This is a genomic window from Veillonella parvula (assembly GCF_032472435.1).
Taxonomy (GTDB): Bacteria; Bacillota; Negativicutes; order Veillonellales; family Veillonellaceae; genus Veillonella; species Veillonella parvula_N.
Map to the genome: position 1 here is coordinate 173,015 of NZ_JAWEGM010000002.1, position 115,343 is coordinate 288,357.

General features: G+C 38.7%; 111 protein-coding genes and 2 riboswitches (2 of these 113 running past the window's edge). Of the genes, 29 read left to right on the forward strand and 82 right to left on the reverse strand.

The genetic code is table 11. The features are described from left to right. From trmB to yedE, 4 genes are all read right to left on the reverse strand, one after another. Positions 1–490, reverse strand: the 5' portion of a protein-coding gene (gene trmB, locus E7A03_RS03890; RefSeq protein WP_004697974.1) for a tRNA (guanosine(46)-N7)-methyltransferase TrmB. It extends 170 nt beyond the left edge of the window; 490 of the gene's 660 nt are visible here — the first part of the coding sequence; the start codon lies at positions 488–490; its stop codon lies beyond the left edge, outside the window. Between the two features lie 200 nt (positions 491–690). Then, positions 691–1,377, reverse strand: coding sequence for a carboxymuconolactone decarboxylase family protein (locus tag E7A03_RS03895; RefSeq protein WP_004697971.1), 687 nt, complete (start codon positions 1,375–1,377; stop codon positions 691–693). Between the two features lie 348 nt (positions 1,378–1,725). After that, positions 1,726–1,974 (reverse strand): DUF3343 domain-containing protein, encoded by a 249-nt coding sequence (locus E7A03_RS03900; protein ID WP_101928944.1) that lies wholly within the window; start codon positions 1,972–1,974, stop codon positions 1,726–1,728. A gap of 110 nt (positions 1,975–2,084) precedes the next feature. Continuing rightward, a complete protein-coding gene (yedE, locus tag E7A03_RS03905; protein ID WP_101928943.1) occupies positions 2,085–3,146 on the reverse strand; it encodes a YedE family putative selenium transporter in 1,062 nt (353 codons plus the stop codon). A gap of 120 nt (positions 3,147–3,266) precedes the next feature. Between yedE and E7A03_RS03910 the strand changes: the two genes are divergently transcribed. Beyond that, positions 3,267–4,424: an aminotransferase class V-fold PLP-dependent enzyme gene (locus E7A03_RS03910; RefSeq protein ID WP_101928942.1), complete on the forward strand. Its 1,158-nt coding sequence runs from the start codon at positions 3,267–3,269 to the stop codon at positions 4,422–4,424. Positions 4,425–4,472: 48 nt separating this feature from the next. Here E7A03_RS03910 and E7A03_RS03915 read toward each other — a convergent pair whose 3' ends face one another. The 7 genes from E7A03_RS03915 to E7A03_RS03945 all read right to left on the reverse strand — a co-directional run bounded on the left by E7A03_RS03915 (position 4,473) and on the right by E7A03_RS03945 (position 9,704). Continuing rightward, positions 4,473–5,303, reverse strand: coding sequence for a radical SAM protein (locus E7A03_RS03915; RefSeq protein ID WP_316073713.1), 831 nt, complete (start codon positions 5,301–5,303; stop codon positions 4,473–4,475). 2 nt (positions 5,304–5,305) lie between these two features. Next, on the reverse strand, positions 5,306–6,112 hold the full coding sequence (locus E7A03_RS03920; protein ID WP_101928940.1) for a 4Fe-4S binding protein: 807 nt from the start codon (positions 6,110–6,112) through the stop codon (positions 5,306–5,308). Then, positions 6,105–6,968 carry a substrate-binding domain-containing protein gene (locus E7A03_RS03925; RefSeq protein ID WP_101928939.1) on the reverse strand — a complete coding sequence of 288 codons (864 nt, stop codon included), beginning with the start codon at positions 6,966–6,968 and terminating at the stop codon, positions 6,105–6,107. Before E7A03_RS03925 ends, E7A03_RS03920 begins: the two co-directional genes overlap by 8 nt. Positions 6,969–7,405: 437 nt before the next feature. Beyond that, positions 7,406–7,636, reverse strand: coding sequence for a 30S ribosomal protein S18 (gene rpsR, locus E7A03_RS03930; RefSeq protein ID WP_004693795.1), 231 nt, complete (start codon positions 7,634–7,636; stop codon positions 7,406–7,408). A gap of 39 nt (positions 7,637–7,675) precedes the next feature. Continuing rightward, positions 7,676–8,074 (reverse strand): single-stranded DNA-binding protein, encoded by a 399-nt coding sequence (locus E7A03_RS03935; protein WP_004693797.1) that lies wholly within the window; start codon positions 8,072–8,074, stop codon positions 7,676–7,678. Between the two features lie 19 nt (positions 8,075–8,093). Beyond that, complete coding sequence (gene rpsF, locus E7A03_RS03940; RefSeq protein ID WP_004693799.1) at positions 8,094–8,378, reverse strand: 30S ribosomal protein S6; 285 nt, start codon at positions 8,376–8,378, stop codon at positions 8,094–8,096. Positions 8,379–8,519: 141 nt separating this feature from the next. Continuing rightward, a complete protein-coding gene (locus E7A03_RS03945) occupies positions 8,520–9,704 on the reverse strand; it encodes a multidrug effflux MFS transporter (protein WP_021147747.1) in 1,185 nt (394 codons plus the stop codon). 451 nt (positions 9,705–10,155) lie between these two features. On the opposite strand from E7A03_RS03945, the gene E7A03_RS03950 reads away from it, so the two are divergent. Beyond that, complete coding sequence (locus tag E7A03_RS03950; RefSeq protein WP_021147746.1) at positions 10,156–11,385, forward strand: LL-diaminopimelate aminotransferase; 1,230 nt, start codon at positions 10,156–10,158, stop codon at positions 11,383–11,385. A gap of 246 nt (positions 11,386–11,631) precedes the next feature. On the opposite strand, the gene E7A03_RS03955 is transcribed toward E7A03_RS03950, so the two are convergent. Next, positions 11,632–13,854, reverse strand: coding sequence for an autotransporter outer membrane beta-barrel domain-containing protein (locus E7A03_RS03955; RefSeq protein ID WP_021147745.1), 2,223 nt, complete (start codon positions 13,852–13,854; stop codon positions 11,632–11,634). Between the two features lie 292 nt (positions 13,855–14,146). On the opposite strand from E7A03_RS03955, the gene E7A03_RS03960 reads away from it, so the two are divergent. Further along, the gene (locus E7A03_RS03960) at positions 14,147–15,118 is read left to right on the forward strand and encodes a diaminopimelate dehydrogenase (RefSeq protein WP_021147744.1); all 972 of its coding nucleotides are present in this window, start codon (positions 14,147–14,149) and stop codon (positions 15,116–15,118) included. 112 nt (positions 15,119–15,230) lie between these two features. Here E7A03_RS03960 and E7A03_RS03965 read toward each other — a convergent pair whose 3' ends face one another. Continuing rightward, positions 15,231–16,403: an SAM-dependent methyltransferase gene (locus E7A03_RS03965; RefSeq protein ID WP_021147743.1), complete on the reverse strand. Its 1,173-nt coding sequence runs from the start codon at positions 16,401–16,403 to the stop codon at positions 15,231–15,233. A gap of 354 nt (positions 16,404–16,757) precedes the next feature. Between E7A03_RS03965 and ychF the strand changes: the two genes are divergently transcribed. Then, positions 16,758–17,864, forward strand: a complete 1,107-nt coding sequence (gene ychF / locus E7A03_RS03970) for a redox-regulated ATPase YchF (protein WP_101928938.1) — start codon at positions 16,758–16,760, stop codon at positions 17,862–17,864. A gap of 77 nt (positions 17,865–17,941) precedes the next feature. Here ychF and E7A03_RS03975 read toward each other — a convergent pair whose 3' ends face one another. The 7 genes from E7A03_RS03975 to E7A03_RS04005 form a co-directional block, all read right to left on the reverse strand. Further along, positions 17,942–18,196 (reverse strand): CsbD family protein, encoded by a 255-nt coding sequence (locus E7A03_RS03975; protein ID WP_287509264.1) that lies wholly within the window; start codon positions 18,194–18,196, stop codon positions 17,942–17,944. Positions 18,197–18,256: 60 nt separating this feature from the next. Beyond that, on the reverse strand, positions 18,257–18,496 hold the full coding sequence (locus E7A03_RS03980; RefSeq protein ID WP_012863894.1) for a GlsB/YeaQ/YmgE family stress response membrane protein: 240 nt from the start codon (positions 18,494–18,496) through the stop codon (positions 18,257–18,259). 157 nt (positions 18,497–18,653) lie between these two features. Then, complete coding sequence (locus tag E7A03_RS03985) at positions 18,654–19,361, reverse strand: NAD(P)H-dependent oxidoreductase (protein WP_021147739.1); 708 nt, start codon at positions 19,359–19,361, stop codon at positions 18,654–18,656. A 117-nt stretch (positions 19,362–19,478) separates the two neighbouring features. After that, a complete protein-coding gene (locus tag E7A03_RS03990; protein ID WP_012863892.1) occupies positions 19,479–19,736 on the reverse strand; it encodes a DUF3343 domain-containing protein in 258 nt (85 codons plus the stop codon). Positions 19,737–19,851: 115 nt separating this feature from the next. After that, a complete protein-coding gene (gene yedF, locus E7A03_RS03995) occupies positions 19,852–20,451 on the reverse strand; it encodes a sulfurtransferase-like selenium metabolism protein YedF (protein ID WP_012863891.1) in 600 nt (199 codons plus the stop codon). Between the two features lie 102 nt (positions 20,452–20,553). Then, the gene (gene selD, locus E7A03_RS04000; RefSeq protein WP_021147737.1) at positions 20,554–21,585 is read right to left on the reverse strand and encodes a selenide, water dikinase SelD; all 1,032 of its coding nucleotides are present in this window, start codon (positions 21,583–21,585) and stop codon (positions 20,554–20,556) included. A gap of 9 nt (positions 21,586–21,594) precedes the next feature. Next, complete coding sequence (locus E7A03_RS04005; RefSeq protein ID WP_004693828.1) at positions 21,595–21,798, reverse strand: DUF951 domain-containing protein; 204 nt, start codon at positions 21,796–21,798, stop codon at positions 21,595–21,597. A 751-nt stretch (positions 21,799–22,549) separates the two neighbouring features. Here E7A03_RS04005 and rbr point away from each other — a divergent pair. Continuing rightward, positions 22,550–23,095, forward strand: a complete 546-nt coding sequence (gene rbr / locus E7A03_RS04010) for a rubrerythrin (protein WP_021147736.1) — start codon at positions 22,550–22,552, stop codon at positions 23,093–23,095. A 267-nt stretch (positions 23,096–23,362) separates the two neighbouring features. Here the strand turns inward: rbr and thiM are convergent, their stop codons facing one another. From thiM to thiW, 3 genes are read right to left on the reverse strand one after another with little or no spacing between them, the layout of a single operon-like run. Further along, positions 23,363–24,880 carry a hydroxyethylthiazole kinase gene (thiM, locus tag E7A03_RS04015; protein WP_021147735.1) on the reverse strand — a complete coding sequence of 506 codons (1,518 nt, stop codon included), beginning with the start codon at positions 24,878–24,880 and terminating at the stop codon, positions 23,363–23,365. Positions 24,881–24,893: 13 nt separating this feature from the next. Next, positions 24,894–25,727: a bifunctional hydroxymethylpyrimidine kinase/phosphomethylpyrimidine kinase gene (gene thiD, locus E7A03_RS04020; protein ID WP_021147734.1), complete on the reverse strand. Its 834-nt coding sequence runs from the start codon at positions 25,725–25,727 to the stop codon at positions 24,894–24,896. After that, entirely contained in the window at positions 25,727–26,206 is a 480-nt protein-coding gene (gene thiW, locus E7A03_RS04025; protein ID WP_101928937.1) for an energy coupling factor transporter S component ThiW, read from the reverse strand. The genes thiD and thiW overlap by 1 nt, the downstream gene beginning before the upstream one ends. 63 nt (positions 26,207–26,269) lie before the next feature. Continuing rightward, positions 26,270–26,364, reverse strand: a riboswitch (TPP riboswitch). Positions 26,365–26,445: 81 nt separating this feature from the next. After that, positions 26,446–26,551, forward strand: a riboswitch (TPP riboswitch). Between the two features lie 52 nt (positions 26,552–26,603). Here thiW and cytX point away from each other — a divergent pair. After that, positions 26,604–27,803, forward strand: coding sequence for a putative hydroxymethylpyrimidine transporter CytX (gene cytX, locus E7A03_RS04030; protein WP_101928936.1), 1,200 nt, complete (start codon positions 26,604–26,606; stop codon positions 27,801–27,803). A 135-nt stretch (positions 27,804–27,938) separates the two neighbouring features. Here cytX and E7A03_RS04035 read toward each other — a convergent pair whose 3' ends face one another. From E7A03_RS04035 to modA, 3 genes are all read right to left on the reverse strand, one after another. After that, positions 27,939–28,568 (reverse strand): ATP-binding cassette domain-containing protein, encoded by a 630-nt coding sequence (locus tag E7A03_RS04035; RefSeq protein WP_101928935.1) that lies wholly within the window; start codon positions 28,566–28,568, stop codon positions 27,939–27,941. An 8-nt stretch (positions 28,569–28,576) separates the two neighbouring features. Continuing rightward, entirely contained in the window at positions 28,577–29,245 is a 669-nt protein-coding gene (gene modB, locus E7A03_RS04040; protein WP_101928934.1) for a molybdate ABC transporter permease subunit, read from the reverse strand. A gap of 238 nt (positions 29,246–29,483) precedes the next feature. Next, the gene (modA, locus tag E7A03_RS04045) at positions 29,484–30,272 is read right to left on the reverse strand and encodes a molybdate ABC transporter substrate-binding protein (RefSeq protein ID WP_077708076.1); all 789 of its coding nucleotides are present in this window, start codon (positions 30,270–30,272) and stop codon (positions 29,484–29,486) included. A 391-nt stretch (positions 30,273–30,663) separates the two neighbouring features. Between modA and E7A03_RS04050 the strand changes: the two genes are divergently transcribed. Next, complete coding sequence (locus E7A03_RS04050) at positions 30,664–31,653, forward strand: AEC family transporter (RefSeq protein ID WP_077708075.1); 990 nt, start codon at positions 30,664–30,666, stop codon at positions 31,651–31,653. A gap of 57 nt (positions 31,654–31,710) precedes the next feature. Here the strand turns inward: E7A03_RS04050 and E7A03_RS04055 are convergent, their stop codons facing one another. The 10 genes from E7A03_RS04055 to glmS all read right to left on the reverse strand — a co-directional run bounded on the left by E7A03_RS04055 (position 31,711) and on the right by glmS (position 41,208). Then, complete coding sequence (locus tag E7A03_RS04055) at positions 31,711–32,586, reverse strand: DMT family transporter (RefSeq protein WP_232054999.1); 876 nt, start codon at positions 32,584–32,586, stop codon at positions 31,711–31,713. A gap of 119 nt (positions 32,587–32,705) precedes the next feature. Then, positions 32,706–32,996, reverse strand: a complete 291-nt coding sequence (locus tag E7A03_RS04060; protein ID WP_004693850.1) for an ArsR/SmtB family transcription factor — start codon at positions 32,994–32,996, stop codon at positions 32,706–32,708. Positions 32,997–33,181: 185 nt separating this feature from the next. Further along, positions 33,182–33,628: a universal stress protein gene (locus E7A03_RS04065; RefSeq protein WP_004693853.1), complete on the reverse strand. Its 447-nt coding sequence runs from the start codon at positions 33,626–33,628 to the stop codon at positions 33,182–33,184. Between the two features lie 169 nt (positions 33,629–33,797). Beyond that, complete coding sequence (locus tag E7A03_RS04070) at positions 33,798–35,069, reverse strand: hypothetical protein (RefSeq protein WP_077708073.1); 1,272 nt, start codon at positions 35,067–35,069, stop codon at positions 33,798–33,800. A gap of 8 nt (positions 35,070–35,077) precedes the next feature. Then, the gene (locus E7A03_RS04075) at positions 35,078–35,833 is read right to left on the reverse strand and encodes an amino acid ABC transporter ATP-binding protein (protein ID WP_077708072.1); all 756 of its coding nucleotides are present in this window, start codon (positions 35,831–35,833) and stop codon (positions 35,078–35,080) included. Positions 35,834–35,986: 153 nt separating this feature from the next. Next, positions 35,987–36,643, reverse strand: a complete 657-nt coding sequence (locus E7A03_RS04080) for an amino acid ABC transporter permease (protein WP_077708071.1) — start codon at positions 36,641–36,643, stop codon at positions 35,987–35,989. Between the two features lie 123 nt (positions 36,644–36,766). Further along, positions 36,767–37,579: an amino acid ABC transporter substrate-binding protein gene (locus E7A03_RS04085; RefSeq protein ID WP_012863876.1), complete on the reverse strand. Its 813-nt coding sequence runs from the start codon at positions 37,577–37,579 to the stop codon at positions 36,767–36,769. Positions 37,580–37,817: 238 nt separating this feature from the next. Further along, positions 37,818–38,294: a hypothetical protein gene (locus E7A03_RS04090; RefSeq protein ID WP_008602920.1), complete on the reverse strand. Its 477-nt coding sequence runs from the start codon at positions 38,292–38,294 to the stop codon at positions 37,818–37,820. A gap of 36 nt (positions 38,295–38,330) precedes the next feature. Then, the gene (gene trpS / locus E7A03_RS04095; RefSeq protein WP_101928933.1) at positions 38,331–39,317 is read right to left on the reverse strand and encodes a tryptophan--tRNA ligase; all 987 of its coding nucleotides are present in this window, start codon (positions 39,315–39,317) and stop codon (positions 38,331–38,333) included. Between the two features lie 58 nt (positions 39,318–39,375). Beyond that, on the reverse strand, positions 39,376–41,208 hold the full coding sequence (gene glmS / locus E7A03_RS04100) for a glutamine--fructose-6-phosphate transaminase (isomerizing) (RefSeq protein WP_012863873.1): 1,833 nt from the start codon (positions 41,206–41,208) through the stop codon (positions 39,376–39,378). Positions 41,209–41,732: 524 nt separating this feature from the next. Here glmS and E7A03_RS04105 point away from each other — a divergent pair. After that, positions 41,733–43,130, forward strand: coding sequence for a hypothetical protein (locus E7A03_RS04105; RefSeq protein WP_101928747.1), 1,398 nt, complete (start codon positions 41,733–41,735; stop codon positions 43,128–43,130). Positions 43,131–43,249: 119 nt separating this feature from the next. Here E7A03_RS04105 and E7A03_RS04110 read toward each other — a convergent pair whose 3' ends face one another. The 14 genes from E7A03_RS04110 to E7A03_RS04175 form a co-directional block, all read right to left on the reverse strand. Then, positions 43,250–44,362: a tetratricopeptide repeat protein gene (locus E7A03_RS04110; RefSeq protein WP_101928746.1), complete on the reverse strand. Its 1,113-nt coding sequence runs from the start codon at positions 44,360–44,362 to the stop codon at positions 43,250–43,252. A gap of 239 nt (positions 44,363–44,601) precedes the next feature. Continuing rightward, the gene (locus tag E7A03_RS04115; RefSeq protein ID WP_101928745.1) at positions 44,602–45,297 is read right to left on the reverse strand and encodes an aspartate/glutamate racemase family protein; all 696 of its coding nucleotides are present in this window, start codon (positions 45,295–45,297) and stop codon (positions 44,602–44,604) included. Between the two features lie 216 nt (positions 45,298–45,513). Next, positions 45,514–46,866 (reverse strand): phosphoglucosamine mutase, encoded by a 1,353-nt coding sequence (gene glmM / locus E7A03_RS04120; protein ID WP_101928744.1) that lies wholly within the window; start codon positions 46,864–46,866, stop codon positions 45,514–45,516. Positions 46,867–47,052: 186 nt separating this feature from the next. Further along, positions 47,053–48,651, reverse strand: coding sequence for an NAD(P)/FAD-dependent oxidoreductase (locus E7A03_RS04125; RefSeq protein WP_221741365.1), 1,599 nt, complete (start codon positions 48,649–48,651; stop codon positions 47,053–47,055). A gap of 216 nt (positions 48,652–48,867) precedes the next feature. Beyond that, positions 48,868–49,794 carry a CdaR family protein gene (locus E7A03_RS04130; protein WP_012863867.1) on the reverse strand — a complete coding sequence of 309 codons (927 nt, stop codon included), beginning with the start codon at positions 49,792–49,794 and terminating at the stop codon, positions 48,868–48,870. Beyond that, positions 49,791–50,603, reverse strand: coding sequence for a diadenylate cyclase CdaA (gene cdaA, locus E7A03_RS04135; protein ID WP_012863866.1), 813 nt, complete (start codon positions 50,601–50,603; stop codon positions 49,791–49,793). The genes E7A03_RS04130 and cdaA overlap by 4 nt, the downstream gene beginning before the upstream one ends. A gap of 116 nt (positions 50,604–50,719) precedes the next feature. Next, positions 50,720–51,034, reverse strand: coding sequence for an XdhC family protein (locus E7A03_RS04140; protein ID WP_012863865.1), 315 nt, complete (start codon positions 51,032–51,034; stop codon positions 50,720–50,722). Continuing rightward, positions 51,024–51,752 carry an XdhC family protein gene (locus tag E7A03_RS04145; protein ID WP_012863864.1) on the reverse strand — a complete coding sequence of 243 codons (729 nt, stop codon included), beginning with the start codon at positions 51,750–51,752 and terminating at the stop codon, positions 51,024–51,026. Before E7A03_RS04145 ends, E7A03_RS04140 begins: the two co-directional genes overlap by 11 nt. Continuing rightward, positions 51,736–52,548, reverse strand: a complete 813-nt coding sequence (yqeB, locus tag E7A03_RS04150) for a selenium-dependent molybdenum cofactor biosynthesis protein YqeB (protein WP_101928742.1) — start codon at positions 52,546–52,548, stop codon at positions 51,736–51,738. The genes E7A03_RS04145 and yqeB overlap by 17 nt, the downstream gene beginning before the upstream one ends. Next, complete coding sequence (locus E7A03_RS04155) at positions 52,545–53,267, reverse strand: nucleotidyltransferase family protein (RefSeq protein ID WP_316073716.1); 723 nt, start codon at positions 53,265–53,267, stop codon at positions 52,545–52,547. Before E7A03_RS04155 ends, yqeB begins: the two co-directional genes overlap by 4 nt. Before the next feature lie 6 nt (positions 53,268–53,273). Beyond that, positions 53,274–54,032, reverse strand: a complete 759-nt coding sequence (gene yqeC, locus E7A03_RS04160) for a selenium cofactor biosynthesis protein YqeC (protein ID WP_004697856.1) — start codon at positions 54,030–54,032, stop codon at positions 53,274–53,276. A gap of 41 nt (positions 54,033–54,073) precedes the next feature. Then, positions 54,074–56,371 (reverse strand): xanthine dehydrogenase family protein molybdopterin-binding subunit, encoded by a 2,298-nt coding sequence (locus E7A03_RS04165; RefSeq protein ID WP_316073717.1) that lies wholly within the window; start codon positions 56,369–56,371, stop codon positions 54,074–54,076. Continuing rightward, complete coding sequence (locus E7A03_RS04170; protein WP_004697799.1) at positions 56,371–56,823, reverse strand: (2Fe-2S)-binding protein; 453 nt, start codon at positions 56,821–56,823, stop codon at positions 56,371–56,373. The genes E7A03_RS04165 and E7A03_RS04170 overlap by 1 nt, the downstream gene beginning before the upstream one ends. Further along, positions 56,823–57,605, reverse strand: a complete 783-nt coding sequence (locus E7A03_RS04175) for an FAD binding domain-containing protein (RefSeq protein ID WP_221741368.1) — start codon at positions 57,603–57,605, stop codon at positions 56,823–56,825. Before E7A03_RS04175 ends, E7A03_RS04170 begins: the two co-directional genes overlap by 1 nt. 154 nt (positions 57,606–57,759) lie before the next feature. Between E7A03_RS04175 and E7A03_RS04180 the strand changes: the two genes are divergently transcribed. Then, the gene (locus E7A03_RS04180; protein WP_155086350.1) at positions 57,760–58,644 is read left to right on the forward strand and encodes an epoxyqueuosine reductase; all 885 of its coding nucleotides are present in this window, start codon (positions 57,760–57,762) and stop codon (positions 58,642–58,644) included. 197 nt (positions 58,645–58,841) lie between these two features. On the opposite strand, the gene yfbR is transcribed toward E7A03_RS04180, so the two are convergent. Genes yfbR through E7A03_RS04195 form a run of 3 tightly spaced genes read right to left on the reverse strand, consistent with a single transcriptional unit; the run spans position 58,842 to position 61,270 of the window. Then, on the reverse strand, positions 58,842–59,432 hold the full coding sequence (yfbR, locus tag E7A03_RS04185; protein WP_155086349.1) for a 5'-deoxynucleotidase: 591 nt from the start codon (positions 59,430–59,432) through the stop codon (positions 58,842–58,844). Positions 59,433–59,457: 25 nt separating this feature from the next. Further along, a complete protein-coding gene (locus E7A03_RS04190; RefSeq protein ID WP_042986344.1) occupies positions 59,458–60,315 on the reverse strand; it encodes a D-alanyl-D-alanine carboxypeptidase family protein in 858 nt (285 codons plus the stop codon). 25 nt (positions 60,316–60,340) lie between these two features. After that, complete coding sequence (locus E7A03_RS04195; RefSeq protein WP_021147709.1) at positions 60,341–61,270, reverse strand: mechanosensitive ion channel family protein; 930 nt, start codon at positions 61,268–61,270, stop codon at positions 60,341–60,343. 175 nt (positions 61,271–61,445) lie between these two features. Here E7A03_RS04195 and E7A03_RS04200 point away from each other — a divergent pair, with 175 nt between their 5' ends. After that, positions 61,446–62,222 carry an adenosylcobinamide amidohydrolase gene (locus tag E7A03_RS04200; RefSeq protein ID WP_021147708.1) on the forward strand — a complete coding sequence of 259 codons (777 nt, stop codon included), beginning with the start codon at positions 61,446–61,448 and terminating at the stop codon, positions 62,220–62,222. Positions 62,223–62,488: 266 nt separating this feature from the next. Here the strand turns inward: E7A03_RS04200 and E7A03_RS04205 are convergent, their stop codons facing one another. The 3 genes from E7A03_RS04205 to E7A03_RS04215 are packed head-to-tail and all read right to left on the reverse strand — an operon-like array spanning position 62,489 to position 65,732. Continuing rightward, positions 62,489–63,466, reverse strand: coding sequence for an asparaginase (locus E7A03_RS04205; protein ID WP_316073718.1), 978 nt, complete (start codon positions 63,464–63,466; stop codon positions 62,489–62,491). 38 nt (positions 63,467–63,504) lie between these two features. Next, entirely contained in the window at positions 63,505–64,272 is a 768-nt protein-coding gene (gene nadE / locus E7A03_RS04210; protein ID WP_270279211.1) for an NAD(+) synthase, read from the reverse strand. Between the two features lie 8 nt (positions 64,273–64,280). Then, positions 64,281–65,732 carry a nicotinate phosphoribosyltransferase gene (locus E7A03_RS04215; RefSeq protein WP_270279212.1) on the reverse strand — a complete coding sequence of 484 codons (1,452 nt, stop codon included), beginning with the start codon at positions 65,730–65,732 and terminating at the stop codon, positions 64,281–64,283. 301 nt (positions 65,733–66,033) lie between these two features. Between E7A03_RS04215 and E7A03_RS04220 the strand changes: the two genes are divergently transcribed. From E7A03_RS04220 to E7A03_RS04235, 4 genes are all read left to right on the forward strand, one after another. Further along, positions 66,034–67,482, forward strand: coding sequence for an aminoacyl-histidine dipeptidase (locus tag E7A03_RS04220; protein WP_316073808.1), 1,449 nt, complete (start codon positions 66,034–66,036; stop codon positions 67,480–67,482). Positions 67,483–67,906: 424 nt separating this feature from the next. Next, positions 67,907–68,776, forward strand: coding sequence for a CobW family GTP-binding protein (locus E7A03_RS04225; protein WP_221741375.1), 870 nt, complete (start codon positions 67,907–67,909; stop codon positions 68,774–68,776). Continuing rightward, positions 68,773–70,308: a permease gene (locus tag E7A03_RS04230; RefSeq protein WP_004693917.1), complete on the forward strand. Its 1,536-nt coding sequence runs from the start codon at positions 68,773–68,775 to the stop codon at positions 70,306–70,308. Before E7A03_RS04225 ends, E7A03_RS04230 begins: the two co-directional genes overlap by 4 nt. Before the next feature lie 58 nt (positions 70,309–70,366). Next, the gene (locus tag E7A03_RS04235; RefSeq protein WP_316073719.1) at positions 70,367–71,131 is read left to right on the forward strand and encodes a TIGR03943 family putative permease subunit; all 765 of its coding nucleotides are present in this window, start codon (positions 70,367–70,369) and stop codon (positions 71,129–71,131) included. A gap of 186 nt (positions 71,132–71,317) precedes the next feature. Here E7A03_RS04235 and E7A03_RS04240 read toward each other — a convergent pair whose 3' ends face one another. Further along, positions 71,318–71,884, reverse strand: a complete 567-nt coding sequence (locus tag E7A03_RS04240) for a biotin transporter BioY (protein WP_008602966.1) — start codon at positions 71,882–71,884, stop codon at positions 71,318–71,320. A 394-nt stretch (positions 71,885–72,278) separates the two neighbouring features. On the opposite strand from E7A03_RS04240, the gene E7A03_RS04245 reads away from it, so the two are divergent. Further along, complete coding sequence (locus E7A03_RS04245) at positions 72,279–72,866, forward strand: PepSY domain-containing protein (protein WP_008602968.1); 588 nt, start codon at positions 72,279–72,281, stop codon at positions 72,864–72,866. Between the two features lie 481 nt (positions 72,867–73,347). On the opposite strand, the gene E7A03_RS04250 is transcribed toward E7A03_RS04245, so the two are convergent. The 7 genes from E7A03_RS04250 to E7A03_RS04280 form a co-directional block, all read right to left on the reverse strand. Beyond that, positions 73,348–74,619: an O-acetylhomoserine aminocarboxypropyltransferase/cysteine synthase family protein gene (locus tag E7A03_RS04250; RefSeq protein WP_128114416.1), complete on the reverse strand. Its 1,272-nt coding sequence runs from the start codon at positions 74,617–74,619 to the stop codon at positions 73,348–73,350. A gap of 290 nt (positions 74,620–74,909) precedes the next feature. Next, a complete protein-coding gene (metA, locus tag E7A03_RS04255; protein WP_004697897.1) occupies positions 74,910–75,869 on the reverse strand; it encodes a homoserine O-acetyltransferase MetA in 960 nt (319 codons plus the stop codon). Between the two features lie 61 nt (positions 75,870–75,930). Further along, positions 75,931–77,115 carry a MalY/PatB family protein gene (locus E7A03_RS04260; protein WP_302943611.1) on the reverse strand — a complete coding sequence of 395 codons (1,185 nt, stop codon included), beginning with the start codon at positions 77,113–77,115 and terminating at the stop codon, positions 75,931–75,933. A 10-nt stretch (positions 77,116–77,125) separates the two neighbouring features. Beyond that, the gene (locus E7A03_RS04265) at positions 77,126–78,259 is read right to left on the reverse strand and encodes a trans-sulfuration enzyme family protein (RefSeq protein ID WP_316073720.1); all 1,134 of its coding nucleotides are present in this window, start codon (positions 78,257–78,259) and stop codon (positions 77,126–77,128) included. A gap of 152 nt (positions 78,260–78,411) precedes the next feature. After that, on the reverse strand, positions 78,412–78,915 hold the full coding sequence (locus tag E7A03_RS04270) for an ECF transporter S component (protein ID WP_101928728.1): 504 nt from the start codon (positions 78,913–78,915) through the stop codon (positions 78,412–78,414). A 59-nt stretch (positions 78,916–78,974) separates the two neighbouring features. Then, positions 78,975–79,379 carry a PACE efflux transporter gene (locus tag E7A03_RS04275; RefSeq protein WP_316073722.1) on the reverse strand — a complete coding sequence of 135 codons (405 nt, stop codon included), beginning with the start codon at positions 79,377–79,379 and terminating at the stop codon, positions 78,975–78,977. 398 nt (positions 79,380–79,777) lie between these two features. Then, positions 79,778–81,244: a DASS family sodium-coupled anion symporter gene (locus E7A03_RS04280; RefSeq protein ID WP_101928726.1), complete on the reverse strand. Its 1,467-nt coding sequence runs from the start codon at positions 81,242–81,244 to the stop codon at positions 79,778–79,780. 210 nt (positions 81,245–81,454) lie between these two features. Between E7A03_RS04280 and E7A03_RS04285 the strand changes: the two genes are divergently transcribed. Then, complete coding sequence (locus E7A03_RS04285) at positions 81,455–83,302, forward strand: ABC transporter ATP-binding protein (protein WP_316073723.1); 1,848 nt, start codon at positions 81,455–81,457, stop codon at positions 83,300–83,302. Next, positions 83,299–85,122 (forward strand): ABC transporter ATP-binding protein, encoded by a 1,824-nt coding sequence (locus E7A03_RS04290; protein ID WP_155086340.1) that lies wholly within the window; start codon positions 83,299–83,301, stop codon positions 85,120–85,122. Before E7A03_RS04285 ends, E7A03_RS04290 begins: the two co-directional genes overlap by 4 nt. A gap of 134 nt (positions 85,123–85,256) precedes the next feature. Here E7A03_RS04290 and E7A03_RS04295 read toward each other — a convergent pair whose 3' ends face one another. The 5 genes from E7A03_RS04295 to E7A03_RS04315 form a co-directional block, all read right to left on the reverse strand. Continuing rightward, positions 85,257–86,081: a MetQ/NlpA family ABC transporter substrate-binding protein gene (locus tag E7A03_RS04295; protein WP_287501342.1), complete on the reverse strand. Its 825-nt coding sequence runs from the start codon at positions 86,079–86,081 to the stop codon at positions 85,257–85,259. A 54-nt stretch (positions 86,082–86,135) separates the two neighbouring features. Further along, the gene (locus tag E7A03_RS04300) at positions 86,136–86,807 is read right to left on the reverse strand and encodes a methionine ABC transporter permease (protein WP_004693945.1); all 672 of its coding nucleotides are present in this window, start codon (positions 86,805–86,807) and stop codon (positions 86,136–86,138) included. Further along, the gene (locus E7A03_RS04305; RefSeq protein ID WP_316073809.1) at positions 86,807–87,829 is read right to left on the reverse strand and encodes a methionine ABC transporter ATP-binding protein; all 1,023 of its coding nucleotides are present in this window, start codon (positions 87,827–87,829) and stop codon (positions 86,807–86,809) included. Before E7A03_RS04305 ends, E7A03_RS04300 begins: the two co-directional genes overlap by 1 nt. Before the next feature lie 258 nt (positions 87,830–88,087). Next, positions 88,088–88,954 (reverse strand): DMT family transporter, encoded by an 867-nt coding sequence (locus tag E7A03_RS04310; RefSeq protein ID WP_205112843.1) that lies wholly within the window; start codon positions 88,952–88,954, stop codon positions 88,088–88,090. A gap of 318 nt (positions 88,955–89,272) precedes the next feature. Then, on the reverse strand, positions 89,273–90,145 hold the full coding sequence (locus E7A03_RS04315; RefSeq protein ID WP_316073724.1) for a helix-turn-helix domain-containing protein: 873 nt from the start codon (positions 90,143–90,145) through the stop codon (positions 89,273–89,275). A 68-nt stretch (positions 90,146–90,213) separates the two neighbouring features. Here E7A03_RS04315 and E7A03_RS04320 point away from each other — a divergent pair, with 68 nt between their 5' ends. From E7A03_RS04320 to pflA, 4 genes are all read left to right on the forward strand, one after another. Then, positions 90,214–90,375 (forward strand): hypothetical protein, encoded by a 162-nt coding sequence (locus E7A03_RS04320; RefSeq protein ID WP_316073725.1) that lies wholly within the window; start codon positions 90,214–90,216, stop codon positions 90,373–90,375. Positions 90,376–90,664: 289 nt separating this feature from the next. Further along, the gene (pflB, locus tag E7A03_RS04325; protein WP_205112841.1) at positions 90,665–92,782 is read left to right on the forward strand and encodes a formate C-acetyltransferase; all 2,118 of its coding nucleotides are present in this window, start codon (positions 90,665–90,667) and stop codon (positions 92,780–92,782) included. 75 nt (positions 92,783–92,857) lie between these two features. Next, complete coding sequence (gene grcA3, locus E7A03_RS04330) at positions 92,858–93,094, forward strand: autonomous glycyl radical cofactor GrcA3 (protein WP_316073726.1); 237 nt, start codon at positions 92,858–92,860, stop codon at positions 93,092–93,094. A gap of 12 nt (positions 93,095–93,106) precedes the next feature. Then, complete coding sequence (pflA, locus tag E7A03_RS04335) at positions 93,107–93,883, forward strand: pyruvate formate-lyase-activating protein (RefSeq protein ID WP_004693958.1); 777 nt, start codon at positions 93,107–93,109, stop codon at positions 93,881–93,883. A 118-nt stretch (positions 93,884–94,001) separates the two neighbouring features. Here pflA and E7A03_RS04340 read toward each other — a convergent pair whose 3' ends face one another. Then, positions 94,002–95,897 carry a heavy metal translocating P-type ATPase gene (locus E7A03_RS04340; RefSeq protein ID WP_316073727.1) on the reverse strand — a complete coding sequence of 632 codons (1,896 nt, stop codon included), beginning with the start codon at positions 95,895–95,897 and terminating at the stop codon, positions 94,002–94,004. Positions 95,898–96,097: 200 nt separating this feature from the next. Between E7A03_RS04340 and E7A03_RS04345 the strand changes: the two genes are divergently transcribed. After that, positions 96,098–96,661 (forward strand): TetR/AcrR family transcriptional regulator, encoded by a 564-nt coding sequence (locus E7A03_RS04345; RefSeq protein ID WP_077708038.1) that lies wholly within the window; start codon positions 96,098–96,100, stop codon positions 96,659–96,661. A 14-nt stretch (positions 96,662–96,675) separates the two neighbouring features. On the opposite strand, the gene E7A03_RS04350 is transcribed toward E7A03_RS04345, so the two are convergent. After that, entirely contained in the window at positions 96,676–97,626 is a 951-nt protein-coding gene (locus tag E7A03_RS04350) for a 2-hydroxyacid dehydrogenase (RefSeq protein WP_287506932.1), read from the reverse strand. 299 nt (positions 97,627–97,925) lie between these two features. Between E7A03_RS04350 and alr the strand changes: the two genes are divergently transcribed. After that, positions 97,926–99,038, forward strand: coding sequence for an alanine racemase (alr, locus tag E7A03_RS04355; protein WP_004697849.1), 1,113 nt, complete (start codon positions 97,926–97,928; stop codon positions 99,036–99,038). 405 nt (positions 99,039–99,443) lie between these two features. On the opposite strand, the gene E7A03_RS04360 is transcribed toward alr, so the two are convergent. The 3 genes from E7A03_RS04360 to E7A03_RS04370 all read right to left on the reverse strand — a co-directional run bounded on the left by E7A03_RS04360 (position 99,444) and on the right by E7A03_RS04370 (position 101,580). Next, the gene (locus tag E7A03_RS04360; RefSeq protein ID WP_004697959.1) at positions 99,444–99,722 is read right to left on the reverse strand and encodes a PepSY domain-containing protein; all 279 of its coding nucleotides are present in this window, start codon (positions 99,720–99,722) and stop codon (positions 99,444–99,446) included. Between the two features lie 158 nt (positions 99,723–99,880). Beyond that, positions 99,881–100,501 (reverse strand): ribonuclease E, encoded by a 621-nt coding sequence (locus E7A03_RS04365; protein WP_279009195.1) that lies wholly within the window; start codon positions 100,499–100,501, stop codon positions 99,881–99,883. Positions 100,502–101,016: 515 nt separating this feature from the next. Beyond that, the gene (locus E7A03_RS04370) at positions 101,017–101,580 is read right to left on the reverse strand and encodes a PepSY domain-containing protein (protein WP_004693970.1); all 564 of its coding nucleotides are present in this window, start codon (positions 101,578–101,580) and stop codon (positions 101,017–101,019) included. 160 nt (positions 101,581–101,740) lie between these two features. Here E7A03_RS04370 and fliB point away from each other — a divergent pair, with 160 nt between their 5' ends. Then, positions 101,741–102,652 carry a flagellin lysine-N-methylase gene (gene fliB, locus E7A03_RS04375; RefSeq protein WP_316073729.1) on the forward strand — a complete coding sequence of 304 codons (912 nt, stop codon included), beginning with the start codon at positions 101,741–101,743 and terminating at the stop codon, positions 102,650–102,652. A gap of 54 nt (positions 102,653–102,706) precedes the next feature. Here fliB and E7A03_RS04380 read toward each other — a convergent pair whose 3' ends face one another. The 4 genes from E7A03_RS04380 to E7A03_RS04395 form a co-directional block, all read right to left on the reverse strand. Further along, entirely contained in the window at positions 102,707–103,336 is a 630-nt protein-coding gene (locus tag E7A03_RS04380; RefSeq protein ID WP_024061725.1) for a hypothetical protein, read from the reverse strand. A gap of 72 nt (positions 103,337–103,408) precedes the next feature. Further along, entirely contained in the window at positions 103,409–104,092 is a 684-nt protein-coding gene (locus E7A03_RS04385; protein ID WP_004693978.1) for a hypothetical protein, read from the reverse strand. Between the two features lie 299 nt (positions 104,093–104,391). Continuing rightward, the gene (locus E7A03_RS04390; protein ID WP_021147682.1) at positions 104,392–105,063 is read right to left on the reverse strand and encodes a hypothetical protein; all 672 of its coding nucleotides are present in this window, start codon (positions 105,061–105,063) and stop codon (positions 104,392–104,394) included. 350 nt (positions 105,064–105,413) lie between these two features. After that, positions 105,414–106,328, reverse strand: a complete 915-nt coding sequence (locus E7A03_RS04395) for a metal ABC transporter substrate-binding protein (protein WP_008603023.1) — start codon at positions 106,326–106,328, stop codon at positions 105,414–105,416. Positions 106,329–106,475: 147 nt separating this feature from the next. Here E7A03_RS04395 and E7A03_RS04400 point away from each other — a divergent pair, with 147 nt between their 5' ends. The 3 genes from E7A03_RS04400 to E7A03_RS04410 all read left to right on the forward strand — a co-directional run bounded on the left by E7A03_RS04400 (position 106,476) and on the right by E7A03_RS04410 (position 108,737). After that, the gene (locus tag E7A03_RS04400; protein ID WP_287540698.1) at positions 106,476–107,285 is read left to right on the forward strand and encodes a metal ABC transporter ATP-binding protein; all 810 of its coding nucleotides are present in this window, start codon (positions 106,476–106,478) and stop codon (positions 107,283–107,285) included. Continuing rightward, positions 107,278–108,096, forward strand: coding sequence for a metal ABC transporter permease (locus E7A03_RS04405; protein ID WP_004693987.1), 819 nt, complete (start codon positions 107,278–107,280; stop codon positions 108,094–108,096). The genes E7A03_RS04400 and E7A03_RS04405 overlap by 8 nt, the downstream gene beginning before the upstream one ends. 230 nt (positions 108,097–108,326) lie before the next feature. Then, complete coding sequence (locus E7A03_RS04410) at positions 108,327–108,737, forward strand: Fur family transcriptional regulator (RefSeq protein WP_077708030.1); 411 nt, start codon at positions 108,327–108,329, stop codon at positions 108,735–108,737. Between the two features lie 81 nt (positions 108,738–108,818). Here the strand turns inward: E7A03_RS04410 and E7A03_RS04415 are convergent, their stop codons facing one another. The 4 genes from E7A03_RS04415 to E7A03_RS04430 form a co-directional block, all read right to left on the reverse strand. Further along, entirely contained in the window at positions 108,819–110,159 is a 1,341-nt protein-coding gene (locus E7A03_RS04415) for an anaerobic C4-dicarboxylate transporter (protein ID WP_008603031.1), read from the reverse strand. Between the two features lie 187 nt (positions 110,160–110,346). Continuing rightward, complete coding sequence (bioA, locus tag E7A03_RS04420; RefSeq protein WP_077708029.1) at positions 110,347–111,735, reverse strand: adenosylmethionine--8-amino-7-oxononanoate transaminase; 1,389 nt, start codon at positions 111,733–111,735, stop codon at positions 110,347–110,349. 201 nt (positions 111,736–111,936) lie between these two features. Beyond that, positions 111,937–112,689, reverse strand: coding sequence for a dethiobiotin synthase (bioD, locus tag E7A03_RS04425; RefSeq protein WP_077708028.1), 753 nt, complete (start codon positions 112,687–112,689; stop codon positions 111,937–111,939). Between the two features lie 552 nt (positions 112,690–113,241). Next, positions 113,242–113,787: a beta-class carbonic anhydrase gene (locus tag E7A03_RS04430; RefSeq protein WP_012863820.1), complete on the reverse strand. Its 546-nt coding sequence runs from the start codon at positions 113,785–113,787 to the stop codon at positions 113,242–113,244. 347 nt (positions 113,788–114,134) lie between these two features. On the opposite strand from E7A03_RS04430, the gene E7A03_RS04435 reads away from it, so the two are divergent. Continuing rightward, positions 114,135–115,175, forward strand: a complete 1,041-nt coding sequence (locus E7A03_RS04435) for a YeiH family protein (protein WP_077708027.1) — start codon at positions 114,135–114,137, stop codon at positions 115,173–115,175. A gap of 135 nt (positions 115,176–115,310) precedes the next feature. Beyond that, positions 115,311–115,343 carry the 5' portion of a LysE/ArgO family amino acid transporter gene (locus E7A03_RS04440; protein WP_004694005.1) on the forward strand. It continues 582 nt past the right edge of the window, so only the first 33 of its 615 coding nucleotides appear in the window; it begins with the start codon at positions 115,311–115,313; the stop codon falls past the right edge of the window.

Genomic DNA, 115,343 nt, shown 5'->3' on the forward strand with positions numbered 1-115,343 from the left:
AAAACATAAACAATCCTTCATTATCCGTCTTGAAGTGGACTTCACCACCATCTTTCAAAAGACGAGCATAACGGTCGAGGAATGTGTGATATGTAAGGCGGCGTTTTGCATGTTTCGCCTTAGGCCAGGGATCACAGAAGTTAATATAGAAACGATCAACTTCACCTGGTGCTACTATCTCTTCAATACCTGCGATATCAAATAAAGATACCTTTGCATTGTTCCGCTCCCCTTCAAAGATTTTTTGTGCTGCATAATAAATAACCCCCAGCTGCACTTCAAAACCTACGAAGTTAGCATTTGGATACGCTTCAGACATCCCCGCAATAAAGCGACCTTTCCCCGTTCCTAGTTCCATATATAATGGGTACTCAGGATGTTCAAATAATTCACACCACTTGCCTTTATACGCTTCTTGGCCAGACAAAATAATATGAGAGTCATATTCGTGGATAGCTTCATCAATCCATGGTTTTCTACGAAGGCGCATACTTTCTCCTTACATCTATTTTTAATAATATATTTATATTTGTTTATATGTATTATTACAGGTCATATACCTATCTTATTAATTATAGAAAAGGGGACATTAAACGTCAATTACATTCTATGTATTTAATACGAATCACTGCGACTATAAAAGCACTTCTTATAAAAAAAGACCTACTTCCGAAGAAATAGGTCTACATTTTATTGGAAAATCATAGCTTCTAAATTTTCAATTTGATATTGACTTAGGCCAAGTTCAGATAAACTCTTCTCAGCTGCAGTGAAAAGATTATTTTTACCAACTCGAGTACCTAATGCTGCCGCAGCGACCAATTCACGGTCCAATTTACCTAGACGTGAACGATTACGATTTTGAGGTTTTGGTTTTTTCATACGGAACGTATTATATTGAACCCCCTCTTTTGCTTCCTCAGCTTTCGGCTTTGTTAAAGGTGCCCCATTAGTGCCATTCCCCAATAAAGCACTAAGTCCTGTTTGCTTTGGTACCAATTTTTCGTACTCATCGCCAAACTCAGGGCGTTCATCACGTAATTGATCAAATGTAGCTAAAGCAGCATTCATTTGTTTCAAGCCAGCAGCAGAGTAAAGTTGACGAATGGCAATACTCACCTCTTGTGGCGTCAACGTGCCTCGCTCAATAGCAGATGCAATTACACTCTTTAATGCACCTTGATCACCAGACGCAGTATAGCGGCCAATTTCAACCAAGTCTTTCTGACGTGCATTAAGCTCTTTTGGCGTATATATATTTATCTCAGATATAGATGGTGCCTGTTTAGAAGGTTGTTCTCCCGCCCCATTAGCCTCAAACATATAGCCACCGGCAACGATGGCCACGGCTAATGTTAAGGTTAATACTCTTTTCAAAGTCTTACAATCTCCCTTATCATTAATACTAATTGTATAATACTGCAATAGTAGCGTACATTATCAATGGATTTATTTTACTGTTCTACTGTAATACATACTGTAGATATTATTATATAATACTTCATCTAATTTTTATAGTCCTATTCGAAAAAAATCTATAATCTTTTAAGAAATTATATATATTTATCTATAAAAATTATATATTTATAAACCACACTTAACAATGCATCAAAATGCACTTCTACTATTTTATCAAAGAGATTAATGGCTATCGTAATAAACTAAGAAAGAGAATTCGAATCATACCAACTATGCATCAATACTGAACCAAACAGTCTATATAATTTACTCATTTGAGCTTTCAAATATAGTTCTATAACCTTCAACTGTAACAGCCACTATTTGTTCAATTTCCTCTGTAGGATCCTCCATGAAAGTAAAACTTTCATCAGCCTCAAAGGAAGCACTCGTTCCACAGGACGAACTAAGATTCCGTGGTACAGGACGTAGTTCTATATTAGTTACCCCTTCTGGGGCTTCACGCTTGAAGCGAATCGCTCCAAAATGAGAGTAAAAAGTGGCAATATATTTCATAGACACTCAATTCTAGCTATCAATAACGAATAAAATAGTAAAATACATTCATACTATATGTTGATCATACCATACATGATCTAAACATTTCCAAGTTAACCATCTGCAGGCTAAGCATTTGAACGTTTTGTATTAAGTACAGCAATAATGAACGCTACCACAAAGCCAACACCTACAGCAATTTCACCATTTAGTGTAGGACCAGCACCAGAGGCAGCTAAGCCGAAATTATGAGCAAATGCTGCGCCAGCCGCAAGGCCAAGCACTGTAACAGCGGAATCAGAATTACCTTCACCAGTCATGATTAATTGACGTAATGGACAACCCCCAAGCAATACGCTACAGAAACCTGCAAGCGCCATACCTAGGAAGTTCCACAATCCATCTGTATGTGCAATTGGTTGGTTTTCAAAGCCAAGATGGAAATTACCAAAGCTAATATTCACAACGAATACACCAATGAGAACCGCTAAATAACCAAAGATAAGAATGGATTTTTTGAACAAGAATAAATCCCGAAAACCACCAACGGTACAAAGGCGACTAAATTGAGATAAGCCACCTACCACAAGGCCTGCTGCCAATGAAATTAACCAAGGTGCATGCATAGCGCCTGGTCCTTTTTGACTAAATAAGATAAATGCCGGAGCAGTTACTACTAACACTAATAGCCCAACTTGGATGGCAGGCATCATAGCAGACTCTAACTTACTCAATGCGTAAGTTCGTTGTAAAGAATAGCCTTTTTTCAAGAATATTGTACCGACCCCAATACCACCAGCAAAACCAGCAATACCGAACAAAGCATTTAAGTCACCGCCACCAAGTCGCAAAATCATACGAATTGGGCAACCGAGGAACATCAAAGCACCAATCATAACAAAGAAACCAAGAATAAATCGAATAATTGGAGAGGAACCACCTTTACTTTGGTGTTCGCCACGAATCATGGACAATACATAGGCCCCTAAAATAAGACCGATAATTTCTGGACGAATGTACTGTACCGGTGCAGCACGATGTAGACCAAGAGCACCTACGGTGTCACGAACAAAGCAAGCAATACAGAAGCCCATGTTACCTGGATTTCCGGCTAATACGAGAAAACCCGCAATAACACCAATTATAAGGCCTGCAATAATTAAATTTCTTTTTTCATGAGACCCACTCATAATAAACTCCTTTCAAACTACAAGAACTAAAACTATATAAGTATGTGCTCCTACCCGATCAAGCACAATACTCATGATATAATAACCATAAATACATCTTGTTATTCATGGAGATTACCTATGAAGTATATCTATTTAGACAATGCTAGTACCACATTTCCAAAGGCACCAACTGTGGCTAGTGCTATGTCAGACTATATAACAAATAGAGGCATCAATATCAATCGTGGCTCCTATGCCCTCGCCTATGATGTAGAGGATATTATCTATACAACACGGCAGCGATTAAACAGCTTATTTAACGGACACGATCCTTCTCATGTCTTTTTTACTCAAAATGTGACGATGAGTTTAAACATGGTTATCAAGGGGCTATTCAAAGCAGGAGACCATGTACTGATTAGCTCTATGGAGCATAATGCTGTCATGAGACCGCTCACTCAACTACTCAATGAAGATATTACCTTTGATACTATCCCTTGTGATACTACAGGTTCTATCAAATTAGACGCTATTGAGTCACTCATTCGTCCAAATACAGTAGCTATAATTATTAATCACGCGTCCAATGTATGTGGAACCATACAACCCGTTAAAGAAATCGGTATAATCTGCAAAGAGCATAATCTACATTTTATTGTAGACGCGGCACAAACGGCTGGTATCATGCCTATCGATGTAAAAGAATCTCAAATAGATGCCCTCTGCTTTACAGGTCACAAAGGCTTATTAGGCCCTCAAGGTATTGGTGGCATGATTTTAACCAAAGAAATGGCTCAAGCCTTAACCCCTCTTATTGCTGGTGGCACAGGTAGTTTCTCACATTTAGAAACAATGCCTACTAATATGCCTGATGCCTTCGAATCAGGCACATTAAACCTACCAGGCATCATAGGTCTCAACGAAGGTCTCGCCTTTATTGAATCGAAGGGTATGGAAAACATTCATAACCACGAGCTCGCATTGACAGAAGCCTTCCTCAAAGGCTTACGACCGATAGATGGCATTAATATCATTGGCAAGCAAAATGTTCAGGACAGAACTGCTGTCGTATCGATTACAATTGATGGAGCTGATGCTGCGAGCGTTGCTTACGAACTAGAATCAACCTATCACATCATGACGCGCGTTGGACTCCACTGTGCACCACGAGCACACCAAACGCTAGGAACCTATCCAGAAGGAACAGTACGCTTCTCCTTTGGCTATGCCAACACACATAAAGATGTGGAATCTGCATTATCTGCTCTACATAAAATCGTTAAAAATACTAAATAATACATAACCATTAAGGCTATATACTTCGGTATATAGCCTTTTATGCTTCTACGCTTCGCATAAACGACCGATAGCATCAGCTCTACAGCGTTTGCAGTGTGTCATTTGCGGCACATAGTGACCAATAAATTGACGCATGTTATCGATTTCTTCTGAAGTTGGGCCTCGGTGATTTTCAAAGACCGTATCGTGAACTGGAATCATAGCAATACAGTTCATCAAATCGACACCCCAAGCTTCTGCTTGTTTAGCGATTGCTGGCACATGGTCCATATTTACATCAGGCACTACTACAGTATTAATCTTAACAATAATATTCTTTTCCTTTAGTTTTCGGATACTTTCAGCCTGACGCTCTAATAAAATACGGGCCCCATCGATTCCTTTGTAAATATTACCCTCATAGCGAACCATGGAATATACATTTTTTGCAATCTCTGGATCAATAGCATTAGCCGTAATCGTTACATGCGTAATTCCTAAGTCAGCAATGTCATTAACATAATCAGGCACTGCCAAACCATTACTAGATAAACAAAGCATGACATGAGAAAAATCCTTTTTCACGAGGCGGAAGGTTTCAAGTGTCTTGTCTGCATCACACATAGGATCCCCAGGACCTGCAATACCTACTACAGAGATATCCTGACGAGCATCAAACACCTTGCGCACAAAGGCAGCTGCCTCTTGTGGCGTATATACATGTTGCGTCACGCCTGGTCTATTTTCATTCGCACAGTCGTACTTACGATTACAATAATTACATTGAATATTACAATTGGGAGCTACTGGTAAATGTAAATGACCCCAATTAGCAGAAGCGGCCTTGTTGTAACAAGGATGATTTTGTAGGAAACTTTGTCCTTGAATTTCTTTCATAGTTAACCTTTCCGACCAAATCTAATGGCATCTTTATGGCATACATGTAAACAGTCACCGCAGTTTGTACAGTTCATTTCATTTGGTCGTGTCCCCATTTCACAAACGCGTAAACACGCATCACAGTTGTCGCACTCATTCGTTTTATAAATTCTAAAAATAGAAATCTTACGAAGCAATTCCATGATGCCACCGAAAGGACATACAAATCGACACCATGCATTAGCAATAATAAGGGAACCAGCAATGATGGAAACTACAGTTATAGTACGAGCCGCCCAATACCATTCGGAGAACTGCATAGATAAAATAACAGCATTAAAATATTCATCGCTCGTCCGAATTGGGATCATAATGCGAGGATTACCAAATTTAAAATATACTACGAGCCCTAAAATTATAGTTGCTACCATGCCGAGTTGAAGGAAACGCATATAGTTTTTACGATTTCTTAGTGGTCCCATAGATATTTTTCCGAGCATTTGGTTCACCCACCCACTTGGACAGAACCAGCTACAGAAAGCACGTCCAAAGAATACGACCATAATCGGTAAGATAATCCACCACGCATAAAAGTACGTCGTGATGCGCCCCCAGCAAGAAATCATAGAGCAACTTTCACAGTTCACAAACGGAACAATATAAGGACAACGGAATACACCAAAGTACACCCATTTCCCCATAATAAAGAGGAAGATAAACTGTACAAACCGACGCCAAAGCGTTAAATTCTTAGGAGCCTTAGTTCCAGATATACCAGAGCTTGTTTGAGCCCCACAGGTTGTAGATGATGGACATTGATTACACATCTTTTACACCAAACCTTTCTATCAAATCGAGACCTCTCGCACTATGAACGGATGTAAATCCGTGATTTTCTAAGATTTGTTGTCCTTCTTGGGAACGTGTAAATTCAATATAATCGGCAGCCAACGCACGATCTTGTACATATTTCATCGTGTTAATAGTGAAAGTCAGCGGTGCAGGCGGCACAAACTGTGCAGGTATGTCGAAATATTCGATACAATCCTTAAACCGGTCATGTGTGGTAAGGCGTTTTTCAATGATGGACACATCGGCCTTGCCTTCTACGAGGTCACACATCATGGAGATCACACAAGCATTTTCAGCTATCATGTTCTTCATAATGCCATCGGTTAATCCTGACAGTTTCATAATCCCCTTTACAGAGGCACTGCCTGGAGGAGATGCACCCAACGGCAACATGACGCGTACACCGGGCTCCGCCATATCTTTAAGATCACGAATACCGGCAGGATTACCTTTAGGTGTGACTATGACGTAGTCTGTAAAACATAGCGGCTCAAAAGCGATACTTATCCCTTTTTTGCGCATATTTTTTGCTAACTCTAATCCGCGAGCTCCAAAGATTTCGGTGCGACTTTTTTCTGCTAACAAAGATTTACCAATAGCCCCTGCAAAAGCACCGGTGTACTGAATATTGTGACCTGTGTGCATCGTGTAGACTTGGTTTAAATCAAGAAATGCTTCTGACAAGCCTCCACAAGTCCATACTTGTAACGAATCAGATTGTGTTGGCTTATAAGCACCTCGTATAAACGACGGCACTGCTGATGCAGCCGCTAAAGCTAAAGCACCACCAATAAACTGGCGACGGGATATATCCTTTTTCAAAAATCCCATGTACTTACCACCTTTCACTGAACTTTACAGCTATATATGTATATTTGTATTATAGTATAAATATTTCTAATCGTATGCATAAGATTGATTAACTAATCTATATAGATTAGTCATATAAAACCTATTATTTATTAAATTATTCAATTTTTAACTTCAAATAACTATATCTATTTTTATGAATATTTATTACAACAAGTAACTACGATAATTAATGAGAATCAAAGGAAATAGATAGGACCTATGCTCTAAACGCATAGGTCCTATCTATTTTTATTCTATACCTTTATACAACAATCTATACAATAAGCTTCAATCCCTAATATAGCCTTCTAACATCTCCAGTTAAATAAATTCAAAGATATACACTTCCATGTGAATCATGGACCAAACGCAAAAAGGCGGCACAACCAAATGGTTGTACCGCCTTGATTCATCAATTATTCAGCAGTGAATGGCAATAAAGCAATTGCACGTGCACGTTTGATAGATGTAGTCAATTTGCGTTGATGTTTTGCGCAAGTACCGGAAATACGACGAGGTAAGATTTTACCGCGTTCAGTCGTAAAACGACGAAGTTTAGCAACATCTTTATAGTCGATTTGATCGATATGGTCTGCACAGAAAACGCATACTTTTCTTCTTGGCTTTCTGCCTCTATCTCTTCTCATTGCGAATCCTCCTTTTCGAATTAGTAGGAGTCCCTGACACTAGAACGGAATGTTTTCGTCATCGCCGCCTGTACTGAAACTATCAAAATTGGACCCACCTTCGAAAGAATTAGTATTCATATCAAGGGATTGGCCCACAAAGTTCGCTACCACTTCAGTAACGTACCGTTTTTGACCGTCCTGAGTCTCGTAAGAACGAGTTTGCAAACGACCTTCTACAAAGCAACGACTGCCTTTACGAAGATTGCCTGCCGCTTCACCAAGTTTACCCCAAGCAACGCAGTTGATGAAAGCAGTTTGTTCTTTCGTCTCATTTGTTGTGGAATCAATATAGGTGTTTGTGGCAGCTACTGTGAAAGTTGCTACAGCACGACCAGTTTTGGTATAGCGTACTTCAGGATCACGAGCTAAATTACCTAGAATTTGTACAGAGTTCATGTTTTCCTCCAGGCTTTAATTATGCTTCGTGTTTAACAATTAGATGTCTTAGGACTTCATCGTTGATTTTCAATACACGATCGATTTCTTTGATTTCAGCAGGAGCTGCCTCAAAGTTAATCAATACATAGAAACCGTCAGTGAATTTCTTCACCGCGTAAGCAAGACGACGCTTGCCCCAACGATCTACCTTTTCTACTGTGCCGCCTACACGAGCAATTAAAGCTTCTACTTTTTCAATAACAGCGTTAGTTGCTTCCTCTTCAGCTGGTTTCACAATAAACATGACTTCGTATTTGTTCATACAAAATCACCTCCTCTTTCGGACTAATGCCCCTATCGACACATAGGGGTAGGAAGTGCTTACCATCAATAAGCCTTACTATTATAACCTAAAAAAATGATGAAAGCAAGGGCTCAGTTTAAGTCCTTGCTTTCACAAATATTATATACGATTATATTTTTCATCCTCAGGAAAGGCAATAATAGCACAGATAATTACAAATATGGCTATTACCCCCATCATAGGATAGGCCGTATCATTTGGTAAGAAGGTAAGTATCAACGATGACACAATACCACTACCATATTGCATGGCGCCTAATAGTGCCGCCCCAGATCCAGCCATTCTACCTGCTCTATCTAAAGCTAATGCATTAGTTACAGCGGCAATGATACCATTCATGGAGAAGAATAGAAAACAGCCAATAACAATTAACCACAATGAATGGTAACCTAAGAACATCAAGCCCATAACAATGGATACACAAATAGCAGCAAATAGTGTGGCATATTTCAATAGTCTATCGAGGCGTATAGCACTAACAATACGACGATTAATAGCACTTAACAACATAACACCAATAATATTGACAGAAAAGAGATAACCAAAATATTCTTTAGGCACTTCATACACATCTATATATACATAAGGCGATCCCGTTAAAAACGCATAAATGGCAATATAAAATGAGCTAACACATAGGGTATATTTCATAAAACCTTTGTTGCGCAATAAAATCCAATAATTATTATAGGTATGACCTATAGACTTTTTACTACGCTTTTCTAAGGGATGTGTCTCAGGAATCACCAATACGGCAACGAGCATTAAAATACCGATAGCAACAAGCAACCAAAATATGGAATGCCATGTATACCATACGAGTAAATGCCCTGCTAACATTGGCCCTGCTATAGGAGCTATGGCCATGACAATGGCTAATGTAGATAACATTTTAGCCGCCTCAGTCCGACCATATAAATCCCGAATCATAGCCCGCGACAGCATCGGTCCTACACAGGCACCAAATGCCTGAAACACACGCCAAGCCAATAACTCCATCATAGAGGAACTCAAGGCACAGCCTACAGAACCAATAATAAATAAAACTATCCCTATAATAAGTGGCTTCTTACGACCAATTTTATCGCTAACGGCGCCCCAAAAAAGCTGAGCTAGCGCAAAGCCAATTAAGAACCCTGTCAACGTAAGCTCCGCATCACCATTGAGGTCACGCCCCATCTCAGGCATAGCTGGCAAATAAATATCCGTTGACAACGATGTAAACGCCATCAAAGCACTTAATATAGACGTAAAAAGCCATCCCTTATTGCTAATCGTCAGCATAAAGACACCACTTTCATATAAAACCACACTATAATATGTATTTATTTAGATTATATCAAAAACAATGTTAATGCTATATAGTTTTGATATACTTTCATCAAAAAAGCATAGTAAAATACTATGCCCAAAGTAGAGTAAAGATAAAAGCCTAACGCAACAGAGTATTCAAAATACTCGCACGCTAGGCAATCCTAAAAAATGTTTATAAGATGAGCCTAACGCAACCACACGTTGATGGCTCTCTTTTTACTTATTATACAACATAAACAGAATTTCTAAAAGAAATTATAAAACAAATGATATGACTAATAAATTCCTCATAATACGACCTTTTATAGTAATAGACTTAAACAATATTTACATAAATCAGAAATTCTATAGAAAATCCTTGCGTCATTATTCTATATAATTTACTATATATAGAGAAATCTGATTATAAAAAGGAGTCATCATGGCTAATATCAATGAAAACTACTTAAACCTTCAAGGTTCTTATTTATTTGCTAATATTGCTAAAAGGGTAAATGAGTACCAAACTGCTCATCCAGATGCAGATATTATTCGTCTTGGTATCGGCGATGTTACATTACCTCTTGCTCCAGCAATTATCGATGCTATGAGTAAAGCTGTTCAAGAAATGGGAAAAGCGGAAACATTCCGAGGTTATGGCCCTGAACAAGGTTATGATTTCTTACGTCAAGCTATTGTTGATGTCGATTACAAACCATTAGGCGTAGATATCGCTATTGACGAAGTATTCGTTTCCGATGGTGCAAAATCTGACGTTGGTAATATCCAAGAGTTATTCAGCGAAGATAACATCATTGCTATCACAGATCCTGTGTACCCAGTATACTTAGACTCCAACGTTATGGGTGGTCGTACTGGCGAAGCTGTAGATGGCATCTTCCAAAAGGTTGTATACCTCCCTACTTACGCAGAAAATAACTTCTCTCCAGAATTCCCGTCTGAACGCGTAGACATTGTATACCTTTGCTCACCTAACAATCCAACCGGTACTGTTTTGAGCCGTGCTCGTTTAGCAGAATGGATCAAATGGTGTAAAGATAATGATGCCATTTTGATGTTTGACTCCGCTTACGAAGCTTTCATCAGCACAGAAGACACTGTAAAATCTATTTACGAAATCGAAGGCGCTCGCGAAGTGGCTATCGAGTTTCGTTCCTTCTCTAAAACTGCAGGATTCACTGGTACACGTTGTGCTTACGCAGTTGTGCCTAAAGAGGTAACTGGCAAAACTAAATCTGGTGAACGCCAACCGCTAAACCCTATGTGGAACCGTCGTCAATGCACTAAATTCAATGGTGTTCCTTACATCATCCAACGCGGTGCTGAAGCAGTATACACAAAAGAAGGTCGCGAACAAACACGTGCAAACATTGCATACTACAAAGAAAATGCTCGCATCATCAAAGAGGGTCTTGAATCTATCGGCCTTACTGTATATGGCGGTGTGGACGCTCCATATATTTGGCTTAAAACGCCTGGTAATATGACTAGTTGGGAATTATTCGATGTCTTGCTCGAACAAGTTCAAATCGTATCTACACCAGGCTCTGGCTTTGGACCTCACGGCGAAGGGTACCTTCGTTTAACAGCATTCGGTAGCCGTGAAAATACAATTCGTGCCGTTGAAAGAATCAAAACGTTACAATTCTAATTTAGCTATATCTATATTTAGAGTTACTTTTAGACTCATATTTAGATTACAATGAATTTGTAATGTCTAATTAAATAGTGTTTATACATTAGACCAAAAGACCGATTACAGTCCTTCAATAGGAATGTAATCGGTCTTTTTTATATACCCTTACATATATAAATATTTAATTCTAGTATTCCTTAACACCATAGTAGAGACAAATAACATCCCCATATTATTTGTCTCTACTATATTTACTATTACCTAAAAGTTATGCCGAATCCCTGCGTCAATGCGATAGGAATTGTCTACGGTAGCACCAAAGTTTTTAGTGAAAGTCCCATAAATATATGTATTAGGACGTACGCTCCATGAGCCACCTAGTTCAAGATCAAGCCATGTGTCTTTCAAATTCACTTCACTACCTGTGGTTGGCTCACCGGCCATGCTATAAGTAGCTTTCATTTTACCAGAGAATTCATGTGCTAATGCTGCTTTGAGGAAAAGATTGCTGTTCTTACTTTCCTTGCCAATGCCTACACCAATACGACCAATAACGGAATTTACCGCATCAGAGTTAATGTGTACTATGCTGCCCGTATTTGTACGAGCATCAAAGTTTACACCAGACAAGCGACTAAACGTCAATTCTGCGTTAGGATCGATATAAAAACCATTGTCTTTCTTGATTCGTTTACCATATTCAACGCTCAAGGAGGTACCTGTATTGCGGTAATCACCGCTCAAGCTTGTGCTCAAGCTATTACGTACGGTAAAATCATTTTTCAAACGATTTACTTTACCAATAACATCTAAGTAACGACCATCATTATATTGTTTTGCACCGTATAATGCTAAACCTGCGGTTTTACCGGACCCAGAGCCTAGAGCGTAATCACTATTGCTTGTACCATATAGCAAAGCACCACCAATGGTCCAATCTCCACGCAATGTGTCATAGCCAACTTGCGCCATATTGTATGTTTGGTTTACATAGGCGTTGTCTGTAATCTTAGATTTACCGCCGATGTATTTTCCCCATACACCATGCTTATTGGAGTTGAGTCGCACATCACCGAGGCGACGTTGTAAATCATTCGTATCGGCTCTCATTTGCATCACAGAGGAGGCTAACGCACTCTTAACACCAGATACAACTTCGCTTTCACGAGTTGTCACGACCGCTTTATCCGTAACGCTAGCCTTACCGTCAACAGCAAAGTTTTCTGTACCAAGGTTAGTAGAATATGAAGGACTAATGAGTCCGGAATGGACTTCAACATTCACATCTAAATTACGTTCACCCTTAGTAAAGCCAGTGTATGTTAACTTATTAGCCAACTGCTGCAAAGTACTACGTGGGTTGTTTACATTTACATATCCTTTAAGAGCATCTGCCGAACTGCGCATAGTCACAGAAGAACCCTTATCAGCATGGTTGATAACAACTTCGCCTTTACCTTGTGCAGCTGCAGGAGCACCCTTTTCGTAATCAATGGCGGTATGACCTGCATAATTATTAATAGTAATTGGTCGTGCGTCTACCGGTTGAATAATACCTTGACTCGCTATATCCTTACCACCAATAAAATGCTCCACACGACTACCTGTATATAAATAGTTTGCATTATTAGGACGACCTTGTGTAGGATATACGCGCTCAGCGCCTAACCATTCATTGCGCCAGGTCGCACCATTTTGTAAATACAATCGCAAACCACCATGATACGGATTATTATTGCTTTCATCAAATTCATTCAACACACCACCTATTAATTTAGAATTTGGTGTTGTTAAGCCTAAAGAGATTTCAGAGCCATGGTTATGAGGGTTCTTTTCAATACCATAGTTTTTATCTAAAAATCCTATATTACCGTACATCTTCACATCATTAGTTCCCGGATGTAAGCCATCCATACCCGTATTTACATATACAAAGCCTTCTTCAGATAATGCAGAATAGGTATCAGAGGTATTTAAAGGATATGTTTTTACATCGGCTCCACCTAATATGCGAATATATCCATCTTTATTAGCTTGCAAACCAACGCCAACAGCATCGATTTTAGCATTTCCTTTTACGGTGACTCGAGTATCATCGTTATTGCCATCACTAGTAAGTCCACCATAACCAGCATAGATACCGCTCATGTAATAATGTGCCAAATCAGGTCTACGTTTCGCACCACTTTCTGCAGGTGCTGGATTTTTAACTGTTACAGTTACATTTTTATCGATAGCGACTTGTGTCCCATCAAGAGCATAAATACCTGTAACATTATTATGATATTTTGTACCATTTACACCTAAGCCTGATACATTAACAGTTAAGTCATCTGTATAATGTCTCTTTTCCCCCCACAAATTAAGACCAATAGATTTTCCGTCTGTATGACTTTCCACAGTTGTGGCTGATACCATGGTAAAAGCATTAGCACCTGTTACGATTAATGCAGCAATAACAGCAGCTTTTACATTTCTTCTCATATTATACCTCCTCTAACATTTCAACTATGAACATAACTAGCTAACATAACCAATTTAATTGTATCTAGGTTCGGGGTATATGTGTCAATTTATACTCATATGATTTTTTATTTGTCCCCTATAACAACACGCTATGTATCGATATAGTTGTGCACAAATTACTTGTTTAAATTAGATATTAATTATTTTCTATACCATCTAAAAAATTCTATAGAAAAATATTAAAAGCTATTAATTTTATGCTATAATAAATATGTTAATCATTAAATTTCAACTTATATAGGAGGCTAATATGAATATTCGTATTGGTATTGTTGGTTACGGCAACTTAGCTCGTGGCGTAGAAGCATCTGTTCAGTTACAACCTGATATGGAGCTCATCGGCGTATTCTCTCGCCGTCAAGGTATTGAAACTGTATCTGGTGTACCTACTTACACGATGGAAGATATTCCTAACTTTAAAGGCAAAATCGATGTAATGGTTCTTTGTGGTGGTTCTGCAACAGATCTTATCGAACAAACTCCAATGGTAACTAAATACTTCAACTGTATCGATTCCTTCGATACACATGCACGTATTCCTGAGCATTTTGCTAATGTAGACAAAGTAGCTAAAGAAGCTAAAACTGCTACATTAATTTCTTGCGGTTGGGACCCAGGCATGTTCTCTTTACAACGTGTATATGCTGAAAGCATCTTGCCTCAAGGTAAATCTTATACATTCTGGGGCCGTGGCGTTTCCCAAGGTCACTCCGATGCTATTCGTCGTATCGATGGTGTTCTTGATGCCCGTCAATACACTGTTCCTAAAGAACAATACCTTGAAGCGATCCGCAATGGTGAAACTCCAGACGTTGATGGCTACAAAGGTCACCTTCGTGAGTGCTACGTAGTAGCTGCTCCTGATGCAGACAAAGCTAAAATTGAAAATGAAATTAAAACTATGAAAAACTACTTCGTAGGTTACGAAACTGTAGTCAACTTCATTTCCCAAGAAGAACTTGATCGCGACCACAAAGGCATTCCACATGGTGGCTTCGTTCTTCGCTCTGGTGAAAGTACAGAAGGCACTCGTCACGTTATCGAGTACTCCTTGAAACTTGACTCTAACCCTGAATTCACGGGTTCTGCACTTGTTGCTTATGCACGTGGTCTTTACCGCCTTGCTAAACACGGCGGCACAGGTTGCTATACAGTATTCGACATTCCACCAGCTTGGATTTCCACACAATCTGCTGAAGAATTAAGAGCACATTCTCTATAATAGAGCGAGGCCCGCATCGACTTAATAGATGAGGGCCTTTTTCATACACATTAAAAGAGAGACCATATCAGATGGTCTCTTTTTTATCCTATTAACCTTATTTTACGTTTAATTAATACCATCGTGTTAACGGCAATTCGTTCGTAACACCTTTTGTCATCAAAATTTGATGCAAGTCCATATTACCAATGTAGAAACCTGCCGCACATCCACAAAGATACAGATCCCACATGCGTACGAATTCACTCCCCCGTTTCGCCTCTACTTGCTCACGGACGCCTTGGAAATTGTTATACCAATGCATTAAAGTCTTATAATAGTGATACCGTAAACTTTCAACATCGATGACATTCATATCATAGTCATAAGCGAGGCTGACCATTTCGCGAAGGGACGGCAAACATCCGCCCGGGAAGATATATTTACGAATCCAGGCACTTGTTTCCTTTTCAGATGGGTCACTGATGTAGTGGAGCAGGAACAACCCGCCGTCTTTAAGCATTTCCGATGCGTCCTCCATATACAGAGGAAAGTTAGGTCGCCCTACATGTTCAAGCATACCGATGCTGACAATGCGGTCAAAGGTGCGACCAGAAGCCGCTACGTCTCGATAATCTATAAGTTCAATCTCAACTTGTCCTTCAAGGCCATATTCTTTAATGCGTTCCTGTCCTTTTTTCCATTGTTCTTCGGAAAGAGTACACCCATAGCCCTTAACCCCATATTTACGAGCCGCTTCAATGAGAAGGAATCCCCATCCGCAACCGATATCAAGTAAAGTCATCCCTTCTTTTAAATATAATTTATCAAGAATATGATGTACCTTTTGATATTGCGCATCTTTGAGACTATCATTCTCATGCTTAAAATACGCACAGGAATAGCTCATGGTTTCATCGAGCCACAATTTATAGAATTCATTACCTAAATCATAATGGGAAGATACTTGTTGTTTTTGATCTTTCTTTTTAAGACCCGCATTAAAGAGCGAGCTAAGTACCTTACGATTGATAGAGTCCTTACCTACATGACCAAGGACTACACAAAGGGCTTTAAACAAATCCCCTTCAATTTCGATATCTTTACGCATATACGCTTCACCGAGGGCGAGTTCTGCGGATATTAACAAGTCCTTCTTGGGAATACCACGATTAACGATGACGGTAAACTCGGATTCTCCGTCACCGATTGTATATTCATTATCTCCAATTTTTACGGTAAAACAATGATCATTAAAGCGTTCTAAATAATGGACTAAGAAACTATCAAATAGCTTGGAAAACATACTGAACTTCCTTTCCTATTAGCTTTCACTATATAGGTTTAAAAATATATACATTAACATGATTGGATACATTCCATACCCTTATTAATTTATATACCTATAAATTATATCAATATAGTTACGGCGAATAAAAATCTATATTAATCCTATATTTTAATATGAACTTATCACATTATTTAAGTAATATATTTAACTCTATTTATATTATAGCACTTTGAAATAATCTATTTTATATTTATAGACTAACTCCATCCTATTAGTATGGTATAATATTTATTTGATAAGGTTTATAACAAACTATTACTATAAACTTTCACAAAGAACGAAATCAATTTGTTAATAAAAGGTGGTACCATGAGCACAAATTTAGAAGTAGGCATCGTAGGCCTTCCAAATGTTGGTAAAAGTACATTATTCAACGCTATTACAAAAGCAGGCGCTGAAGCTGCCAACTATCCATTCTGTACAATCGAGCCAAACGTAGGTGTCGTTGATGTTCCAGACAATCGTTTAGCTGTATTAGCTGAAATGTTTGGTTCCAAACGCATCCTCCCTGCAGCTATGCGTTTCGTAGATATTGCAGGTCTCGTTGAAGGTGCCTCTAAAGGTGAAGGCTTGGGAAATAAATTTCTTAGCCATATTCGCCAAGTAGATGCGATAGCACAAGTTATTCGTTGTTTCGATGACCCTAACATCACTCACGTAGCAGGTTCTATTGACCCAATTCGCGACATCGAAATCATTAATACTGAGCTCTGCCTTGCTGACCTTGAATCCGTAGAAAAACGAAAACAACGCATCGAAAAAATCGCAAAATCTGGCGATAAAGATGCTCGTGCTGAACTGCCATTATTAGAACGCATCATCGAAGGTTTAGGTGAAGCAAAACCCGTTCGTGCACAAGGTCTTGATGAAGACGAATTAGAAATGATCAAAGAGTTGACATTGCTTACAGCTAAACCATCTCTTTATGTAGCCAATATTTCCGAAGATGAAGTATCTGATTATTCTGCCAACGAATATGTAAAACGCGTAGAGGAATATGCGAAAAACGAAGGCGCTGGTATCGTTGTTGTGTCCGCACGTATCGAGTCCGAAATTGCAGAGTTATCCGAAGAAGAATCCGCTGCATTCCTTGAAGATCTTGGCCTTGAAGAGTCTGGCTTAACTAAACTTATCAAAGCAAGTTATGCACTTTTAGGTCTTATCAATTACTTCACAGCTGGTGAAATGGAAGCTCGTGCTTGGACAATCGTAAATGGCACCAAAGCACCTCAAGCTGCTGGTAAAATTCACTCGGATATTGAAAAAGGCTTTATCCGCGCTGAAATTGTCTCCTTTGATGATCTACAAGCTTGCGGTAGCCAAAACGCGGCTAAAGAAAAAGGCCTTGTACGCCTTGAAGGCAAAGACTACGTTATGAAAGACGGCGATGTAACCCATTTCCGCTTCAATGTATAAACAAACTTATATAACAAAAACCAGTAAATCTCAGGATTTACTGGTTTTTTATTACTAATTATAACCTTTATATAATATTATTTATCGTCTTTATGAAGAACATTTTTGACGCCACTAATCGCACCATCTACAGCATCTTTAACATCTTCAGCTGCTTTTTTGAAATCTTCAGCAACATCATGTGCAGCGTCTTTAACTTTTGCAGCTGTATTTTCTACAGCACCTTCTGCTTCCAATTCTTTGTCACCAGTTAATTTACCGGCATTTTCTTTTAATGCACCTTTAGCTTGATTTAATTTATCTTCTAATGCCATAATTATGAATCCTTTCATATGAAATCATTTTTAGTTATGTTAGCTATATATGTTAGCTATACTTTTAAAAATAGATTACTATCCCTTTTTCCCGAAGAAAAAAGAAACAACAGCAACAACAATTACAGCGCCAAGAACAGAAGGAATTAATGCCATGCCAGCTAAACTAGGACCCCATGTGCCAAATATTGCTTGACCTACAGACGAACCAACTAAACCAGCAACAACATTGGCAATAATGCCCATTGCTCCACCTTTGTTAGTGATTGCTCCTGCAAGAAAACCGATAAAACCACCAACAATAATTGACCATAACATACGATCACTCCTTCCTATTTAATCAATATATTTATAATATCCTACCAAATTATATGGGCTTTATAAATATAATAAATAATATGTATATTTATAATATACCATTCATTTCTAAAGATTAGATGAAGAAATTTGATGTAGTTATAAAAGTCACAATTGATTAAACTACTGTAACAATTTCATTCATTGTACGACGTGTTTTATTTCGATGTGGTTCTTCATCACGATAACCAAAGGCAGCCATCACAGCAATGCCAAAATGCTTTGTATCAAAAAGACCTAATTCATCACCTAAGAGCACTGTCATCTTATCTTGATTAAAGCCTTCCAATGCACAAGAATCAAGACCTTCATAAGCAGCCATGGTCATCATGTTAGCCATTACAATGTACGCTTGCTTAGAAGACCAATCAAAGGCAGCACGATCAGACTCAAATGTTTTATAGTCTTCAGTTGTGAACTGAGCATATTTTTCTTTATAAATAGCATCGACTTCAGCAGGTAATTGTTTCACCTCTTCTTGAATATAGCGTACATAAGGAGAATCAAATTCCAAATCCACTTTTTTACGTGTTAAGAACACCACGAAATGACTCGCTTCAAGACCAGCTTGAATACCCCAACCATAAGATTTCATCTTTTCACGGATTTCAGGATTTTGAATGACTAATAATTGGTAAGCCTCAAAACCTAAGGAGGTTGGAGACAAGCGCGCCGCCGTTAAAATACCTTGCCAATCTTCATCAGAAATCTTTTTAGCGCTATCAAATTTCTTACATGCGTAGCGATATGTCATAGCATATTCTAAATCCTTACGATCAAATTTAGGGGCTGTTAATTTTACATTTTCTATTTCATATTTACTCATATATACCTCCATAATTAATATCTGCAATTGATAAAATATATCATGTTTCTATAGTACCACACTCATCGTTCAAGTTATATGAAGATGAACACTAAAGTAAAAAAGCCTAGACAACGTCTAGACTTTATACGGTACAGCTAGCTCGCCCTTTTCATACCAAAATAAGCCAGATGTACTAATTTTATGTTCTTTTAAAATGGTCTTTACTTGATCCACTATACTTGAGTCTATTGCAATAGATAAACCGCACATATCGTAAAGCTCTGGGGGGGTAGCCATCAACTGATGAGGCACCTCTAATTCTGTTAATACCTTATCCGCCTTATCTCCAAAATAATAAGAGGTAAAAACTACAAGTAATTTTTTTCGTTCCATTACCTCACCCCTCTGATAACTAGCAAGATCAAATTGCTCATACATTAAACATAAAGCTTGGAGATATAAAAAAATCCATCGAAATTGATAAAAAAAGATACTATACTACTAGAAATTATAGCTTAATAATATTATCCCCTACAATAGAGTCTGTAATAGCATACATATTAGTAATACTACCTACGCCCAGCTCATCTTTCACACCGAAATAATCAAGGCAAATGCCGCATGCTGCAATTTCTACACCAAGCTTAGCTAGTTTCTTTATATTTTCCAAATGAACCGAATCATTAACTACCATCTTAACACTACTATTGATGAAATAAATCTTAGAAGGTTTTACATCGGCTTCAAGCAAGCATACCCAGAAGGTTTTCATCAAATTTCGGCCAAGTTCTTCACTACCTTCACCAAGATAATCCTTCGTCATCAAAATAACCCGATTTCCATAGTTCATAGGCTCACAACGGGCTTCAGTAACTGGATTTGCATCAGGGGTCAGTGTAAGATAGAAATCCTTTCCATCTTGGCGAACTTCTACACCATAACCACGAGACTTCCCAAACTTCGCCACATTATCGCGACTCACTTCATTATCTACAATAGTTGTAATAATAGCACTTGGATTCGCATCACTTACCTTCTTGGTCTCGATAACAGGTTTTGGACATAAGCTACCGCGCACATCTACAGTTAATTCCTTTGTATTGCTCATCATACACCTCTACATACATTATATAATTTGTGAAAGTATCAGCTAATAATATTTTATTTAAATAGCTAAATCAATACCATACAGTACTTATCTTTTATGAGTTTATTTTGTTACTCGTACGGCAAGACCGCTAAAGCTTTCAACAGTGCCCACAATAGCAGCACAGTCAATCCCCGCCTTATAAAAGGCCTCGACAAGTGTCTCACTTTCGCTAGCAGGAACAGAAAATAGTAACCCGCCAGAGGTTTGAGGATCAAATACAATATCCGTCCATACAGGATCCAAGTCCTCATCAACTTGTACTTCAGTTATAGCCTTGCGATTACCATAAGATGCAGCCGGAATTAAGCCCATTTGAGCCGCCTCGATAACATCATCAAAAAGAGGGATATCGTAAGCTTTGATATGAATCGTCACATCAGAAGCACTTGCCATTTCTACGGAGTGCCCCATAAGGCTAAAGCCTGTTACATCTGTACAAGCATGAACTGTAAAGTTATGTGCCACCTCAGCCGCTACACGGTTTAAAGTACTCATACTAGTAACGGCCTGTTCCGTACCTACAGGAAATAAACCTGCTTTCAGAGCATTATTCATAATACCTGTGCCAATGCGTTTTGTTAGCACCAACACGTCCCCTACTTGAGCACCTTTATTTTTCCAAATCTGTTTTGGATTTACTTGTCCTGTCACAGACATCCCAAAGATAGGTTCCTTATTTTCAATGCTGTGTCCACCTACGATGGCTGCACCAGCCTCGGCTACAATCGAACCAGCCCCATTTAACACATCCGTCAAAACACCTTGCTCGACAAGAGGAACCGGAAAGCCTACGATATTCATCGCTGTTAAAGGGGTGCCACCCATAGCATATACATCGCTTAATGCATTGGCAGCTGCAATTTTACCAAATAAATCAGGATCATTAACCACAGGGGTAAAGAAATCTAAAGTTTGCACCAGTGCAAAGGTATCAGAGATTTGATATACTCCAGCATCATCGGCACCAGTCATATCAGCGAGAACATGCTTGTTAGTAACGGGTGTTACAGCTTTTAGCACACGGTTCAATATATGAGGCCCAATCTTACACGCGCAGCCTCCACTTGTAACATAATCAGTAAGTCGCACCATAACTCCTCCTTACTCATTTTCCGGCAATCTAGAGACGATTTTCTTAACAGCCTTTTCAAATTTAGGGCGCGGCATCAAGAGTTGATGACCGCAGCCATTACATACGATGAGAAAGTCTGTGCCGATTCGCTTAACTTCCCACTCGTCACTGCCACAAGGATGCGATTTTTTCATCTTCACTACATCTCCTACGTAATATCTAACAAATGCCATAGCGCCTCCTTTAACTTCTGTCAGTATTTATATATTTATTATACATAAAATAGTTACTTCTATAAATATACCCTAATTCTATAGTTCAATCTTCTATTATATATAACCATAAAATTTTCACCATAAATATATAATGTACAATTTTAATATATCTACTGTTCTTATAATTAAACCATAAATCAAGAGAATTATTATTTTATAACCACCAAAAGGTCACAGAAACTTTGCACTTAATCATTATATTTTATGGGAAAATATTAGTGCATACAACGAAATTAACATTAACAACTAAACAATAATGATTTTTCATTTAGTTATCATTCTCAATATCAAAACAGGGATTTTTTATAAACCCCATACTATTCATTCTTTATAAATCCGCATCTTTACTGCATTGATAATATTTATCATTTAGAAAATTTTCGAAATAAATTTTATAAAAAGACTTGCATTTCTCATTTAGTATGTTACAATATAGTCAACAATGATTATTCGTTAAGTATACGGATAACACATTGTATATAAAACTGTTAGGACGGCAAGTGCCGAAACACACAAATAAGTAAGTACTATTTTAAGAGTTAGGCAAGTGTCTATTTGATCTAAGAATAAGTTTTCTTAACTAAGGCGAAGTCGCCCTCGAAATTATAGAATAAGTATTCTATTCCATTGCATTCACAACCAAGTGGTTATGAATATATATGTTAAGTAACAATTTTGAAAATTATCGTAAGTACAAAGGAGTATTAAAATGGCAGAATTAAAAGGTTCTAATACTGAAAAAAATCTTCAAGCAGCATTTGCTGGCGAATCTCAAGCATTCCAAAAATATACATTCTACGCTAGTGCAGCTCGTAAAGCTGGCATGAACGAAATCGCTGACTATTTCGAAGAAACAGCTCACAACGAATCTGCACATGCTAAATTGTGGTTCAAAGCTCTTCATGGTGGCGATATTTCCGCTGATATCGAAGCTAACCTTCGCGATGCAGCAGCTGGTGAAAACTACGAACATACTACAATGTACAAAGAATTCGCTGACGAAGCCGAAAAAGAAGGCTTTGCTAAAATCGCTTTCCAAATGCGCGAAGTTGGTAAAATCGAAGCTCGTCATGAAGCTCGTTACCTTGCATTAGCAGCTCGAGTATCCGGTAACAAAGTATTCACTAACGACCAACCAGTAGCTTGGATCTGTGCTAACTGTGGCTATGTACACATTGGTGAAGAAGCTCCTAAAGTTTGCCCAGTATGTGCTCACCCACAAGCTTTCTTCCAACGTTTGGTTGAATCCTTCTAATCTGTAAGTGCGACACCAACTAGATTAATAACCTGTAAGTACAGATTTTAATGAAACTATACCTGTAAGTACAATCTAAACTTACAGTAAGTACTGACAACTTCCTTAACAAAAAGACGATGACATTTGTTTGTCATCGTCTTTTTTTGCATTCTTTTGCTAGATTTTTATTTTGTCTACTATATTTTATTCTATTCACTATAATATGTTTTTTATTTCCTTTGTATAGTGCTTATTATTTACTATCCTAGAATTATAAAAGACATATCACTTAATATTATCTACCAAGCATTTAAATTGTTGTGTTGCTTCATATGGATTATCTGCATGAGCAATAGCAGATATTACGGCTACTCCACTAGCACCTGCTTCCAAAACAGGCTTTGCGTTATTTAAGGTAATACCCCCGATACCAACGCATGGTAATGTTAAACCTTCTGCTCGTAAATCAGCAATGCGCTCAGGTCCGCACGGCAATTGAGCATCAGGTTTACTACTTGTAGTATACATAGGGCCTACACCAACACAATCCGCATAAACTACAGTGGTCTTATGAAGTTCCTCCACAGAATGAATGGATATACCAACAACCTTATTCCCTACAAGATTACGAACGTCTTCTAAACGCATATCTTCTTGTCCTACGTGAACACCATCAGCGTTAACAGCCACTGCTAAGTCTACATCATCGTTAATAATATAAAGCACATTATACATGGCACAGATTTCTTTTAACTGCTGAGCTAATTCTAATTTTTGTTGTCCTTCTAATGTTCCTATGCCCTTCTCTCTAAATTGAAAGCAGGTCGCACCACCTCGACAAGCAGCTTCAACAATGTCCAGTAAATGGCTTTCATTAAAACCTACATCTTGTGTACCACTAATAAAATATACCTTTAATTGATCGGGCACAACTACAGGCCGTATTCGGTTTTCGGATAAAAGCATCGCATCATCGAATTCATATAAGGCATCCATAAATGCCATACTAAAACTACCAGGTTTTACACCGCTCACATTAACCGCACTTTCACCAGCTAGACCATAGTAAGCCAGTGCATACGCAAGGAACTCACCTATAGACATGTTATACATGAATGGACAATAGGAACTAAAAAATGCAGCTAACACAGCACCTAATAAACAACCAGTCCCAGTTACGACTGTCATGATTGGATGCCCATGAGGAACCGCAAATACACGGGTTCCGTCGGATACATAATCCTCTTCGCCCGTTGCGACAACAGGACAGTTAATTTGGCGTGCAAGACGATACGTTATAATTGCGCTATCCTCAACTTGTTCACCATCTACGCCCTTACCAGAGAGAGAATTATTAACCTTATGATTTGTATTAAGAGCATCATAGATGGCTTTGATTTCACTTTGATTACCTCGTAGCAACGAAATAGCATCAGTTTTAATCAAGTCTAAAACTACAGATAATCGATAAGCCCCAGCATGACAGCCCACTGGATCTAAAACAATAGGAACCTCATGTTTCTTCGCCAGTGCTATGGCATCTTTATAGTAACTAACCTTGTCTGGGGTAAGAGTGCCAATATTGATGAGTAGCGCCGATGCATGGGCGATGAGGTCTTTCAAATCTTCGCTACACTCACTCATCACGGGTGATGCTCCGATGGCTAGTAAACCGTTAGCCGTAAAGGTTCGCACTACATCATTTGTAATACAAATAATAAGCGGATTCCCTTTGCGTAGAGTCTCTAATATATTCAGTTCGGTCCAAGTTGAGCTATTTATATATGGATTTTCATAGGTCATATAACTATCTCCTCTACTCATTTTTCAAAAGTTCATCCATCGTTTGAGGGCCATTTACCAATAAACCATAAGCCATATGATTAACAGGACCGCAACCACTTCCAAGCGCTGGATTATGCTTAATAGCCAATGCAATATAGTTCTTTGCAATACCAATGGCATCCATTACATCACGCCCTTTCGCTAGCTCTGCCGTAATAACCGCCGAGAAGGTACAACCCGTACCGTGAGTATGAACAGTATCATATTTAGGGCTTGTCCACGTATGCATATCTCCATCTTTGGTGAAAGCATAATCCGTTGCATCATCTCCAATATGCCCACCTTTAATGATGACCACTTGAGGTCCTAATTCACGTAAAATACGGTTAGCAGCTGTTGTGATGTCACTTTTACAAGAGATAGACATGTCCGCTAACACCTCTGCCTCGCTACGATTAGGTGTAATGACTGTGGCGACCGGAATGAGTTTAGATTTTAAGAAATCGACAGCCTCATCCGATACAAGTCGATCACCGCTGGTGGCAATCATAACTGGATCCATCACATAAGGGATGTTCTTACTTACATAAGGATAAATGAGATCCATCATCTCTGGTAAAGCAATCATGCCCGTCTTAACGGCTTGTGGTGTAATATCTGAATATACATCGTGTAACTGTTTTTCTATGCTTTCTAGCGATAGGTGTTCTACGTGATGTACACCCGTTGTATTTTGAGCCACCACAGAAGTAACAACGGCCATGCCGTATACATTTCGACTTTGGAAGGATTTTAAATCAGCCATAATGCCAGCGCCACCACTAGGGTCAGTACCGGCAATTGTTAATGCAGTATGTAGTTTCATTATGCCTCCTTGTGTAACAGATTACGTCGAGATAAGATTTGTAATACTACAAAGCCAATGCAAGCACCTCCGATAGAGCTCATGGAAAAGGATGTAATCAAGGTCAACAATGCCAATGGTTTGCCTAGTAGGAAATGAGCAATTGGATAACTTACAAGAGCACCAATAAGTCCAGTGCCAATGATTTCGCCTAAAGCCGCTGCCCAGATGGCGTTGTATTTTTTATATAAATACGCAGATAACCAAGCGCCAATCATACTACCTGGAAAGGCTAATGGAGAGCCTAGTGCTAGTACATTACGTAAGCAAGAAGTACTAAAGGCTGCGCCTACAGAGAATCTCGCCCCAACTATAACGGCTAAGATTACATTTATCATATGTTGAAATGGAAAAATACGAGCAGGGCCAATAGGAATCGACGTAGTCGATAAGACGACACCTAAGGCCACACATATGCTAGCAATAATCATTTTTTTCATAATACCTCCAAGTAAATAAAAATGAGACCACCTCAAATGGAATGGTCTCGTAATAGTTTGGTATCATGTTTCATTCCACTTCCCTACGCCAGTATTATCTGGATCAGGTCTAGGGTTTTGAATGGTCAATCTCAGCAAAAGCACCCCTAGTGGCAATATATTTTTATAATCTAGTTATAACATTATTATACAATCTATGCAACAAAATAATTGACGGTTCCCGTAGCACCTCGTATAATGAAGCCATAATGGGGTGCTCACACAAGTGGGCTGAGAGTAAGCTAAAGCTTTAACCCATAACCTGATTTGGATAATGCCAACGTAGGGAACATAGAGGATTAATGGCCGAGTTCCTGTGAGCTCGGCTTTTTCTATGACTTCCTGGCAAGGAGGACGTATGAAAAATACACACATCACGCAACCACAATTTGCCATGATATGGTTCGGTGCCGCTTTATCGATTGCGGAAATTATGACCGGTACCTATCTGGCCCCCTTAGGACTTATACAAGGTCTCTATGCCATCATCTTAGGTCATATTATCGGCGGCATACTACTCTTTGGGGCTGGCCTCATCGGCGGACGCTTACGGCAAGGTAGTATGAATACAACCGCTTTCAGCTTTGGCCCACTAGGGGCTAAAGGCTTTGCCTTTTTAAATATGCTTCAACTTATCGGCTGGACTAGCATCATGATCTACGATGCTATGCTAGCCTTACAAGAGTTAGCACCCCTATCCCCTATGATTTGGACGATAGCTATCGGAGCGCTTGTCATCCTGTGGCTTTTCATCGGCCTCCACAATACGGGCTATATTCAAGCCATCGTATCTATTCTATTGCTAGGCCTCACCCTCTACATGGGCACGCACATGATATCACAGTGGCCTAGTGAAGGTGGCCTTCTAACTAGCGGAAACATGAGTTTCATCGCTGCTCTTGAGTTATCGATTGCCATGCCACTATCTTGGCTACCTCTCATCAGTGATTATACCCGTGAAAGTAAACATCCTCTCACCGCATCACTTACAAGTGCTACAATCTACACGGTAACGAGTATCGTCATGTATACCTTAGGTCTTAGTGCGGCCATCTTTGGTGGTGGAGACTCTATTATTACCATTATGATGAATGCAGGCCTTGGCCTAGCAGGGCTCCTCGTAATTATCTTCTCTACTGTCACTACAACCTTTATGGACGCTTACTCTGCAGGTGTTTCTAGCACCACAATCTATAATAGTGCATCTAGTAAGGGCATTGCAGTTATTGTTACCATCGTTGGCACTATTGCAGCTATCTTGTATCCGATGGACGATATTACAGACTTCTTATACCTCATCGGATCTGTCTTTACCCCAATGATTGCCATCTTGCTAGCGGACTACTTTATGAATCGTCAACAAGTGCAAACTCTATCGGCTTTTTTAGTACGCGGCACAATTTGGGCTGTATCGGTCGGTTTATATCACTATATGTTACACACTGAAAGCACCGTAGGTGCTACATTACCAGCCTTTACAATGGCCTTTATCATAACTACTATCATTGGTTTCGTAAGTAAAACAGTAAAGGTCTCTACAGAAGTTAAACAACCATAATAGGATATATACAACAAGCATCCAAGATAGGAGACTAACTAAATAGGAACTGCTATATAAACAATAAAACCCCTTTAGGAGCAATAACTCGTATGAAGGGGTTTTGTTATTTAGATTCTTTTATTTACATTATTGTTATTTAGATATTTGAATTTGTCCTTCTTCACAGGTCCAGTGCCGATCTCCAACCATTTCGGCTTCGCTTTCATCATGAGTAACCCATACACAAGGTACATCCCACTCGCGAATAATGGACACCAAATCTTCGCGCACATGCTTTCGCAAGTTCCAATCTAAAGCAGATAAAGGCTCATCGAGAAGCAAGATAGTCGGTTTAGAGTATAGCGCACGCCCCAAAGCAACTCGTTGCTGTTCGCCACCAGACAGGCTGCCAGCCTTCGTTTTTCGGTATTTCTCAAGACCTAAACGCTGCAATAGACTATTGCACATGTCAGGTGTGCCTCGTTTGCTATAGGTAATATTATGTTCCACAGACAAATGAGGGAATACGATGTTGCCTTGTGGCATATACCCTACCTGACGTTTTTGAGCGGGAACCCAAATCTTATTATCTCGATCCACCCACGTTGTTTCATTACAATGAATACTACCTGTAGTGGGTTTTACAAGTCCTGCAATGCATTTAATGAAAGTACTTTTACCACTGCCGGATTGACCTGTCAAAACGGTAATACCAGAAGGAAGTACCCCATCGGCTTTCACAGTCACAGAAGGTCTAGCTACGGTAAAGGAAAATGTAATCATCGGACCTCCTAATTATTATCAATGTGATGGAACAAGGACCCCTTTGTGATGAAGTGAATTCCACTCAACAATGCCAATGTGAGCACACAAATATAGATAACTAATTCAAAAGCATCCATGTACTGCCCTGCCTCTACGTAAGAGTAGATAGCAAGTGGCATGGTGCGCGTTACCTTTGGAATATTGCCTGCAATCAAAATGGTAGCACCGAACTCGCCCATAGCACGACAGAAGGCTAAGATACTGCCCGTCAAAATGCCTTTCCAAGCGAGTGGTACGGAGATAGTAAAAAAGATACGTAACTCTGAAGCACCTAATGTACGCGCTACGTCCTCCATATTATGATCGACGGATTGCAATGCTGAACGCACCGTTTGATAAAACAGCGGAAATGCAATTACAGAGGAGGCTATCACGGCACCGGATGCAGCAAAAACAACACTCATACCATGAGCTTCAAGCCAAGCACCAAACGCATAACCTGGAGTAAATACCATAAGTAACGCAAAACCAACAACTACCGGAGGCAGTACAAGTGGCAAGGTAATAAGTGCATCAAGAATGGCAATACCACCCCACTTGCAACGGTTCATCCAGTAACAAGTCGCTAAGCCACTTAAAATAACTATAATAAGAGCTATACTTGCCACCCATAGCGACAGCCATAATGGACTCATGTCACGCCCCCTTTCTATACACAACAACTCTAAAGTATGTGTTATATCCATTAATTCAAAAATACTTTTCAAACAAATTATATGCCCAAAATCATATCATATGTTAGATTATTAAGCACTCATCACTACAAATGAGTAAAAGAAAAGCATACAGTGAGCAATCATAAGATTAGTAATATCAATAATATCTCTATTGTATCATAAGAAAGCGCTAGCCCTGAAAGCTAGCGCTTTACTCTTATTTAGAAGTAGAGAAACCGTATTTTTCTAATACTTTTTGGCCTTCTGGGCTCATTACGTATTGGTAGAAGTCTTTTGCCAATGCGTTGTCATATTTTTTAATAATACCAATTGGATAGATAACTGGATCATGGGAATCAGCCGGTGTTACTGCAGAGATTTCAACTGCATCGCCCGCTGCGATAGCATCAGTTTTATAGATGAAACCAGCATCTCCAGCACCTTGGCTAATGGAAGCTGTTACAGCTTTTACATCTTTAGCGTATACTACATTAGGTTCTACCTGTTCCCAAACGCCTAGTTTTGTTAATACTTGTTTACCATAGTTACCAGCTGGTACTGTTTCAGGATTGCCCAATACGATACGCTTTACTGTAGCGATTTGATTTAGCTCAACCTTAGGTTGACCTTTTGGAACTACGAGAACGAGTTCATTAGTTACGAATGGTTTTACATCAGTTACCAAATCTTTTTCTTGTAACATTTTCATATTTTTCTCGTCAGCAGAAATAAATAAACTAGCTGGTGCACCTTGTTCGATTTGTTGACGTAATGTACCAGAACCAGCGAAGTTAATAGCGATTTGATCATCCGCTAAGTTATGGCTTTTTTTGTAAGCATCAGCCAATTCTGTAAGAGCACCTTTAAGGCTTGCTGCAGCTTGTACAGTAATCTTTTCAGATGTACTTGGTTTAGCTGACTCAGTTGGTTTACTTGCATCATTACCACAACCTACTAAAAAAGCAAGCATGAAAACGCTTATTAATACTAATAAAATTCGTTTCATAATTCCTCCTGTGCATCCCTTAAAACGCCATACTGTAAACGCCATGGTAATACCTAGAGACACTTCGCGTACTAACAAACTGAAATATACAACATATACAACATATACATATTATACTATAAATCAATGATTGAAATCGTATACTAAAATCACATTCTACATAGATATTTCTGATGATTATGATAAGTAATAATAATCAATAAATTTTTAAGCCCCAAACAATAGATACTATGGTATGATAATACTATAAAGGATAAAAATATTTTAGAAAACTTATTCACTTACAGCTTATATAAAACAACTGTATATTTACTACATATAGTTATACGATAAACTAAAATTATGCCTTATATATTAACTAATATATTAAAGAAAAACTCTAGGTGAGATGATGAATCTATTCGAATTAGTAGGCCATATTTTTATGAATTCTATGGTCCCTATCTTAGTACTTATAGGCGTGGGATTTATATTAGATAGAAAATTTAAACTCGATCTATATACGCTGAGTAAACTAAACTTTTATATATTGTTACCTACCTTTATATTTCGAGCGATGTATGAAGCTAAACTTAACTCAGGTACTTTGGAGATTGTATTCTGTGCGCTCTGTGTACTCATACTAAACTCCATCCTTTCAGATGTGGTAGGTAAGATACAAGGATATGATGTGGCTAAGATTGCAACCTTAAAAAACTGCGTTATGTTTAATAACGTTGGGAATATGGGTGTCGCCCTTGCTATCTTTGTATTTACTAACATTCCATATGTCATCGATGGTGCTACCCCCTATGCTAATCTAGGTTTAGTGAGTGTTGTATCTATCATGATCATACAAACTATTAGCAGTAATACCTACGGTTTCTACCAAGCGGGAGCAGGACGATTAACCCCTCGGGATGCACTAAAAGTCGTATTCCACATGCCTATGGTATATGCCATCCCACTGGCACTACTTTGCCACCTACTCCCTTTCGATTTACACGGTCTCTTCTTCTTTGCACCGCTCAATATATTTGCCAATGCCTTCGTTGGCGTCGCTATGATTGCCTTGGGTGTTCAAATTAATAGAACACCGCTAAACTTCTTTAAGATGGATGTCATGCTTGCTACCACATTACGGCTCGTTGTGAGTCCACTCCTAGCAGCTGGTATTACTATATTATTCATTATGTTCTATGGACCTATGCATCCAATAGCGGCGCAAACTATCATCATAACCTACAGCGTACCTACCGCTATCAATATGTCTCTTATTGCTATTGAAATGAAGAATAATCCAGAATATGCTACACAAATCGTAATGGGCACAACTATTTTATCCGCTATAACAATGCCACTGTTTATTACTATAGCCTATTATCTATTCCCATTATATTAAAATAAAAAATCATAGTTATAAAAAATCACTCATAGCCATATGACTATGAGTGATTTTTTATGCCTTAGCATTTAGCCTTGTTAAACAAGTTACACAAGCTGTAACAATTATAGCACCAATAATTTCATTCAAGGCTAAATTATGATTAAGAATAACTACATCTAAAGCTAAAGTAACTATTGGTCCCATTGCACTAATAACGGCTGCAAGAGATGCATTAATTCTTTTAAGACCAAAAGACATCAAGTATGAAGGAATGATAGAACAAAAAATGGCCAAAAATACTAAATAAATCATAGTATGCGTTTGGAGTGTTGAAAATGTAGTAAAATTTTTGCTATCAATTATAAAGCCGAGAAGTAAAAGTACTGTAGTTATACACATATAAGTACTGGTAAAAATAGTAGAACTAATATTCGAAACAGCCCTCTTACTATAAATAATAAACAACGCCCAAAAGATTGCAGAAAGCAAGACTAGTGAAATGCCTATTAAAGTATCTGTAAGGTGGTTATCAACGGTAGGATTAAACATAATTGCTAATCCTAGCACAGTAGATACAATTAAAACTACTTTTGAAAATGTAATGCGTGATAAATCTGATGATAACAGAAAAACGTAAATTGGAAATGTAAATAGAACAGCACGTTCTAATGAGGCAGATATATATAATAATCCTATGAAGTCCGTTATAGATGAAGATACATAAAGAATAGCCCCCAAAAATGAGTATTTAAAAACCTTACTTTTATTCACGCTATTCCAATCAAAGCGAATCATTGGTATAAGAAAAAAAGGTAATGATAAAACAGCCCTACACACAAGAACATTCAAAGGGCTCAGTGAATCTAAATAAATTAGTTTTGCCCATATAGATTTTGTTGATAAGAATACAGTAGCTAAAAACACCACTAATATTCCTATATTTTTCATTAACAGATTCACTTTATATACTTCTCCATAATCAAATACAACTCAAATAAAATATATAAAATATAAAAACACAATTCATCCTAAGTAGGACGAAATGTGTTCATTATAAAAAATTTAAATTATTGATGAGCTACGTGTTCCATCCCCATGCGAACTAAACATTCAACATGATCATCGTTTAGAGAATAATATGCTGTTTTCCCATCTTTACGATATGTAACAAGACGTGCTTGGCGCAATACACGCAATTGATGAGAAATAGCAGATTGTCCCATCTCCATGGTTTCTGCAATGTGATTAACACACATTTCATTTTCTAGTAATAGCTCTACTATTTTAAGGCGTGTAGGATCACCCAAGATTTTAAACAGTTCTGCTAGCTTCAGCAATGATTCTTGTTTGTCGGTCATATAATCCCCCTTTTTTAATCCTATCCATTCTTTTTTGTAGCTCTTCTATGTCACTAATCGATACGTCTTAACGTATAACACCAATATGTATGGCACACATATAGACATTATATCATTTTTAACATAAAAAAGAGACTTTGAGAAACCAAAGTCTCTTTTTTTATCATATCTATATAAGATATAAATTATTTAATGATTAATACAGGGCAAGTGGAGTGGCTAGTTACATAGCTACTTACGCTACCCATGAATAAGCCTTTCAAAGGGCCAAGACCACGGCTACCCATTACGATGAGATCAGCATTATATTTTTTTGCCACTGCAAGTAGTGCAGGTCCAGGGGAGCCAACTTCAAATACGCTTTTAACTTTTACGCCTGCAGGAATTTCTTTCACTACATCATTAAGAATTTCCTTACCAGTTTCTTCCATATCCTCAGCAATTTGCTCAGATACATATCCACCAGAAATTGGTGTTTGATCAAAATTGGAAATAGCAGACACAATATTTGCAACGTGAACAACAATCAATTCAGCTTGGTTGCGATCCGCTACAGCGAGAGCATGTTCCAACGCACGTTTAGCATTTTCAGAACCATCAGTAGGTACGACAATAGTTTTGTAGGTAACCATAATAACCCCTCCTATTCCTAATCCCTCAAAGGGGATATGATCAAATATCGTTTAGCCTATACTAATATATTCTAGACCATCAAGGAAAACTCCTCTTTTTTCTGAGGATTTATTACATTATAGCACAAATCGTACAGAATTATACAAATAAAAGAATATTATGCGTATATTAAAGAACCTGAGACGATTGGTTTGTATTAAGTGTAGTAGTCAATCTAAAACCATCTAATACATCTATAAGTTCCTGAGTAGCAAGATTACTACCGGATGGACCAATCATTCGAGCTACTGCTACATTACCTTCATTGCCAAGAATAATTGTTGCGCCAAAGGATACTGGTTCCGCTACAGCTGTATCAGACGTATTTGGATTTTTCATATGGCCCGCCAAATAGAACATTACATTACCGTCAATGATATGCGTTTCATAACGAGTAATCGTGGCCTTGTTCACATCAACCAATTGTTTAAGATAATAGTCACCAAGCATTTGCTTGCCCATCATTGTCGGCATACCGGAGCTGACAGCTTGTACTGGGATTGTAAAGGACTCAATGTCGAGGCGTATATTATGTTTAGTGAAAGCAATCTTACCCTTTTCATTAAGACGGGTGAAACCTTTTGGATAGGTAAATTTGATACCTTCTGCAACACTGATATCGCTTGTGCCGGTTAATATTTTTTTTACCCCTTTAATAGCATTAGAACCGCGCTTATTGATCAATTCAAAGGATGGAATTGTATGCTCCATCAAACCTAGCTCCATAAACTCTGCACGAACAGGTGCATACGTACTAGACAAATTGTACCGATGAGTTGGATCTTTCTCCATGATAAATTCTGCTTCAAATACAGACTGAACCGGCTCTGTAGATGTCATATCTGCATAAGATTTTGGTGTACTCTTATCCCAGCGTGCGGAAACTGCACCTTTCTTAGCAAAGAACCCACCAACAATATCATTATGCTCAAAGTTATTGCTATGTTGGCGCCAGATATTTAAATACTCCTCATTAGACATGCCCTTAATAGGTACACCATACCAAGTCGTATTCCATTCTTTTTGAGATATTCCTTCTTGTGGTGTATTATTGCGCTTAGTAAAAGATACTGTATAGGAATCCTCTTGCGTAGGGCCCGCTAAATTGAAGGAATACCCTTGAATATGTTCACTTTCACTACGCACATCCATATCTAACATAACGCCATCAGCTACACGCCAAGGAATCGAGAACATATAACCATTTTTGTAATCCTTCACCACCGTGTTCATCTTAGTAGCATAGGATTTGTATTGTTCTGGCAAAATAGATGCGGAATCCTTCTGAGATTCCACAATAGATAAAGGTGTATCAGGCGTCTTCTGTAAATCTTCTGCCATAATAGAAGTCGTTCCCAAAGCCATGACAGCTAAGGTTGCCGCAAATAAACGTAACTTCATAGAACCTCCTATAACATATTATCCAAGAACGCTTTCGTTCTTTCGTTCTGCGGATGACTAAAAATTTGTTCTGGTGTTCCTTCTTCTTGAATAACACCATCAGCCATAAAGATAACACGATCCGATACTTCACGAGCAAAGTTCATTTCATGAGTTACGATAATCATCGTCATGTGATCGTCCGCTAATTGTTTGATTGTCTTAAGAACCTCACCAGTAAGCTCAGGATCAAGAGCAGATGTGGGTTCATCAAAGAGCATAATTTCTGGATTCATCGCTAGCGCACGGGCAATAGCTACACGCTGTTGCTGACCGCCAGACAAGCGAGATGGATACATATCTCGTTTTTCCCATAATCCTACTTTATTGAGTAATTGCTCTGCAATCGGTGAGATTTCGTCATCTTTCATACCTTTTACCATACGTGGAGCAATCATAATATTATCTAATACCGTCATATGCGGGAACAAATTGAAAGATTGGAATACCATACCCATGCGGAGCAATAATTCATGCTGAGTTTGAGGAGAAGCGTATTTTACAACCCCATTTTCAGTACTAGCAAGAATCGTACCATCAACGGTAATAGAGCCTCCATCAATCGTTTCTAACTGACCTAAGCAGCGCAAAAACGTGGATTTACCAGAACCAGAAGGTCCGATAATAGAAACAATTTCTCCTCTATTCATTTTGAGCGACACATCGCGCAATACGGTTTGATTATTAAAGCGTTTTTCAATACGCTCCATATTTACAAATGTCATAAGTACCTCTTACATCGTCATATTAAGTATATAACTAGCGCCTCAAGTAAAGATATCTCATCTATAAAATCGCATCTATAGACATCAAATAAAAGTATCTCACCTATAAAACTAGCTACATCATTACATATGACAAACTACCATAGAATTAGATTAATCTTCGTATACAGCAAATCTTCGTTCTAAGTAGCTGAAGATATTCGTCAAAATAAAGGTAAAGATTAAGTAGAATAATGCTGCCACGAGGAATGCAGAAATATCAAAATCACGTTGTACGATAGATTTTGTAATACGCAAGATATCATTCATCGCCAATACATACACGAGAGATGTATCTTTCAATAAGTTAATCGTCTCATTCGCAAGAGGAGGCAATACACGTTTAAACATTTGTGGCAAGATGATCTTACGCATAGTTTGTGCATAGGTAAAACCAAGAACCTTTGCCCCTTCATACTGACCACGAGAGATAGATTGAATACCACCGCGGAATATTTCACATAAATACGCTGCGTAGTTTAATACGAAGGTAAGAACTGCTGCCGTCGCATCATCCATTTGAATGGCACCGTCTGTGATGATTGGCAATGCATAATAGACGAATAAAATTTGTAGCATCAACGGTGTGCCCCGCATCAAATACACGAAAGCATCAACAAACTTATCTACTAAAGGCAATTTAGATAGACGTAACATAGCCATTAAAATGCCACCAGGAATAGATAAAATCCATACAATACAGAATAGCGATACGGTTACCTTTAAACCATCAGCGATGGTTGGGATAATCTGCAATAAATAATCTAACATGAAAGACTCCTTCAAAACACGACTAGAGAAGGGCCATCTGGCCGCTTCTCTAGTGTACATTTCGTTCTTTAATTATCAGTTGTACCTACTGACCATAGTACTATTAGTATATCACGAATTGTACTATTTAGCATCGCTCTTATCTAAGTCTGCGCCTGAGCCTAACCATTTTTCAGCAATTTTATCAGCAGTACCGTCTTTTTTCATTTCAGCTAAGATACCATTAATTTTGTCACGCAAAGCAGTATCATCTTTACGGAAACCAACAGCGAAATTATCAACGCCGTAGTCAGTACCTTCTACGATTTTGTATTTACCAGGTTCTTTTGTCATAAGATAACGAGCGATTACACCATCAGCAATAACCGCATCAACACGACCAATACCAAGATCCATAAATGCACTTACAAAATCCGCATAGGATTTTGTTTCTTTAACAGTCTTACCGCTTGGATCGTTTTGCAATGCTGCTTCACCAGTACTAGCTTGTTGCACGCCTACTACCTTACCAGCTAAATCGGCTTTACCTTTAATGGAGTCATCGTCATTACGAACAATGACGTATTGTTTATCCTTCATATATGTATTGGAGAATAAAATATTCTTCTCGCGCTCAGGAGAGACTGTTAAGCCATTCCACAAAGCATCAATTTTTTTAGATTTTAGTTCCGCTTCTTTACTGGACCAGTCAATAGCTTTGAACTCTACATCCATACCAGCACGTTTAGCTGCTTCTTTAGCCATGTCGATATCAAAGCCAACAATTTCGCCTTTTTCATCTTTAAAGCCCATTGGAGGGAAACTATCATCTAAACCGATAACAACTTTCTTAGGCAATTCTGTATTAGCTTTTTTAGTGTCACCACCACAACCTGTTACAAATGCCATCATAGATACAGCTGCAAGGCCCACGGCCATCATCTTTTTCCAATTCATAACTATCCTCCACGGCGATTATCGCCTATTTACCACTTAATAATATGTTCAATATAGATTTAGATTCCGTACTTAATGATTGTATTATACTTTAGTTAATTAAAGTTGTAAATAGTTAATTTGATGAATTTTTGAGTTTCTTATCTTACAGATTCTCCACATATACATTTTATGATTCTAGATTCATTTGCTTTATCTTTCTGTATGCCTATATTATATGACGCTTAGTGCTTATGCTTTATGACTGCGTATGTTTATGAATGGCCTCAATCATCGCCATTTTATCCTTGTACGCCACCTGATGCAGATCAAGTGGTATCACATAAATCCCACCATGACCATTCATTGCTTGCAACTCACGCCATTCCTCAGTGAATCCAATAATATGCTCATAATCAACAAAGACGAAATATTCATCCCCATAGAATAAACTGTGAAAGTATTCTTTCACAGAAAAAGGCCTACGTTTTAACACGAGGCCCTTTTCACAGATAAAAGCTTGACTTTCACCTAATCTATGAAGGGTCCATAATATCACGAGCAACAACAGATAATACCATACACGTTCCGCCCAGTCTGAGGGCATATATTTTACAATCAACGCACACGCAACTAGACCGATGATGCGACCGGTCCACTGTATACCGCGATGTATTTCTAAGCTCTGTTGTACGGCACCTGATGAAAAGCGTTCCATCGCCTCTTGTTTCGTCATGGTTTACCTCACAAATTGAAAGTCTACTATATGATTTTATTTACGGCACAAGCCCATAGCTTGCTCTACCTTACGGTACATTGTACTTGCTTTAGCATGCGCCTTAGCAGCCCCTTCATCGAGGATTACATCCAATTCAGGGCTTGTAATCAATTCGTTGTAACGTTGTTGAATTGGTTCAAGAGTTGCTACTAATAGATCGGCAATATCGGATTTAAATACACCGTAACCTTTGCCAGCGTACATTTCTTCGATAGCTTCGTAGCTGTCTTTCGTAATGGCACGGTATATTCCCATCAAGTTAGAAATGCCAGGTTTATTCTCTTTATCATAACGCACTGCATTATCAGAATCAGTTTGAGCGCGTTTCAATTTTTTCACAATCAAATCTGGAGCATCCAAAAGACGAATTGTAGCATTTTGGTTGTCGTCAGATTTACTCATTTTTTTGGTTGGCTCTTGTAAGCTCATGACACGAGCACCACCTTCGCCGACCTTGATATCAGGTACTACGAAAGTTTCACCGAATCTACGGTTAAAACGCTCTGCTAAATTACGAGTCAACTCAAGGTGTTGCTTTTGGTCTTCACCTACAGGAACATAATTCGTACCATATAGCAGAATATCCGCCGCCATCAATGGTGGATACGTAAGCAACGCTGTAGGAATAGAGTCACCTTGCTTTTGAGACTTATCTTTGTACTGAGTCATACGCTCTAATTCGCCAACATAGCTAATAGATTGCATAACCCAACCGAGCTTAACATGCTCAGGCACTTCGGATTGTACGAACAATGTTACCTTTTTAGGATTGAGACCAACAGCGAGGTACAACGCAGCCAAATTACGAGTATTTTGGAATAACTCTTTTGGATCTTGCGGTACAGTAATCGCATGTTGGTTAACGATGCAATAGTAACACTCATCAGTATCTTGATAGTCTAAAAAATTACGTAAAGCCCCCAAATAGTTACCAAGTGTTAACTCCCCACTTGGTTGGATGCCGGAAAATATAACTGCCATAATAGTCTCCCTATATTGAAATAAACCAACAGTGCCGAAGCACTGTTGGTTATATATATTATTCTACGGTTACAGATTTAGCCAAGTTACGTGGCTTGTCTACGTCTGCACCACGAGTAATCGCTGCGTAGTACGCCAATAATTGCAATGGTACAACCGCTAAGATTGGAGCGATGAATTTATTTGCACGAGGCACATAGATTGTGTGGTCAACGTGTTTAGATAATTCTTCGTCACCTTTCATACCGATGCCGATTACGATAGCTTCACGCGCTTTTACTTCGCGGATGTTGCTGATCATCTTGTCATAAACATCCTCTTGTGTAGCCAATGCGATAACAGGTACGCCCTCTTCAATAAGAGCCAATGTACCATGTTTCAATTCGCCACCTGCATATGCTTCAGCGTGGATGTAAGAAATTTCTTTCAATTTCAAAGCCCCTTCCATCGCTACTGCGTAGTCGATAGCACGACCCAAGAAGAACGCATCAGATTTGAAGCCATAATGTTTTGCAAAGGCTTTCATATCTTCGTCTACTTCAAAGATTTCATGAATCAAGGATGGTAAGTTTTTAACGCCGCTAAGAATTTCTTCGCCTACAGCTGGATTCATTTTGCCGTTTAATTGGCCAAGGTATACAGCGAACAACAAGCCTGCTACTAATTGAGTAGTGTACGCTTTTGTGGACGCTACAGAAATTTCAGGACCAGCCCATGTGTAAACTTTGTTATCCGCTTCACGAGAAATGCTGGAACCAACAACATTGGTAATAGCCAAGGATTTGGCACCAAGGCGTTTAGCTTCCTTCAAGGCCGCCAATGTATCGGATGTTTCACCGGATTGGCTGATAACGATACATAATGTTTTATCATCAGTCAACGGGTTGCTGTAACGATATTCAGATGCGATTTCCACATCAACTGGAATACGCGCCAAGTTTTCAATATATTGTTTTGTTACAAGCCCTGCATGGTATGCAGTACCGCATGCAACGATGAGAATTTTATTGAAAGCTGCCACATCTTCAGCAGTCCAATTCAACTCATCAAAGATAGCTGTCTTACCGTCTTCAGAAATATGTGTACCAAATGTATCACGAACAGCCTTAGGTTGATCATGAATTTCTTTCAACATAAAGTGTTCATAACCGCCTTTTTCTGCTGCTTCCGCATTCCAGTTAACATGGAATACCTCTTTATCAACAGCTTTTCCTTCACGGTCAAATACGGATACATTATCGCGAGTTACGATAGCTAATTCGCCATCGCTTAAAATATATGTGTCACGTGTGTAATTAATAATAGCTGGAATATCGGAAGCAACAAAGTTTTCCCCTTTGCCGAGGCCGATAACCAAAGGGTTTTCTTTCTTTGTACAAATGATTTTATCCGGTTCATCGGCACAGATGATTTCGAGAGCATACGCACCGTCTACACGATTCAGCATACGACGAACAGTACCGACAAAATCGCCATCGTACATGTCCTCCAATAAATGTGCAACCACCTCTGTATCCGTTTCAGATTTGAAATGATATCCTTTTGCGATGAGTTCCTCTTTTAAAGGCATATAGTTTTCAATAATACCGTTATGTACAACGGCAAATTTACCATCTTCAGATGCATGAGGATGCGCATTCATATCGGATGGACGACCATGTGTAGCCCAACGAGTATGTCCAATACCTACAGTTCCTTCATTAGGATCCGCTTTCACGATAGTCTCTAAATTGGAGAGACGGCCTACCTTTTTTTGAATTTTAATAACATTTTCAGGACCGATAACAGCAATACCTGCAGAGTCATAACCACGGTATTCTAACTTTGCCATACCGTCCAACAAGAAATCAGATGCTTGATTAAAGCCAATGTATCCTACGATACCGCACATGAGTATATCCTCCTATAACTGGGGGTATTTCTAGCCCCAGCAAAAACTAAGGCTAACTAATTAATGTTCTAGATTAATATTCTATTTAATGTATTAATTATTAATTCAATACAATTCATTCAGATATACTTTGTCCCCATCGTTACCGATGGGCTTTTTAATACCTGTTACGACTTGAATATGCCGGAAGAGCATCCGCTGATGACTCGATCACTCTTCACCTCGTCTACCCTAACGACTGCCTTCGTGGGTACTTGCGCTATTCGCCTTTACGAATTCGGAATTCCTTTCTGTGATATATGGCAGAATCAGTACAAAATAAAATATGTACTGAGGTATATTATACTAAAAAAATCGATAAAAAGTAAACCACCTCAGATAATTCAAAAGGAATAAAAAAGATTGTTTCTATGCTTCACGTCCTTTTCATTGTAAGAAATTATACTTCTATCATTCTAAATTTTACACAATTAGATTTTGTTGTATTTTCAAAATGTATGTATATAATTTGGGAGATATTAATCATGAATAAAACAACGATTAAAAAGAAACATAAAAATAGAAAAAATAGTTTGTCCTATAGAAAGTTACGCCGTTGGGTATTACCTGCAGTCCTTGGTGCTGCCCTATCAACGTTAGCTATCATTCCAACCTTAGCAGCAGAAACTCAGCCTAACACTAACATCGCAGTTGTAACCACAACAGAGCAAACCAAAACAGTACCATCCGCACAAGGAAGCACATCTCCAAACGGTGCTCCTAATGGTATGGAACCACAATCCGAAGTAGATCCTAATACTTTCAAAGGCACAACTATCGTTACAGAAAACAAATCCATTGCACATGAGTCGATGACAAACACAACGGCCGATCAGAATGCTTTCATCGGTAAAAATAAAGCGGTAATTGATATTGAAAATAGCGTTTTCGATAAAACAGGCGACACTACAAGCGATGACAATAGCAATTTCCGTGGTCAAAATGCAGTAGTCCTCGGTATCGAGGGTAGCCAAATTAACATCAAGGGTAGCAATATTACATCTAACTCTAAAGGTTCTAATGCAGTCTTTGCCACTGGTGAAGGCTCGGTTATCAACGTAGAAAATACTAATATTCACACAAAAAGCGATTCCTCTCGTGGTTTAGATGCTACTTACAAAGGTACTGTAAATGGCAAAAACCTAACTATCACTACTGAAGGGGCTCACTCTGCTACACTTGCTACAGATCGCGGAGAAGGCACTATCACCGCAGAAGCGGCAAAACTTACGACATCTGGCGAAGGCAGTCCTGTTATCTACTCTACGGGTAATATTATGGTAAACAATGTCAACGGCATAGCGAATAACAGTGAAATTGGCGTCGTAGAAGGTAAAAATTCCATAACTCTTACAAACTCCAATGTAACAGGCTACAAAGATAATGGCTTCATGCTATATCAAAGCTTCTCTGGTGATGCTGAAAACGGTATTGCTCGTCTGAAAGCAGAGAATAACACACTCACAACTCACGCTACAGGTGCGTTCCTCTATGTAAACAACACCACTGCTGAAGTAGACCTTTCTAACAATGCAATCTCTATGCCGAACACATCTACCCTAGTGAAAGCAGCTGCTGACTCCCGTTGGGGAAAAACTGGTGAGAACGGCGGTCACCTTACACTCCGCACATCTAACCAAGAGCTAAACGGTAATATTATGGCTGATTCAATCAGTACCATCGCTCTAGACATGACAAATGGATCTAGCCTTGTAGGTGCTATAAACACAGACAACACGGCTAAAGAAGTAACTGTGAAACTCAGCAAAGACTCCAATTGGATACTCACAGGCGACAGCTATGTAAAATCCTTGAGCAACGAAGACACAACCGGCAGTAACATTCAATTGAATGGATATAAACTTGTTGTGGCTGATAAATAATATCAAAAGCACTACTCTGAATTATTCCAATTTAAAGTAGTGCTTTTAATTTGTTAAACTTACTTGTATATCAGTTTAAATATATAAATCATCTTTATATAAATCTACCAATAAGCAGATTAAAAATTATGAGTTAAACAGTCTATTAAATAGCACCCATATATTGGCCATAGTTTTAATTCAACCATAGGCTTGTAGTTTTCATCTTTAATTTTATGTTCCAACAAATTTAGATTCTCTAAATCATCTTCCCAGCTTTTGATATAGTCCTGCTTTTCTTCTTCGCTATCAAAGTCTTCGTCCATTTTTGCATTTTCAATGCATGCCAATATTTCTGTTCGTTGCTTCTCCACTTCACGATGGAACATATCATGTTGCTTCATAATCCAAAGACCAAAGTAATAAGGGCCATCACTTAAATCACAGTGCTCTTTAGCCTTTTCACATTCATCTAAGAATAGGCCATACTCATCTAATATATAATAGGCGTCAATGATATCAAACTCAAAAACTTCATCATTACTTAAATGATATGCTACATCGCCTCCAAGCTTAATTTGCTTCAAACGATCGAGGGCTTGCTTTTTATTACCTAAATGCACATCACAATAAGCAATACAAACTAGTAACTTCATCCTATTAGGATAGCCTTTTAATAACTCTTCAAAAATGGCCCTTGCTTTCTCATATTCCTTAAGCTCAAACAAACACACTGCATAGCCAAAGTTCATGTCATAATCGTTCGATACTATTATTCCCCTTTCAAAAGCACGTAAACTTTTCTTCAACTCCTCTACAGAACCTTTCTCTCTATAAGCTGAAAAATGATATAAAGCCAACCCTCTGTAAGTCTCTATATATGGAGAATTTAGCTTTACAGCTGCAGATAGATAGTCATATTCTTTTATATTTCCCTCATCGTTATAATAAAAAGCCAAATTAGTGTAAATTCTCGCTTTATCAGTATCACTAAGTTCATTAGTATAAGCTTCAAGGAACCCTTCCAATAGTTCTATTGAATTTTTCTCATCCCTCAACACCTGTTCAACAGTTGCTAAAGTACAGGCCACATCCACATCATTAGAATACTCACACATCAAAGTAATTAAATACGTTCTAAAACGCTCTGCGTATTGCTTTAGCACATCATAATCACTAAATATAGACGCATTATATGTAGCTTCATATTCTACTTTAAGATTTTCCCAATACTCTTTTATAGCAAGCTTCATATTACACCTTTTCTATCGAATATATTTCAGACTATATGGCTATAATAACACAAATTACTTCCTATATACGTGCCTATAGTAACTCCTCTCATATAAATTCAAACCATGTTAAAAGATTTCCTTTAGTCTCTAGCTAGTTCTAATTGCATAAAAACAACCCTCTATTAGATATTCTAAAAATGAATAAAAATATCTAATAGAGGGTTATGTTATTTAAACAAAAATAAAAGCTAATTATATTATGCTCTACCAATAGAAATCAACGCCGCATTTTTTGCATGTATCAATGTAGTATCAAATAAAGGTATATCCGTATCATCTTGTTTAATAAGTAGCCCAATTTCAGTACAGCCTAAGATAACACCTTGTACACCAGATTTTACCAAATCACCAATAATATCTAAGTATTGTTGTTTAGATTCATTAGAAATAACACCTAAACACAATTCATTATATATAATATCATTCACAAGTTCGACTTGATCTTCGTTAGGTATAACAACATGAATCCCCCGATTTTCCAAGATACATTTATAAAAATCTTGTTGCATCGTGTACTTGGTACCGAGTAGACCTACCTTTGTAATACCTGATTTTTCCAACTCTACTGCAGTCATTTCCGCAATATGAAGAAGAGGTATGTGAATATGTCTTTTTATTTCATCCGCTACTTTATGCATTGTATTCGTGCATATAACAATATAATCAGCACCAGCCTTTTCTAAAGATTGAGCAGCATCGGATAAAATTTCAGCGCTTCTATCCCAATCTCCATTTGCTTGACACTTTTCTATCTCTTCAAAATCGACACTATATAAAATACATTTTGCTGAATGTAAGCCGCCCAAAACTTGCTTAATAGTTTCATTCAAGACTTGGTAATACGTAATCGTACTTTCCCAGCTCATTCCTCCAATTAAACCTATTGTTTTCATAATTTCACCCTCTAAACTTAGAATAAACCAAAATAAAAAGATTATTCATTATGATTATTCAATTTTAAATATCACTTATCTCTAAACCTCCTATATATGCTCCTGCAGCGACTTTACGTAGGACGGAGCAAAGGGACATATATAGGAGGGTATACTTTTAATATAAAAGTTGTAGAATGGAACCAAACGGAATGGTATCAAACTACTCATCAAGAGTTATTCAGCTAACCCTTGTTCTCTACCGATAATATCAGCGATTTCTTCACATAATGATTGTAATGTTTCTTGGTCTGGACCTTCTGCCATAACGCGAATGAGTGGTTCTGTACCAGAGGCACGTACAAGTACGCGACCTTCGTCACCGAGCTCTCCTTCAGCTGTTACGATAGCAGCTTTGATAAGGTCATTGTCTTCCCAGCCAGTTTTTGTAGCGATCCGAACATTTACAAGAACTTGTGGGTATTTTGTCATAATGCCCGCCAACTCAGAAAGAGGTTTCTTTTTCTCCTTCATAAGAGCCGCCACTTGAACAGCTGTTAACATACCGTCACCAGTGGTGTTGTGATCTAAGAAGATTACGTGACCAGATTGTTCACCACCAATGGAAAGATTATGTTCACGCATGTATTCCAATACATACCGATCACCAACAGCAGTGGAAACCGTTTTCATACCAAGTTCTTCTGCTGCTTTATGGAATCCGATATTACTCATAACGGTACCAACTATGGTATCACCTTTAAGTTTGCCTTCTTCTTTCAACTTAAGAGCGCATAACAACATAATTTGATCGCCATCGAGAACTTGACCTTTTTCATCAACCAATAAACAGCGGTCAGCATCGCCATCATTAGCAATACCAAGGTCTGCATTATATTGTTGCACAGCTACTTGCAATCCTTCGATATGCGTAGAACCACAGTGATGATTGATGTTCAAGCCATCTGGATTCACATTAATATTGATGACTTTAGCCCCTAGTCCAGACAAAATTTCTGGACCTACACTAGACGCGGCACCATTGGCACCATCATAAACGATAGTCAACCCTTCAAGGGACGTATCAATTGTGTGACGTACAAAGTGAGCATATAAATGAGCCAAGTTACTATTAAACTCAATTTTACCTATACCATCCCCTGTAGGACGTGCTAATTCATTATCTGCACTTTGACGAACATATTTTTCCAATTCATCTTCCACTTCATCAGGTAATTTATAGCCATTGCTATCAAAGAATTTAATGCCATTATCTGGATATGGATTGTGAGATGCAGAAATAACAGCACCCGCATCAAACCCTTGTTGACGTACAAGGTACGCTACTGCTGGAGTTGGGATAACGCCTGCAATCACTACATTACCGCCAACAGAACAAATGCCCGCTGCTAATGCACTTTCAAGCATAGAACCAGAAATTCGCGTATCGCGACCAATCAAGAACGTAGGATGTTCCTTTTCCTTACCAAAATGCGTTCCTGCCGCACGACCTAAATGATAGGCTAATTCTGGCGTTAAAAACTCATTAACAACACCACGTACACCATCTGTACCAAATAAACGAGCCATAATTATCCTCCTCTAAGGATTTGTGAAAGTTTCACAAGTCTATATATCTACCGTGTGTATCATTTCAATAATTACTGTTGTGTATTATATCACAATATAGAAAGCATACCTACTATAAAGTCACATCTATATTACATAAATAGTATGAATCTATACTGTAATTCAATTCATCAGTATAATTCCCCACTAATTAGGTTTAGCGTATTTTGCCATACATAAAATGGCTGTTTCCGCGCCATCAAGGGCAGCACTCATAATTCCCCCTGCATAGCCAGCCCCTTCACCCATAGGATAGAAACCTCCTACAGTAGGAGAAATGCGTTCTTCATTGCGTCCCATACGAAGCGGTGCAGAGGTGCGCGTTTCAACGCCTGTCATACACACCGCAGGATTATCGAATCCACGGATACGACGACCCCAGTATGGCAAGGCCCGCTCTAATACGGATGTGACGAACGGTGGCAAGCAATCATGTAAATCGCAATTCACGACACCTGGCTCGTAGCTATATATACTATTTTGTACACTAGGTGCTTGTGAAAGCCCTAAAAACTGCCCTACTGTTTGTGCAGGTGCATGGAAATTAGATCCGCCCAACTCATAGGCCTTTTGTTCCCATTCTCGTTGGAATGCAACGCCATCTAATGGATGAGTACCAAAGTCATCTGGACCTACGTTAACCACGATAGCACTATTAGCAACACCGCTGTTCCGAGCGTATAAGCTCATGCCATTTACGACAACGCCACCTTCTTCAGAGGCAGATGCTACTACTTGACCTCCTGGGCACATACAGAAGCTATACGCAGTACGGCCTGTTTCTTTATCATGGTACACGAGGGAGTATTCTGCTGCACCGAGGCCCAAGCTAGATGGTTCCACGCCATATTGGGACTCATCGATTACAGCTTGATCATGTTCAATACGAACACCGATAGCAAAGGGTTTTGCCGTCATTTCCACATTGCGTTTATGAAGCATCTCGTATGTGTCACGCGCACTATGTCCTACACCAGACAAAACAACAGTCGTATCAATACGCTCACTACCATTAACTTCAACGCCTACGATACGGTCATTTTCAATAAACAAATCCGTTACCTTAGAACCAAAACGGACTTCACCACCCCATTCGATGATGCGCTCACGCATGGCTTTTACCATAGTACGCAATTTATCTGTACCTACGTGAGGTTTATGTTTATATAATATTTCTTCAGGCGCACCAAACTCAACAAAGTATTTAGATATCTCATGTAAACGCGGATGGGTAATGCGAGTTGTCAACTTACCATCGGAAAAAGTTCCTGCGCCACCTTCCCCAAATTGTACGTTGGATTCAGGTTTAAATATGCCCTTTTTCCAAAATGTTTCTACATCATGACTACGTGTATCTACATCTTGACCGCGTTCAAGCACGATTGGGCGATAGCCTTCACGAGCTAGGTAAAAGGCTGCAAGCATCCCCGCAGGGCCAAAGCCCATAACAACAGGACGATGAGCTAATGGTACGGACCCAAAAACAATAGGTTCTGGATCTTCTGCAGCAAATACAGATACATCCTTTTCTTTACCAAGCTTTTTCATGACTTGAGCTTCATTATGAACCTCAATGAATAGAGTATATACAAAAACAATGTTTGGCTTCTTACGAGCATCTACGGCACGTCGAACAACATGAATCGTTTCGATAGCGCCACGTAACGGGGGATATTTCTTTTCTACAATACTTTTGATATCCGACTTAACCGTAACAGCTACGCGGAGATTTATTATTCTAATCATATCTTTCCTATTAAAGCCTCCCTTTTAGGCGAGCCTACTTCTTTAATCTTTGACCAAAATTCTTTACCACTTGATCTGTAAGAAAATAGTTATACATCTTTATTATACAACACTACTATAAAAGCTAATATATAAATCATAAAAAGGCCCTAATAGAGAAATATTCACTCTATTAGGGTCTTCATCGCAAGATTTCAAAGCCTCATAAAAAACTTATCATCCATTAAGTACTTTCTTTTGTATTTCTACTTTCACCCGTACCGTTGTGGTATTGCTATTAACACCATTCGGTAATACTAAATTATAGTTACCCTGTACAGTTTCAGTAGCACCCGACACATCAATAGGTTCTGTTTGTATTTCTGTAACGGAATCAATCATTTCTTCACGACCAGTAACCGTTAGTTGCGTTGGTGTAGCAGACGTAGATTTAACTTCATAACCCTCTGCTACTGTACCAACAGTCGGAACAGTAATAGGAACCGCCTTTTCTTTACGTAATAAGTTAAGTTCATATTGTGCTTGACCTTGGTTTGGATTAATATGTACATCTAGTACATTACCTGCCGTATCCCAAGCTTCTAAGGTACTAACAGCGCTAAAGTTCTTCGTTTGACCAGCCACATTGACTTTCATGACAACCTTGCTCACTGCATTAACTTGTTGCTTACGACCAGAAACAGTTACCTCTTTCGGCACAATCGTTACCGATTTCAAAGCAATATCATCAGAGAACTTACCGATTGGAACTATTTCAACAGGAATCGTTTTCTCTGCATATTCATCAACATTGATGGTGATGGTATCTGGTTTAACCTCCACAAGATTCATTCCTGCCGGAGGAGTAAAATTAATAGTTACATTATTTTGACCTGGTTTTACACCGGATGCATCAATATAAGCTCGTAAATTATCTGATTTCATAGACATAATGGTATCTCGTGGACCAGCCAGAACAACACGGACCACATCTGGTGCATCTTCTATGATATAGCCAGAATTGAGATTTTGAACCTGTACAGGTATTGTGTAGGTTACTTCCATCACAGGGTTCTGATCGCGCATAATAAAGAACCACATGACGATAGCTGCTAACAAGGATAATAATTTAGCAGGCCAATTGCGTTTCAAATGAATCATCATTTATTTGCCCTCCATTTCCACATACTAGTAATGGTTTGACGAGGGCGTTCCATAAAGGTGCGCAATGCCTCTTTAATTTGATCCTCTGGTAAATGGCGATAAATATGACCGCCATATGTATAAGAAATGGTCCCTGTTTCCTCACTGACAACTATTACAACAGCGTCAGTTTGCTCAGACAAGCCAATAGCTGCACGGTGACGTGTACCTAGTTCAGTACTCAATGTGCGGTCCTCAGTCAACGGCAGCAAACAGCCTGCTGCACGAATTCGCCCATCACGAATAATCAAGGCCCCATCATGAAGCGGTGTACTAGGAACAAAGATATTTTTAATCAACTCGCGGCTCAATACAGCATCGATAAGAATACCAGTATCTACAAAGTCATTGAGACCTACTTCACGTTCAAAAACGATAAGTGCCCCCGTATGTTCACGAGACATAACGCGAGCCGCAGCCATTACTTCATTAATGGCCATATCCATTTCTTCTTCGTTTACATTTTGTGCCTTGCTGAAAATTCGTCCACGCCCCAATTGTTCTAGAGCACGACGCAATTCTGGTTGGAATACAACCGGTAACGCAAAGAGAAGAACGGTCATACTTTGTTGCAAAATCCAGTTGATAACGTATAGATTTAATAAATGACTCAATAAATTTAAAATTGCCAACATGACGAGACCTTTTAAAAGAGAAACGGCCCTCGTATCTTTAAGCAATTTATATAAATAGTAAATACCAATGGCAACGATTATGATATCAACAATATCAAGAAGCCTAAAGGTATGTATAAGTGCGTCAATATGCATAAAAATAGCTCCTTATACAAAATAATAAGGTACAATCAATTCTTTGACTGTACCTTATATTTTAACTCATTTTGAGAGTACTGTAAATTTATAAACAAACGCTGAATGAGATTTTATTAGATGTTTTGTGTTTCAATCCATACATCCATTTGGCCACCACAGACCATGCCTTCTTTAACAGCTACGTCATCATCAAGGAGAACATCAATACGACGGTGAGCTTCTTTTTTATTCAAGGAGTCCACAGCACTTAGGCGGATTTCATTTTCTGCACGACCGCCGCCAATAGTGCCAAAAATAGATCCATCAGGAAATACAACCATAGATGTACCAGCTTTACGAGGTGTGGATCCACGAGTATATAAAATAGTCGCTACTGCTAAGGTTTCGTTTTTACGTTCACTAAGATATTCAATAAACTCACGATTCATGGATCACTCTACCTTTCCGCAATGAGCCGCCTTTTTTACCACGTACCACTGCCAAATATTCACTAACGATAGATAATGCAATCTCCTCAGGTGTTTGTGCACCAAGGTCTAGACCAATTGGAGCATAAATCATATCTAACTCATCTTGGGTCCAACCTTGCTCACGCAACACTTCAAAAGCATGATGAATGCGTTTTTGGCTACCCATAACACCCATATACGTAGGCAAGTAACCACGCAATTGTTCTAAACATATATTATCGTACTCATGAGCACGCGTCACAATGATAAAGCCATTATATTCATCAAGAGGTAAATCATTCTTGAAGTTTTCTAAAGGTAAGCACTTACGTGTAACACGTTCATCAAAGAATTCAGGAACTACATATTCTGGACGGTCATCTACAACTGTAACACGACAGCCAATAAACAACAGCAAATCAGTAATAGCTCGGCTAACATGACCTGCGCCTAATACGAGAACTGACGGATCATTTTCTACAGGTTGTACGAAACACTCCATTTCGCCTACCATGCAGAGAGAATTTAGCTTTGCTTTATCTACAGTAAATCCTTCAATAGGAGTTCCGTATAGAACACTTCCATCTTCAGCATAAATAGTCTTATCCCCTTGACGAGGACCGGATAGAACTGTAACCATCACGGTAGTTTCAGTAACCTGTAGACGATTTTTCATCACATCATAAATTGTTTCCATCTAGATTCCTTTCATAATCCCAAGCGGTAACAGCCTCTAATACACCTCCACCGACAGCAAGGGATTTATCTGAAATACTATAACAATGAGACTCTTCACAACGAGCATCCACATCAGCCAACTTAAAATGATCTGATACGATGAGCCCACTTTTTAAAATTCCTCGTAGAATGCCTGTAATTTTAGCTCGGACTGGTTCTTCATCAACATAACCAATCACCTCATTGGCTTGTACAGAATCCCCAATATGCCGTTTTGCTGTAAATAGTCCAGCCTTTGGAGAATGGATAACGCGCTCATGAGTGTAGCCACCTACATTTCCAGGGATACCTGTATTAGGTTGAGCCGGCCCATCATAGATACAGCGACCTAATGAATGGCCACGCATCGTTTCAATGACCACATCTACATCTTCTCCAGCAGTAAATCCAGGGCCAACACCTATAACGAGCTCTGCATCATCTCGTTTTGTTCCAAGATTCTTTTTACTCAAAATAGCATCGACTACAATCTCTGGTTTTAAAGTGTCCAATAATTCCTCATATGAGCTAGTGACAACGGGAATGATTTTCTGTGCCAATGTATCCTTCACTTCACCAATAGACACATGACGAGCAACAAAACGTTCCAAAATCATTTCTCCACGATGAACCGCATTACCGTAACATACTTCGCGGCGAATCATGGTAGGAATCGCTATTTCACTAATTACAACGGGATAGCCCGCCCGTCTCAATCTATATACAGCACCGGAAGCGATGTCTCCACCTCCACGCATAAGTACCAATGGTTTCATAATGCCTCACTTTCACGATGTTTCAAACGCTCAAAATCATCGGGTGTGTCAATATCGTCGCCAACATCATCACTAATCCATAATTTCACGACATGGGCTTGACCCTCACCACGAATAATGGTCTTACCGCCTTGATCCCCTTGAATCTGTTGTAAATAATCAAACCAATGAGAACCAAAGAGAACGGGATTTCCCGAGTGATAATTTGCCCCATAATGTGGAACGACGATAGTTTTCGGATGAAAGTTTTCATTAAACGCACGAATGACCTCGTGTACAACAGCACTCGTCAAAAGTGGTTGATCTCCTACTGAACAGAGAATACCGTCTAGCGATATAGGCGCCGTATTCACCAAATGATGTACTCCCAGCGCTATGGATACGCCTTGCCCCAGTTCAGGATGGTCATTTCGAAGGGCTTCAAAACCATAGCTTGTGACAATAGGTTCTAGTTTCTCATGATCATCACCAGTAACTGCCACAAAAGGTAGCTTACACGATACAGTAGAAGCTACCTGTCCACCCCATCCACCTTGAAGAGCCCCACAGACCGCATCTAGAACAGTCTTGCCACGCCAGGGTAAGAGCTGCTTATTACATCCCATACGCTTGGATTGCCCTCCCACAAGGAGGACAATGCCAATATGCAAAGGATGACGGTCTATGGGGTCTCTCATGGGACTAAAAGCGGTGTTACAATTTGCTTTCACATTAGTCATGAGTACCTACCGACATTGAATAATGCGACGGATTTCACAACTTGCTTTATATCCATCAGCCAAAATGATAGCCGTAATATCACTATCAACAATATGATCAATAAAATCATCGATAATGCGATGTTGCACTGTTTCATAACCAGTACAGAATAATATTTTCTTACCTTTACTGTATTGGAATAAACCTTGCCTATGCAAAACAAGATCAGCCAACATACGAGGAGTTACAATAGCCCCCATATCACGTTTTACAATATCTTGAACAAGCTCGATATTATGTACGTGCTCATCATCTAACGGGGCCCCTAGCATTTGTAGATTCACGAGGCCAATCGTAGTCTTTGTAAGAGATGGAATGATAGGTTCGGTCGTCTTAGGTGCCTTGAGCCATTTTTCCTTCGCCCCATCTGCTTCTACAACAATTTGCCAATTGGGATGTAACTTGGATAAACCATCGATAAGATCACAATCTAAGGAGTCTACTTTTGTTCCTGTAATTCCAGTGAACCACGCACCACAATAGCCATGTAAAAGTCGGTCAGTACAATACTCATCAGCTTCATTAATATTATGAGTATAAATCGGTTCATAATGAGCCACCTGAGACTCATAAAGTCGAGTCGTAGTCGTAACTACGATGGGCTGACCTTTCAGCCGTCCATATTCTACTAGTTTTGAAAGCACAGTCGTTTTACCGCCTGCCCCAACAAGGGCAACGATTCCCGGCTGAATCAATCGATTCCAATAGGATGTTTGTGATGTCATAGAACCAGGCCTCCTTAGAAAGTAAAAGGAACTAGAAATCTCTATACTTTATATTTCTCGTCCATAGCCATAAATACCTTCTCAGATGTCATAGGTAATGTACGAATATCCGCACCAACTGCATTTTTAATGGCATGTTGAATAGCAGGGCACCCCGTATTGATGACAACCTCACCAATAGATTTTGCTCCGAAACCACCTGTAGGCTCGTAAGATTCTACAAAGTCTGTATGTAATTCACCAATATCCTGACGGGTTGGGATTTTATAAGTCATAAGATTGTTTGTTTCCAAACGGCCATTGTTGGAATAGCGTACATCTTCATATAAAGCCATGCCGATAGCTTGTACTACACCACCCTCAACTTGAACGCGAGCCAATTTAGGATTGATAACAGTACCACAATCAACACAAGAATAGAAATGAAGAGGAATAACCTTACCTGTTTGTTTATCTACCTTCACCTCAGCAATAGATGCCATAAATGGAGGTGGGGATGTATGACTCCCCCATGTAGCAAAACCAGACAATTGCTCCGCATTAACACCAACTAATAATTTTGGTGCCAATTGATGGATATCCATTGTTTTAGCACCATCTTTTGTGGTAGCTACAACGCCGTCAAAGTCAACGTTTTCAACGTCAGTTTCAAAGAAATGAGCGAATTTAGCAATAATCTTAGTGCGCAATTCTTCTGCCGCCATCTTAGCAGCAGTACCTGTTACATAGGTTGTACTAGATGCGTAAGACCCTGGATCGAATGGTACGATATCTGTATCTGATTCAATAACAGTCATATATTCCATAGGACAGCCGATTACTTCACAGGCCATTTGAGTCAATACGGTATTAGACCCCATGCCCATATCAGAAGACCCAGTATACAATGTATAATTACCATCGTCACCAAGGCGAATTTCAACAGATGCCACATCTATATTTGCGACACCAGAGCCTTGTAATGCTAAAGCCATGCCCAGTCCACCGCGATAGCGTTCATCGATATCCCAAGAATGAGGGCGTTCATCCCAACGAGCCATTTCTTTTACCCGATTTACAGTATCTTGGAAAAGACCAGAATCAAGATATTCATCTGGAGCATATACTAAGCTTTGTTCACCTTCCGCTATTAAGTTCTTCTGACGTAACTCAGCTGGATCAATCCCCATCTTATCAGCTAACTGGTTTACTGCACATTCTAATGGCCACAATGCTTCTGTTGCACCATACCCACGGAAAGCACCACCCGGAGTTTGATTAGTATACACACCTTCTGTACCATAATGAACAGCAGTCACTTTGTTGTACAAAGGTACAGATTTATGTTCACCAGCCGTTGTAGTAGTGAAGCAATGAGTTGCATGTGCACCAGCGGCTGTGATGGAGTCCATATCAATAACTTTAATAATGCCATCTTTTGTAGCACCAACACGGATTTTCCATTCACGAGCATGACGTGTAGTGGAGCAAGTTTGTGCTTCTGTACGATCGTATAAGAGATAACAAGGTTTTTTCAATGTCCACGATACAAAGGCCGTCATAATTTCTGTACAAGCCGTTTGTTTAGAGCCGAAACCGCCGCCGATACGAGGTTTAATAACACGGACTTTTGTGGCCGGAATACCGAGTGCACGAGCGATGTGACGGCGTACATGGAATACGATTTGTGTAGAGGATACGATAACTACACGACCTAGCGCATCTATATATCCAAAGCTTTGGAATGGTTCCATCGCTGTTTGGCGTGTGGCCTGGTCAAAGTATGTACCTTCTGCCACGTAATCACATTTAGCAAGTTCTGCCTCCACATCTCCTACCCGTTTGTGATAGGATACGCAAATATTGCGTTTGTAATCTTGTCCTACAGGGATATTATTGTGAATATCATCTTCAGGATGTACTATAGTTTCATGGTCGATAGCAGTATGCATATCAAGTACAGGTTTCTGTACTTCGTATTCAACCTTGATAAGCGGCATTGCTTTAAGCGCTGTAGCCTCATCTTTTGCTACGATAAGAGCTACTTCGTCTCCAACATAGCGAACTACAGGGTCCAAGATGAGTGCATCATAAGCGGATGGCTCTGGATATGTTTGACCTGCTAATGTGAATCGCGTATTAGGCACATCTTCATAAGTAAAAATAGCTTCTACGCCAGGAATCAATTTGGCTTTAGATGTATCAATAGATTTGATGCGCGCCTGAGCATGAGGACTACGAAGGGCCTTAATAACGAGCGCATCTTTGGGAACAAAATCGCCAGTATAAGACGGTTTACCAGACAAAATACCTTTTGAGTCAACTTTGTCATAAGATTTACCAATATGCTTGTTCATCATTATAGGCCTCCTTCTAAGAATTTACGAACTCCTCGAAGTTGTGATTCATAACCAGTACAGCGACATAAGTTACCTATGAGGTATTCGCGAATCTCATCATCGCTAGCCTTTGGATTTTTGCGTTTCAAATTAATAGCACTCATCATCATGCCAGTTGTACAAAAGCCACACTGATCTGCGCCTTCACTTGCGATACAAGCCGCTAATAATTCAGCTTCCTCTTGTAAGCCTTCTAATGTAGTAATTTTATGTCCTGGCGCACGAAATGTAGGGTATGCACAGGACAAAATAATTTCGTCATCCACCCATACAGTGCAAAGGCCACAGTTTGTAGTATCACAGCCACAGCGGACACTGTAATAGCCAAGATCACGCAATGTATCTAGCAACATCTCATCAGTTGGCACATTAACAGTTACATTTTTGTTATTAATATTAAGTACGAGTTCCATTATTGTGCCACCTCCTTAGCTAAGCGTTGAACCATTGCTTTTACCATTTCCATGCGATATTCTTTGGACGCATGAGAGTTAGATTGATACACTAGTTCTTCAGATGCCAATTGACCTGCCTCTTTTGCGGCAGATAATCCTTTTTCTGAAAGCAAAGCACTTGCTTTAACAGCTAATTGAGGTACACCAGGTCTTGTACCGATATACAATTCAACCCCTTTTTCATCATGGCGAAGAGCACCTGTCAATAACGGGAAATCACCACGAGAAATGCGAAGGGCTTCAACAGCTACAGGTACATCTACTTTAGGGATGCGAATCTCCACGAGAATATCACGTTCTCTATATGTCATATAATCTTGCATGGACATACGACCGCCTTTGAAGGTAACGATGTCTGCATGCACTGCCAATAGCGCAGGGATGATATCAGAGAAGCCAAACTTACTTGCTACAGAACCGCCCATGGTAGCAGTATTTCTAAATTGAACGCCAAGAATCTCCTTAACGCCTTTAACTACGGCACCGCCGCAGAATTGTTGTAAAGGCTCAAAGCGTTCCACATCTCCTTGTGTCGCCATAGCGCCAATTACAAACTCCTTATCTTCTTCACGAACATAACGCAAATCAAGACTCGCCATATCAATCACTGATGGCCAAGTACGTCGTCCTAGACGCAGCCAACAGCCGCCTGCTAGCATAGGAGCAGTTTTGTTCTTTGTGGCTAATTCATAAGCCTCTTCCACCGTCTTCGGTTGTAATACTTTCATAAATGCTAACATAATCTGTCCTCTCAATGGTATACTAATACTAACAGAATTACGGTGCTAACTATAAAAATACAGTTCTCACCAAACTACAAACTTAACAAAAACTATAGAATCTCGTGCATTTCTTATACTTTTATTTTACCAATTATTTACCACTAAATCTACGATGAATGATATAAATTTACAGGAAATTTGCAAAGAATTACATATTTATGAATTTGGAATTGCCTCATGGCCACTACCTGAACAGGCCAAAACTATTTTATTTGAAAGCAACCCATGCCCCTTTACTACGGCAGATGTGGAGGCAAGACTACTAGGAACGACTCGGTTTATGCCCAAAAGTGCCATCGTTTGTCTATTCCCGTACCATGTACAACACAATGGCCATACCAATCTATCGCGCTATACATGGTCAACAGATTATCACCTGGTCATTAATGAATATTTAGAACGTCTTATTGAAAGATTACAAATAATTGATGACTCGGCTCAGTTCTCCATTCATTGCGACACCTCTCCTTTAGCAGATCGGTACATGGCCTACTTAGCAGGTCTCGGCTTTTACGGAAAGAACAACTGTTTTATCAGCCCTAAATGGGGTTCTTATGTCGTTATTGGTACGATTTTAACAACACTAGAACTCAAACCAAATGCCCCTCTTGAGCAGTCCTGTATAGGATGCAATCGTTGTATTACAGCATGCTTAGGCCAATGTTTGGGCCATGACGAATTTAAATTCGCGACTTGTAAAAGCTACTTAACTCAGAAAAAAGGAGAACTTACCGATGAAGAGGAACAGATTCTCGCTAAAACACCACTCGTATTTGGTTGTGATGTGTGCCAAGAGGTGTGTCCTCACAACAAAGATATTCCAACTACGCCAATCCCAGAATTCCAACAGATAAAACCGTATATCAATATAGACGAACTAGAAACACTAACGAACAAAGAATTCAAAGCAAAATACGGTCATCGAGCCTTCTCGTGGCGAGGTAAAAAAATACTAATGAGAAATCAAGAGATTATAGATAGAAAAAATAAACTATAATATTCAATAAGGCATAATAATTAACAAATACGCTTATAATAATAATTATTATTAAACAAACTAACAAAAATTTGATAAAGCATTAGCAACATAATCTACAAATCTTTAGAATCAAAAGAGACGGCCCAAATGAACTATACCTTCAAAATTGTGTCCAATTTTTGGGGTACAGTTCAAGAAGTCGTCTCTTTTAGTAGTTATTTAATTTCGTAATAGTTCAACTCATCCAAACTTTTACCAAGAGCAGGAATATATATTTCAAGAAACATATCTACCTCAGGCATATTTAGAGTTTTCAACTTGGCTAAGATAGAGTCATGTGCCTCTTTAAACTCATCATTCCCTGCCTTGAGCTCTTTGACGCATTTCATATAGGCTGAAATTGTATCAGCAGCCTTAACAAGAGGCCATTCTGGACTAGTCTCTGCATCAACAAGTATAGGCTTATAAACAGATTGTAACCGGTCTGGCAAGGTTGATAGCATTTTTTCTTGCGCCAAAGTTTCAACCTCACCATACAGTTCACGCAACTTTGGATCAAAATACTTGATTGGTGTCGGCATATCTCCTGTAAAGATTTCACTCACCTCATGATACATGGCTATGACAGCTACCTTATTAATATCTACATTTCCACCGAAGTATTCATTTTTTATAGCTCCCAAATTGTGGGCTACCATAGCCACTTCAAGGCTATGTTCTTGAATATTTTCTATTTCCGTATTTCGCATGAGGCTCCATCGATTGATAAAGCGCATGCGTTTTAAAAATGCAAAAAATGAACTCATATATCCCCCATTACACAATAGGTCCTTAAATTACCCCACGGAGTTTAAAGCCATAATCAAGGAATTGCACCGCTTCATCCCAACGGTTATCATCGTTTAACATGACTACAATCATAGTATGGCCCTTACGTGTGGCAGACGCAATCAAACATTCTCCTGCTGCATTTGTAAAACCTGTTTTCAAACCATTTGCGCCAGGATATTTGTTGCGAATGAAGTGGTTTGTAGTACGAATTGTTTCTGGTGCACGGTTTTGGTACGGCACCTTATAGTAATCATTGGCAACCTTATCACGGAACATTTGGTATTTCATACCGTACGCGGCAATCATCGCTAAATCACGAGCCGTAGAATGGTGACCCTTTTGTGTTAATCCATGAGGATTCAAGAATACACTATTCTTTGCCCCCGCTTTTGCAGCAATGCGAGTCATATCCTTAGCAAATTTATCTACAGAACCACTTACATTTTCGGCTACTACAACAGCCGCATCATTACCACTAGCAACCATCATACCTTCAAGAACACCTTCCAATGTAATCTGATCGCCTACGCGAACCCCAAGGTTTGATTCTTCCATGCTCGTTGCATAGCTACTTATAGTAGCTAATTCATCAAGCTGTGTGCCCTTTAATTCTAAGGCAGTTAACAAGGTGACCATTTTTGTAGTACTAGCTGGATGCATCCACTTATCTGGGTTCTTTGCAAATAAAATTTCTTTTGTATCTGCATCAATGAGGACTACGGCCTCACCAACAGTAGAAGGGGGGGCAATGTATGCAGCTTGAGCAACACTAGCACCTATAAATATGATTCCTATAAAAGTTATGGCCAATACCAATTTCTTATAAAACATATAAATATTCGTCGTTAAAAGTGTCATCACTCTCGTTCTACCTTCCAGTATCTTAACTTTCAAGACTATCATCTATTGCTACATCTGTAGCAGTTGCTTTCTTCTTTGTTCCTTTAATTTCACCTGTCGATGTATCCACATTTTGAATATATACTACACGTTGAGGATATGGAATATCGATGCCATATTTATCAAAGGCATCTTTTACATCAGACATAATGCTATATTGAACATCGAGGAAATCCTTCGACTTAACACGAGCATAAGCAGCAATTCGTACAGAATTATCTCCAAATTCAGAGATACCTATTTCCATATTCTTCGGATTAAGGACACGTTTATCTGCTGCAAAAATATTTTTTAAGATTTTTATTGCTTCATGATGATCATTATTATAACCAATGTCAAATGTAAATGGGATAACACGTTCTGTAGTATAAACAATGTTAGTTACAGCTTGTGATGTAAGAAGAGAGTTAGGTATGTATACATTCTTTTGATCTTTTGTAGTAATAACTGTATACATAAATTGGATTGATTTAACACTGCCGACTACATCACCCACCTGAATAACGTGACCCGCTCTAAAAGGTTTGAAGATAAGAATTAATAAACCAGATGCTAAGTTAGAAAGGTTATTCTGTAAGGCAAGACCAATACCTAAACCAAACGCACCAAAAGCAGCTATAAAGGATGTTGTAGGAATACCGATTTGGTTTAAGCAAATCAATACTAACCCTACTAGCAAAGCATAATTAATAATTTGAGTGATAAAGCTCATCGCTGCTGAGTCATAGGAAGCTTTTGTCATAATGCGCACCGCAAAAGCTTTTACCCATTTAATAGCATATCGCCCTATCCAAAATAAAATTAGTGCTAATAAAATATTTCCAGCTTGTGCAAAAAACCAGTCCCTAATTTGAATTAATATATTAGCGTCTTTAAAAAGAAATTCAGAAACAGCACTTAAGAAATTAGCCATAGTAACCATCCATAATATAAATCTATACAATCACAAATATACGTCTCAACATAATAGCAATATAATAACGGTAAATATATATGCTATAATTTTACATATGCATTTGCAATACGATAATAAAGATATTATATCGTTATATTCCATATATAACAATCATAAAACTAGGGAGACTTACATGTTCAAAAATCTATACGAAGCACCCCAAGAGCTCGCTACTGGAGGCTATGTAACTAGAGAGTTACACTCCGTTACGGTACACTTTGACGATATCCACTATTCTCTTTCGAGCGGACAATTAAATGGTGGCTATCACCATACGCTAGCGGTACGCAACCAACAGCTAACATATCAAATCGAAACAGAAAAAGATTTACCCGGTGGCTCTGTAGCCGATTATTTGGCTCAAGAATTTGAACATATTGATACTCCTGTTCATTTTAGTACAGCACTTCTCACGTCTGCCACAATGCATCTACACGCCTATGCCAAAGTTGAAGAACATGATACTATTGTGGAAACTATCGTGACTGCAGGCTATGAAAAAACGGCACATCGCGCAGGTACAGGCTATTGTTACGAAGAGCGTGATGGAGACTTCATAGTGCCAGGCACAATTAATATTCTCGTATTTACAAATAAAGCTTTAACAGATAGCGCTATGGTAAAAGCTATTATGACGATTACCGAGGCCAAAACAGCAGCCCTACAAGATTGGAATGTTGAAAGTGTACGCCTCCATCCGTTTATTAATGAAGACATTCCTGATGCAATTACAAAAGAACGCAAAACATCTGCCACAGGTACCTCTACAGATGGTATCATCCTCACCATCGATACAAATGGAGATATCTTAACAGATGCTGGTTCCTTCTCATTATTTGGAGACACCTTAGCCAAGGCTGTCTATGTAGGCGTACAAAGAGCACTAGAAAATGCTATCGGCGCTGAATAGACCTATCATGTGATATCCAAAAACATCTAGAATGATACCCCAAAAATTATCATTCAACTCCCAATCATATACGAAAAATATAATACAAATGGAAAACCGCACATCCTAGGCGATCGGAATGTGCGGTTTATTGCATATAAAACTGTTAAATACAGTATAATTCTTGAAAATGAATATCAAATTAAATTTTGAGATATTTTCTCAACTTTTTATTGAATTAATTATTGGATCAAAGAATCATTATGTTCCATGAATATTATGTGCTTTTAATAATCATAGAAGAATTGTTGTAACTTTTTAAGATTTTTAGTTTTTGTAAGCCCTAGCATCAATAAAATACGCGCTTTTTGTGGACTTAAAGTATCACATACTAGATAGTTTGCCAGTGCATCTTGTGGCACTGCAGATACCATGCCACTACCGGTACGAGAAGCACGTACCGTTGGAAACTTTGTATTCTGTGTAATTTGACGTACATTTTGTGGGATTGTACCATGACCAAGACCTGTTAAGATTAAACCGTCAGGATTTGTAGCAACTACACTCATAGGCACCATATCATCCATACCACCATAACAAGTCATTATAACTACACGAGGCAACTCAGACAATTTACTCACATCAAATACAGAGTCTTGAGTATGGCGTCGAGTAGACGTTTTATAATAGTGGGCAACACCATCTTGTACAATACCAAGATGTCCCACTAATGGACTATCAAAAGTCGCTACATTAGTAGTGTTGCATTTAGATACATCCCTTGCCCCATCAATATAGCCATTTAATACGACTACCACACCTTTACCTACAGACGATGGTGTTCTCGCTACTTGGATAGCTTGCAATAAATTAATTGGCCCATCTGCACTAATAGCACCTGCAGGTCTCATAGATCCAGTAATAACAATTGGCTTGTCTGTATGAACTGTCAGATTCAGAAAATACGCTGTCTCCTCCATGCTATCTGTGCCGTGAGTAATGACAACACCACCGATATCATCTCGATTAACCAATTTTTGCACCAACTTAGAAAGTTCTAACCAGTGATTTACGGTAATATCGGAGCTTTCAATATTACTAAACTGAGTATATGTATAAGGACCATACGGTTTTGTGCCAGGTACAGAGGCTAAAATTTCGTCAAGGCCTAACACCCCTGCCGTATAACCTGTTAAATCCGTATTTGAAGTACCTTTTCCAGCAATAGTTCCTCCAGTACCAATCAAAGCGATTTTTGTCTCCATATTGCCTCCACTATAAATCAAGATTTTCCCCCTATCAATTAAAGGTTTGGGTCAAATGACGGCATCAACTCTAATTTATGCTTATTAATTCGATTCAGATGGTCGATTCGCTCTTTTGTTGCTTGATCTTCAATTTCCCCAGTTCTAATATAATGATCCAATACAGCATAGGTAAATCCTAATTTATCCTCATCGGACTGACCGCTGAGACCATCACTTGGCACCTTATCAACTAGGTGCAATGGAATATCAAGAAGTTTTCCTATTTGACGAACTTCTTCTACTACGAGTTGTGCGAGAGGGCTAAAATCACCCGCACTATCTCCGTATTTTGTAGAGTATCCTACGTAGTCTTCAGATCCATTACAAGTATTTGCTACACGAGCACCATTTGGTAAATTTTGTCCTACTGCATAGAGAGTTGCCATCCGGAGACGAGGCGGCGTATTAATGGCAGCATCTTTAGATAAATTGGTTCTCCCCGTTACAGCATCATACCCCTTAGCCTGAACGATAGCATGAGTTAGCGCCTCATAGGCAGCACCAATATTGACCGTCATGTGCGGAATTCCTAAATAATTTACCACTGTCTGAGCATCATCAATATCGGATTGCACTCCATTTGGCATAAGAACACCAACTACGCGATCTGCACCGAGAGCTTCTTTGCAAAGAGCCGCCACGATAGTCGAGTCCTTACCACCTGAAATACCAACTACAGCACTACAGTTAGGACCATTTTTACCAAAATAATCTCGAATCCATTGAATGAGGGCATCCTTTGTAGCTTGTGGATTTTCTAACATAGGCCCTCCTACTTTTTCCGATAAATACGGTTCAATAAATCCATCTTCAATTGATAGTAGCTAGGACTCATATCAAGGTAGTGACGATGTGGATTTTCAAAGCGTTGCTCTTCAGGCCAAATTTCATTAGCTAATTGATCTTGCACATATGCTCGAATTTCCTCTAGGGTTGGTAAGTCCACAACTAATTTACCATCCTTGATAATAAGCTGCTTCATCTCTTTAAAAGTGCAATTTTCAAAATATAATTCACGCCAAGGTTGCTCAGGATCGATATAACGATATGGTTCCTCTGTATCAGGTACCTCTCTCAACAATGTTAATAAATCTGCAATCGCACGTCCTTTATCATTATAAACACGATATACCTTTTTAAGACCTGGATTAGTAATTTTTTCTACACTTTCAGAAATCTTGATACGCGGTTCCCACATACCATCTTTCTCGATGCTAGCAATCTTATATACCGCACCAAATACGGGGTCACTCTTAGAGGTAATGAGGCGCTCCCCTACACCAAAGATATCAATAGGCCCACCTTGTATTAGCAAAGATGTAATTGTATACTCGTCTAGGCTATTTGATGCCATGATTTTACAATCCTCTAAACCTGCATCATCTAGCATACGTCGTGCTTTTTTAGCCAAATACGCAAGGTCACCAGAATCTAGGCGAATTCCTTTTAAGCGTTTCCCCATTGGCTCCAATACATCCTTTGCTACCTTAATAGCATTGGGCACGCCAGAGTTTAACACATCATAAGTATCAACGAGGAATACTGCATTATCTGGATACACTTCGGCATAGGCTTTGAAAGCATCGTATTCAGAACCATAGTACATAACCCAGCTATGTGCCATGGTCCCGCTGACAGGAATGCCAAACTGTTGCCCTGCTAAAACGGTTGCAGTGGACTGAACACCACCAATATAAGCGGCTCTTGCACCATATACAGCAGCGTCTACATTATGTGCACGACGAGCACCAAAGTCAGCCACAATACGCCCATCCGCAGCGCGAACGATGCGATTAGCTTTTGTGGCGATAAGAGATTGATGGTTCATCATAGTAAGTACTGCAGTTTCTATGATTTGTGCATCTATGAGAGACGCCACAATTGTAATTACAGGTTCATTAGGATAGATGATAGAACCTTCTGGGAAGGCATATACATCACCGGTGAAAGAGAAGTCTTCTAGATATTCTAAAAATTCTTCACTAAAAATACCCTGACTCCGTAAATAAGAGATATCACTTTCATCAAAGTGTAAATTTAAAATGTACTCAACGATTTGTTCAAGTCCACCAAAAATAGCAAAACCGCCCTTGTCTGGATTACGTCTAAAAAACACATCAAATGCGACGCGATCCACATTTTTTAATTTTGTAAAGTAGCCATGTGCCATAGTCATCTCATAAAAATCCATAAGCATGCTAATATTGCGGCTTTCATGTTGCATTAGTTCACCAACCTTCTAAGATCTATAGAAATTTAGTTAATTGTTATTCGTTATTCGTATACCCTCATTATACAATATTATTCCTATATAGCTAGCACCTAGCATAAGCTATCCTAATAATCTTTATTGTGATATAACTATATATATACAATAATAATTTATATAGTTCGTATGTATGAAAGGACCTAGTCTAGACTGTAAAACAAGCGACCATTACGCTATAATATTTTATTTTATATTGTTTTAAAAGCTTTCAATAATACATACATGTCTATTCTACATGAGAATGAAAGGTACCATTATGGAAACAATCGTTCAATCAAAACGCGTTTTAGAAATTTTTAAAGAAATGAGCCAAATTCCGCGTGAGTCCGGCAATGAAAAAGGAATCAGCGATTACATCGTGAACTTTGCCAAAAATTTAGGTCTTGAAGTTCAGCAAGACGAAATCTTTAATGTAGTTATAAAAAAAGCTGCATCTCCAGGTTATGAAAACCGTCCATCCATCATTTTACAAGGCCATATTGATATGGTTTGTGTTAAAGACCATGACTCTAACCACGACTTCTCTAAAGATCCAATCGCCAACATCATCGAAGGCGATTGGATGCACGCAGACCATACAACGTTAGGTGCTGATAATGGCATGGGTGCTGCTATGATGCTTGCTCTCCTTGAAGATGAAAACCAACAACATGGTCCAATGCAATTATTATTCACTACCAACGAAGAAACTGGTATGGATGGTGCCTTTGCCATTAAAGAAGGCCAAATAACTGGTGACTACTTACTCAACCTAGATACAGAGGTAGAACATGACTTCACCGTTAGTTGTGCTGGCGGTTGCCACGTACATGTAAAAATTCCATTGTTACGCGATAACAATCAACCAGGCTATGATGCGGGCCTATCCATTACAGTAACCGGCCTCAAAGGGGGGCACTCCGGCATTGAAATCAACGAGCAACGAGCCAATGCAAACCAAGTACTAACCCGTGTGCTCTATGATATTCAACAACAATATCCTATTAGTTTAGCGTTCTTCGAAGGTGGCGTAAAACATAATGCAATCCCGTCTAAGGCAGTAGCTGTATTATCTGTACGTTCTGAAGATGTGGCAGCCATTAAAACATTACTCGCATACCAAGAAAAACAATATCAACACGAATATAGCGTACAGGATCCAGGACTTACATTCGTAGTTGAAGATGTTCCTACTCCTGAAATAGTATATGCAGAAGACACAACAGAAGCACTTATTACATATATCTATCTTGCACAAGATGGGGTTCATTCTGTAAGTAAGTCTATCCCAAACCTTGTAGAAACATCTAATAATATTGCTATCGTACGTGAAAATCAACATACCATTGAAATACTCATTTCTATTCGTAGTTCCAATAGCAATAGTCTTGAATTCTTAACGAAAAAAATGATGCTTCTTGCAAAAGCACTCGGCGTAGCTGCAGAGCGTACAGGTGGATATCCAGCATGGGAATACGACAAAGGCTCAAAATTGGAAGAACAAGCGATTTCCCTGCATAACGAAATGTTCGATACACCAGCTAATGTAAATGCCATTCACGCAGGCCTCGAATGTGGTTTATTAAAAGGCGTATTGCCAAATACACAGATGATTAGCTTTGGGCCTACTATCGTAAGTCCTCATACACCATCAGAACGTGTTCATTTACCTTCTGTTGAAAATGTATATGTGTACCTCAAAGCATTATTAGCAAAATTACAATAAAATAAATAATTACTATATTTTTGATGTATAATTTGCTATACTATAAGCAAATAACACATCAAGTTACGAGACCCATGTAATAGTGACTCTCCAACCCTCCTACAAGTAATTCAGCCATCTCTCCAACTGAATTATCTTGTAGGAGGGATTTTTTTCATAAAAATTCCTCAACTATATAAATAAATATTTATTCATACAGGAGTATCCTTTCATATATGAACAACATGGAATGCATCGTTTTATTTATAAATAATTATGAATATCAACTACATGTGCCAGTATACTCATATATAGTATATAATCTATAAATTTCAAAAAAGGCTGTTAAACTCTGACTCATTCACTAGTCTCCATATACCCCATAGAGTATTTTCTGTGTTATCTTATAGGTGTATACTGTGTTTACATTATGCAGGAGGTATATATGATTCCAATAGTTATCATATCCGGATTTCTAGGTTCTGGAAAAACAACATTCTTACAACATATACTAAAAGAACATACATCGAAAGATAAAATTCTTATTATAGAAAACGATTTTGGTGAAACTAGCCTCGATGCTGCTAATCTTGCAAAAACAGGGGCCACAGTCCGTGAAGTAACATCTGGCTGTATTTGCTGTAGCTTACAAGGAAATTTCCAACAGGCACTACTTGATATTCTCCAAAATTACAAAATCGATATGATCTACATCGAGCCATCAGGTGTTAGCAAGCTTAGTGAAATCATCCATACTTGTAACGACGAGGACATTGCAAAATCTGCTTACGTTCACGCATCGATAACGACTGTCGATGCTATGCAAGCACCAATGTTTATCAAAAATTTTGGACTTTTCTTCAAGGATCAAATCACTCATAGTGATGCGATTTTTTTGAGCCATACAGAAGATATTCAACAAACAAGCATTACGAAACGTATGATTCGCGACCTCGCGCCACATACACCAATCCATGAAGAAGCATGGGATACCATCAGTTTGCGTGATTACATCAAGCGTCTGTATCATTGTCATGATGATCACTGTTTGCACGATGAACATTTATTTATGAGTCATACCTTTAAGGATTTACGTACTCTCAGTCTCGCACAGTGGAAAACCATTTTAGAAGGCATGCCTGATACAGTGCTTCGTGCCAAAGGGATTGTACCTACTACAGAAGGCCCACACGAACTCCAGTACGGCACACATTATTGTTCGCTTTCACCTAGTGAAACTAATGACTATAGTTTAGTCGTTATCGGAACAGATTTTAATGTACCAATGGTACATAACGAAGTGTGTCAATCATGATTCCTGTTTATATCGTTACAGGGTTTATTGGATCCGGTAAAAGCACATTCATAAACAAACAATTACAATACCGAAAAAAGCTAGGCGGTACCGCAATAATCAGCGCCGAAGAAGGCAGTGAGCCTCTTATCAAAGAGCCCTTACAACTCAATGCGGATGAACTCAGTGCTATCGTTCCTAGCGATATCAAGTCTTACGAGTTGATAGCCTGTAAAATCGGGGATTATTTAAAACAAGTACAGCCAAAAGAGCTATGGATTGAGTGGAATGGCATGGTAAGCTTTCATCAACTAGAAGCCTTACTATATAGCGATATGTTAAGACACCTAGTACAAATAGAAAAGGTATTATATATTTGTACCGATCAATTTGTTTCAACCATACTCCCTGGTTTAGGTAATGATGTAATGAGTCAATTATACAGCGCAGATTGTATCATAACAGAGTCCGATACACATCACACTTTATTGCGCACCTACAACGGAGAGGCTAAAATTGTAACCACTCCCACCCCTGAAAAAGTGGAGCAGCTGTGCCGAAATTCTACATGGGGACTCATTCCCAATCTATTAGTTATTGGTGTTACAACTTATATACTGTTGGTCACAGCTTTTCGCCATGACATCCCCTATTCCATCCACCAATGCTTTGCTATAATCACGGGTCTCATCATCGAAGCCATCCCATTCCTATTGCTAGGCACGGTAGGCTCAACGATTATTCGCTATTTCGTACCACAACGAGTGCTACTAAAACTGTTAGGAGACCATTCTTGGAAAAGTTATGGGGCTGCTATGGTCAGTGGCTTTGCCTTGCCAATTTGTGACTGTGCTATCATCCCCTTATTCAAAGCACTAATAGACAGAGGTATCCCTTTATCGGTAGCCCTTTTATTTATGCTCGCTAGTCCGATTATAAACCCTATCACCATTCTTTCTACTTGGTATGCATTTCCAGACAATCCTATACTCTCCGTATGGCGTATCGTTTTAGGGCTAGTTGTGGCCTTGTTAGTAGCCCTATCATTCCGATTCTGGCCTCCAGCCACATCTATATTGAAAGCAAGAGCACCACAGAGTCTTAGCTACGAAGAAATCGTTTTAGAAACAACTAAAACTAAATATATTGATAAAAAAAGATTGTTAATCCATATGGAACAAGAGTTTTCTCAACTCTTATTCTATTTCTCCATGGCGGCAACTGTACTATCTATAGTTCAAGTGTATGGCAAACCTTGGCTTCTCAATGCAGGATTAACCTTGCCAGAATTTACAGCCATTCCAATTTTGCTGATGTTAGCATTCTTCTTCTCAGTCTGCTCTACATCAGATGCTATCATCGGTAAATCCTTAAGCACTTTATTTCCTATTAGCTCCGTAATGGGCTTCCTCATCTTGGGTCCGATGCTAGATATCAAAAATGTATATATATTAAAACAATATATGCCTCCCTCATTTATCGTACGATTAAGTATAACAATTGCCGTTATGTCCTACATAGCAGCATTAGTATTCAAATTTTTTCTTAGCTAGTTTACAAACTTTTATAATCATTATCTCAGTTCTTAATTAATTAAAAGGAGATGATTTCATGACATTAGGACTGAAAGATCGCTTTTCTATCGTGAAAGGTCTATTGTATCTCACCTTAGGTATCTGCTGTATTTACCTCATTGTGACAGGTCGTTATTTGAACTATATTGCACCACGTTATGAACTTTTACTAGGTATTAGTGGCGTTGCCCTTATTTTAGGAGGTCTAGCGACGATCATTTGGGCGCCTTCAAAATACTACAAGCATAACTGGAAGTCTATCGTTCCGATTATTATTCCCATTATGTTGCTCATCATTCCTCCCGTTCTTGTACCATCAACAGGCGTTCATGGTGCCGCTCGCGTAAACGATGATACTAACAATTTCGACTTTACAAACGATGCTATTGGAGAGGTTGTCACCGTTAACAGTGAAAGTAAAGAGCCAGGAATTTCCAAGGACAAAAAAGAAATCGTTTTGAACTCAGACAATTTCTATCAAACCATTGTAAAAGTTGGATCTAATGCGGATCAATATAAAGACTACACAGTTTATATGACAGGCTATGTGAACCGCGAAGATAATACATTAAAATCTAACGAATTTACTATTTCTCGTATGGCTATGGCTTGTTGTATTGCTGACGTTGCCCCTATTGGCATGACAGCCTATAAAACAGATGGTGATAGCTTACAAAATGAACAATGGGTATCGATTGAAGGAAAGGTTTCTACGCGAGACTTCCACGGTCGTAAACAACCATATGTAGAGATTACAAAAATCAAATCTGCAGAACCTATATTAGGCTATGTATACCCTTAAGAATTACATAAAAAACGAGGCTTAACGCCTCGTTTTTAATAGGAATGATTCTGTTAAATAAAATAACCTATATTTTATAATTCAATGTCTATATGAATCTACAACAAATTGATGCCTTATAATAATTATAATAATTATTATACTTATTCTAGTTATTCTAATTATAATAGTTATTAAAACGTTCTATTAGTGCTGTAATTCTTTAATAATTCTCTTGCCAAGAGATGCTGCTACAGCGCACAAGAAAATGTCTGGGCCAACTGGGATTAGGAAGCAAGTAATAATGACAGCTTCCACACCAATCGGCTTACCTAAATACAGATTCATAATAAAGTATAGGTACACCATGCCAAGACCATATACAATAAATAGATTTAATATGGATCCGGCTAGCAAACGTTTGAACGATAGTGTATCCATTGTCTCTGCAATGCGTCCTACTGCATACGCACCAACCATAAAGCCAATTAAATAACCAAAGGTAGGTTGCAAAATATAACTAGGACCTCCACCAGATGTAAAAATAGGAACCCCAACAAGGCCTAGTACAATATAAATGCCAACACTAGCGGCACCTAAACGACTACCTAAAACAATGCCCGCTAATGTAGTAAATAAGATTTGCAATGTAAACGGACAATTCGGTAATGGGACCCGTATGAAAGCACCAACCGCGATTAGCGCCACAAAGAGTGCTGTCATCGTTAACTGACGGGTGGTAATGCGAGTTTGTTTTGATACAGTAGAGCTCATGGTATACCTCCATTCATAACAGACCTAAGCAGGAATTTGTGCTATCAATGGAGAATAAAAGTCCAAGATAACACGGAAACAAACTACTAACTATCTAAATTAAAGCACTTGTATTTTTAATTGTCAACTATAATGGTTGACTTTTAGTTTACTATATAGTCTAATACTATATATACTATGTTTTTAGTACTTTTTAATTTTGACTATAGCTAATAGTTATTATCAATAGTTCATAATAACTAAAAGATATACTCATCTTCATACAAAAACCATCTAATTTCACCTTATTTTCATACAACAAGATTAAATTATACATAAGTAGATTGAGTAAAATCTACTTTCACAAAATCGTAACTAAACGAAAATTATAATTTGGTATCAGGAGGCATTGCTTATGAAAAATGTTAAGAAAGTATCCAAAGTACTATGTGCATTTGGCGTTAGTACAGTATTATTAGCAGGTGTAGTTGGTGCAGCTAGCAACCATGGTTACAACAACCATAGCAACTGGAATGGTGTTGGTAGCGTTGCTCCATCCGCACAAGCTAACTATTCTGTTGACTATATGGGCGCTGTTACAGTATTCCAACAACAATTCCCTGGCGCTACTGTAAAATCTATTTCCTATGATGCAAAACATAATCCTTACTATGAAGTAGAAGGTTATTATGGCAACCGTGAAGTAGAGCTTAAAGTAGACGAAGCATCTGGTCAAATCGTTGGTAAAGAAGTAAAAGGTTACTCCAAAGCTTCTAAAACAATTAACGTTCAAAACATCATCATTCCTGAAGTAGCTGAAACAAAAGCTATGGAAAAAGTTGGTTCTGATTTCCAAACTATGGATTGGACTGTTGAACGTGAAAACGGCAGAGTTGTATATGAATTTGATATGACAACTGGCGGCGGTAAAAATGCTGAAGTTAAAGTAGACGCTACATCCGGCAAAGTTATTAGCGCTAAAGTTAAAAACACAAAATACTAAGATTTTCATTTCATCAAGTGAAACCCTATCCTAACCCACTTAGATGACACACTACACATATAACACACATACTATACACACTGTATCCTTTGGATACACTCTCTAACACACTCTCAGAGAGTCCGTAACACTAACCACGGACTCCCTAAATCCTATCTCACACAATAGGAAAACGGTCTGTGCTCACACACCACAGACCAAACGTTACACACACTATACTCCCTTAAAGGCCTTGGATCATTAAATCCAAGGTCTTTTTATGCCCATTCTATCAAGGTTGTATTACACCTACACAACATTTCATTCTTATAAAGACAACACACACTAATAACAAAAAAGCCTCCCAGTGGGAGGCCTTTTGCATAAGTTTTATAGGTTTGATAGTTATGTGTTCTATTTCTTAAGCAAAATTCAGCTTAAGGATGTCATTTGTAAGTTTTGAAGGTTTGATCTATAGTTTTCCAAACAAGAGGTACGAAAATTATGCTTTATCTAAAGCTTGTGCCAAGTCTTCGATGATATCATCGATATTTTCAAGGCCGATGGATACACGGATCATATCTGGTGTTACGCCAGCAGATTTTTGTTGTTCTTCGTTAAGTTGTGCATGTGTTGTGGATGCAGGATGGATAACAAGAGATTTAGCATCTGCTACATTGGCAAGGTTGGAGAAGATTTCCAAGGAGTCAACAAGTTTAATACCTGCTTCTTTACCACCTTTTACACCGAATGTGAATACTGCACCAACACCTTTAGGGAAGTATTTATCAGCTAATGCTTTGTATTTGCTGTCTTCTAATTCTGGATAGCTTACCCATGCTACTTTAGGATGTTTGCTCAAGAAATCTACTACTTTACGAGCATTTTCTACGTGACGTTCTACGCGCAAGGACAATGTTTCAATACCTTGCAATATTTGCCATGCTGCAAGTGGAGTAATGCATGCACCAGTATCGCGAAGTAATTGAGCACGAATTTTTACAGTGAATGGGATTGGCAAATCACCAAATACTAAACCATTGTAGTGTTCGTCACCTTCGGAGAAGCCAGGGTATTTACCAGAACCTTTATAGTCGAATTTACCAGATTCTACAACTACGCCAGCCAATGTTGTACCGTGACCACCAAGGTATTTAGTAGCAGAGTGTACAACTACGTCAGCACCATGTTCTAATGGACGGAATAAGTATGGAGATGCAAATGTGTTATCTACGATCAAGATGATATTGTGCTTATGTGCAATATCAGCTATAGCTTGTACATCGATAAGATTAATACCAGGGTTACCAATAGATTCGATATAAACGGCTTTAGTCTTTTCATCGATAGCTGCTTCAAATTCTTCCAAATGATCCGGATTTACGAATTTAGTTTGAATCCCCAAGCGAGGCAATGTAGCAGTAAACAAATTATAAGTACCACCATACAATGTGGATGCAGCAACAATATTATCACCAGCATCTGCTACATTTAAAATAGAGTACGTAACCGCTGCAGAACCAGATGCTACTGCAATACCAGCAGCACCGCCTTCAAGTTCTGCCACACGAGCATCCAATACATCGGTTGTAGGATTGCCAAGGCGGGAATAAATGCCACCAGGATTAGTCAACGCAAAACGACCCGCTGCTTCCTCAGCATCTTTAAATACGAAAGATGTAGTTTGATAAATAGGCACTGCGCGAGCACCTGTTGGATCCACCGTATGTCCGGCATGTAATTGTAATGTTTCAAATCTGTATTGCTTACTCATTATGATAACTCCTTTATATTAATTATATTTTAAGTTCATTCTTTATACCTAGTATAGTACTATGCTTTAAAAAATATGTCTACTATTTTTTACATGGTCTTCTCCATAACTTTAAACTATGGTGAACAAAGGATGATGAAAACTTTTACCAAAACCTCTAAAGCAAGCAAAATCATTTTATAAGAAATAAAATCCCCTAATTACTTCCAAAGAACCAGCTCCCTTGAGAGATGTTAGAAGTAATTAGGGGTACATAGTACTAACAATAAATTAGAAATAAGTACCTAAATTTAGATGTAAGCGCCTAAATTTTTATCCCGTTCAAATTTCATTTTTTGTATTTGTTCAATGATATATGGCGTTTCTTGGTATACATAGTAGTTTAACCAGTTTGTAAATAATAGTGTACTTACAGAGCGCCAGCGCACGATGGGACGTTGTTTCGGATCATTATCCGGAAAGTAGTTTTCAGGAACCGCAATATCCATACCTTTTTTGATATCCCGCACGTACTCACGATTAAGTGTATCCCAATCGTATTCGGCATGACCAAATACAAAGATATGTTTATTGTCTAAACTACGAACGATAGCAGCTCCTGTTGGTTCAGACCCAGCCAAGAGTTCCAAGTCACGATTTTCCTTAATTTGTTGCAACGAAACTGTGGTGTGCCGTGAGTGTGGCATCCAAAACTTTTCATCAAATCCACGCATGAGCACTGGTCGATCATTATAAATATCGTGTTCGTAAACACCAAATAATTTCTCATCCATAATGGATTTATTAATGCCAAAGTGATGATATAAGCCAGCTTGAGCACCCCAACAGATATAAAACGTAGAGTAAACATGCTCTTCGCCCCAGTTCATGATTTCTACGAGTTCAGACCAATAGTCTACCTCTTCAAAAGGCATTAACTCTACAGGAGCACCGGTAATAATCATGCCGTCAAAGAACTGGTCTTTTACTTCATCAAAGGTGCGGTAGAAGGTTTCTAAATATTGTTCATCTGTATTTTTAGCCTTACGAGATGCGGTATGTAAAAGCGTCAAATTAACTTGCAATGGGCTATTACTGAGAGCACGCAAAATTTGCGTTTCCGTTACTTCTTTAGTAGGCATCAAATTGACAAGCAAAATTTGCAAAGGTCGGATTTGTTGATTTTCCGCCCGTTCAGTATCCATGACGAAAATATTCTCTTGAGCTAATTTCGTTATGGCCGGTAAATTTTTTATTACTTTAATAGGCATAGTGTCACCTCTACATATTCTACAATTTGATAACCTAATCTAAACAATTTAAATAAGCTAATTAAAAGCCTTTAGCCTCATAGGCACGACGCCAAGCTTCAAGCCCTTCTTCCAAGATTTTGCGAGGACAAGCAACATTAATACGTTCAAAATCCTCTCCATCGACACCAAACATAGAACCCGTATCGAGCCATAGCTTAGCATCATTGATGATCCATTCGTCTCGCTCTTTAGGGCTAAACGGCAATTGAGAGCAGTCCAGCCACATGAGATAGGTCCCTTCAGGACGATATGCACGAATCTTTGGCATATATTTTGCTACATAGTCGATGGTGAATTGAATATTGTCTTGAATATATTCTTTCAATTCATCAAGCCAAGGAGCCCCGACTTTGTAGGCTCCTTCACAGCCCACAATCCCCATCGTGTTCAATTGGCTATAACCAGCACGGTCAATTTCTTTTATAAAACGACGACGTAAGGAGTCATTTGGAATAAAGATATTACTTACTTGTAAGCCTGCAATGTTAAAAGTCTTGCTAGGCGCTGTACATACAATGCAGTGTTCTGCATAACTTTCACCAAGATCGGCAAAGACCTTGTGCGTATGCCCTTCCCAAACAAAGTCAGCATGGATTTCGTCGCTCACGATGAGCACATTGTGTTTAATACAAATGTCGCCGAGGCGTTTCAACTCATCCTCAGTCCACACGCGCCCTACTGGATTGTGCGGATTACACAAGAGGAATAATGTTACATTCTCCTCGATAATAGCGCGTTCGATACCTTCAAAGTCGATAGTGTATTTTTCGTCGCCTTTGATGAGCGGCACATTGATAAGACGACGATTGTTATCGTCAATAACCATACTAAATGGGTAATACACAGGTTGATTAATGAGCACCCCTTCGCCAACCTCGGTAAAAGCACGAACCGCCATCGCTAAAGCAAATACGATACCAGGCGTTTTAACAAGCCATTTTTGTTCTGGCGTCCAGTTAAAACGCGTAGCAAACCAATTCTTCAACACTTCAAAGTATTCATCGTCAGACTCTGTATAGCCGAAAACACCATGCTTAACACGATCTAATAAGATTTGTTTTAACTCAGGGGGAATTTCAAAATCCATATCCGCTACCCAGAATGGCAACACATCCGCAGGTTTACCGCGCTTTACAGCAAAGTCGTATTTCAATGATTTTGTATGAGTTCTATCTAATATTTGATCAAAATTATATTGTCCCATAGGAACTCCTTTATTTGTTAAAAGCCTGTTCCAAGTCCGCAATCAAGTCTTCTGTATCTTCAATACCTACAGATAAACGCAACAAACGACGTGTAATACCTTTGCGTTCTGCATCTTCAGGTTTTAAATCTGGATGTGTTTGCGTCACAGGATACGTCAACAAGGATTCTGTACCACCAAGACTTTCAGCGAATTGAATAAGCTCAATACCTTCTAATACTTGTTTAGCCGTTTCTTCGCTATCTACTTCGAAGGATAACATGCCGCCAAAGCCTGTTGTTTGAGCTTTATTGATTTCATAGCCCGGATGTTCAGGAAGTCCTGGGAACAATACTTTTGTTACCTTAGGTTGTGTCTTTAGCCATTCCGCAAGAGCAATGGCATTCTTTTGGTGTTGCTCCATACGAAGTGCCAATGTTTTTACGCCGCGAATAACGAGCCAGCTATCCATAGCGGATAGGCATGCACCAACTGTTTTGTATGTTAAACGCAATTTTGCAGCGATTTCTTCATCTTTTACAATAGTAAAGCCAGAAATTACATCATGATGACCACCAATGAATTTGGTACCACTATGAACGACAATATCGGCACCCAAAGTCAATGGCTTTTGGAAATATGGACTTAGAAAAGTATTGTCGATGATTACTAGCGCATTACGTGCATGCGCCATTGCACAGAGTGCACGAATATCGGTAATCTCCATCATAGGATTTGTCGGTGTTTCAATATAAACAGCCTTTGTATTCGGTTTAAAAGCAGCTTTCACCGCATCAAGATCAGAGGTGCCTACATAAGTGAACTCAATGCCGTTCTGTTCATAAATATTTGTGAACATACGGATAGAACCACCATATAAATCATCACCTAAGATGATGTGATCTCCAGGAGAAAATAGGTGGAATACTGCGTCCACAGCTGCCATACCGGAGGAAAATGCCAATGCATCTATCCCCTCTTCAAGGCCAGCTATCAATTGTTCTAAGCGGTCACGTGTTGGATTAGACTCACGTGAATATTGGTAACCTGTTGTATCACCCAACTTTGGATGAGAGAACGTACTAGACATATAGATTGCAGGGGAAATCGCACCGGTATCATCCGGTTTACCACTGCCATGAACGCATTTTGTATTAAACTTCATTCCAATCAACTCCTCATATTTGTATACAATATGTTAATTATAAGAGTAGACAATGATTAAGGTCAACAAAAATGGGCACTCATACATCCTGAGTGCCCCTAAAAAGACATATCTATTTTGAATGGGTTGTCATAACTCTAAGTTAAGTTGACCTAATTTTTAGTGCGTTTAGTAATAAGTAATGCCAAAATAATCCCTAATGACGAAGTTACCAATTGCGGCCAACTAGATACGAAAAGCATGGTATTTACAATCTTTGGTGGAAATTGGAACAAGGAGAAAAACAAGGAATACCCGCCAAAGAGTACGCCGGCTTTTACCAAAGCCGCCACAATAATAAGTAAAAGCTTTGGCTTATGTTGTAACCAATGTGCCACAAATACATACGCTGTCGTGCCAAGAGCCGTAATCAAAATGAACGGCGGTAGCGGTAACATACCTTGTAAATGCGCTACTACCGGAGCGATCCAAGCGATAACGAGACCATTCTTCCAACCATAGCGCCACGTCGCTAAAACAAATGTAGCAGATGTAATGGAACCGATGAGGAACATACTCACTTGGTTTGGAATAAATGGAAACATAAGGCGCAAGCTTTGCGCCAATAAGGCAACGGCCAACAAGAGACCTGTACCTGTAATAGATTTTGTAGACATAAGAACCTCCTACTATACGATATAGATTTTTCAAGAGGTACCTACCTCATATATTAAAACTAAGCTTCTACAAATAATAAACGTGCCCGATCATATACCCAATTATAAACATACGTATAACCTAATATGACTAATGTCATCGTTATATCTGTAACAAAGGCCAGCCAAAAGCTCATATGCATCATGTACATAATAATCGGTACTGTGGCAAACATAAATAAACCTTCAAACAATACCGCATGAACTGTACGGATTACAGGCCCTCGTGCTAATCGATCACCTGGTACTAGTTTATCAAATATCCAGTTAAACACAAAATTCCAAGCCATAGCCAGTAAGGAAAAAATAACCATCAAAGCAAGAGGCTGCCCCTCATGAGGAACAAACTGCATCACAGACCAGCCAATCATAACACAGCCCAACTCATATAAAATCGACTGTACAACACGCTCTGTAGCAGACATAATAATAAACCACCTCCATCAGAAACCCCAAAAAAGATATTTACTATCACATCAATATTATATTTATTTTTTTAGATTTGTCGAGCTCTGTCGAGTTTTGCCATTTTCGGATATAAAGGAAGCTACTCGTAGTGTTCTTTAAACTCGACTTGCTTTTCCCAAAGTGAGTATTGCCATTTCAGGATAAAAGAAGCCGCCATATGTCTGTCCAGCGACTTGCCCTCCCGAAGTGAGCTATGCCATTTTCGGATATAAAGGAAGCCCCTCGTAGCGTTCTGTAAGCTCGACTTGCTTTTCCCAAAGTGAGTATTGCCATTTCAGGATAAAAGAAGCCGCCATATGTCTGTCCAGCGACTTGCAGCGAATGGAGCGCAGAGAGACATATGGCGGCGGAAAGCCTATCCTAAAAGTGGCATTACGAACTGAATCCATGGAATACCCACCACAATAAATATCGCAAGGTAGATAATCCCAAAGATAGCACCTAATTTCCAGAATTCAGGGCCTTTATTATAACCACTAGCAAACCAAATTGGGCTATGACCAGTACCATATGGTGTAAGGATACCCATAATACCCATTGGTACTAAAAGAATTAACATAACTTGAGCTGGATCAACACCAGGAATTTGAAGAATTAGAGTAGCAAACAAGCCTACCATAGCTGTTACATAAGCAGTGCCAGAAGCAAAGAAGTAACGAAGTAAGCAAAATGCTAATAACAAGCCAAGAACAGCCATTGTTGGATCTAAAGAAACTAAAGAACCACCTGCAGATTTAGCAAGCCATTCCAAGAAGCCTACATTCTTAAGCCCAGAAGCCATCGGCACAAGTGTGGCAAACCAAGTCAAAACATTCCATGCTGGTTTGTTAGCAAGGAAATCTTGCCAAGTCATAATCTTAGTAAAAATCATCAAGATAATAACAATTAAAGCCGTTGTAGTTGGGTTGATTTTAAATGTAGAAGCACCAATCCACAATACGAGAGCCAATACAGAAATCAAGGCCATGAAGATTTCACTGCGTGTCATGGAGCCTAATTTCTTATATTCATCCTTTGCCCATGCTGCAATTTCAGGGGAACCTTTTACCTCCGGTTTGCAGAATACATACGTCAACAATGGTGTAATGATAAATAGAATAATACCTACTGGCAAGAATGCTAAGAACCATGTACCCCAGTTGGCAGCTACGATACCCGACTTAGCAGACAATTCAAGAGCCAATGGATTTGGCGCCGCACCAGTCAAGAAAATAGAACTAGATACACAAGTTGTTGCCAATGCTACCCAATTTAAATAAGAACCAATTTTACGAGGATTCTTATCTGGATAAGAATCGAACATCGGACAAATACTGGATACGATTGGATAAATCGTACCACCAGAACGAGCCGCATTACTTGGAATAAATGGAGCCAACACAAGGTCAGTAATAGCAATGGCATAACCAAGGCCTAAAGAGGACTTTCCAAGCTTGGCTACGAGGAACAATGCAATACGTCGGCCAAGGCCAGAATTTTCATAACCGATACCGATCATAAATGCTGCGAATATCAACCACACGATGGCATTAGAGAAACCGCTAAGCCCCCAGCTGATAGCTTGAGCATCCGTAATAGCCTTTGCTACACCAGTTGCTTTATCCACAATAGGTGCTGGACCAACCTTAAATAACATAGATACGGTAACAGCAATGATACCGATAAAAGCTGGTGGCATTGGTTCTAAAATCAACCCCACCACGAGGCCTGCAAAAATACTTACATAAATCCAAGAATTTGGACTAAGGCCTTCAGGCGCACCGATGAGCCATACAAGAATAGCTACTACAAGCGGTGCGAATAATTTCCAATTCAACTTCATTAGGAACACTCCTTACTAAAAATAAAACTACAAAATTGCAAATACAGTATAGCAGAATATTTTTAGTGAAAATATAATATTCGTCATAATACTTATTGATTGATACTAAACTTTTAGTAATAGTTTTTACTAGATATTTTTGGTTTTATACAATATAATATAAACATCGAAAATTACTAATATATCGAAAGATATGTCGAAAGGATTGAAATGAAGCTAATTTCTAATTATATAAAACCTTTATGGTTTTCTATTATCATAGTGTCACTTCTTTCGTTACTCAATGTAGCAGGCACTTTATATATACCAACCTTAACGGCTACCATCATCAATGACGGTGTCCTCCATGGTGATTTAGAGATGATTACTAACTCTAGTGCAACGATTCTTATCGTTGCACTATTAACAGTATCGTCTGCCATCCTAGGTGTTGCTATGAGCGCTCATATTTCAGCCTCTATAGGCAAAATATTGCGCGACAATTTAGTGAAAGCTATACAAGCCTTTTCACTACGCGACTTTACACACTTTGGTACAGGCACCATACTCATGCGGACCAGCCGAGACGTTGAGAAAATTCAATCAGTTCTAGGAGAAGGTTTAAATATGATTCTCCCTATGCCTCTCATGATATGTATTGGTCTAGGACTAACCTTCTATAAGAGCTGGCAACTAGGTCTCGTCATCCTCGCTGTTATGGCGTTCATGATACTAACCATAATCTTTATTGAAAGTCGCGCCTTACCTATTATTAAAGCATTACAACTAAAACTAGATACTATTACCGATATGGTACGTGATCATATTGTGGGCATGCCTGTTATACGAGCTTTCAATAGAAGACATTACGAAAATACTAAAGAAATAGAAATTTTTACAGAAACAGCTCAACTTAATAAAAGATTACGCCAAACCTTTGCTATTGGTTTACCGACTATATTAATTCTCTTTAACATGAGTACCGTTGCTATCCTTTGGCTCGGAGGCTATAACGTAAGCATAGGCTCCCTACAAATAGGTGACATTATGGCTGTTATTGAGTACGCTAATCTTATTCTCTTAAGCATGCTCATGGCTATTTTCGTCATCATAGATATACCCGAAGCTATCGTATGTTACACCCGTATTCGAGAATTATTGGAACACGAAAACTCTGATACATTCCCTGAACCATATAATAAAAATACAAATTTAGACACCTATTATATAGTTAACCAAAAAGATAGTAAAAATTTTATAGATTTGGCATCGGCATCGGCATCGGCATCGGCATCGGCATCGGCATCGGCATCGGCAAACGATGATACTCCACTTCTGGAATTTCGCAATGTTACGTTCCGTTACGATAATGCAGAATCGCCGGCTTTAGAAAATATTTCCTTTACCGTTCATCACGGTGAAACATTGGCTATTATGGGTGACATTGGTTCTGGTAAAAGTACGATTACAAACCTAATCCCTCGCCTATTCTCCATTGAGTCTGGAGACATTCTCTTCAAAGGCAAATCCATCTATGAATGGAATGTAGATGACTTACGCTCACGCATCGGTTATGTCCCACAAAAAGCCTACTTATTTACAGGGACTGTAGAAATGAACATCCGTTACGGTGCTGCACCAAGCCAAGATATTTCAGTTCAAGATATAGAAAATGCATGCCAATTATCTAAGGCGGATGAATTTATTAGTCGCCTTGAAGGTGGTTACCAATATATCGTCTCCCAAGGTGGTACTAATCTATCTGGAGGTCAACGCCAACGTCTTGCCATGGCTAGAGCGCTCGTGCGCAAACCTGATTTATTTATATTCGATGATAGTTTCTCTGCTCTCGACGGCACCACAGAGCGTGCCGTTCGCACCGTATTACATGAGGAATTGCAAAAGGACAATCGCCCCGCTCTCATCTCTGTAGAGCAAAAAGTAAGTGCTGCCAAAAAGGCAGACCACATCTTAATCATCAACAGAGGTCAAGTGGCAGGGTATGGCACTCATGATGAGTTAGCTGAAAACTCTACCGTATATAAACAAATTTTAGCATCTCAGGAGTTGACAGCATGAGCCCATTACGTCGTTTCCTGATCGATTCTAAAAGCCAATGGGGTTGGCTAGCACTACTCATCTTAGCCCTTATCACAGCAGCTATGTTTGAGGTATCAGCTCCAGTATTACTTGGCAAGGTCGTAGATGCTATTATCAGTGGATTACAAACAAACCAAGACATTAATACCATATTCGCCTCTATTGATACAATCATCCTCTGGCTTATTGCCATCTATGGAGGTCATGCTTTATTCACATACTTCGGCGAATACATGATGGCCTCCATTGGATCAAAAACAGTGCTCGCCTTGCGTACACGCATGAGTACTCACTTATACTCATTGCCTATCGAATACTTTCACGATCACCAACGTGGTGATCTTCTAAGCCGTCTAACCTCTGATTTGGATGCCGTTGCTGAAACGATAGGTGAAGGTGTGCCTGGTCTCGTGTCCGCCATTATCGGAATCATCGGCGCCACTGCAATGATGCTCTGGATCAGTCCAATTTTGGGAACATCCATCATCGTCATCATACTGATTGGTATCGTATGCTTAACGTGGCTATCTAAACGAGCCCGCCTCGTGTATCTTAGAAATCAGAATGCATTAGGAGCTTTCAACAGTGGCATAGAAGAAATCGTTGTAGGCAAGCCAATTATTCAAACCTTTGGTCTAGAAGAGACTACAACTCGCCAAGTAAATATACTGAATGACAATCTATTTAAAAGTATGCGAAATGCTGCTTTCACCAGTCAGCTTGTAGAGCCTCTCGTAAAATTTTTAAATCAATTTACCTATTGCCTCGTCGCTATTCAAGGCGGTCTCATGGTATTACGTGGGTCCATTTCCATTGGGGATATTCAGGCATTCTTCCTCTATGTAGGTCAGGTATCCGATCCCCTATCTCGTAGTTCCTATATTATGACAAAATTCCAAGAAACCGCTGCCGCCTTAGGCCGTATTTACGAGGTAATTGATGCCCCATCTGAAATTGATGATGGAAAATTGACATTATCCAACAGCTCATCAAAAACTGATAGAGACGCTATTAGTACTAACACATCTATGACGGCCAATCAACCAAGTAATCAAGCTCATACGGGGACAATTGATTTTGAGCATGTTGATTTTGGTTATACACCGTCCAATGTGTTTATGAAGGATATTAATATTCACATTCCAGCTGGCTCTATGGTAGCCATCGTAGGGCCTACCGGAGCTGGCAAATCCACATTAGTGAATCTCATCATGCGCTTCTATGACATTAAAAATGGTCGCATCACCATTGACGGTGTGGATATTCGGGATTTATCTCGTGAAAGCTTACATAATACGGTAGGAATGGTATTGCAAGACGCTTGGATTTTCACGGGTACTATCGCCGATAACATTGGCTACGGCAAGCCAAATGCTACACGTGAAGAAATCGAGTATGTCGCAAGGCTTGCCATGGCAGATCACTTTATCCGTACATTACCCAATGGATATGATACGATGCTCAACCGAGGTGGTGATGATCTCTCCCAAGGTCAACGCCAATTAATTACCATCGCTCGGGCCTTCTTAGCTGATCCTAGCATTCTCATCCTTGACGAAGCAACGGCTAACGTAGATACCCGTACCGAAGTAGAGGTTCAAAAAGCGATGAACACACTCCTCAAAGGTCGAACCAGTATCGTAATCGCCCATCGCTTGTCTACAATAAAAAATGCGGACTTCCTACTAGTGGTAGAAAACGGCACCATTGTAGAACAAGGGACACATGATGAACTCATGACACTTAACGGATACTATAAGAAACTATATGAAAACTATGCTGTAGGAATGACAGTATAGAATAATAATTTTATCAATCTTACACATGGAAATCTCCTGAGATTATTCTGTAAACGGCAAAATAACCGCTGACAAGTAGTAACTTATCAGCGGTTATTTTATTTGTGCACATGTATAGTACGTTTTTCTATCAATTATTCACCTTTTGGTACAAACCATAAACCGTTATTATTTTTTTCCATGTAGTCCTTAAATTCTTGAGAATGATAAGCTGCTACAATATCTTTTGCCCATTGAGCCTCTTTGTTTTTCTCGTTAACTACAAGTTGTAATAACCATTGTGGCAATACATCCTCATTTGCCAATGCAGATTTAGGGTCAATTTTTGCATTATAAATGATAGCTCCTGTAATAACAATATAATCAAAATCAGTACGTACAGAAGGAATTGTAAGGGACTTCATTTCTGTAAATTTAAGATGTTTAGGATTTTCAATAATATCTGCTTGTGTGACTGTCGCTAAGTCTTTATTAGGATCAAGTTTAATCCAACCGATTTTTTGCAACAACGCATAAGCACGAGCCATGTTAGATGCATCATTAGGAACTGCAATAGTATCGCCATCAGCTACTTGATCTAAAGATGTCTTAGAACCACTAAAGATACCAGCTGGCACTGTTGGAATTGGAGTCAATGCTACAAGATGACCATTTTGTTTTTCGTTGAAGTTTTTCATGTATGCTGTATGTTGTTCAACATTAAAATCCACTTCACCATCACTCAATACTTGGTCTGCTTGTACCAAGTCAGACATATCTACACCTTTGAAGGTATAGCCTTGTTTTTCTAAAATTGGTTTTACACCTTTTTCAAACAATTCAGAATAAGGGCCTTGAGATTTACTATAGGTTAATTCTTTTTTAGCACCATTATCACTATTATTAGAACCACAACCTGCGATAAAAGCTACGCTAAATACTAATGCCACACCAAGGGCAAGGATTTTTTTAAATTTCATAGTACATTCTCCTATACTTTCACAATCCATATAACTAAAATCTATTTCATCAAATTAGGAACGACGCGCACGACGTGCAAAGTAGTTACCTATTGTTTGAATAATTTGAACAAAAATAATTAAAATAACAACGGTAAATAACATCAATGGAAAGTTCAACCGTTCATAACCATAAGTAAGGGCCAAATCACCTACACCACCAGCACCAATGGCACCAGCCATAGCAGTAGCACCGATAAGACCTATGGTACCTGTTGTAATAGATAGAATAAGCGAACCCTTTGCCTCTGGTAAAAGGAAATGCCAAATCACCTCAAAATGAGAGGCCCCCATCGACTGTGCAGCCTCAATAATGCCTTTATTGACCTCTAAAATAGAGTTTTCAAAGAGTCGAGCAAGATACGGCGCAATGAATATAACAAGCGGTACGATGGCCGCTGTTGTACCAACACGAGTACCAACAATCATCTTTGTTAATGGCAAGATAAACACCATCAAAATGATAAATGGTACAGAACGCACGATATTAACAATTGTATTTGTTATAGTATAGACCACACTATTTTTAATGATGCCATTAGGATTTGTCACCACTAGTGTAACTGCGATAATTAGACCTAGTACGGTACCAATGAATAAAGACAGGAACACCATATATAATGTCTGTTCTGCAGCTAGTACTAACTGTGAACCTGGAACTCCAAGTTCTTGCATAAAGAAGTCCATTATAGTGTCACCTCCTGCCATTCGATGCCTTGTGTCACAAGATACTCTTTTACCTTGCCCACTTCCAAATCATCACCAATAAACTGAACAATGAAAATACCAAGTACCGTATGCTCTAACTCTGTTACCGTAGCAAACAACACACTCGTTTCTAAATCAAAAGCTTTATTAATATGATATAGCACATTATCAGTTGTATTATTTCCTAAGAAGTGCATTTTAAGTATTGTGTAAGGCCTTTTATCACAAGCCAAGGTATGTTTCACTGTAGATGGGATTTCATCAGGAATAACAGTCCTAACAAATCGTTTTGTTGTTTCATGCTTAGGTTTACTAAACACCTCAAGTACAGAACCTCTCTCGATAAGCTTCCCATGTTCCATAACTACAACGCGATTACATATCTTTTGGATTACATCTATCTCATGAGTTACGATAACGACTGTTACCCCTAGTTCACGATTAACGCGTTCTAATAATTGAAGAATAGACTCTGTTGTATCTGGATCAAGAGCACTTGTTGCTTCATCGCAAAGCAGAATTGATGGATCTGTAGCCAACGCACGAGCAATACCAACGCGCTGCTTTTGACCACCAGATAATTCTCCTGGATAGGCATTTGCTTTATCACCTAAATCAACAAAGTCTAACAAGGTTTTAACCTTGTTATCAATCTCTGATTTAGAAACTTTATTTAGAATTAATGGAATCCCCACATTATCATACACAGATTTAGCATTCAATAAATTGAACTGTTGAAACACCATGCCGATGCGCTTACGAACCTTTCTGAGCGCATTAAAACTTAAGCCATTGATATTCACACCATCTATTTCAACATGACCAGAGGTAGGTACCTCTAAAGCATTAATCATGCGTAACAGTGTAGATTTACCGGCTCCACTAAAGCCAATAATGCCAAATATGTCGCCTTTTTCTATGGTAAAGTTTACATCAGATAATGCAGTAACCTTTTGCTTATTAACATCAAACTCTTTCGTTACATTTCGTATAGCAATCACTGTACCGCCTCTTTTTTCCTTCAATTTAGTAGGAGTTAAATTTAAATTTAAAACATATCTATAAAGTATGATTTAATTATGTACTTAGATTACTACAATTTATAAGGACTGTCAAACCAAAAAGAACCTCACCAATTAAAAGGTTGAGGTTCTTTTATTATATAGCTCTTATCTTATAAGTAAGGGTTTACATCCCTATTCATCTAATTATATATTTTTTACATCAAACCAAAGCGATTCAGACACTAACAAAATAACTTATCTATATTGATTAAAAAGGTATAAAGATCCTAGTATAATAGGCGCCCCTATATAGAGCCCCATATTAGGTATTTCTCCCAATAAAAATGCTGCTACAATAGCTGCCACTATGGGAGAGATATACATAAAGTTGGTTACATCAGAAACCTTTTCAGCATGTTCCAAAGCATAGCTCCAGAATACAAAACCTAATGCACTGGATAGAAATGCTAAATAGGCCATAGCAAACTTTGCGCTAATCGGTGCCACCACAATCAATTCAATAGCATGTTCCGCAAAGGGCAATGCCATAATAGCCCCCGTAAACATAGACCACATGGCGATAGTGATAGGCTTATAGCCTTTTAAACTAAGTCCACGATTAAGGATATTGTAAACCGCAAAGAGTGTCATTCCTAGCAAGGTCCATAATGCACCTGTAGGAATTGTAAGGGCTGAATTCCAAAGAATGATTATGGCTACACCAATAAAAGCCGTTATTGTAAATAACCATCCTATGGGCCGTATTTTATCTTTATAAACAATCATGGCCATCAGTGCTGTCGTCATCGGAGTCAAGGCCATAATAATACTGGATGTGGCCGCTGGAATTGTGCGCAAGCCTTCATTAAAAACAACTTGGTAAAGAAAATTCCCTGTAGCACCTAACAGAATATATAGTCTCCACTCACGCCATGTTGTCGGTATATGTAGCCCTTTTACAACACCGATTACCAGCATAAGTAAAGCGCCACCCATGACCCTTGCCACAGACAATGTCAACGAATCTACTGACTGTAATGCGATTTTACTGAAAGGAAATGCAGTAGCCCACACCGCAATAGTAGCAGAAGCACCTAAAAGTGCTTTCTTTCGATTTGTCATTAACATCCACCTTTCAATAGCATTCGCCTATACAATCTTATAATCCACTTTGATTAACGTATATTCTATCCAAATTATTTCTATCTTGATTCATTCTACCAAGATCATGTTATCTACATGTTTTATAGCTTAATAACACTATCTCAATAGTACCATAATATACCCCTAACACTACAATAAATTAAATCATACTTTTTATTCCTATGAAGGGGATGATTTCTTCCTTATGGGACCTACAAAATGTGTAACAAAGTCGTTGGAACAAGTAATAACGCTTTATGAAAACTATGATATAGGAATCCCCTATAATTAAGGCAACTAGTTACTTAGCTTGACTATCGTGAGTTCACTATTGATTCCATTAATTTCAATTTGATTTTCTGATTCAGCCACGGAAAAATCGTCTACAAGATTTCCATGTTCTTCAAAGAGCAATTTAGTGCGAACACCTTTTTTCACCGCTTTGAAAGCATACTCGTGAGAGACATACAGACGAGATTTCGCCGATATCTGATTCACATCAATTCGCCCCGTATAATCTGCTACATATATCTCCATTGGAGAGTTGTTATCCAGCTCTATATGACTGTTACCGCCGGCAATATGAATTTCTTTAACCGCTCCGTCTAACTCAAACTTTTCACTAATAATATCAAATAGTTCTAGTTTTTCACAATGGGTCGCTAGCTCCGTATCTCCCATATATTTTTCAGGCAAATTTATAAAAATCCACAAATGTTCTTTTACAAGCTCTTCAGATAAGGATTTGGAACGATTTACATCCACATCGATACGCCTTTTTATATCATCGATTTTTACTTTCACCAGTTCCGTCAAATTTTCAATAGTATCACTGACCAGTTGAACCTTTATCTTCTCACCCTCTCCAGCTCTCATTTTTACGTGATTAACAGAACCCAGTTTAATGTCGAAATGTTTTATCTCATCGATATCGTATTCTACGATACTTTCATAAGGATATCGAGGTTTAACCGCTTCTTCTGAAAGCAATTCATCCACAGAGACATTGAATACACCTGAAAGGGCCTTTAAATTTGAAATATCCGGCATTCCATTGCCCGATTCCCACTTTGTTATGGCCTGTCTCGACACATTAAGTGTTTCTGCTAATTTCCCCTGAGATAATCCAGATTGTTTTCTATACTCCCGTAATTTTTCATTAAAATCCATAATGTGACCTCCTATTTTAGGCAATATCAGTTACTCTTCAACAAGAGCTGCTCAGAGTATAGTATATGATGTCAGTGAAGAAAAGAAACGCTTGTTTTCCTGGCTGGCAACGTTCCGTAGCATTCCAATATGCGTGCATTTATAAAGACTTACAGGCTGATTCTGTACAAGATATAAACGACCTCCGAACAGTACACAAATATAAACTATCCGATCATATTATTGAATAATCCGCCTTCATCCTCTTTAATAAAATTTTTATTGCCTTTATTAATATTGATATGCAATTTCATATTATTATGTATACATCAAGTGAGATCACAAAAAGAAAAAACTTATATACTCCTCTATATACAAGTAAACGTCAACAATTCGGTTTATGAAAATTTATAAGATACTTCACAAAATCGCATAGTATGTATTGAAAATCTATATCATTTATTCATTGTAGAATTGTTACAAACATTGTACACTATAGGCATAGAAATCTATAGTTATATCCTTTTATGGAGGTGCAAAATGCAACATACTGCATGGAAAGATTTTAACACAGGTGTGTGGGATAAAGCCGTTGATGTACGCGACTTTATTCAAAGAAACTATATCCCCTATGAAGGGGACGATTCCTTCCTTGCTGGTCCTACAGAACGAACAACAAAATTGTGGGAACAAGTAATGAAGCTTTATGAAGAAGAACGTGAAAAAGGCGGCATGCTCGATGCTGATACTTCCGTGGCCACACACATTACTGCCCATGCGCCAGGATATATCGACAAAGAACTTGAAACAATCGTTGGTTTGCAAACTGACAAACCTTTAAAACGCGCTATGTTCCCATATGGTGGCTTGCGCACAGCAAAATCCGCTATTGAAGAATACGGCTTCAAAATGGATCCGCAAACAGAGGACTTCTTTAAGAAACATCGCAAAACTCATAATGATGGCGTATTTGATGTATATACTCCAGAAATGCGTGCTGCACGTACAGCTCACATTGTAACTGGTTTACCAGATGCGTATAGCCGTGGTCGTATTATCGGTGACTATCGTCGTATCGCTCTTTACGGTGTTGATTATCTTATTGAAGATAAAAAAGAACAATTTAGCATTACAATGGGTGACATGCTAGAAGATGTTATTCGCGACCGTGAGGAAATACAAGATCAAATTCGCTCTTTGAAAGAATTGAAAGAGATGGCAGCATCCTATGGCTATGATATTTCCAAACCAGCTAAGGATGTTCGTGAAGCTATGCAATGGATTTACTTTGGCTATCTTGGTGCCATTAAAGAGCAAAACGGTGCTGCTATGTCCATTGGTCGTAACTCCACATTCCTCGATATCTATGCGGAACGAGACCTTCGCAACGGCATATACACAGAGGAACAAATCCAAGAATTCGTAGACCATTTCATCATGAAATTGCGCATGGTTCGCTTCGCACGTATCCATGAATACAACAATTTGTTCACAGGTGACCCTGTTTGGACCACTGAATCCATCGGTGGTATGGGTACCGATGGCCGTACATTGGTTTCTAAAATGTCCTTCCGTTACCTACATACATTGACCAACCTTGGCCCTGCTCCAGAACCAAACCTCACTGTATTGTGGTCCCCTCGCATGCCGATCGGCTTCCGCCGTTTCTGTGCGAAATTATCCATTGAAACATCTTCCATTCAATACGAAAATGACGAATTGATGCGTCCTAACTCTGGTGATGACTATGCAATCGCATGTTGCGTATCCCCAATGCGTATCGGTAAAGAAATGCAATTCTTTGGTGCTCGTTCCAACTTGGCGAAATGCTTGCTTTACGCTATCAACGGTGGCGTTGACGAAAAGTTGAAGAAACAAATTGGTCCTAAATACCGCCCTATCACTTCCGAGTACTTAGAATTTGACGAAGTATGGGAAAAATTCGACGACATGATGGAATGGTTGGCAGGCGTATATGTAAATGCATTGAACATCATTCACTACATGCACGATAAATATGCTTATGAAAAACTAGAAATGGCATTGCATGACCGCAAGGTAACTCGTTGGTTTGCAACTGGTATCGCTGGTTTATCCGTAGTAGCAGACTCCTTATCCGCTATTAAATATGCTAAGGTAAAACCTATCCGTGACGAAAATGGCATCGCTGTTGATTTCGAAATCGAAGGTGACTTCCCTAAATATGGTAACGATGATGACCGTGTAGATAGCTTGGCAGCAAAGGTTGTTTCCACATTTATGAACAAGATTCGTAAACATCCTACATATCGTCAATCCGTTCCTACTATGAGCTTGTTAACAATTACTTCCAACGTAGTATATGGTACAGCTACAGGTTCTACTCCAGATGGCCGTAAAGCTGGCGAAGCTTTCGCTCCTGGCGCGAACCCAATGCACGGTCGTGATTCTCACGGTGCCGTATCCTCGTTGGCATCCGTAGCTAAAATGCCATGGCGTGATTGCTCCGATGGTATTTCTAATACCTTCTCTATCATTCCGGACGCATTAGGTAAATCTGGTGAAACATTTGTTTCCGTCAGCGATTTTGATATTGAGTTAGATCCATCTCAATTGCCTAACAGCAATACAAACTTCGCATGCAGCGAACCAAATGTTACTATAGAGGAAGATAAGTAAAATCTTCCACAGTATCGAACTGCTTTCACCGGCATCGATACGCGTGTTAGTCTTGGTTGAAAGGAGGTTATACCCATGAGCAACCAACAAGTTGATAACTTGGTAGAGTTATTGGATAGTTATTCCCAAAAGGGCGGCCATCATTTGAACGTTAACGTGTTTACTCGTGAAACATTGTTAGACGCTCAAAAACATCCTGAGTTGTACCCTCAATTGACGATTCGTGTATCCGGTTATGCGGTACACTTCAACAAATTGACAAAACAACAACAGGACGAAGTTATTTCCCGTACATTCCATCAACGTATCTAATCGAGGTTTCCTATGACTGGACGTATTCATTCGGTTGAAACGATGGGTACGGTTGATGGTCCAGGCATGCGCATGGTGGTATTTCTTCAAGGATGCCCCATGCGCTGTGCTTATTGCCATAATCCTGATACATGGGATGAAACTAGCGATAATGCTAAATTCATGACCGTAAAGGAATTATGGGACCAGTACGAACGTAACCGCCAATTTTATACTAATGGTGGTATCACCGTCACAGGTGGGGAAGCTCTTATGCAAATCGACTTTGTTATTGAGCTTTTCACATATTTCCGTGAAAGAAACGTCCATACCTGTTTAGATACAAGTGGAATTTGTTTTGACCCCCACCAAGAGGTGGCATACCGTAAATTACTCAGTGTAACTAGTCTCGTCATCCTAGACATTAAGGAAATCGATCCAGCCAAGCATTTATGGTTAACGGGTAAACCGTTAGAGCCCATTCTCGGGTTTGCTCGATTGACGGCAGACGTGGAAGTTCCGATTTGGGTTCGTCACGTAGTAGTCCCTACGATTACAGATAATGCCGATCGTCACTATCGTCTAGGCTTTTTTCTAGGATCTCTGAAAAATTTACAAGCCGTTGATTGCTTACCTTATCACGTTATGGGTATTGCTAAATATAAGGAGTTAGGTATTCCCTATCGCCTAGAGGGCATCCCGGCTGCAACGAAAGATATTGCAGCTAAAGCGACAAGAACCGTGGTGGAAGGCATCAAGGCCTATAGACGCCATTGGTGGAGTCCCATCAAAACACAACATCAATCATAATCAAGTTTGAGGATAACTACCTCCCTTGATATATATAAATATATATACCAAGACTTGATCTATGATAGCCCTAATCAATAGAGCCGCCCCATACAACCGGGGACGGCTCTTATTGCGTTTAAATAAATTTTCTATCATACAAACGGGCAGCGATGAGGACCACTAAACAAGATCCCACATTATGCACTAATGCACCTGTAGTAGGCGTCAAAACCTCAAGCAATGAGAGAATAATAGCGATACAATTAATGGCCATTGATAAAGCAATACTAAATTTTATAGTTTTAATCGTAGCATCTGATAATCGTTTAATATAAGGAATTTTACTAAGGTCATCACTCATCAAAGCAATGTCTGCTGTTTCTATGGCAATATCACTACCAATAGTCCCCATTGCAATACTCACATCAGCAGTCTTCATAGCCGGAGCATCGTTAATTCCGTCGCCAACCATACAAACCTTGTGATGTTTCCCTTGCAGTGCTTCAATAATACTTACTTTTTCTCCTGGTAAAAGCTCCGCATGTATTTCGGAAACACCAGATTTCTTTCCAATATATGTAGCGGCTGCTTTACTATCACCAGTAAGTAATACTGTTGTCATATCTAAGCTTGAGATAGCAGATATCATATTTATCGCATCATTTCGCATTGTATCAGATAATGTAATGATACCTATAATATGCTCTTTATCTGCAATAATGACAGATACCTTGCCTTCACTTCGATATACATTAATGGCTTTTTGAATAGACTCACATACAATAATATTATGCTCTTCAAGGAATCGTTCATTTCCACAATATAATTCTCGACCTTTTATTACGGCTATAATCCCTTTACCTACGAACATCGTAAACGAAGTAGTATCAAGTATTTCTAAATCTTGCTCTATCGCATGAGAAACGATAGCCTTGCCAATAGGATGTTCGCTCTTAGCCTCTGCAGATGCAGCTAATTGAAGAATATCAATCTCACTATAATCTGTATCAACGGCTAAAATAGATTGAACTGCTAACTGACCACGTGTTAATGTGCCGGTTTTATCAAATGCCATGGTATCTACTTTTCCCATAGTTTCAAGAATTTCACCAGATTTAATAATAACGCCATGTTTAGTAGCTTGACCAATAGCGGCCATAACCGCAGTAGGTGTAGCAAGCACCAATGCACAAGGACAAAACACTACCAACACAGTAACACCGACGATGATATTACCAGTTATTAAATAGCCTATACATGCAATCATCAATGCAATAGGAACCAATCGACTAGCAACAATATCAGCTATACGCTGAATCGGAGCCTGTTTCTGTTCCGCATTTTTAATAAGTTGAATCATTTTTTGAATAGAACTATCTTCGCCCACTTTAGTAGCTATAATATCTATGGCACCAAAACAGTTAATCGTTCCGCCAAATACATCATCATCAATTGTTTTATCAACAGGTATAGACTCTCCTGTCATAATGGATTGATCTACCGTTGTTTCACCGTTAATAATGCGTCCATCTACAGGGATTGTTTCGCCCGGAAGGATTCGTAAATAATCACCGCTTTGTATAGACTCTACAGGAACCATTATTTCCTTATTAGCCTGTATTTTACGGCCCTTAACAGGTGCTAATGAAATTAACTTCTTTAACCCTTTTTTTGCTCGCTCTGTAGTTGCTTCTTCAAGGAGAGCGCCTAAAGCCATAATAAAGGCGACCTCACCAGCCGCAAATATATCTCCAATAGCAATGGCCGCAAACATAGCCATGGAAATCAATAAAGCTGACGAGATTTTACTAATCCCCTTATTATATACAATCCTTCGTATAGATAAATATACAAGAGGAAAACCACAAATAATAACGGTAATCCAGGAAGGTTCAAAAGGGAATATATTTTGAAATGGTCTCTGTCCACCAAACTCCTCTATCAAATGCGGAATCCCATCAAGCAGTAAAAATAGCCCCGCTAAAATCGTCATATATAAACCAGATAATATATCATGTATTCGATGTACCATACAACAATCCCCTTATCAGACTTTCACTACCAATATGAATTGAATTATGACTACACTTACAGTACAATAATTACGATAGCGAACACCTTGTTCACTTTAATTGTATCAACCTATGGTTTTAATACAATATATAAAACATCTCATATGTTCATTACGGAACATATACGCTATTCTGTACTAAAAGAATGACAGGAGTTAATATGGATCGTAGGCAGAAAAAAACTCGTAAAGCCATATTTATAGCTTTTAACGAATTATTATCTAATAAGGCGTATGACAAAATCACCGTTCAAGAAATCATTAGTGCCGCAGACATTGGTCGCACCACCTTTTATGCTCATTTCGACACAAAAGAAGCATTACTAGAAGCACTCTGCGAAGACTTATTTTTACATATAAAAGATAGTATTAATCATTTACCTCATGCTCATGGGCTTTATCAACAAAGTATTTACCCAGTCTCAGTATTTGGTCATTTATTACAACATTTACAGCAAAATGAAAATAAAATCCTGGAGCTACTAGCTAGTGATAATAACGAAATCTTTTTGCGTTATTTCAGGGATCATCTAAATGAGTTAGTACAAGGATATTTTATCAACCAAGACCGTAAAGCAAATACAAATCTACCGGATGACTTTATTATTAATCATATTTCAGGTAGCTTTGTGGAAATGGTGTTATGGTGGGTAAAAAACGGCATGAAAGAATCGCCTACAGAATTAGACAATTACTTCCATGCCGTTATAGAACCTATTATATAATTATTTAAAATTTATCAAGATACAACATTGATTGGTTCACCCTTAAAGAAGGCTTGTACATTATCTCGAATAATGCCTACCAAGCGTTGACGTGTTTCAAGACCTTTCCAACCCATGTGCGGAGTAATGATGACATTATCTAGTGTATAGAGAGGACTATCCTCAGCTGGTGGTTCTACCTCTTGTACATCGAGACCTGCTCCAGCGATACGTTTAGCTGCTAATGCTTCACAAAGGTCTGCTTCATTAATGAGAGGTCCACGACCAGTATTCACAATGACTGCATTAGGTTTCATCTTACCGATTGTTTCCTTATTAATAAGATGTTTAGTTTGTTCATTCAATGGGCAATGCAAAGTAATATAATCACTATTAGCTAGTAATTCATCAAGGCTCACATAACGAATCCCGTCGCCATCAGCCTTTGGTGTGCGTGTATGCACTAAGATGTTCATACCTAGCGCTTTTGCAACTTTGATGACTTCCATACCGATGTGACCAGCTCCGACAACACCTAAGGTTTTACCATTCACTTCTGTATGGCTCACTTGAAGGTATTTCGTGAAATTGCTGCGATCACCTTTAACAAGCATACCAATTTGTTGCTGCATGGTAGATGCAAAATTGAGGATCATCATGATCACCGTATGTGCTACACGCTCTGTGCTATACGCAGGAATATTGCACACAGTGATTCCCTTTTTCTTTGCTGCGTCAAGGTCAATATTATTATAGCCAGTACCTGCTTCTACGATAAGCTCTACAGTATCAGGAAATTGTGAAAGCAGATCGGCACTTACAGGCAATTCTTTTGTAACCACAACACGAGCACCTTGAATCCGTTCAATAAGCTCAGCATTCGTACTATCTTCGTAGACCTGCACATCATTAGATAATATGGAGAAATCCAATGCATGGTCATAATTCATTTTGCCTGCATTTACCACTACTACACGTTCGCTCATGAGAACCTCCTAAATTGAATAGCTTTAAATATATGTAATACTACTTCTATATAAATTATACTATTATTTATATAATTTTATACTAAAATAACTTCTATTATATATCAACTACCTATACCAATTAATATACTTTCACAACTAATTAGTATACTTTCACAATAATTGTATATAATATATGTATAAATCCTATAAAATTCAAAGTAAAACTCATTTTTCTGTATATAACTTTCACAAAAGTATTGTGTAATTCCCCAAAAGTTATAAAATAAAAGTAATGTTATATAGAATTGAGGAATACAATGAGACCTACCTATTTGACCATAAATACAAGTCTCGTTCGCGAGAATTTGCGTAAAATTAAAGATAGTTTACCTGAATGGAGTACGTCTACAGCTGTCATCAAGGCCAATGGCTACGGCCACGGCAGTGTTATGATGGGTCGTATTGCCGTGGAGGAAGGTTACGAATCCTTAGCCGTTGCTATTCCAGAAGAATCCGTACCACTTCGCAATGCAGGTATTATGGTACCTATTTATTTATTAGGACTCACAAGGCCACAATCCTTTGAACTTGTGGCAGACACTAATTCGATTCCTGCCGTTTGTGAATCTACCGACTTGGAATCACTCAATAAAGTAGCCGATAATCACGACATGATTATTCGCGTTGCTGTTGCCGTTGATACAGGCATGCATCGCATCGGTATCAAGCCTGAGGATGCCATTGAGTTTATCAAACGCATTGAGTCCTACGAAAATTTGGAAATAGACGGATTCTTCTCCCACATGAGCAATGCTGATGCGGCGGATCAATCACACGCCCATAGCCAAACGCAAAAATTTCATCGCATGGTAGATGAAATACGAGCATTCCGTCCAGAAGCAGATTACCGTTTCTCCCTCGCCAACAGTGCAGGTCTTTTATCTGTCAAAGATAGTCTATTCACAGATGCTCGTCCTGGTATTATTCAATACGGTATCATGCCATCTCTTGATGTACCAAATCGATTGGGCTTAAAACCAGTTTTATCTTTCCATAGTGAAGTTGTTCATGTACAACATATCCCTGCTGGCGAAGGCATTGGATATGGATCTACCTATATCACAACTGAGCCAATGACAATTGCTACTATCCCTGTAGGCTATGCGGATGGCTACCCTCGTAGTTTATCCAATCGGGGCACCGTACTGATTCATGGCACTCGTTGTCCCGTAGTAGGTCGTATTTGTATGGATCAATTCATGGTTTCTGTTCCAGATACAATCACGGTAAAACCTGGCGATAAGGTGGTACTTCTAGGGTCTCAAGGTCATGAAAGCATTTCTGCTCTAGAAATTGCAGCCCTTGCTTCTACAATTCCTTATGAAATCTTTTGTGGATTCTCAGAGCGCGTACCACGACAATATATTTAACCTATGTAAAATAAAGAAAGCCCGTATCACATGTAGAAGTCTACATGTGATACGGGCTTTCTTGCTCTCCTATACCCAGCGTGCTGTAAAGCAGTTACGTTCTTATTGTGAGAGAGAGTATATATACCAAGTATATAATCTTATGATTCGGAGGGAACCACAATTCATAAGGGGCCCTCTGAACGATAGATGGCATAGGAGAGAGTCAATGTTTATCTATCCAATCCAGAGGGCTGTGTGTAATTGTTTATTGTGTGTGTGTTGTTTATTGTGTGTGTTTTTGTGTGTTTTATGTGTTGTGTATGTGTGTGTAAGTGTATTTATGTTATGTGTGTATAGTTTTGAGTGCTTAGTGTTCGTTTTTGAAAGGGTTTGCTTTACAGCGCTATAGAATAGGAGATCAACTTATTTTGCTACCGTCCCTGTTTTAGCATCCAATACAACGGATATCGGTTTATTTTGTGCATCATGGAATTCTATGGTATATAGTGGTTTACCATTTTGATTAGCAAGAGACCACGCATTAATACCAGTTGCTACCTTGCCAGACTGTACGAAAGCTGCATTAATTGCCACATGTGGAGGTATTACTGTCCCAGCATCAATAGCACTAGCTTCCATAGATGCATCATATGCTTTAGGAGTACCATCCGTTACATTACCAGTAGCCACATCTAGAGTCATAGAATGAGCACCACTAGTATTAAAACCAGCTACTTCATAGATGGCAGTTTTACCTTGAGTTTTGAAGGATACATTAGTGATTTTGGAGTTTCCAAATTTACTTTCGAATTGGTCAATTAAATAATTAGCACCAACTACGAAAATACTATTTTGGTCTACTACGCCTTCTTGCTGATTGGTTGTGCTAGGTTGTGATTTTCTACTTTTAGAGTTTTTTTTTCCTCTTTAGTAGGCTCTTCTTTATCAGCCTTTTTTTCGTCTTTCACAACTTTTACTTTAGGCGCTTTGTCTACTGCAGCTTTTTTAGTATTTTTAACTTCTTTATCATGCTTTGCTACAGATTCTGATTTTTTATCGCCACCGCGTACTACTCTTGTTTCACTAGGAGCTTTAGCTACAGATGCAGTTTCAATAGTAGGAACTGCTGCTGCAGGATTTTCTGTACTAGGTACTATAGTTTCTTGAGCTACTGGTGTTTTAACATCTTGTGTAGCTGTTGGAACTGGTGTAGTATTACGAACTGCTGTACCTACTTGATTACCGTCTGCCACAGGAGCTACCGGAGTTTTAGGTGCAACTGCAGTAGTAGCCACATCTGGAGCCACCGCTGTAGTAGGAACTACTGGATCAGTAACTGGTTGTGCTGGAGTCGCTGCACTCGCTGTTTCTTGTGTAACAGGCATTGGAGTTACTGGTTCAGCTGCGGTTACAGCTACAGTGGCACCAAATACGCCAGCCACTGCTAAAGCAATACTACTTTTTAAAATAGATTTTTTCATATTGTCCTCCTTATTAATTCATTTACATGCAACTTTACGCATGTATATTTCCAGTCAACTCAATGTCATCATGTAAGTTCCAAAACATATATCTAGCATGGACTTGTAGATATATAGCTTGGAAATTTCAGATATACTTGAGTTTGTCTTTCGACTGGTACACATACTATCGACAGTCTATGAAGTCAAAATGTAGAAGCACTGTTAAAAGCTTATTTTATAGTGAGTTTAGAATGAATTTATATATAATTCCTATGAAATCCTATGGGATTTACTTTATACTTAAAAATTCCATGAAAAACATATCAAAAGCCGTTTATCCCATATATAAGGGATAAACGGCTTCAAAATATACGTATCGATATCTAAAATTTCACATTCATGAGCAAACTTTCACAAAAAATGCCTCAATACTAGTTATTTTTTTAAGAAAAATAGTATTAAGGCATTTAATTATTATATTCAGAATAAAATAACTAGGCACTATTAAGATATAATAACTAGTCAATCATATATTAATCGTCAAATTTAACAGATAGCAATTTACCATTCATTGCATCCATACGTACATGTACTTCTTTATTATCTGCTGTACCAAAGCTAACTTTGTAGACAATCTTACCTTTATCATAGCGTACAGCCCATTCATTAAGGCTCACAGCTTTACCTTTTGTTTGGGCATAAGCAAAGTTCACCACAGCTGCAGGCGGTAAGATTTCCCGAGGATCAAACGATTTTTTCTTTAGTGATTTATGGAAGTCCCCTTCGCGCTTTTCAAAGATTTGATTAGTAGCATAGATATACGTTAACTCATACTTACCAGATTCATCAAAACCTTCAACATCATACTTAATTTGACCTCCATCCGCATCAAAGGCGATTTCCGTAATTCCTGCATTTGGATGATTTTGGATAAAGGCATTTAATAAACCATTAGCACCTACAATCGCCGCATGGTTACCATCAACAACTGCCACAGTTGGCTCTACAGCTACTAAAGGGGCTGCACTTGCATTTGGCATGCCAAATGCCGCTGCCAAGGCCAATACAAGGCTACCTTTTACAAAAAATGATCTCATTGGTTCCTCCATATCTCAAACAGTTATCATAACAATATATATACAATTATACACTAAATCAACGTGGTTTATAATCTTTATTTATATAATTAGTGCATGTACCTACGCCCTATGATACAATGCACATAGATTCATTTTTATAACTACATGTGAGCTAACTATGATTTCAATTTACCCCACTATATATCACGCATTTCAATGCAAGGCCGATCAATGCGAAAATACATGTTGTCAGCTGTGGACCATCGATATAGATGAGCCTACGGCTGAACGTTATCATTCCATGACAGGTTCTCTTGGTGAAAGCTTACGCCAAGCCATCACTGTTGATGATGAAGGCAGTCATTTTATCTTTTCTAAAGCACAACCTATGTGTCCCTTACTCAATGAAAAAGGTCTATGCAAGGTAGTTCTTGAATTGGGAGAAGAAGGACTTTGTGACACCTGTCATATGCATCCACGCTTTTATAAATACATTGAAGACTTAGAACTATGTGGCGTTGGATTATCTTGTGAAGCTTCGGTTGAACTATTGGCCCGACAAGAACCAATGGACTTACTCCTCTTTACAATTGAAGATGACCATAAGGAATTCAATTCTGAGGAGCGATTAACACTCCACAATGTTTTTGAATTATTAGCTTTTGATTTAGATCCTAATCTATTTAAATATACGCCAAAGCCCTCAAAGCAGTCTTTCAAAGAACTATTAGACCTATATAAACAAACCGAACCCATCGATGAGAATTGGACAGCACAAGTTAATACATTATCTAGTAAACTAGACCAACTCATCGCATCCGTACAGACCTATATACAGCAAGAGGATATGAGCCTATTTAACAAAGTGTACCAATATATATTGTATCGCCAAATCGATATGCTATCAGATTATTCCTTGGAATCTATCTTAGCCTATGCAAAGGATGGTACTGACTATATACTTATAGCCAGCGCCTTAGAGGGACAACCATTAAAACAAATTGCTAGATGGTCACAACAAATCGAATACGACGAAGATAATGTGGCGCTATTATTACAACACTACGAAGCCCAACTTATTATAGAGTGAACAAAAACCGCAAGAATTTTATCTTGCGGTTTTTTTAAGTCTTATTATAATACATCATTTGAAGAGAGTATGAACAAAGCGAATCCATTGAGGTAATACAGAGACAGATAATAATGCCACAATAAAGATAACAATATAGGTTTTAATGATACCTAATTCAACATAACGTCTCATTAATTGGGCTACAATGAACACGGCATAATACTGGCTGAACATCGTAATAAGATAAGCCATATCCCCTACATATTTTTGAAGAGACAAAGAGAAAAAAATAATCCCTAGTATATGAATTAATACTAAGACAACCGTGCGAAGTGCATTTGTATAAGCTAATCCATATATATAATTGCGCAATACCCCACCATAAGTACCACGACCACCTAATAAAACAAGTAAGCGCCATATAACAAATGAACCGATGATAATTTGAAAAATTAAAAATACAGAACTTGCTAAAATACTAATTACATCAAAATGAGTTAACCCAGTAATCCGTTTAATTCCGAGCATTGGAGATATAACTTTCACCATAAACGGTAAGCTATAGGTCATTATATATAATACAATAGTAGATACGACTAGATTCAGAATGGCTCTTGTATGAGATCCATAATTGATAATATTCTGAAAAGATTGTTCGCTAAGCCTGGTAAATAAATGCAATATATCCTTATTCCATGTCATAAATGCTCCTTTTAGTTTAAAACTAGTAAAAAAGGACGAGCCATGTCTCGTCCTAGATATATCATATGTATTTTATCGAGTCAACATATAAATCCATTCAAACACGTGTGCTACCAAAAGAGCAATCAACATTAGAATCAAACCTTCATAAGGGGTCCCATTAATACATGCTCCCACAATACGTCCCATAGTTTGTAACAATAATACGGTACTTAAAACACATAGCACAATCATACAGAAGCCAATGATTGCTTGCAGTATTAATGGTACCGAAGTTAAAATCAGCATAATCCCTGCTGTAAAAGTAATCAATGCCACAACAAGTTGAGCAAATGACATGATATGCAAAATACCGGTTGTAACAGTTCGAACATAAAATTTACGCTGTTGAGCAACCGCATAAACTATAATGATACATGCCATGAAAATAACTTTTCCGATTACCCATGCAAAGCGACCCATATTCCAAAATTCTCTAGAACTACCCATCTGTTCCAAAAAAAGTTGTATTTCATGTTGACCTACTGGAAGAGATAGCGATTCCCACCTTACTAATAACGAAGAATTGCGTATAAACGCACGTATAGCATCTAAATATACGCCTTCACCTACAATAGTAAATTGATAACATATGAGTGTTAATAGCAGCATTCCTATGAGTTGCCCATAGGCAATATCAAAGTGATACATACGAGGATTATTCTCTTCAATAGGGTTTAATAAACGATAGATAAACTGCATTAAACCCACCATCATAGGTATCACCACCTTTTACACAATATACATACACAACATTTAAGTTTGAATACTATAACATACAACACACAATAAGGAACTATAAAAAATAGTTCCTTTTCATTTTCCGTTCATCATTATAGCACAAAACACATATCTTTTCATACTTTAATTATCCCAATGTAATGGCTCTTTCAAGCCTTTTTCCTTATAAAATACAGAGAAAAGCTATTAGAAGATTATATATAATCAGCTAATAGCTTTTTAGTAGAAAAGGGCTGTTTTATTACAGCCCCTTTCATATTTTTCATGTTATGTAATTATCTGGAACTAGCAAGTACTACCATACCAATCAAGATACCTAAAATGATTACAGGAATTAAACTCGTAATAATAGAAATGCCAAAAGTTGCTAAATGGGATTTATTAATTTGGCGACTCAATAATGTTAAGCATACCCAGAATGTATAGACTGCAAAAGCTATCGTTGCGAATATAATAATAGTTATCCATACAATACTACCTACTGTAGAATCAGGATGAGAGCCTAGTAGCAGCAAAAATGGCAATGATAGTAATAGGAAGCCAATGAAATATACTAAGCCCATAATCTGATTATAAGCTTGTTCGTACCACATGATTTTTAACACAGACTCATATGTAGTATGGGCATCAAATTTATTGGCGACCCAAGAGAAAATCGCAGAATAAATAGCAATACCAATAAAAGCAAATAGCAAGCCAACCGCTAGGCCTAATATACCGGCCCCAGAAAGAGCCGCCGCACCAGTAAGTGCAACACTAAGTTTATCCACAAATATCATACTCAAAAAAGTAGGTAGAATATTTGAAAATACGAATGCCACCAATGCCAAAGCTACTGTAGCATAGAACCCTTTTCGACAAGATCCATGCTCTACAATCTGTGGAATACCGCGTTTAAAGGGAGCTACCACAAGCTGCCAAATATCTGAATACCATTTTGTTTCCATAAAACCTCCAAAACACCTATATTTCTTTAATTGTAACACAAACTATATTTAAACCGTCATGGACAACATTATACCTCCCACACCAAAGATGAAGGATATTATGTAAAAAGAAATTCCCGTTATCCAAAGATTTAGACCAAATTGCTTATAGGTAACTTGCCCCTTCAAAATAATAACTATGGTCAAGCCCTTTCATCAGCAACCCCTGATTTATTAATGATAACCATATCAAGTCTCCTTTTTATTTAATCTGATAATATATTATACTATATAATCTAACTTTGAAGATATTATTTTAGCCTATTATAACGCAAAAAAGCAGCCCACTAGGGGCTGCTCTTTTATTTATCTTATTGCAAAGATGCTGCAATTTTTGTAAGGTTTTCATCCATACGTTCTAAGTATGTTTTATTATCTTCGTTACTTTCGATAGTGTAAATAGTTTCTACCTTAGCGCCTACTTCTTGTGCCAAAGTTTTGGATACTTCTGGACTAGCCATTTCTTCTGCAAAGATAGTAGTGATATGGTTTTCTTTAGCGTATTCGATGAGTTTAGCCAATTGCGCTGCATTTGGTTCGCCTTCAGCAAATACATCTTCCACACTATTTTGTTCTAAACCAAAGTCACGGCATAGGTACGCAAACGCTGCATGGCCTGTAACAAAGTTTTTATGCGGAGCTTTAGCGAATTGCTCTTCATATTTTTTAATCATTGCATCTAATTTAGCAACGTATTCAGTATAATTCTTTTCATAATAATCCTTGTTTGCTGGGTCAACTTTTACAAGGGCATCCTTGATATTTTTCACTTCAATTTTAGCATTTTTCAAAGATAACCATGCATGAGGATCTTCTGCACCATGTTCTTTAATTTCTTCTGGATCAGTATTTTTAATAGCTTCAACGCCTTCAGTAGCTACAACAGATACGAGTTTATCATTCTTAGCTGCTTCGATAGCTTGTTTTGCCCAAGGCTCCATACCAAAACCGTTATACACAAACACTTGAGCTGTTGCCAATTGTTTCATATTTTCAGGTTTCAACTCGAAATCATGTGGTTCTACACCATCTGGTATAATAGTAGATACCTCTACCTTGTCACCACCAATAGCCTTTGTAAACTCAGCCATTGCATTAAAACTTGTTACCACTTGGATTTTTTTACCTGCTTGTTCCTTCTGTGCATTCGGGGCATCATTGCCACAACCTGCAAATAAAGCAGCCATCATAATACCTACAACTAACAAAATCAGTTTCTTGATCATCGTAGTCCTCCTTTGTAAAATCCTGATCGCTATGCCTATACAGAATACACTCTATTCTTTAGTTGCAGTTGCGACTCAGTTGCATTTGTAATATAGTTATAGTATAAACTTACTTAGAATTTTGTCAATCAGAAATGTGGTTTTCATATGTTATCAATAGAACATCTTTATTTTTCCTATCAAGGTCAACCGCCTTATGTGTTAAATGACCTTAATTTACATATTCACAGTGGTGATTATATATCCATCGTTGGGGATAATGGGTGTGGTAAAAGTACCTTGCTCCGTCTCATTTTAGGTTTTCTTACCCCTGTAAAAGGCTCTATCAAGCGAAGCACCAATAATATTCGGTATGTGTCTCAAAAAAATGACTTCTCTCACGCAGGCTTTCCTATTACGGTAAAAGAAATCCTCGATTCCTACCGTAAACTTTTAAAGATTAAGGATAAACAGGAAGTCAATCGCGTATTAGAGCTTACCCATATGACGGAATTTAAAGACCGTCTCATCAGCAAACTTTCAGGTGGACAAGCTCAGCGTGTATCTATCGCCCGCGCCCTCATCGGTAAGCCTGACCTCATCATCCTCGATGAGCCTTCAACAGGTATCGATAGAAAAAGCCAAGAGGGCATCTATGCTCTACTTCGAAATTTGAACCAAGAGCACCATATTACGATTATCTCTGTTGAGCACAATATCGAAATGGCTCTCGCCAACTCTACCAATATCTACCATATTGCAAATGGTCAAGGTCACCTTTGCTCCCCTGAGCAATATGCTAGTGAAATCATGCACAGTACAGGTCGCAATCCAATAGATCACAAAAACTGCTCCTGTTTCACAGATGTAACAATAGAAGCTCAAGCTCAGGCTCAGGCTCAGGCTCAGGCTCAGGCTCAGGCTCAGGCTCAGGCTCAGGCCGATGATACCACAGTTGAGGAGGTGCGCCATGTTTAGTTATGATTTCATGCAAAATGCCTTCTTCGTAGCAATTTGTATTTCTCTTTTATGTCCATGTATTGGTATCTTCATGGTGCTACGCCGTTCCAGTATGATTGGCGATACCATGAGTCACGCATCGCTAGCAGGTATTACACTAGGTTTATTAACGAATACTAATCCAATTTTAGGAGCCTTTATCTTCACTGCCATCTGCGGTGCACTCATCGAGTTCTTGCGAAAATATTTTTCACACCATCTCGATCTTATTCTTACTATCATCTTATCCCTCAGCATCGGTACAGCTATTACACTTATTAGCTCAGGCAAACTAAAGGCTAACGCAAATGTATTCTTCTTTGGTAGCATCCTAACGGTAAACGCAACCGATATGATTAGTATTGCAGTGCTCACCATTTTATCAGTATTAACGCTATACTTTTTGTATAACTCCTTACTCTACATCGCTTACGATGAAGAAGCGGCTCGTGTAGCAGGTGTTAAGGTAGATTTTATCAACTATATCTTTGCTATCTTAATGGCTGCCGCCGTATCCATTTCTATTAAAATCGTTGGTGTTCTCGTATTGAGTGCCATGATTGCATTACCAGTAGCATCTGCATTACAATTAGAAAAAGGATTTAAAATAACTTTATTATGCTCCATTGGATTTAGCTTACTTGCCATGATTATCGGACTTTTTGGATCCTACTTCCTTAACGTAGCACCTGGTGGCTTCGTGTCCCTAACGTCGGTAGGTATTTTATTGGTAGTGTTAGTCATTAAAAATATTCGCACCATCATACGACGCTTTCAGTTTAGTAGATAAGCTAAAACAATAATTTATATATTTAGGCATAAATATTATAGCTAGTTAGAGTAATATAACTAGTTAGAGTCAAATAATACAGCTAGTAGATTAAAAAATATAACTAGTTAAATATAAAAATATATCTAACCAAATGCGATAGCATATTTGATATTCTATTAGCCATATAAGTCATTTAACTATACAGGTGTATAGCATGTTTAGTATTAAAATAGAATCGAAAGAGAGCTATGAATACAACAACTTGGCCAGAAGGCATAAAAAAGACCAAACAGCGCGAAGCCATTTGGTCTGTATTAACAACTACAGATAAACCCATTACAGCCCTTGAAATCGCAGAACACTTAGGTGACGGTAGCACTACTTGGATGTCTACTATCTACCGTACACTTGAACTATTAGAAACTAAGGGTATCGTTACACGTACCACGCTCATGGGTAGTGATATGGCATATTATGAAATCACCCCTCATACACACCGCCACTATGCTGTATGTACGAGCTGTGGTGCTATGATACCACTCCATACCTGTCCTGTCGTAGAAATGCCTAAAGAACTCAGCAAAGCAGGATTTACTGTGACGGAACATCACTTAGAGATTGCTGGAATCTGTAGAAACTGTAAGGATAAAAATAAATAACAAAAAGGACGTAACACTGTAGTTACGTCCTTTAACGTTTTAGCGTATACTTTGGAATTAACCGTATTTAGCTTTCACCAATTACAGCATCAACGGAGCCACTAAGAAACCGAGTGCTACGGAGATGGCAATAGCAAGTACGCCAGGTATGAAGAACGGATGGTTAAATACGAGTTTACCAATTCGTGTAGAGCCCGTATCGTCCATTTGTACAGCCCCCAAAAGTGTTGGATATGTAGGCAATACAAAGAGTGCAGATACAGCTGCAAAGGATGCGATAATAATATAAACGGATCCTGTGTTCTCTGGTGTAATACCGAGAGCTAGAATTACAGCTGGTACCAAAGCTTGCGTAGTTGCCGCTTGACTATACAACAATGTACTTGCAAAGAAGAACGCTACCGCCAATAGGAACGGATATGCTGTTACCATGCTAGAAGCGAGCGCTTTGATTTCAGGGATATGACCTTTTACAAAGGTATCACCCAACCATGCTACGCCTAGTACACAGACACAAGCGGATAAGCCGGATTTGAATGTACTTGTATTAACAAGTTCTGCTGTATCAAGCTTACAGAAGAATGTGATAGCAGCCGCAATAATCATCATAAAGCCGATGATAGCATCATTTCGACCAAAGATAACTGGTTTAATAATACCAATGTTTTTGGAAATTGCTGTTGCGTAGAATACGATACAAATGATACCAATCAAGAAAATCAATACTGAAGTTTTTGCACCAGGTTTTAAGTGGAAATCAGTGCTTTTTTCACGAGGTGGCGCCACGTGACCTGCCGCCAAACGTTCTTGATACACTGGATCAGAAGATAAATCATTATTCGCAAAGGTAGACATGATAAATGCCGTAATCATAACCCCTACAAATGTTGTGGAAATACAGATGGCGAGCAATGTAGGATAGTTAACACCATATGGCTCAAGGAACCCACTCATAGCAACTACTGCTGCCGATACAGGACTCGCTGTGATACCAATTTGGCTTGCTACAACGGCGATAGATAATGGCACAGATGGCTTAATGTTTTCACTTTTCGCCACCTCTACGATTACTGGAATCATAGAGAATGCTGTATGACCAGTACCCGCTAGAATAGTTAAGAAATACGTAACAGTTGGTGCCAAATAGTTGATATGCTTAGGATTTTTACGCAAAATACTTTCAGCAATGCGCACCAAATAATCAAGACCGCCGGCTAACTGTAAGGCACAGATGGCTGCGATAGCAGACATGATAATCAGAATTACATCCCATGGAATCTGTCCCGGAAACATCCCCATACCAAGGCTTAACAACACAACCCCAAGGCCGCCAGCGTAACCGATGCCCATGCCACCTAGGCGAACACCGAGGAAGATGGCACCAAATAAAATAATAACTTGCATAATTACATAAATGTCCATACGATGACCTCCTTTATACATATATAGTATCATAGATATGCTAAATAATCATCGAATTTTGGCAATGTATAGTCTATAGTTTAAAATATGACGAAATTTCGATATGTTATGCAAAAAAACTACACCCCATTGCCTTAAACTACTAACAAAAGACAATAGGTGTAGCTTTTCAATAATTAATTTAGCATTATAAAATAATTGGGCGCATATCTTTAAGTATCCCCTCTTCCTCAGTGGCACGTTGGATACTTTCACCTACAATACGAACCATGTCCTCTAATTGTTCCACAGCGGATGCCAATGGAGGCATGAGGATAACCACGTCGCCAATAGGGCGGCAAATAAGACCTTGTTCACGGGCAAGGATTGCCACCTTAGCACCTACCGCATCATTCGGGCGATACGCTTCGTGGGTGGACACATCTTTTTCAAGTTCAATACCTACGATGAGGCCCCGCTGACGAACCTCTTTAACATGTTTCAAAGATTTAATAGGTTCTAGAGCCTTTGTGAAAGCGTCTACTTTAGCAGGCAATTGTTCAATTACCTTTTCATCACGGAATACTTTCAAAGAAGCCAACGCAACGGCACAGGCCAAGGCATTACCAGTATAGGAGTGACCATGATAGAATGTTTTCTTTTCTTCAAAGGTGCCGAGGAATGCATCGAATACGCGTTTTGTAGTCAATGTTGCCGCTAATGGAAGGTACCCACCAGTGATACCTTTGGATAAGGTCATAAAATCTGGAGATACCCCTTCATGTTCGCAAGCAAAGAATTTGCCAGTTCGACCAAAGCCAGTAGCTACTTCGTCAACGATGAGGAATACATCGTGTTGTTCTGTTAATTCACGAACGCGTTTCAAATAGCCGTGAGGCATTACGAGCATGCCTGCCGCTGCTTGCACCAATGGTTCCATAACAAGAGCTGTGATTTCATCACCTTCTTCGTTAAGGATGCGTTCCAATTCAGTCAACGACTCTTCAAAGGCTTTATCTCGATCTGCCAAATCTCTATACACACCAGGGCTTGGCAATGTTAATGGTTTAAATAATAGATTATGGAATACTTGGTGGAATAATTGAATACCACCTACGGATACAGTACCTAATGTATCCCCATGATATCCTGCATTGAGGGCAATAAACTTAGTCTTTTTCGTTTGCCCTACTTGTTGACGGTATTGGTACGCCATTTTAATAGCCACTTCGATAGCCGTACTGCCATCATCAGAGAGGAATACTTTATCTAAGCCTTCTGGAGCAAGCTCTACAAGCTCTTTACACAATTGTGCAGACGGAGGACTTACGAGGCCTAATAACGTGCTATGCGCGATTTTATCGATTTGATCCTTCAATGCTTGGTTCAATACAGGATGGTTGTGACCATGAATATTAACCCACAAGGAGGATACGCCATCGTAATACTTTTTACCGTTCTCATCGATGAGGTATACCCCCTCACCGCGTTCAATTACTACTGGTTCTTGTGCTAGCCAATCTTGCATTTGTGTAAATGGATGCCATACAAACTCGTGGTCCCATTGTGCTGCTTGTGAAAGCTGTTTCTCTGTCATTTCGTCACCTCATACTTACTAAGTTTACAAACTATAACTCTCTATCACATATACCTTATATAAACTAAATTAAGTTGCCCAATCTAAGGTATGCTAAATTACAAATTTAATACGTCTCAAAATTACTGTTAACATGTACTCAATATCACTTCTAACATATATAAAATTGCTATAGCTAATATAAAATCAGCCAATTATTATTTATAGACCTAATACTGTGTTCCATAATTCCTTAGAATCAATAAAAGATCGAGCCCAACCAAGTTGAACCTTTTGAATATCCGGACCTTGGTATGGCGGCACTACAGCTACTACAGGAACACCTGTGTAACGCTTCATATCTGCCACATTTGTTTTCAACAAAAACAGATCTACAGCTGTTGTATCATTTACGATAATAGCTTTCACCTCGATACCATGCAACTTAGCATATTCGCAAGTCAAAACGGCGCGATTAATAGATCCAAGACGACCATCTGCTACAACAATTGCTGGTAATTTGATATCTTTCATAAAATCTGTGAAAGTTTTATCTCCATAGAGAGGGGTCGTGATACCGCCTGCACCTTCTACAAAGGTTATGTCATAGCGACTCACTACATCTAATGTATGTTCTACAAGGCCATCATAGTCAATCTCGATACCAGCCAATTCCGCTGCAAGGCGAGGTGAAAAATCACCGGCAATAGCATAAGGATTCACTTCATGACGACGAGATTCAGGAATACCTGCCGAGCGCATCAAATGTGTTGCATCTTTACTCTCAAGGCCAATATTATAATTATCCTCATCCATCGTCACACATTCAGGGAAAGGAACTGCACTAGAAGACACAGGTTTCACCATACCAACAGCAAAGCCATCGTCTACAGCCATCGCCCCCAATAACCCTGTCACAAACGTCTTACCTACATCTGTATCTGTACCAATTATAGAAATACCTAACTGCTTCATACAAGGCTCCTCTCAAGCGAATACTTACTGCCGCATAGGTTAACTAATGTATATGATTAAGTTTACAATCTAATTACAATATACAGCGAAAAGGAATATATAGTCAACCTATTATTACTGTTCAAGTTTACGATTCTATGACTCTATGGGGCCCGAATACATCGCTACATTTTAGCTAAAAAGCTGTGTCCCTAACCTCCGCGCTCCATAGTAAACTAAGTCGCACTTCGATTAGGAACACAGCTTTTTATAACATTATCGCAGTATTAGTCCCATAGAGTCACAGACCGCTATTTTGAATACGATAATAATAGGTTGGCTATATGGGAAAAGAGAAAGGGAATGGCTAAGCCATTCCCTTTCTCTTTTGATACAGTGAATTTTGTTTTATTGATTTATGGATAGACTCGATTGGACAAGTTCACAAATACAGTTATAAAAAGAGTAATGACTAACCGATTAGCGACTTAGCTCGCTTTGGAGCGTAGAGGTTAGTTATCGTTCTTTTTCACCTAAATGTACAAATCAACTTGGGCCCCATCAAATCTTAGCCTAGATTTCAAGGTAGCGGAATTCGCCTGTATCAGGATCCATCATGCCCCCATAGAAACCCATCCCTTTTGGAAATAGTGGATGGTGGCGTAGGAAGTTAACTGTATAAATTACATTGTCTTCAGAGATATGGAATCGATCCATCCAGTCGATAAGGCCCGGTTCGATCATGCGAATAGCATCTTCACTGATACCTTTCGCTTTCATAGATTCCATGAATGTAGTAGCAGAAAAATCGATCATACCGCAGTTTTCATGACCGATGATTAGCACATCTTCAATTTCCATACCATAGGTAGCAACGAGCAAGCTTTGCACTATGTTATCGATAGGTTGTGTTACACTATTTCCTGCAGTTTTGATGACAATTATCTCACCTCGATTAAAGCCTAGTGCTTCTTCTAGCATACCTACTAAGCGGGTATCCATACAAGTTACGATGCCTAACTTTTTTGTAGGATGGCTTGTTAGCCCCGCCTTTGGTAGCTCAGGGTGTTGTTTCACATATTCTTTATTGGTTTCAATTATTTTTGTAATATCAATCATAAAGGTCCTCACTTTATATACTCTATTTCCACCTGAAATAGATTCTATTCATTATATACACCTTATTCATCACAAAACAAGTTTAAATTTCAACTTATAAATTATTATTATGAATTTTACGATTATATAAAATCTTTAACTCAATAATATTAACTCCTATCTTATAATTTGTTTTTATTTATATTAATCATATAAAAACTTCAAAAATGCGATGAATATTCTGTATAATTCTGACATATATAGTAGATTTTAAAACCCTTCCTATGGTACTATTAACACTATAGAAAGCAAACGCCACATGATACCGCATATGACGTGAACTGTATGTACAGTAAGGAGGTTTTATAATGGGTATCAATCAAAAAACGTTGCCAGGCATTTTGCTCTGTGCCATTCTCGCTATTCCTTGTTGGCTACTAGGACAGCAATTTCATCTAGTAGGTAGTCCAATCTTTGCCATCATTTTAGGTATAATTATCGGTTCTATCTTCACCTCTTGGAAACGGGAAAAAACAGGTGCTGGCATTGGATTTACATCCAAAAAGATTTTACAGTGGGCCGTTATTTTGTTGGGCTTTGGTCTTAACATTACACAGATTCTACATGTAGGTTGGATTTCTTTACCTGTCATCATTTCTACCATCGCTACATCGTTAATCGTATCCTATGTTATTTATCGATTAACCCATATTGACTCTAACTCAGCTGTTCTCATCGGTGTTGGTTCATCCATTTGTGGTGGTTCCGCTATTGCTGCAGCGGCACCAGTTATTAAAGCAGAGGATCATGATATTGCACAAGCAATCTCTGTTGTATTCTTCTTCAATGTGGTAGCCGCCTTCGTATTCCCTCAATTAGGCGACGCCATTGGGCTCTCTAACATGGGCTTTGGATTGTTCGCTGGTACTGCAGTTAACGATACTTCTTCTGTAACAGCAACAGCTGCTGTATGGGATAGTATGAAAGGTACGGGCACTCAAGTTTTGGAATATGCTACTATCGTAAAGCTAACACGTACCCTAGCTATTATTCCTATATGTTTAGGCCTCGCTAGTTATCAAGTATACAAAGCCAAGAAAAATGCCTCTCAGACAGATGGTGCAAACGTTAGTATTGCTAAGATTTTCCCAAGATTTGTTTTATACTTTGTACTTTGCTCCCTTATTACAACAGCATTATCCTATGCTAATGTAGATATTCAATTCTTGAGTATCTTCAAAACAATTTCCAAATACTTTATTACAATGGCTATGGTAGCAATCGGCCTTAATACAAATATTGTAAAATTATTAAAATCCGGCGGCTCTGCTCTAACCTTAGGTGCTTGTTGCTGGATTGCTATTTCTGCCGTAAGCCTTATGGCACAACATATGATAGGTTTATGGTAGAAAATATACATATATTGTATATTATGTTATAATTATATATGAATAGAATAGTAAGGACCCCTCCAGTAATGGAGGGGTTTCGTGCTACTATTCACCTTATTAGTACTTTATCATACCATAGTCAGGAGGGTTAATATGTACTTCTTACAAGGACTTCTTGTCGGCCTC

What these genes read in the sequence shown, in the direction of transcription:
- E7A03_RS04430 (WP_012863820.1), bottom strand. Translation starts at nt 113,787, where the DNA reads ATGATTGATATTACAAAAATAATTGAAACCAATAAAGAATATGTGAAA.
- E7A03_RS04110 (WP_101928746.1), bottom strand. Translation starts at nt 44,362, where the DNA reads ATGAAGCTTGCTATAAAAGAGTATTGGGAAAATCTTAAAGTAGAATAT.
- thiW (WP_101928937.1), bottom strand. Translation starts at nt 26,206, where the DNA reads ATGAAAAAAATGATTATTGCTAGCATATGTGTGGCCTTAGGTGTCGTC.
- E7A03_RS04385 (WP_004693978.1), bottom strand. Translation starts at nt 104,092, where the DNA reads ATGATGGTGGGTTTAATGCAGTTTATCTATCGTTTATTAAACCCTATT.
- E7A03_RS04145 (WP_012863864.1), bottom strand. Translation starts at nt 51,752, where the DNA reads ATGGAAACAATTTATGATGTGATGAAAAATCGTCTACAGGTTACTGAA.
- E7A03_RS04295 (WP_287501342.1), bottom strand. Translation starts at nt 86,081, where the DNA reads ATGAAATTTAAAAAAATCCTTGCCCTTGGTGTGGCATTAGTATTTAGC.
- E7A03_RS04200 (WP_021147708.1), top strand. Translation starts at nt 61,446, where the DNA reads ATGTTCAAAAATCTATACGAAGCACCCCAAGAGCTCGCTACTGGAGGC.
- E7A03_RS04360 (WP_004697959.1), bottom strand. Translation starts at nt 99,722, where the DNA reads ATGACTCTAGATGTGGCTACTGGTAATGTAACGGATGGTACTCCTAAA.
- E7A03_RS04070 (WP_077708073.1), bottom strand. Translation starts at nt 35,069, where the DNA reads ATGAAGTTACGTTTATTTGCGGCAACCTTAGCTGTCATGGCTTTGGGA.
- E7A03_RS04435 (WP_077708027.1), top strand. Translation starts at nt 114,135, where the DNA reads ATGGGTATCAATCAAAAAACGTTGCCAGGCATTTTGCTCTGTGCCATT.
- E7A03_RS04410 (WP_077708030.1), top strand. Translation starts at nt 108,327, where the DNA reads ATGAATACAACAACTTGGCCAGAAGGCATAAAAAAGACCAAACAGCGC.
- nadE (WP_270279211.1), bottom strand. Translation starts at nt 64,272, where the DNA reads ATGTTAGAAAATCCACAAGCTACAAAGGATGCCCTCATTCAATGGATT.
- E7A03_RS04190 (WP_042986344.1), bottom strand. Translation starts at nt 60,315, where the DNA reads ATGACACTTTTAACGACGAATATTTATATGTTTTATAAGAAATTGGTA.
- E7A03_RS03920 (WP_101928940.1), bottom strand. Translation starts at nt 6,112, where the DNA reads ATGTGTAATCAATGTCCATCATCTACAACCTGTGGGGCTCAAACAAGC.
- E7A03_RS04370 (WP_004693970.1), bottom strand. Translation starts at nt 101,580, where the DNA reads ATGAGATCATTTTTTGTAAAAGGTAGCCTTGTATTGGCCTTGGCAGCG.
- E7A03_RS03985 (WP_021147739.1), bottom strand. Translation starts at nt 19,361, where the DNA reads ATGAGTAAATATGAAATAGAAAATGTAAAATTAACAGCCCCTAAATTT.
- E7A03_RS04050 (WP_077708075.1), top strand. Translation starts at nt 30,664, where the DNA reads ATGAATCTATTCGAATTAGTAGGCCATATTTTTATGAATTCTATGGTC.
- E7A03_RS04175 (WP_221741368.1), bottom strand. Translation starts at nt 57,605, where the DNA reads ATGTTAGCATTTATGAAAGTATTACAACCGAAGACGGTGGAAGAGGCT.
- yfbR (WP_155086349.1), bottom strand. Translation starts at nt 59,432, where the DNA reads ATGAGTTCATTTTTTGCATTTTTAAAACGCATGCGCTTTATCAATCGA.
- E7A03_RS04300 (WP_004693945.1), bottom strand. Translation starts at nt 86,807, where the DNA reads ATGGACTTCTTTATGCAAGAACTTGGAGTTCCAGGTTCACAGTTAGTA.
- E7A03_RS03960 (WP_021147744.1), top strand. Translation starts at nt 14,147, where the DNA reads ATGAATATTCGTATTGGTATTGTTGGTTACGGCAACTTAGCTCGTGGC.
- E7A03_RS03950 (WP_021147746.1), top strand. Translation starts at nt 10,156, where the DNA reads ATGGCTAATATCAATGAAAACTACTTAAACCTTCAAGGTTCTTATTTA.
- fliB (WP_316073729.1), top strand. Translation starts at nt 101,741, where the DNA reads ATGATTTCAATTTACCCCACTATATATCACGCATTTCAATGCAAGGCC.
- E7A03_RS04170 (WP_004697799.1), bottom strand. Translation starts at nt 56,823, where the DNA reads ATGGAACTCGTACTTAATATTAATAACAAAAATGTAACTGTTAATGTG.
- E7A03_RS04400 (WP_287540698.1), top strand. Translation starts at nt 106,476, where the DNA reads ATGTTATCAATAGAACATCTTTATTTTTCCTATCAAGGTCAACCGCCT.
- E7A03_RS04060 (WP_004693850.1), bottom strand. Translation starts at nt 32,996, where the DNA reads ATGACCGACAAACAAGAATCATTGCTGAAGCTAGCAGAACTGTTTAAA.
- glmM (WP_101928744.1), bottom strand. Translation starts at nt 46,866, where the DNA reads ATGGCTCGTTTATTTGGTACAGATGGTGTACGTGGTGTTGTTAATGAG.
- yqeC (WP_004697856.1), bottom strand. Translation starts at nt 54,032, where the DNA reads ATGACATCACAAACATCCTATTGGAATCGATTGATTCAGCCGGGAATC.
- E7A03_RS03910 (WP_101928942.1), top strand. Translation starts at nt 3,267, where the DNA reads ATGAAGTATATCTATTTAGACAATGCTAGTACCACATTTCCAAAGGCA.
- E7A03_RS04395 (WP_008603023.1), bottom strand. Translation starts at nt 106,328, where the DNA reads ATGATCAAGAAACTGATTTTGTTAGTTGTAGGTATTATGATGGCTGCT.
- E7A03_RS03945 (WP_021147747.1), bottom strand. Translation starts at nt 9,704, where the DNA reads ATGCTGACGATTAGCAATAAGGGATGGCTTTTTACGTCTATATTAAGT.
- E7A03_RS04265 (WP_316073720.1), bottom strand. Translation starts at nt 78,259, where the DNA reads ATGAAGTTTAATACAAAATGCGTTCATGGCAGTGGTAAACCGGATGAT.
- E7A03_RS04230 (WP_004693917.1), top strand. Translation starts at nt 68,773, where the DNA reads ATGATTCCTGTTTATATCGTTACAGGGTTTATTGGATCCGGTAAAAGC.
- E7A03_RS03900 (WP_101928944.1), bottom strand. Translation starts at nt 1,974, where the DNA reads ATGAAATATATTGCCACTTTTTACTCTCATTTTGGAGCGATTCGCTTC.
- E7A03_RS04340 (WP_316073727.1), bottom strand. Translation starts at nt 95,897, where the DNA reads ATGGTACATCGAATACATGATATATTATCTGGTTTATATATGACGATT.
- E7A03_RS04085 (WP_012863876.1), bottom strand. Translation starts at nt 37,579, where the DNA reads ATGAATTGGAAAAAGATGATGGCCGTGGGCCTTGCAGCTGTATCTATG.
- E7A03_RS04285 (WP_316073723.1), top strand. Translation starts at nt 81,455, where the DNA reads ATGAAGCTAATTTCTAATTATATAAAACCTTTATGGTTTTCTATTATC.
- E7A03_RS04245 (WP_008602968.1), top strand. Translation starts at nt 72,279, where the DNA reads ATGAAAAATGTTAAGAAAGTATCCAAAGTACTATGTGCATTTGGCGTT.
- E7A03_RS04105 (WP_101928747.1), top strand. Translation starts at nt 41,733, where the DNA reads ATGAATAAAACAACGATTAAAAAGAAACATAAAAATAGAAAAAATAGT.
- E7A03_RS04035 (WP_101928935.1), bottom strand. Translation starts at nt 28,568, where the DNA reads ATGATTACATTTTCCTTTACCGTAGCTAGACCTTCTGTGACTGTGAAA.
- E7A03_RS04225 (WP_221741375.1), top strand. Translation starts at nt 67,907, where the DNA reads ATGATTCCAATAGTTATCATATCCGGATTTCTAGGTTCTGGAAAAACA.
- E7A03_RS03980 (WP_012863894.1), bottom strand. Translation starts at nt 18,496, where the DNA reads ATGTTATGGTCAATTATTGTTGGTGGTTTTATCGGTTTTCTTGCAGGA.
- E7A03_RS04280 (WP_101928726.1), bottom strand. Translation starts at nt 81,244, where the DNA reads ATGAAGTTGAATTGGAAATTATTCGCACCGCTTGTAGTAGCTATTCTT.
- yqeB (WP_101928742.1), bottom strand. Translation starts at nt 52,548, where the DNA reads ATGAAACCATTGGTACTTATGCGTGGAGGTGGAGACATCGCTTCCGGT.
- E7A03_RS04275 (WP_316073722.1), bottom strand. Translation starts at nt 79,379, where the DNA reads ATGTCTGCTACAGAGCGTGTTGTACAGTCGATTTTATATGAGTTGGGC.
- bioD (WP_077708028.1), bottom strand. Translation starts at nt 112,689, where the DNA reads ATGAAGCAGTTAGGTATTTCTATAATTGGTACAGATACAGATGTAGGT.
- E7A03_RS04195 (WP_021147709.1), bottom strand. Translation starts at nt 61,270, where the DNA reads ATGGCTAATTTCTTAAGTGCTGTTTCTGAATTTCTTTTTAAAGACGCT.
- E7A03_RS04250 (WP_128114416.1), bottom strand. Translation starts at nt 74,619, where the DNA reads ATGAGTAAGCAATACAGATTTGAAACATTACAATTACATGCCGGACAT.
- E7A03_RS03925 (WP_101928939.1), bottom strand. Translation starts at nt 6,968, where the DNA reads ATGGGATTTTTGAAAAAGGATATATCCCGTCGCCAGTTTATTGGTGGT.
- E7A03_RS04310 (WP_205112843.1), bottom strand. Translation starts at nt 88,954, where the DNA reads ATGACAAATCGAAAGAAAGCACTTTTAGGTGCTTCTGCTACTATTGCG.
- thiD (WP_021147734.1), bottom strand. Translation starts at nt 25,727, where the DNA reads ATGAAACTACATACTGCATTAACAATTGCCGGTACTGACCCTAGTGGT.
- E7A03_RS03955 (WP_021147745.1), bottom strand. Translation starts at nt 13,854, where the DNA reads ATGAGAAGAAATGTAAAAGCTGCTGTTATTGCTGCATTAATCGTAACA.
- E7A03_RS03975 (WP_287509264.1), bottom strand. Translation starts at nt 18,196, where the DNA reads ATGAAAGGATTCATAATTATGGCATTAGAAGATAAATTAAATCAAGCT.
- E7A03_RS04345 (WP_077708038.1), top strand. Translation starts at nt 96,098, where the DNA reads ATGGATCGTAGGCAGAAAAAAACTCGTAAAGCCATATTTATAGCTTTT.
- E7A03_RS04005 (WP_004693828.1), bottom strand. Translation starts at nt 21,798, where the DNA reads ATGGCATTTGTTAGATATTACGTAGGAGATGTAGTGAAGATGAAAAAA.
- E7A03_RS04115 (WP_101928745.1), bottom strand. Translation starts at nt 45,297, where the DNA reads ATGAAAACAATAGGTTTAATTGGAGGAATGAGCTGGGAAAGTACGATT.
- alr (WP_004697849.1), top strand. Translation starts at nt 97,926, where the DNA reads ATGAGACCTACCTATTTGACCATAAATACAAGTCTCGTTCGCGAGAAT.
- E7A03_RS04315 (WP_316073724.1), bottom strand. Translation starts at nt 90,145, where the DNA reads ATGGATTTTAATGAAAAATTACGGGAGTATAGAAAACAATCTGGATTA.
- E7A03_RS03965 (WP_021147743.1), bottom strand. Translation starts at nt 16,403, where the DNA reads ATGTTTTCCAAGCTATTTGATAGTTTCTTAGTCCATTATTTAGAACGC.
- E7A03_RS03915 (WP_316073713.1), bottom strand. Translation starts at nt 5,303, where the DNA reads ATGAAAGAAATTCAAGGACAAAGTTTCCTACAAAATCATCCTTGTTAC.
- E7A03_RS04065 (WP_004693853.1), bottom strand. Translation starts at nt 33,628, where the DNA reads ATGGTTACCTACAAAACTATTGTCGTACCTACTGATGGTTCTGAAAAT.
- E7A03_RS04290 (WP_155086340.1), top strand. Translation starts at nt 83,299, where the DNA reads ATGAGCCCATTACGTCGTTTCCTGATCGATTCTAAAAGCCAATGGGGT.
- cdaA (WP_012863866.1), bottom strand. Translation starts at nt 50,603, where the DNA reads ATGCATATTGACGCACTTATACATACCTTTAGGCTTCTTGATATTGTT.
- E7A03_RS04415 (WP_008603031.1), bottom strand. Translation starts at nt 110,159, where the DNA reads ATGGACATTTATGTAATTATGCAAGTTATTATTTTATTTGGTGCCATC.
- E7A03_RS04205 (WP_316073718.1), bottom strand. Translation starts at nt 63,466, where the DNA reads ATGGAGACAAAAATCGCTTTGATTGGTACTGGAGGAACTATTGCTGGA.
- yedE (WP_101928943.1), bottom strand. Translation starts at nt 3,146, where the DNA reads ATGAGTGGGTCTCATGAAAAAAGAAATTTAATTATTGCAGGCCTTATA.
- E7A03_RS04075 (WP_077708072.1), bottom strand. Translation starts at nt 35,833, where the DNA reads ATGACATTTGTAAATATGGAGCGTATTGAAAAACGCTTTAATAATCAA.
- E7A03_RS04390 (WP_021147682.1), bottom strand. Translation starts at nt 105,063, where the DNA reads ATGGAAACAAAATGGTATTCAGATATTTGGCAGCTTGTGGTAGCTCCC.
- E7A03_RS03935 (WP_004693797.1), bottom strand. Translation starts at nt 8,074, where the DNA reads ATGAACTCTGTACAAATTCTAGGTAATTTAGCTCGTGATCCTGAAGTA.
- grcA3 (WP_316073726.1), top strand. Translation starts at nt 92,858, where the DNA reads ATGAGCAACCAACAAGTTGATAACTTGGTAGAGTTATTGGATAGTTAT.
- cytX (WP_101928936.1), top strand. Translation starts at nt 26,604, where the DNA reads ATGAAAAATACACACATCACGCAACCACAATTTGCCATGATATGGTTC.
- E7A03_RS04350 (WP_287506932.1), bottom strand. Translation starts at nt 97,626, where the DNA reads ATGAGCGAACGTGTAGTAGTGGTAAATGCAGGCAAAATGAATTATGAC.
- E7A03_RS04365 (WP_279009195.1), bottom strand. Translation starts at nt 100,501, where the DNA reads ATGAAAAAATCTATTTTAAAAAGTAGTATTGCTTTAGCAGTGGCTGGC.
- E7A03_RS04320 (WP_316073725.1), top strand. Translation starts at nt 90,214, where the DNA reads ATGTCAGTGAAGAAAAGAAACGCTTGTTTTCCTGGCTGGCAACGTTCC.
- E7A03_RS04405 (WP_004693987.1), top strand. Translation starts at nt 107,278, where the DNA reads ATGTTTAGTTATGATTTCATGCAAAATGCCTTCTTCGTAGCAATTTGT.
- pflA (WP_004693958.1), top strand. Translation starts at nt 93,107, where the DNA reads ATGACTGGACGTATTCATTCGGTTGAAACGATGGGTACGGTTGATGGT.
- E7A03_RS04080 (WP_077708071.1), bottom strand. Translation starts at nt 36,643, where the DNA reads ATGTTAGATTATTTATTGCAGATTATCCCAACCATCGCTGATGGTTTA.
- selD (WP_021147737.1), bottom strand. Translation starts at nt 21,585, where the DNA reads ATGGTGCGACTTACTGATTATGTTACAAGTGGAGGCTGCGCGTGTAAG.
- glmS (WP_012863873.1), bottom strand. Translation starts at nt 41,208, where the DNA reads ATGTGCGGTATCGTAGGATACATTGGCTTTAATCAAGCATCTGATTTC.
- E7A03_RS04270 (WP_101928728.1), bottom strand. Translation starts at nt 78,915, where the DNA reads ATGTCTACAAAATCTATTACAGGTACAGGTCTCTTGTTGGCCGTTGCC.
- rbr (WP_021147736.1), top strand. Translation starts at nt 22,550, where the DNA reads ATGGCAGAATTAAAAGGTTCTAATACTGAAAAAAATCTTCAAGCAGCA.
- E7A03_RS04090 (WP_008602920.1), bottom strand. Translation starts at nt 38,294, where the DNA reads ATGACGAAACAAGAGGCGATGGAACGCTTTTCATCAGGTGCCGTACAA.
- ychF (WP_101928938.1), top strand. Translation starts at nt 16,758, where the DNA reads ATGAGCACAAATTTAGAAGTAGGCATCGTAGGCCTTCCAAATGTTGGT.
- E7A03_RS04165 (WP_316073717.1), bottom strand. Translation starts at nt 56,371, where the DNA reads ATGATGAACAAGCATATTGGTAAATCTTATGACAAAGTTGACTCAAAA.
- E7A03_RS04215 (WP_270279212.1), bottom strand. Translation starts at nt 65,732, where the DNA reads ATGCAACATGAAAGCCGCAATATTAGCATGCTTATGGATTTTTATGAG.
- modA (WP_077708076.1), bottom strand. Translation starts at nt 30,272, where the DNA reads ATGAAACGAATTTTATTAGTATTAATAAGCGTTTTCATGCTTGCTTTT.
- thiM (WP_021147735.1), bottom strand. Translation starts at nt 24,880, where the DNA reads ATGACCTATGAAAATCCATATATAAATAGCTCAACTTGGACCGAACTG.
- yedF (WP_012863891.1), bottom strand. Translation starts at nt 20,451, where the DNA reads ATGAGCAATACAAAGGAATTAACTGTAGATGTGCGCGGTAGCTTATGT.
- E7A03_RS04055 (WP_232054999.1), bottom strand. Translation starts at nt 32,586, where the DNA reads ATGAAAAATATAGGAATATTAGTGGTGTTTTTAGCTACTGTATTCTTA.
- E7A03_RS04240 (WP_008602966.1), bottom strand. Translation starts at nt 71,884, where the DNA reads ATGAGCTCTACTGTATCAAAACAAACTCGCATTACCACCCGTCAGTTA.
- E7A03_RS03990 (WP_012863892.1), bottom strand. Translation starts at nt 19,736, where the DNA reads ATGGAACGAAAAAAATTACTTGTAGTTTTTACCTCTTATTATTTTGGA.
- bioA (WP_077708029.1), bottom strand. Translation starts at nt 111,735, where the DNA reads ATGACAGAGAAACAGCTTTCACAAGCAGCACAATGGGACCACGAGTTT.
- E7A03_RS04380 (WP_024061725.1), bottom strand. Translation starts at nt 103,336, where the DNA reads ATGACATGGAATAAGGATATATTGCATTTATTTACCAGGCTTAGCGAA.
- E7A03_RS04155 (WP_316073716.1), bottom strand. Translation starts at nt 53,267, where the DNA reads ATGACTAATGTGAAAGCAAATTGTAACACCGCTTTTAGTCCCATGAGA.
- E7A03_RS04130 (WP_012863867.1), bottom strand. Translation starts at nt 49,794, where the DNA reads ATGATGATTCATTTGAAACGCAATTGGCCTGCTAAATTATTATCCTTG.
- E7A03_RS04125 (WP_221741365.1), bottom strand. Translation starts at nt 48,651, where the DNA reads ATGATTAGAATAATAAATCTCCGCGTAGCTGTTACGGTTAAGTCGGAT.
- modB (WP_101928934.1), bottom strand. Translation starts at nt 29,245, where the DNA reads ATGAGTCCATTATGGCTGTCGCTATGGGTGGCAAGTATAGCTCTTATT.
- pflB (WP_205112841.1), top strand. Translation starts at nt 90,665, where the DNA reads ATGCAACATACTGCATGGAAAGATTTTAACACAGGTGTGTGGGATAAA.
- E7A03_RS04140 (WP_012863865.1), bottom strand. Translation starts at nt 51,034, where the DNA reads ATGAATCGTGAGTTTATTGAATATCTTAGTGAACGTAAAAACGAAACC.
- E7A03_RS04220 (WP_316073808.1), top strand. Translation starts at nt 66,034, where the DNA reads ATGGAAACAATCGTTCAATCAAAACGCGTTTTAGAAATTTTTAAAGAA.
- rpsR (WP_004693795.1), bottom strand. Translation starts at nt 7,636, where the DNA reads ATGAGAAGAGATAGAGGCAGAAAGCCAAGAAGAAAAGTATGCGTTTTC.
- metA (WP_004697897.1), bottom strand. Translation starts at nt 75,869, where the DNA reads ATGCCTATTAAAGTAATAAAAAATTTACCGGCCATAACGAAATTAGCT.
- trpS (WP_101928933.1), bottom strand. Translation starts at nt 39,317, where the DNA reads ATGGCAGTTATATTTTCCGGCATCCAACCAAGTGGGGAGTTAACACTT.
- E7A03_RS04235 (WP_316073719.1), top strand. Translation starts at nt 70,367, where the DNA reads ATGACATTAGGACTGAAAGATCGCTTTTCTATCGTGAAAGGTCTATTG.
- rpsF (WP_004693799.1), bottom strand. Translation starts at nt 8,378, where the DNA reads ATGAACAAATACGAAGTCATGTTTATTGTGAAACCAGCTGAAGAGGAA.
- E7A03_RS04260 (WP_302943611.1), bottom strand. Translation starts at nt 77,115, where the DNA reads ATGGGACAATATAATTTTGATCAAATATTAGATAGAACTCATACAAAA.
- E7A03_RS04180 (WP_155086350.1), top strand. Translation starts at nt 57,760, where the DNA reads ATGAATGATATAAATTTACAGGAAATTTGCAAAGAATTACATATTTAT.